A 115,343-nucleotide genomic window follows, 5' to 3' on the forward strand; every position below is an offset into this window, starting at 1 on the left:
CTGGCAAATATTCTGGATGCTTCTCGTTCAGCAATTGTACCATCAATTTAGATACGGAATGATTCATATTAAATCCTTCAAATGACTTCTGTTCTACCAAATACTTGAACAATGGATGAGCATTTTGATCACGCACATCTACTTTTTGGAACATTGGGAACGATACACCATAATTCAACATACAAAATGCTTCTACTTTATCATTACCATCAGGCTCTTGATCTGCAAATTGGTTGCAAGGAAAGCCTAAAATCACTAAACCTTTTTCTTTATAACGATCATACAACTTTTGTAAATCTTCGTATTGGAATGTAAAACCACATTGACTTGCTGTATTTACGACTAAGATAACTTGATCTTTATATTCTTCTAATGATACTTCTTTACCATTCATAGCTCTTGCAGAAAATTGATAAACACTCATGTTGGCTCTCCCTTTGTGTTGGACACGTGTAATAAGTCTCACTACTATATAATTATAACCAATATTTTGTCGAATAAACACACATTCATTAAAATTTAAAAATATTTTTAGTTCTTTAAGACTATACAGTAAAAAAGACCAGCCACATGATGATCATGGCTGGTCTTTTATCAGTATTTAATTGGCTTATGCCTCGTGTTCTTCATCCATAAATGGCTTATTAACATAATAGTACATCGTCGACATAAAGATCGCTCCGCCGATCAAATTCCCGAGTGTTACCGGAATAAGATTATGAATAACCCCTGCAAAATTAATAGTAGATGGATGATCCACTACCAGAGCAATCGCAAATGTACACATATTCGCGATACTGTGCTCATATCCCGAAATAAAGAAACAAAATACGAATAACATCATAGCAAATAATTTGGCGCCATCGCCTTTCAAGCCCATCGGAATAAAGAAAGCCAGACAGACAAGCCAGTTACACAAAATAGCGCGGAAAAACAATTGCATCGTAGGCGCTTCCATTTTGTGCTGAACGACATTTAACAGAAACGCATTGACCGAATGATCTGCATATAATCCTGTTAAAAAAATCAGCAACGCAAATGCACATGCCCCGAGTATATTCCCAAAATAACTTGTGATCCACATCCTGATCACATCTAACCACTTCAGCTTACGCCGTATCGCCGCGTAGGAGTAATAGAAGGTATCTCCTGTAAATAAGTCTCCACCGCCATAAGAGATCAATATGATCGCCGCTCCGAACGTTAACGCAGCCATCGGGTACGCCATAGGAGATTCAACTGCATAAAAGAAGTTTCCTGTTTTGAATGCAACAATAACGCCAAATCCGATAAACATACTGGCAAGCATCGAACGCGATAAATAACGAAGCTTGCTTTGTTTGTAGATCCGATTTTTTTCAAGTGCTAACTTTTCGACCTGTCGTAGTGATTGTACTTCCATAATTCACCGTCCTCGTTATTAGAATTTGTTCGATGTGCTGTTGATCATAGACATTATAATCTTCTTTACACCATTGTTCTGATGTTGAATAGGTCTTTTTGCTACAAGACGTCCCCTTTTGCGATGTGTTTTTAGTTATAGACAATCTGACCGTTACTGTATCACAGGTTAATTATTTGGAAAAGAGGTTATAATGTATATCATAGATTTATATGTAAATTTATACTGTGTATAAAGATTTATACTAGAATAGTACTAGAAAAAATAGTAAATATACGGCTATAGGAAATTAAGTAGGACATAGTTCCTATTTATCGACAAATTGTGACTAAAGTAGTATTTGCTATAACATTTGAAAATAATTCTACCGAAATGATAGTATAGACATTAACAGACACACATTGGACACATCATTTTTCAGTAAACAATGACCTTTAACCTAATTCAAAGGTCTTGATCATATATATATTTTTTCCCTTATGTATCAACACTTTATTGGACTGTCGTTATAGTTCGTTCATAAATTTGTCAAAATTTAATCCGAATTTAAGGTAATTAATGTGAAAAAGTGTTAATGTAAATTTACAATTAATAATAAGAGGTGACCGAAAATGACAAACACAAGTAAAGTACAACAACTTCGTGATATGCTTCCAAAAGACCAACAATCTATCACTCGGTATGTAGAGCACGCATTAGAATCTATTGATGAATTGGTTGAAAAACACCGCCAATATACAGCTTCTCTAGCAATCTACGGTGACAAAATCAACGGTAACGAAGAACGCGTATATCGTGATACAATCGCTGAGATCAAAGCACAATTGGTAGAAACATTGGAAAGAACAGTAGAAGACTTCACACACAAAGGCGACAAACACTGGCAGAACAATTACAAAGACGGTATTGTATAAGATACAGCTTTTACAATAACTTTATCATTATTTTTCTATACAAAAAGAACCGCAGCCCGGATCGCTGCGGTTCTTTTTGTTGTGTTCAGTTATCCAAAGTGATCAATAATACGGTGCCATCATCAGATATACGATAACACCTGTAGAACTTACATATAACCAGATTGGCATTGTCCAACGTACAATTTTTTTGTGTTTTGCAATCTGCATCGTCCATCCCCATACCAGAGCAAACAAAGCAAGCGGTACAATAATCGCAGCTAAGAAACTATGTGTAATCAGGATAAAGAAATAGATAGGACGCACAATACCTACGCCACCAAATTTAGCGGTTTCTGGTGATAGATAATGAAACGTTAGATAAGTGACTAGAAATAACAATGTCGATGAAAAAGCCGCTAAAATAAAGCCGCGATGGACTTTAATATTTTTTCTCAAAATCGCTATTAAAGCTGCTACTAGAAAAATAAAGGTAAAGCTGTTAAAGATCGCATTCATTCGTGGCAATAACGTAATATCAAAATCGACTGTACCTTTGTAACCTATTGCTGGTGAGAAAAATAACAACAAAATAATAACGTTAGCAATAACGGATACAGTAATAATAATTCCGGCAAAGTTTTTATTCGTTTTTGGTGTTGCCATATTAGGCTGTGTATTTTTATCCATGCAGACGCTCCCCATCTTTCAAGTTCATACTCTCATTATAGTTTTATATTGGAGTTGAGGGTAAGCCCTTTGGTGACAACAGTTTGAACATTTTGAGGTTGTTTGGATTTTATACGTCTTTACGCCAGATATCGTGATAATCTTTATTGCGTTTGAATAATGCTAATGCATACGAACAAGCAGGTACAACCGTTTTACCTTGTTTACGAGCAATATCTACCGCTCTTTTCACCAGATCTTGTCCTACTTTTTGCCCACGTAATTCTTCAGACACAAAGGTATGGTCGATACTTATCGATTGCTCATCATAATCACTAAATCCTATTTCAGCTTTCGTTTCACCATCTATTTGCAATGCTAACCCTTGTTCTGTCTCGATTACTTTTTCCATTCGTATAATCTCCTTTTTTGCATGAACCTGCAAATATATTTTAAATGAATACTTCTTATAGTTTTATCCCCTTTATTCCTGATCCAGAAACAAGTCTGCTATCAACGCCATAATGTGGAAATATGAAGAAAATGTATTAAAAATATTTATTTTTTTTAATTTTTGGTACAAAAGTTTTAATTTCCTATTAAGAATTATCATATAGTGTCGAAATATATATCATGTTTACATTATGCATTTGGGAGGTTTGGGTATGCAGTGGTTTCGGAATTTGAGGACGGCAACAAAAATTATCTCTGCTTTTTTAATTATTACCTTAATCTTTGTTAGTTTCGGATTATACAGTTTGCAAAATTTAAAAGATCTGAACAACAAAGCTAAGAATATGTATAGCCATAATCTCGTAGCAGTAAAAGATTTATCGCAAATCGAAGTCTATTATCAGCGATTGCGTGTAGCTGTGCGGGATGTGAGTACAGCACAGACATCCGAGAAAAAATTAGCCTTACTGACCAAAATGAAAGATTTCCAGACGAATATGGAAAGTTTGGCTCAAACATATGGCAATTCAATCACTACTGAAAAAGAAAAAGCGAATCTGGATAAATTTAATCAAACATACAAAGATTACTTAGTCTTATACGAAGAAGCTACACGATTAGCACAGGCTAATAATCTAACTGTTTTTAACAACTACAAAGACAACACACTAAAACCTGTAGGCGATCAGGTGGCTGATGCCATCGCCGTAATGATCGATAACAATTCGAATCTTGCTCAACAAGCCAGTCAAGAGATTGAAGACAGCTATGTTGCTTGTGTCAAAATCACTATTATTTCTCTGATTCTGGTTACGTTATTTAGTATTTTGCTAGGTTCTATAATCTCGCGCAGTATCTCTTCTCCACTACGTAAGCTTACTGATTTAATCTCCAAGTATGCTAAAGGCGATCTTAGTGAAAGTTTGGAAAATAAAAATAAAGATGAAGTTGGACAGTTATCTACATCGGTTCACACGATGGCTACCAATCTACGCCAATTGATCGAACGGATTACTTTATCTTCAGAAAATGTAGCGGCTTCTTCACAAGAAATATCAGCAAGTACAGAGCAGATTGCGAACACTAGCAATACGCAAGCTGAATCTGCTTCAATGATTACCGAATTGTTCAAAGAGCTCTCTGCGGCTATTGATTCTGTCGCTGTAAGTGCAAGCGGTGCGGCTGAACTATCTAACCTTACAGTAGATATGGCTGAACAAGGCAAACAAATTGTTAGCGAGTCCAAAGTGTCGATGAATGAAGTCAGTAATTCTATGAATAAATTAGAAGATGATTCTCAGCGTATCGGTGAAATCATTAGTGTTATCGACGATATTGCGAATCAGACGAATCTACTTGCACTAAATGCCGCTATTGAAGCTGCTCGTGCAGGTGATCAAGGGAAAGGATTCGCTGTTGTTGCAGACGAAGTGCGTAAATTAGCTGAACGTAGTATCGATGCTACCAAGCAAATTGCCACGATTATCAAAGTGATGCAAAAAAATACGCAGTCCAGTGTCAAAGCAGTGACTCACAGTGTAACTCAATCTGCTCATACTGAAGAAGCATTCCAAAAAATTGTGAATGTAGTAAATGACTCTGCTATTAAAGTCAATGAAATTGCAGCGGCTTGCGAAGAAGAAGCTGCTCAAGCTAATGAAGTTATGTTTGCTGTAGAATCGATTGCCGCAGCCAGTCAGGAATCTGCTGCCGCTTCTGAAGAAACAGCCGCTACTTCTCACTCGTTAGCCCAATTAGCCGAAGAGCTTAATACCGCTGCTTCTGTGTTCAAAGTATAATCAATCATTAATATCCGCAATACTATACAAAAGCCAGTCATTTTCAAGTCTGAATACATATCAGATACGAAGACAACTGGCTTTTGTTGTTGTTTTTTATGATAATTATCCTTCTTGCCCACCTTGAAATAATGTCTCATCTTGCGGAAGTTGCTCTTTCTTTTGATTCTCAGCAGCCAATACCTCGGTAGCATCATCTTGAGGACGATAACCAATCTCTTCTGCTAAATAATCAATATTATAATAATTATCTGTATTCGCTGATGTACCGTACAGATTCATATATTTGCGCTCTGCTGGTGCTTCTATACAACATTTCACCAACTGAAGTAGATCACGTTCAGAGATCCAGATATGGGTAGCACGTTCTGAATGAGGTCGATCATCACCAGGAAAATTCCCGATACGAATATTGAAAGAAGAAAGATGATTTTGATCGCTATACAAACGCCCTAACAATTCAATATAACATTTACTCAACCCATAAATACTGTCAGGGCGATACGGATCATTTACATCTATCGTTTCTCCTACTTGATAGAAGCCTGTAGAATGATTCGAACTTGCGAAAATAATCCGTTTAACGCCATTTTGTTTGGCGGCTTCAAACAAATGATAAGCACCGGTTACATTGACAGGTAAAGCTACGCCCAAAAAGTCATCTTCATCTTTTTGCCAGGCTATATGCAATATCGTATCGATTCCTACCGTTTTTTGTTTAATTTGCTCTGCATCAGTAATATCTAATGGTTGTATCCCTTGTGCTGTATCGCCTTCAATATCTGTTGCCAGTACATCATATTCTTGTTGTAACCCTTGATAAAGACTCTTCCCAATCACACCACTTGCGCCTGTTATTAATAGTTTGCGCTTCATGTGACTCCTCCTTTATTCGGATTGCTGAATATATTTAGCATATTGTTGTAATGCACGATCAATATCAGGAAAGCGTAATGGTTTACTAATAAAGTCTTGCATACCTGCGTCCAAACACATTTGACGATCTTCCATTCGTGCAAAAGCAGTCACCGCAATAATCACTGGTTGCTCTTGTTCGGTTAGACGCTCCCGGATATTACGTGTAGCTTCAATACCATCCATCTCAGGCATTTGTATATCCATAAATATAATATCGTAAGGATGAGCGATAGCCGCCGATAATGCTTCACGTCCATTATTCGCTACATCTGCTTGATAACCTATCTTTTTCAAAATCTCTACCATTAATTTCTGATTAACCGGATGATCTTCCGCCAGTAGAATCCGTAAAGGGCCATACTTAAATTCAGGCATCATATAACGGTTCTGTTGTTCACTATTTGTCCCTATAGCTTCAATAGCCTTCGGTTCTTCAAATGGTTTGAAAGGAACTACAAAACGGAATGTTGCTCCTTGCCCTTCTTCGCTATCCACATCGATCGAACCACCCATCAGCTCGATCAGCTTTTTACAAATAGCTAGACCTAGACCTGTTCCTCCATACTTACGGTTGATGGCAGGATGAAGCTGAGAAAACGATTGGAACAGTTTATCCTGTTTGTCTGAAGATATACCAATTCCGGTATCTTTGATCTCAAACTCCAAAATACATTCTCCTGTCGAGCGCATATCTAATAGCGAAATCGACAATCGTACACTTCCTTGATCGGTAAATTTAATCGCATTACTAACCAAGTTAACCAACACTTGCCGCAAGCGAGACGCATCGCCGACGACTGAAGCAGGTACGCGGTTATCGACATGATAAGTTAACTGAATATCTTTTTCAGCAGCGCGAGAAGTGAATAGATCCAGTACACTATCGACTAACATCACTAGATCAATCGGTTCATGATCCAGCACCATTTTACCGGCTTCTATTTTACTGAAATCTAAAATTTCATTCAGAATATGCAGTAACGCATCACTGCTGTCTTTAATAATTTCGGTATAGCTCAATTGTTCTTCGTCCAGTGGTGTATCTGCTAATAATCCTGTCATGCCGATAATCCCATTCATCGGTGTCCGAATCTCATGACTCATAATAGCCAAAAATTCAGACTTCGCACGATCAGCACGTTCTGCTAATTCTTTGGCACGAATAATCTGTTTTTCATTCGTAATATCATTAAATACAATAACAGCACCTTTGCGCTTACCTCGATCCCAGATCGGTGTAATACGGTACGATACGAGAAAGCTAGAACCATCTTTACGCCAGAAAATCGCTTCCTGTTCTTCATGAAAACAACCTTCTAATAGAGCAACATAGATCGGATTTTCTTTCGCTACATACGGCCCTCCATCTGGATGAGCTAGCTGGAACATATCCAGCAGATGTTTACCAATCAACTCACGTGCATGGAAGCCTAACATCCGCGTTGCCGCCGGATTAATAAAGGTAGCAACGCCTTCATTGTCCAGACCGAAAATACCTTCAGAGACTGAATTCAGAATCAGTGTATACTCATTGCTTAATTTCTCGATCTGTTCAATATACCTTCTCATTTCAGTAATATCTGTCGCTATACCGTAGACACCTACAATTTGCTTATCTACCACAATCGGCACATTCACCAGACTGATAGCGCGCCGATCTCCATTTTTCAAAATAATCTGAGATTCGTACGTCTGCGGTTTCCCTTTTAAAGCCAGTTCAAAATGTTCCGCTGTATCATAAATATTTTCAGGAGCGACCAGCGGTTCAAAAGGCATACCGATCAGTTCGGCTTCTGTACGTTCTAGTAATTTTTCCATATTAGAATTAACAGTGGTATAACGTCCATTTACATCAAATGAAAATACGCCTGCTGGATTATATTCAAATAACGATTTGTATCGCTGTTCGCTTTCTTCGATTAACAAAGCCGCTTGTCTGCGCTCATTAATATCACGCGCGATCGACACCATCTCTTGAATATTGCCATGTTCATCGTATACATACCGACCGGACAACTCCATCCATACGTAGCTACCTGATTTGTGGCGCTGACGATACGTAATCGGTTGAGGCTGTTCTCCTTGCAGATTCAAGGTCATATACTGTTTGATATCACTTACATCATCAGGATGAATATACTCTATCGCTGGTGTTCCTTCTAACTCATCCGGCTGATAACCCAGAATAGAATAACAAGCTGGTGAACAATACAGATAAGTAGTATCTTCTACAGAATTACGTGATATAAAATCTAGCGATTGCTCTGAGATCAAGCGATAATTACGTTCACTATCTTTGAGACGTTCTTCCATACGTGTGCGCTCTGTAATATCCTGAGTCATCCCAATAATATGAATCGGTTGACCTCGATCATCAAGTGCTGCACTCCAGTGAGACTGCAAATATTTCATCGTACCATCGACTAAAATAATCCGGTAAATATGTTCGCCGCCTTCACCAGTAAGCATCGTGTAACGAATCGCTTTACGGAAATCCGGCAGATCTTCAGGATGGATCATTTTCAAAATATCTTCGCTATAAGGCTCTTCCGCTCTAAATGCATATCCAAACAAACGTCTTGTTTCTTCTGCAAAACTAAAGGAGCCATTCGAAATATCCCAGTCCCATGCTCCAATATGCGCGATGCGCTGAGCTTCAACCAGTCGATCTTCATTCTTTTTGCGTTCATTCACATCACGTCCAACACCTAGAACTTTCTCGATCTCTCCTTGATCATTGCGTACCACTTGAAATAAAATCTCGAACCACAAATAATGACCTTTTTTATGTTTGAGACGACGGGTCATCGTACCCCATTCTAGATACGTATTCCCACTATTTTTCATTTGTAATGCATCATCAGGATGATAATATTGCATTCGATCTTGCCCGATCATTTCTTCAGGATGATAGCCTAGCACAGCATAAAATGAATCTGACACATAGCGCAATATCCCATCCGGCGTACTATATGAAATCAAATCGCGCGCATTCTCGGTAATTAAAGTATATAAATCTTCATTCTCCGCAATAATCATTTCATGTTCTTTTTGCGAAGTAATATCCTGAAATTGAGCAATATAATATAAAGGTTGATGCTGCATATCATAAATAATCGAAATATCGATAGAAGTCCAGATTAAATGACCTTTTTTGTGCAAATACCGATGTTCTGTATGATATTGTTCGGATTGGTTTTCTCTCATTTGTGCATATATACTTTGATATCCGATTTGGAATTGATCTTCCAAACAAGTAATATTCTCTTCTCGCATCCGGCACATTTCTTCTTCAGAGTAACCAAGCATTTTACAAAAAGCAGGGTTCACCTGTAACCAAGCTCCATCTTTAGGTGAAATAACAGCAATCCCAAAAGGAGACATACGATATATATGTTCATAAATCAATTGATTTTGTTCTGAATGGTTAATCACTGTATTCCCCTCCATGTTGCCGTACGCACTTTCGCAATTGAGACTCGGAAAGCTTTCATATGTATAAACTACCCTTTAATGCGTTTAACGAATAGTCGTTGACTATCTTTATTATGTATAATTTTTCACTTATTCCGATTCAAGATCACGCTTATGATATAAAAAAAGAGATATCTTGTATAAGCAACAAGATATCTCTTTACTATTAAGCAGGTTGTACTACTTCTTCACCATTCAAAATCAGACGATAATGAATATCTGCACTTAGTGAATCAGAGACAGCACAATACTTTTCTTTGCCCATTTGAATCGCTTTCCACACACGATAATCTGGAATATCTCCATCTACTTTGAAAATAAGATCGATCGCAGTAAATCCTTTAGGCATAGCTTCTTTGCGCGTACCTTCCGTTTCGATCTCAATTTTATTAATATTATGCAAAAACGCATCTAAAATCATTGTAATATCAATACCAATACATCCTGCTAGACCCGCAAGCAATAATTCCATCGGTGTTGCACCTTTCCCATCGCCACCATACGCGGCTGTAGCATCCATACCGATTGGATAACCGGAAGGCCCTACTGCTTCAAATGCTCTTTTACCATTCCATACTGTAGTTACGTTCATGATCTCTACCTGCTTTCGTTCATTTATTTGAAATTAATAATCCATCACTTTACTAAGAAAACGTTGCGCTCTTTCCGTTACAGGTCGTTCAAAAAAAGATTCAGGATCAGACTGCTCGATAATGCGTCCCTCATCCATAAAAATCACTTTATTCGCTACCTGACGGGCAAATTTCATCTCATGGGTAACGACAATCATCGTCATGCCTTCTTGTGCTAAAGATTTCATAACATCCAACACTTCTCCTACCAATTCTGGATCAAGTGCCGATGTTGGTTCATCGAATAAAATAATGTCTGGCTCCATTGCTAATGCACGAGCGATACCAACACGTTGTTGTTGTCCTCCTGACAACCGAGAAGGATATTGATCTTTCTTTTCCAATAAGCCTACTCGATCCAATACCCGTTCGCCGACATGCCGAGCATGAGTCGCTTCTAGCTTTTTGACCATTCGGAGAGATTCGGTTACATTTCCGAGTGCTGTTTTGTGAGGATACAAATTAAATTGTTGAAATACCATACCTGTTTGTCTACGAATTTGGAGCATTTTGTGCTGACGTTCTTTCAGCTTCATCGTGCTAGTTACTTGAATACTATTTACTTCTATCGAACCTGCGCTTAAATCTTCTAATCCGTTTAGACAGCGCAGTAATGTACTTTTTCCTGAGCCGCTGGGGCCTAGCAGTACAACAATTTCGCCTGCTTGCACATCCAGATCTATCTCATGTAATACTTGATGTGTACCAAATGTTTTGGACAATCCACGAGTTTGGATCATAATACTTCCCTCACATTCGTTTTAGTATGCTTTAGCCAATCGTCGTTCAATACGTTCCAAAATCGTTGAGAATATTGTACTCATAATCCAGTACATGATCGCAATTCCAATATAAAAAGGCATATATACATAATATTGAGCAATCAACAAATCAGCAGATCGTAATAGATCGGTGACCGTAATAACCGATACCAATGACGTTTCTTTAAGCATACCGATAAATGTATTTCCCATCGGTGGAATCGCTGTACGTGCCGCTTGTGGTAAAATAATACGCCACATCGTCTGTGCTGATGTCATCCCTGTTGCATAAGCCGCTTCGGTCTGCCCTTTTGGAATCGAAAGAATCGCTCCGCGAAAAGTCTCTGATAAATACGCACCAATATTGATACTCAAAGCAATACAAGCGGCAGGAATCGCATCCAGTGTAATTCCATAATCAGTCAGCCCGTAATACACGATCACTAGCTGTACAAGCACTGGCGTCCCCCGAATAATAGATACATAGAACCGGGCAATCCAGCGAATCGGACGGTTGCCTTGCATACGCGCAATCGCTACGATCACCCCGATAATCAATCCGAAAAACATGGATATGATCGTAATCAACAATGTATAACCTGCACCTTTTAAAAGAAAAGGGAGGTTATCCCATACTAATTGCATATCTATAGTCTCCTCTCTTGATCATGGTAAAACAGAAGACTGCGCACCGTAGTGAACGCAGTCCTGATCAAGCTTTGATAATTGTTATTATTCAGCAGCAGGCTTTTCACCGAACCATTTTACAAAAATAGTCTCGTACGTACCGTCTGCTTTCATATCTGTTAACGCTTTGTTCAGTGCTTTTAAAAGGTCAGGATTATCTTTACGAATCGCAATACCAGCTTGGTCGGACTTGATTGCATCACCGACAGCTTTGATTTTGAATCCATTTTCTTCAACGATAGGTTTGAGAGCATAAATATTGTTGATCGTGGCATCAATACGACCTACATTCAAATCTTGTAGAGAAGTAATTACATCGTTATACGTTTTGATATTAAAGTTACCGACTTGTGGCAATACTTCTGTACGTAGGTAGGTCTCATCATTTGTTCCCAGACCTACACCGATATTTTTATCTTTAAAATCAGCTAGCTTTGTAATATCTGTATTGTTAGCATTCACTATAATTTTGACCTGATTGGTAATATACGGATCAGAGAAATCCAATTGTTGTTTACGTTCGTCTGTAATTGTGACCTGACTGATAATCGCATCGAACTTGCCTGCTTGTAGACTTGGAATCAATCCTGAAAAAGCTTGTGTTGTAAATTCAGCTTTGACACCTAGACGCTTGGCTACTTCTTTGGCGATATCTGCATCGAATCCGTCTACTTCTTTATTTGCATTCAAAAAATTATAAGGTGCATATGTGCCCATTAATCCGACTTTCAGTACACCAGCAGATTTGATCGCTTCCAGTGTATTACCTGAAGTAGCGGTAGCTGTAGTCTCTGCACTGGTATTGCTCGCTGGATCAGTAGCTGTAGAACGTGGAGCAGCATTACCGCAAGCACTCAATACCACTACCACCATAAGTAACATTGCCAAAACGATCGGTGTAGACGTACGACGTAATGATTTCATTATTGCATTCTCCTTTAATCGGTTCTGCCCAGCAGACCATAAAATTCAAAACGTGCTGTTTCTTTTGCCAATTGTTCAGCGGTATGATTCACCAGCCCTGAAGAAGATGCACTTGTACCTGAACTGAACAACCAGCGTACAATTACCCCTTCGATCAGACTCATTAGAAAAGCTGCCCGTACAGATGCTTCCGTATGTACAGGTAACATTTCTAACTCTATTGCCCGCTGAATATTTTGCACAAATCCTTGCTCCATCTGTGAACGGGTAAGCATAATCTGTTCCCGTACTGCTTCGCTAAATCCTGTGCCATCAAGCAACATGCGCATCAAATGAGTGTGTTGCTCGGCAAATTGAAATAATCGATATAACAACTTCTCCGAAGCTTGTACCATATCATCATCAGTACCTGAATGGGTACGGTAACCTACACCAATCACTTCCAGTAACTGCTGTCTACCTTGCTCTATAATTTGAAGTGCTATACTTTCTTTGCTTTTGAAATACCAGTAAAACGTTCCTTGCGCTACCCCTGCTTCTGCAACAATATCAGACACTTTAGTTGCATGATAACCAGCATCAACAAATTGCTTGAGGGCAATCTGCATTAACTTTTCACGCTTCTCTATCGCATCCTGTTCACGAGAACTTAACGTTGTATGATCGATACGATCAACCCCTTGATTGACTCGTCAGTCGGTTTATTTTTAAATCCTATCTGATAACTTGGTATTTGTCAATAAAAAAACGCCCACCTCGTATAAAGCATACGTTGTAGACGTTTGATCTGTCTTTTTATGATCTAATCTATTAATAGTTATTGTTCGTTGTGTTGGATGAATTACCATTTTTCTTATCACGCATCGACGTTGCTACACGACGAACTTGAGAAATCACTTTATCACGTGCACTTTTGTTACGCATAAGGTACGCTGCACCCATTCCAATAGCACTCCATAACGCTTTTCTTCCAGTCATTTTCATTTCCTCCTTCATCCTATTCAATATATACGTTCATTTCATTTGATTCCTGTGTGTATTGCTTATCTACAACTTACCCGATCTTTAATGAAGTAAACATAATGTTAAATATATATGAAAGCAAATCGTTATTTCTCAAAAAGTACCTGCTCCTCCGCCGCCACCTGAAGAATGATTAGAAGAAGAATCGGAATGGTTTTGATCTGAATCGTTACGATAATTAGGAGTATAGATTGTTGAAGAATCCGATGGAGAATATGTGGATCGCTTCATCGTCTGATACGTGTATTGAATGGTATAAGTATTTATTTCTGCCCAAGACAATAATGGAACAGTCTGACTCATATGTTGATAACTAGTGAGCTGAGGATGTGTAGCTAAAAAAGATGTACCCTCTTTCAAAATAATACTGTATTGGAGTAATAGATCTAACTGTTCTGGATTATTCTCATGTGTATAACCACCTGTACGTAATTGCTCGCGAAATGACTTAATTCCATAACGGTAAGGCAATCCTTGAGCTGTCCATACTTTATTAGGTAATACATAACGTCCTATTAATAATAAAATACTACAACATAGTAATAGATTGTATACCTCGGATATAGTCACACCAAGTGTCAGTATCAATACATATACGATCATATATAACGTAAATACGAATTTGGAACGATAATATACGATCGTAATTCCTGTCATGATGATTAGACTAGTTAATCCTATAGTAGTTGTGAACGACGGCAAAATATCTATCACGTATAAATAAGCCAGCATCCCTGCATGTAGTAGCGTTAGCATAATACATATAGGAGACAACAGCATAGGCGCATGATAGTAGCTATTCCAATCTAGCCGTTTTTTGACTTGTTTGCTCCATTTTCGATAATGTTTATAAAATTTTTTATATTGAACACGATAATATTCCATCCGCTCTGGATCATGCTTTTCTTGCGAAGTCGGTCCTGCTACAGTATCTAATGTAAAACTGCGTTGAGAGTCAGTGAAAAGCCATTCTAACAAATAACGTTCATCTTTTTGCAGAGGGATAGAAATCACATCTTTAATTGAGAAGCGTAATGTATAATCCGGTGCTGTACTATCATGAAGATAATTAAGTCGAATCGGAACAGTCTCTATAGTAATCACATTCCGACGATACAAAGAGAATAACGAAGCTATAATATCTTCAGGTATAATCTGACCTGGATGCCACAAATAAGCTAATAATAAAGGATCTGTATGTTCTAACTCTCCGACAGCGAAACGAGCATTTTTAGCACGACGATGATGATAGATTCGCCAGATTAACCCACCGATAATAAGAAGAATGAACCCAATCATAACAAGATTTAAAATGGATCGTAACTGTTCTAAGTTTGCAGTTCTTGATGCATATTTTATAGCCAATGTGTCTTCTTCACTAATTAGTGAATCTTTGGCTAAAATCGGTTGTGCCTGCATATTAGACATCATTTGCGCTGGAAATAATATACGTATTTCTGATAATCGATGTGCAGGGAGTTCTTTATTTTCATAATAAACTGTTCGATTTTGATCAAAGAAAAGCGTTCCACCATATTTGTCTTTGAGATAAGCATGTATATCTTGTATAGAGCCTTTTTGCGGTAATGTAATACTAATTTGGACATTGTGAAGTGTGCTACTATTCTGTTGATCAAAAAAAGACCAGTAAAGATCACTAATATCTGTATATTTATGTACAACCTGTTGAATTTCATAATGATAATAAAAAGATTGAGTCTCATGTACAGAAGACTTGAAAATTTGGTAGGTATCTAGCTTACTGTTACTATACTGCTGAACCGGTAACAACTCTAAACGTTCAGGATGTTCAATAATAGACTGTATACTGTCTCCTTTAGGAATAGCATAGGCTTGAAAATTAGAAATACCCCTATGACCTTGTTGACCTATAGAACGAGTAGTTCCATGAACAGCATCTAAAAAGGTATACGTATAAAACTCGTGCACATCCAAGTTCCCATTCGGTAAAACAAAAGCTCGAACATTTACATCATCGATTCGGTACGAATTTTCTTCATCGCTCGCTTGGTGATTACATCCTGCAATCACCATAACTAGTATGATTAATAGTAGTCGTAGCACTGCTTTTTTGTACATATATTCACTTCCTGCATCTGATTAGTATATATTGATTATACCAGACGCGCGCCCAATTGATTAGATATACCTCGCACCGCTTCCCCCATAACACGATTATGATTCCAGATAAAAAGAGGACGCAACAACGGTTCCCAGCGCTGCATCCATGGTTTGTTGGTGTGTACTTGCCAATCGTAATCCAAGCGAGTATACGCTCCACTTTCTTGCAATCGGAATATCCCTTGACCGCTAAGATCACCATAAGCTTCCAGACAAATCAGCGTCTGTTCTTGCTTTTCAGTAACTACAAAATCAAGAGAAATCGTATACCAGAGCTTGGTTCTCATATTCATTCTATATTTATCGCCAATTCCATTTTTACTGGCACCTTCTTGCAACCGTTGAAATGACACACCTTGCCAGCAATGCAATTTTTCAAAATCTTTAATCAAATCCCATACTTCATGCGTGCTTGCTTCCAGTAACCAGCTTTCGGTGAACTCATATTTCCCCATAATGATGCCCCCTGTGTAAAAATTGTTGCCTGATCATCAGCGATGTATTAACGATATATTTTGGTAATATGAGAAGCTTCAGATACGCGGGCTTGCAAATGTCGACCTACTCCTGCTACCCCTTCATCCATCACTTTATTATGACTCCATACATAGACAGGGCGCATAACTGGATTGCTCATTCGCAACATAGAGTGATCTAGACGGACTTCCCAGACACAACGAATCAGTGTCGCCTGTGCATCATCTAATTCTTCTAAAAAACAAGTTCCTTCCCCAGCTAGCGGGCCTTCTACCATTAATTTAAACTGATTGGGTTTGCTTTTATCAGCTACTTTTAGCAGAATTTTGAGTTTGAATAACATTTTGGTGCGAAATGTACACTCGTACTCATCGCCAACTCCATTCGTATCCCCAGTTTGCTTTACTTTCGAAAAGCTTACCCCTTGCCAGAAATCGATATCTTCAAAATGATCCACAAGTTCCCACAATTGCTCTCTTGGCGTCTCCATCTTCCAGCTACTGGTGAACCGATAGTGGTACATATCAAATAATATCCAACGATACCTTGTGATCTGGAGCAGGAAACGCTTGATCCAATTGAGCGATTTCTGCTTCACTTAATACCAGTTCTGCAGCTTGAGCGTTACTTTCTACATGACTACGGCTGGATGCTTTGGGAATCGCCAGTACATTGCCATCACGAATACACCATGCCAGCAACACTTGGAAAGGATGCACGCCATGTTGCTCGGCAATCTGTTGTACGGTCGCATCTGTAGTGAGTTCGCTTCGTAACGATCCTGCTTGTGCTAGTGGAGAGTACGCCATAATCGGCATCCCTTGTTCTTTTTGCCACGGTAACAAATCCACTTCTATACCGCGTGATCCCAGATGATACAATACTTGATTGGTTGCACAATGTTCGCTATTAGGTAATTTCATCATTTCTTGCATATCTTTTGTGTCCAAATTCGATACACCCCAGCGACGAATCTTACCTTCTTGCACCAGTTTTTCCATCCCTTTAATCGTTTCTTCCAAAGGAATACGTCCGCGCCAATGAAGTAAATACAAGTCTAACACGTCGGTTCCCAATCGATTCAGACTATTTTCACAGCTACGGATCAAGGAATCTCCACCTGCATTATGAGGATAGACTTTGGAGACCAGAAACACTTGATCTCTCATCCCTTGAATCGCTTCACCTACAAGCAATTCTGAACGTCCTTCTCCATACATTTCTGCGGTATCGATCACCGTCATGCCTAATTCTACTCCATATTTCAACGCATCGATCTCCTCTTGTCTACGAGAAGAATCGTCGCCCATATTCCATGTTCCTTGTCCAATTGCAGGTAAAACTGTTCCGTCTTTGAGTGTAATGTGGCGTTTAGTAGTCATCTGTCATCCTCCTTAGCAGTCTGTTAATGCTTTAATGTAGTATTAACCGTTATTGAACCATTAAGAACAATTCATACTTATCACATGACTTAGCACATAGACTGAACAGAATAACGATATGTATGCTATCTCTCCAAAAACGTATACAACCTCGGCAAAGATAGAACCTAAAAAAAACACCTTATTATCTCGAAAGATAACAAAGTGTTTTTTGAGTTAAAAGCTTGAGTTGCTTTTGGATTATGCTGTATATCAATAGATCTATAGGTGAATCAAACTTTTTTCTCACCATCATACGTACCGATGATACCGTACAATTCAGGACGACGATCACGGAAAATGCCCCATTCTAGACGTTGCGTTTCCAATTGATCCAGATCAAATTCAGTGACTAATACCCCTTCACTGTTCCGATCAGCTTCTTGAATTTTGTTACCTTGAGCGCCTGCAATAAATGAAGAACCATAGAAGTTGATCGAAGAATCTTCGTCTTCTTCTTTGCCAATTCGGTTTGAAGCGATCACAGGAATCAAGTTTGCGCCTGCATGACCGAGCATACATGCTTGCCAGTGATCTTTGGAATCGATCGATGTATCTTGTGGCTCAGAACCGATAGCTGTCGGGTAAAATAACAATTCTGCACCCATCAGTGCCATACAGCGTGCCGCTTCAGGGTACCATTGGTCCCAGCAGATTCCGACGCCGATTTTGGCATATTTGGTATCCCATACTTTGAACCCTGTATCTCCTGGATTAAAGTAAAATTTCTCTTCATACCCCGGGCCGTCTGGTATATGACTTTTGCGGTATTTACCAAGAATCTCACCGTCTGCATCGATCACAGCAAGTGAATTATAACGCGCATAATTTTTCTTTTCATAAAAGCTGATTGGCAACACCACATCTAATTCTTTCGCCACTAGACGGAAATGATTGATCGCTTTGTTTTGCTCCAATTCAGTTGCATATTGATAATATTCTGCTTTTTCTTTCTGACAGAAATATGGAGTCTCGAATAATTCTTGTAGTAAAATAATTTGCGCTCCTTGCGCCGCCGCTTCACGAACCAATTTGTCTGCTTTGCGGATGTTGTCGTCGATATCCCACGTACAGCTCATTTGAGTAGCCGCTACTTTTACATTTCTCATGATGTTGTTATCATCCTTTCTATAGTAAGGTCATGTAGGTCTATATTAAGCTTGAGCAGGAATTTGTTGGGTTGTGCAGTGGACGTTACCACCTTCGCGAATCACAGCCATACCATTGATGGCACGAATTTTACGATCAGGGAAAGTGTCTTGCAATACATTCATCGCATGTTGATCCGCTTCTTCTGCTGTACCGCCGAATACCGGTAAAATAATACCACCATTGACGAAGTAGAAATTCAAATAGCTCAGTGTCAAACGTTGCTCACCATGCATCACCATAGGCGGTTGCTGAATCTCGATAATTTCTAATTTGCGTCCTTTGGCATCGACAGCATCGTTTAAGATACGTAGGTTTTCTTGCGTGATCTCATAATTATCATCGGCAGGATCATGACACACTTGAATAATCACTTTACCAGGAGCTGCAAAACAAGCGACATTATCAACATGCCCATCTGTTTCATCGCCAGCAAGACCACGATTGAGCCAGATAATTTGTTCTACATTAGTAAAATCTTTGACATGCTGTTCAATCTCTGCGCGAGTGAGATCAGGGTTACGGTTCGTATTAAGCAGACATTCTTCAGTTGTCAGCATAGTGCCTTCACCATCTACATGAATCGAACCGCCTTCAAGTACAAGTGGTGCATCGAATTGACGAATATTCAAGTGTTTGAGAATCGCTGGAGCTACTGCATCATCCAGATCCCACGGCTCGTATTTACCACCCCAAGCATTGAAGTGCCAGTTGATTCCTGCACGTTCACCTTTGTCATTAACAACGATCGTCGGGCCATTGTCACGTAACCAAGCATCATTATGTGCAAGTGGCAAAAAGTCTACCGCTTGACCGACAAAACGTTTGCTTACATTGTCTACATCATCTGGATTCACAACCAGTGTAACTGGCTCAAATTCAGCAATCGCACTCACTAATTCTTCATATCCATCACATACAGTAGCATAATCATCAGGATAGACCATCGAATCCATAATCGGCCAAGATAATAATGTACGTTCATGTTGTTCCCATTCCGCAGGCATCTTATATTGCAAATCTATTGGTTTCATTATATTTATTCACCTTGTCCATTCATAAGTATTAGGATGATTTCACAACCTATATCATACAATACTCCTTCTATTGTACCAAGTGATTTCAGTAAATTTTATGTAAACTGACAACAATTTTCGATATAGAGCAACAAATCAAAAAAAAGAGCAATGATCTACAAGCTATCATCACTCTTTTTAACACATGATTTGAATACATTAGAGCATATTGGAGATCAACCTTTATTCGCACCGCCAAAGCTAAATCCTTGCGACATATAACGCTGTCCGATAATATATAGTGCCACTGCTGGAATCGTATAAATAATTGAAAACGAAGCAAGTGTACCGTATTGCACCAGACCATTTTGCCCAAAATATTGATAAATCGTTACTGCGGCAGGTAATTTATCCGGACTTTGTAACAAAATAAATGGTACCAAAAAGTTACCCCAACTGCCTGCAAAAGCAAAGATGCCTACAGTAAAAATACCCGGTAACATTAACGGTACAATAACCAATCGCAATGTCGTCCAGATCGAAGCACCATCTACCCATGCCGCTTCTTCCAGTTCAAGCGGAACCGAATCCATAAAGTTCTTCATCATCCAGATCGAATAAGGAAGTGCCGATGCGGTCAAAAACAGTACGGTAAAAAAGAGCGAATCCTGCATACGGAAATAGATAAAAAATTGGTAAACAGGCACCATAACGGCTGTAATTGGCAAGCCTGTAGCAAATAAAATGATATACATAAAGGAACGTTTATACTTGAGTTGATAGCGAGACAATGGATAAGAAGCAAGCCCTGCTACGACTACTACAAGCAGTGCCTGACCGACAGCCAATATCAATCCATTCCCAAACGATTTCTGGTTATCGGTATTGGTAACAGTAGAGACGTAATTATCCAGTGTAAATGCACTTGGAAGCTTGAGAGCTAGTGTCGCATTTTGATCGAGTGATGCAAATAACAACCATAATAAAGGTAATAAAAATAACATACCGATTAGAGAGAGAATAATATAAGGCAACGTACGTGCAACGACAAAGCGATTCATCCGACGCCGTTTACCGAGATTTAGACTGCTCATGGTCTCTCCTCCTTTATAACTTCACTTTCAACATGCGCATATACAACAGACTGGCGACAATACCGATCACTAACAACATTAGTGAGATCGCTGTACCATAACCTAATTGATAATTTACAAAAGCTTGATGATACATATAGATAGGCAATGTCTCGGTCGCCATCCCAGGTCCACCACCCGTTAACGCATAGATTAATGTAAATGAACCAAGCGTCTGCAATGTCACCAATACCATATTCGTAGTGACTGAGCCCATAATCATCGGTAACGTAATTCGAATCATCCGTTGCCATGCTGAAGCACCATCAATCATCGCTGATTCTTCAACTTCTTTTGGTACATCTCCTAATGCCGCTTGAAATACCATCATCGAAAAGGCTGTACCATGCCAGATATTAGCGATAATGACAGACACCATCGGAAAAGTATACAACCAGGCTATCGGCTTCATGCCAAGCGATTCAATAACAGTATTGACGGTTCCTGTATCGTTTAAAAAGGCAAACCATACAAACGCACATACCACTTCTGGAGCTACCCAACCTGCAATCACGATCGAGCCAATGACACTGCGGAACCATTGTTTGCGACCGTTCATCATTACAGCGATAATAAAGCCCATCACTTGTTGCCCGATCACTGCTGAAAAGATCAAGAAAATTAATGTATTCCATACGGACGTACGAAAGTTAGCATCCTGAAACATGTATTTAAAGTTCTCAAACCCGATAAATTCTGTTTTGGCTGCTGTTGCACCAGTAAGTGCCATATTGGTAAAAGCAAAATAAAATGTCAAAATCGTTGGAACAAAAAAGAACAGTAACAATAGCAACCAGCTAGGGGATAAAAATAAAGCTGCGCGCCATTGCTCACCACTTCTATGGCGTTTGGGTTTGGACACACGCGGATGTGACACTTCCATCTGGAACCCTCCTTTACCGGACAATCCTGACGAGCAGATAAGGCTGATCGACGCTAGATCCCGCCTCTACTCAACCTTATCTGCCAATCATAGATTGAACGATGCTCTTCCTTTACTTGGTCTCTGTTTTATCTGCACCCACACTACGCTGTACACTTTGCGCATATTGGGTCATTGCGTCTTGAGGGCTCGCCCCTTTAGTCACTACTTTTTCAACCATTTCTTGAATAGCCGTAGAGACAACAGGATAATCGGCTGTACTTGGACGAACATGAGTGTAAGTGATAAAATCAGCCGCTTTGGCATACAATGTACCCGGTTGTTCGCTATATTCTTTGTCTTTGGCTACGTCAAGACGAGGTGTTAATGCCCCATCTAACATCGCAAATTCTTTATTGTGTTTTTCATTGACAGCCAGTTGAATAAATTCCCAACCTAATTCTTTTTCTACAGACTTAGCACCTACAGCAAGTGTCCAGCCACCAGACATAGAAGTGAATCCAGGTGCTTGTCCATTTTCTGTTGGCATTTTGACAAAATCATAGACTTCTAACGCTTCTGGCCATGGTTTGCTACCTGAAGATGCCCATGTCCCTGTCAACCAGTTACCATTAAGTGCAATCGCTACTTTTTGATTGGGCATCAAGTCTGTTTCTAACACTTGACCTGCTTGTGCAGTCAGCACTTGAGATAATGGTGGCCCGAAGCCATTAGAATAAATATTGTTGATAAAGTTAAGCGAGCTCAAGATTCCCGGACTTTGTGTAATCCATTTGCCATTTTCATATAGCGGATTTTCTGTGCCGTATAATAACATTTCAAACGTCTGCATCGTCGTCGCTTCTTGACCTGCTTTACCGGAGTTCATCCAGAATGGAATAATATCTGGTAATTTCTCATGAATCGTCTGGGAAGCGGTTAAAATATCCTGCCAGTTTTTAGGTTGCCATGGAACCGGTAAGCCTGCTTTTTTAAATAGTTCTTTGTTGTAATACAATCCACGTACATCTGTAGAGAAAGGGATGCCATACGTTTTGTCATCTTTTCCTTTTGCCGCGGCTTTGATAGCTTCGTTAAAATTACTCCAATCTGACCAGCTATCTACTTTAAGCGGTTCCAAATAACCTGCTTCACTATCTGCATTGATCATAAAAGAATCTTCAGCCAGTACTTCAGGAGCTGTACTTGGATCAGACATCAATAATGGAATTTTGGTCGCATATTGTGCTCCTTGAATCGGTTGTAGTTCAACAGTGACACCTGGATGCGCTTTCTCAAATTCTGTTTTGACACTGGTTAACCATTTTCCCCAGTTATCTGTTTCATTCCATTTTCCATAAGCCACTTTGACGATTTTGTTAGAAGAGTCTCCACCAGACGCACTCGTTCCTGCGCTGTTATTCGAACATGCTGCTGTTAATACAGTCAAACTAACCAATAACCCTGCTATCCATTTACGTTTGCCTTTTGCCATCGTTATCGCTCCCTTATCGTTAATTCTGGGTACAACATCATGTGACATCTAAGGTGTTATTTACTCGGTATGACGTAATAGTTATTACTGCATAAGCTTATGACGATTGAATTTTACCGCTGGGAACTGTATAACCGCAGTATGTCAAAATCAGTTCACTGAATAACGAATTAGCCCATGAAAACCATTCACGTGTATATTCTTCCGGTCGATCCATATGAAAGCCTTCATGAAGAAAATCAGTATCTGCATCGGTATTTTCCAAAGTGTGTAACAAAGATAGAATTTCTGATTGATGTTGGGATGTCAAAGCTTGCATAGCTAACGAAATATGCCATATATATTGAGGAGGAGTGTGAGGACTACCAATCCCTTGAGCTGCTGTACCGCTATAATAATAAGGATTGTGATGACTGAGTATAAACTTTCTAGTGTTTTGATACAATGGATCATCAAGTGTGCAATAACCTAGATAAGGAAGCGAAAGTAGACTGGGTACGTTAGCATCATCCATCAGATTGTAATTGCCTAATCCATCGGTCTCATAAGCATATATCCGTCCAAATTCAGGATGATCTACAATACCATATTCCTCAATACCTGCTTGAATTTGTGCTTTTAATAGAGAAGCTTGAGAGATCCATTCGTTATCTTGATACACTTCGCTTGCGATCTGCTCCATATAACCTAATACCACTACAGCAAACATATTCGAAGGAATCAAATATCCGTACTCACAAGCATCATCACTCGGTCGAAATCCTGACCATGTCATCCCTGTAAAGCCAACCGGAGTTCCTTTGCCTTCATAAGGGAGCGTATCGGATACCGGACAATCGGTTCGTTCAAACGTATACGGTGAATGTTCATTATGCTTCTGCTCAGTACGCCATAATGTCATAATAATATGACAGGCTTTGCGGAAATGTTCATCCAAATGATCCGTTCTTCCTGTAGTCCGCCATAAGAGATAAGCTAACTGAATCGGATAACATAGCGAATCGATCTCATATTTGCGTTCCCAGATCCATTTACTCATATCTGTCTTATCGTCTTGATGTCCATTGCCATTCTCTGCTTCATTAAAAGCATTCGCGTAAGGATCGAGCTGAATATAATGTACTTGTCGTCTGACTACATTGGCTACTAGATCACTTAACTCTCCATCTTCATTAGCAAGGATAAGATAAGGTCTAACTTGCGCGGCTGAATCCCGTAACCACATTGCAGGAATATCTCCAGTGATCACAAATACGGTTCCATCTTCTAAAGGCTTAAGCGTAGTCGTTAGTGTATTACTGATACAGTTATTGAACATACGTGCGAGCTTGGGACGTTCTGTAAGATGAGCTTGTACATCTGCTATCAATTGTTGAACAGAGAATGGTAACACACCATTTCCGATATCATTCATTGCAATCCCCCTCTTATTAAGCGCTTACATTTATAGCTATATAATAAATCACACCTTATTAACATGTCAATACATTATATTATGTTATTAAAGAAAAATATTAAGTATACCCAATGTATATCTATGCAAAAAAGATGTATCTTCTTAATAAGCAAGATACATCTTTGGATAAGATTACTTATGAATGAACAGACGCTTCTGCAACAGAATGTCCATGAATCAAGTTCGCTTGTAACGAAATTTTGCTAGGCAATGATGCACCTTCGATCAGCGCAAGTACATTTTCTATCGCTAATCTGCCTAATGATTGTTGATCTTGTTGCATATGTGTAAATGGATATAATGCTGCACTTGCCTGCGGACTATCAAAACAAATAATCGAAATGTCCTGCGGGATATGCAGTCCCATATGTTCGATCGCTTCTTTGGCGAATAATGCTAGTTCATACTGCATCGCAAATAATGCTGTGATCTGCGGATGTGCTTCGATCATCTGCTGGATCATATCTACATTATGTTGAACAAGCACTTGCTCATCTTCTTCTTGGTTACTATTCCAGTACATATCGGTTAACCACGACGAGCGATCCAGTACCACGCCACGTTCCGCATGAGCTTGTACGAATCCTTCGATTCGTTCTTCAATCGCTACATTATCGGTTACTTTGGACGTTAATAACGCGATATGACGATGTCCTTGATCCAACAAGTAATGTGTACCCAGGCTTGCTGCGGCTACATTATCCGTGCTAATCGACGTCGAATCAATCCCTTTGACATAGCGATCGACCAGTACATGTGGAAAGCGATCTATTACCAATTTTAAGATCTCCGAATTAAATATTTGCCCGCGTGTCGGATAAATAATCAATCCATCAACTCCATAATCTCTCAACATTCGTATCGCATTTTCTTCGATATCGGTCTGTGAAAAAGAAAGCCGTAACATCAAATACACACCCATTTTTTGCGCAGTTCTTTCCATTTCGACCAGCATTTCTTTACCATAACTATCGCTAAAATCTTCCATAATGAGCCCAAGTACAATCTGATTACGATCGGTACGTGGTCTGCTTGGAGCATCATATTTGTCTCCATCTTCTGTTTCTATCACTTCGAGTTGATCCCCATTATAGATAACAAAAGAACCTCTACCGGGTTGCCGTACAATATATCCATCTTGCACTAACATATCTAACGCTTTCTTCGAAGTAATACGGCTTACTTCGAATTGTTCCATCAATTCTTTCTCCGATGGAATCTTATCCCCTATTGTATATTCGCCTGAATGAAAACGATTACGTAACGTTAAATACATTTGCTCGTATCTCGGTTTAAGCGATATTGAACTATCTGCCATACAATCACCTTCAATTTAGATTTACTATTATCATTTAGTATACTATGTTATATCATTTATGCAAAGAGGTATACACCAAATATTTGGATTATAGTTATCATTTTCTATTATTTATGTAAATGACTGTTATATTCAGTTAATCTCAAATGATATCAAATTAAAAAAAGCATCAGTCTATCTGTGGATCACAATCATCCATCAGTAAACTAATGCTTTTTAATATTGTTGATAAACTCTTCATCCGAATTAACGCTTTTTGTTGGGTCTACTATAGCTCGTATTATCCAACACCGGCAATTCTTTTTGAGCGCGGGTCATGGGCGACTTGCATTGTGAACAAACCGGTACATCTGCAAGTGCAAAGTTATCTCGCATCCATCCTTTGCAATCTGGATTTGTACATTCCCATATATCAGTCATTGCCATTGGAATCTCTTGCGATGGATTTTTCCGTGAATAGTACATGTGTAGTCCCCTCCCAGTAGTAATATCTATTTGTTTCTTGCACAAGTTACAAATATTTGAATAAAAAAACACCCTTAACTAACGTTAAGGGCGTCTTATAAACTGAATTACAGTTTTACAACGTTCTCAGCTTGTGGACCACGGTTTCCTTCAACAACGTTGAATTCTACGCGTTGACCTTCGTCCAAAGTTTTGAAACCGTCGCCAGTGATAGCAGAAAAGTGAACGAATACGTCGCTTCCGCCTTCAACTTCGATAAAACCAAATCCTTTTTCTGCGTTAAACCATTTTACTGTACCTGTTTGCATTGTAGTACCTCCAAAGAAATTAAATTTACATGACCTTCTTTATTCAGAAGATTAACATCCGATAAAATAGAATAATCACATATTGTACAAGGCTCTTCGCCTTCTAACATAACAACCCTCTACAATATGTGAGTACCAGTCACGTTTTCGTTACTCTTATTATAACCGATTACACGAATAAATACAATGTCTTTATCAGGTAATTTTTGTAATTTCGCTAAACCGCATCTTTCATCTTAGGTGGTGACATTTTTCGTCAGCAATCGCTAAGGTCATAAGGCTCACTTTATACTTATACCAGAGCATACAGAACTGAATCGCTTTCAAACAATAAATGTAAGCGTATACTTTATTAGTTAATTACCGTTTAATCGATATCGTATGCTGTATAAAAAGTACTCACATGAACAGGTTGGTGATCAACTACTTTGACTCCTAATCCATGTTCTGTATCCCATGTACAGTGAAAATTAAGATAGTACGTCGCTTCCGCTGAAGTTTCTTTGATCAGAAATCCTTGTAACGTTATATACGCTTTTAATTGCTCCGGTTGTGTAATATACGGAATTGATTGATCTCGTTCTTGAATCGTAGCAGGATCTTGCGGATCAATTTGCCATGCTTGACGATAACGCTCTTCAATCTTTTGATAATGTTCAAAAACGATCTGTAGCACATGCTGCTGAATATATTCGCTATGCTCGATATAATGCTCCCAGATCTGTTGTTGTTCTATAGAAGGAGCCGTCAGATGTTCAATCTCTTCTTCATTGTCAATCGCCTGAATAAATTCTACTTGCATCACAACCTGTTGCCCCATCAGTTGAAATGTATAGTCTCCTTCAAATGTTACTTCTTCAGTCACATCATAAGCATCATCTTCTAATGTTAATTGTGTGTACCAGCTTGGATCGATCATCGTATTCTACCTCCTGCTATACGTATATTTTTTGTTTTGGTAAAGCTTGTCTTTTCTTATGATCCTATAATGATTTATACTTGTCTTTACATGAATGTGTAAGAGTACGCATTTTAAATCTTGAGGCTGTATGGTGATGTTATGAATAAGCAGTCCAAATGGATACATCAATTTTTCAGAGTATACTGGATTGTCATTAGTGTCCACTTTTTTGCTCAGTGGGGTTCTTTTGTATTTTTGGATTATGACGATAGTGCTTCTCATTTCTATATTTATATTCTAATTCTACCTACTCTTTGGATGAGCATCGTTACTTTGATCACAAAATGGATGTATGTCCGTTGGAATCATTTATCTTTTTACGTGTTATTTAGTGCAAGTACACTGATCACATGGACGATTATTTATCTAAATTATGATATTCGTATTATTACCGCACTATGTTTGTTGCCGATTCTTTCAGCTGTCGTATTTTTCAAACGTCGTTTATTATGGCTTCCTTCAGTCTTACAACTTATCGCATTTACTTCATTGTATCTGACAGATTCACACTTCCGCAATTATCTATCTTCCTTTGATGTGATTGCCGTGATTGCTTTTATTATTGTAAGTACCTGTATTGCTCATATTATCGTTGCTTGCGGTATAGAAATTTTAACCGATTTACAGGTGACGATGTTAGCGAAGCAAGATCTGATTGTCAAAAATGCTATCATGAGTAAACTGTCCAAAACAGATGGTCTGACGAATCTATATAATCAAATTTCTTTTCATGATTATTATGATACTGCTTTTGATTATGCTAGTAAGGGTGCTGAGCTTCATCTGGCTTTATTGGATATTGATGATTTCAAAGCTATTAATGATACGTATGGTCATCAAGCAGGAGATACTATTCTTGGGAAAGTGTCTCAAGTGATTCAACAACATATGTCTTCTAGCGATATTGCTGCCCGTTATGGTGGGGAAGAGTTCGCGTTGCTTTTATTTGATCAGACATTTGAAGAAGCTTATGCTCTGGTAGAAAGTATACGTAATGGCGTTGCTGAATTACAACATCCTGAAATGAATGGCAAGTCTGTTACAGTCAGTATCGGTCTGCAAAGCTATGGCTCTGAACAGACCAAAGAGCAGTTATTTGAACAGGTCGATCATTATCTTTATCAAGCCAAACGCACAGGTAAAAACAAAACAGTGACTGCTTGTAATGTAGGATAATTCTATTACGATAACGTATAGTACAATAACAAAAACTCCAATCCTATACATATTAAGGATTGGAGTTTTGCTTATATCGTATTTAGAATCCTGTTACAGGATGCGGAATATATGGCTCTTCTAGACGCTTGATTTCATTTTCAGTTAGAACAAGATCTACAGCCGCAACTGCATCTTGCAAATGATGTAGCTTGGTTGCTCCTACGATTGGTGCTGTGACCGGTTCTTTTTGCAATACCCATGCCAGTGCAACTTGTGCGCGTGGAATATTACGCTCAGAGGCAATCTCTGCTACCCGTTCTACCACTTTACGATCTGCTTCAGCGCTAGCTGCATATAGACTTTGACCAAAGCTATCACTTTCAGAACGTGACGTTTCTTCTTCCCAGTCACGAGTTAATCGACCGCGTGCTAATGGGCTCCATGGAATCACGCCAATCCCTTCTTCTTTACAAAGAGGAAGCATCTCACGTTCTTCTTCCCGATAAAGTAAATTAACATAGTTCTGCATAGATACAAAGCGTGTCCATCCATTTTGCTTACTGATATCTAAAGCTTTCATAAATTGCCAAGATGCCATCGAAGAAGCACCGATATATCTAGCTTTACCTGCTTTCACTACATCATGAAGAGCTTCTAATGTTTCTTCTATCGGTGTATGCGGGTCCCAGCGATGAATCTGGTATAAATCTACATAATCAGTTCCTAGACGCTGTAGGCTATGATCGATCTCTGCCATAATCGCTTTGCGTGAAAGCCCACCACCATTTGCACCTTGATGCATTTTGCCATGTACTTTGGTAGCGATAACGATCTCATCACGATTCGCATACTCTTTGAGCGCTTTTCCTACAATCTCTTCACTGGTTCCATCTGAATAGACATTCGCTGTATCAAAAAAGTTAATACCTGCTTCCAAAGCTTGCTTGATAAAAGGACGACTGCTCTGCTCATCTAATGTCCATGGATGTGCTCCACGATCAGGTATTCCATAACTCATACATCCCAAACAAATTCGCGATACATCGAGACCGGTACGACCTAATTTTACATATTGCATTAATGTCCCTCTTTTCCGCCCGGAGGCAAGTAGATATGATTCATAAAAAAATCAATACTTCCTTCCTTATCATAACCAAAAATAGACATAATGAGTCAATAATCTAAATGTTCTTGCCCGAATCACCAGTACATATGGAGCAATCAAAAAGCAAGCTCTACCGTTAAAGACCGATAAGAGCTTGCTTGAGAAAAGAACTTATAGATAACGCTTAGCATTACTGAGCGATGATTTGAGCTTCTCTCGAAGCTACAGAGAGAGCATTAACAGTCGCTACACGTCCATCAGCAATAGATAATACAAATGCTTTATAAGCAACGCCTGAGCGGATAGCAGCGCCATTAATATCAACATCTGCTGTTGTAAATGTCCACTCGCTATATACGCCTTTGGTGACTGTCTCATAATTGCGTTCACTCACACGATTCGCATCTGCCAATGAGAAATTGCTTGAGCTTGCAGACGGTACCAGCATCACAGCATAGCTTGCAATACCTGTTTCACCGGATGGTTTGGAGAAAGTTACTTTGATTCCACCATTGGTTTCCGTCGCATTCAGGTTAGTAACCGGCGCTACCGTTGGTGTCTTGATCGTAAAGTCATTTGATGCTCCAGATAATGTATTTACCGAGCGAACCGAACCATCGGCTACACTTAATACATACACACGATAAGCTACATCTTTGACAATCGCATTACCGTTATAATCTTTGGTGCTCGTTGTTAAAGCTTGCGTTACTTTGGTTGCTGTTTTGGCAATGCGTGTATAATTTGCACCAGCTACATTATTTGCTGTATTGACATTAAATGAACCTGCTTGATCGGCACGTACCACATAGACACGATATTCAGAAATACCGGTATCGTTAGCCGGTACAAAACTAAACGTAATATCCGATGCTGTACTTGTTGAATTGCTATTCGTTGTTGCTACGGTATTAACAGCTGATGTCGCACCATTCGCAGCTAATGTAATAACAGAGGAAGCGCCTGATAATGAATTGTTGCCCGAAGCATTTCCTGTACCTGTCGTTAAAACAAATACTTGATAATTAGTACCATTTTTGATCAGATCACCATTTACATCTTTGGAACCTGCACTGAACGTTACCATACGATTGGAACCATTTTTGCTAATTTGTAAATAGTTCGAACTGGATACACTGTTAGCTGTAGAAAGATTGAACTTGCTCGCATTGATTGATTTGACAACCATAACACGATAGTTATTTACTAATCCTTCATCACTTGCTTTGTTAAATGTCACTTGGAGATCGCGTCCATCGCCGTAGTCGCTAATATCACTAACAGCTATTCCACTCACATTTCCTGTCGATTGCGTACCTGTCTGAAGTGTAAGTGTAGAAGAAGCAGAAGATAAGCTATTCGCATACGAACCTGAACCAAGCGCCATCACATAGATACGATAAGGCACATCATTGGCAATCGCTTCTCCGCCACTGTCTTTAAGTGATGTCGATAGCGTAACTGTGCGATCGCTACCTGTTTTGGATACATCGATATAACGGCTTGATGCTAATCCGTTAGCTGTTGCAATATCAAAGTCACCTGATGCTTTGCTACGCACTACGAATACACGATATCCGCTAATTTTGGATTCTTCAGAAGACTTGGTAAACGTCACTTGAATATCCCGTCCATCTGCGTAGTTACTCACATCTTCTACTTTAGTGATCGAAGGAGCTTCAACCGTACGTCCTAATGTTAATGAATTAGAACCAGCAGATATACCAATATTGTCGCCACTGCTTGTGATTGACACTACAAATACCGTATATGCTGTTCCTGTTGTAATCAATTCACCCGATGTATCACGCGTGGTATTCGTTAAGCGTGTTGTTGGATTGGAACCTGTTTTGTTAATCGTTGTATAGTTAGAATTGCTAACTTTTGCTGCTTCTGTTGAACTAAAGCTACCTGCACTTGTCGTTTTTACAACGAACACACGGTAATTGCTTAATTTACTTTCATCGCTTGCTTTGGTAAATGTCACTGAGAAATCTCGTCCATCGCCATTGTCGGAGACATCACTTGCTTTGACGTCGGTTGCTATAGCAGAAGCTGTAGCGACTACACCTAGAGACACAATCGGTGAACTTACGGATAAAGCATTGTTATATCCAGTCGCCCCTACTGCCAGTACATAGACACGGTAATTTACATTTTTCTGAATTAATTGTCCGTCTGTATCACGAGCTTGAGGCATTAATGTGATTGTATAATTGCTACTGCCTTGCGGAATAGCTGTATAATTCGCTGCCGGTACATTTTGTGCGGTATTGATATTAAATGTATTACTATTGGCTTTGACTACTAGAATACGGTACTGACTGATTCCTTTTGTGCTTGCAGAAGCTGGAAAGCTTATTTCTAGATCATTACCATTTCCTTGTTGCCCGACTACTTTGGTATTCACATAAGGTACCGGTGAGATCGAAGTCGATGGAGTCGTTGGTGTGGTAGGCGTTGTTGGTTTGGAGCTAGTGGTTGTAATGCTAACTGTCTTGGTCGATGAGTTCCAACCTACTTTTTCACCTAAAGCTTCGCTGACAAAGCGTAAAGGGACAACTGTTCTTCCTTTAATCGACTTTGCAGGTACGTCTAATACAACAGATTTGCCATTGATTGTTGCTGTTCTAGAACCAAGTGGTAACACAATCGTTGTACCATCTTTGGTAGCTGTTACTGTTTTGGTGCTTTGTTTCCAGAGTACTTTTGCGTCTAGCGCTTCAAAAACACCTCTTAATGGAACCATCGTACGGTTAGCTGACATTACAGGTGCCTGGTCTGTTGTTAGCTGAACTCCATCGATCGTAATTTTAATTGGTGTTGCTGCGCTGACGGATGGTGTATGTAGACCTCCGCTTACCGTCAATGCTGTTACTAATACTGCTGAACAAATCTTCTTTTTCATTTGTATTCATCCTCGTTCCCCCGAAATAGTGCCAAACGCTATCTGCCAAGCTTGTCCTTTATTCCCTGTCTATTAGACGAACACCATAGCTGAAAAGTTTCCATACTTGTTTATTTATTTGGAATCTTTTGCTGATGATCTATTGATTCTCAGGCGCCCATCTATCGACTATATGTAAGTTAACATCGTTACCTCAAAGTAACAACCAAAGATTCGTCATAAATTAGCAACAGTTTTTTAATGATTGCTTCAGTAACTGTGATTATTTACAAGTTGGATACAATTGGTATTTAAGTTAGATACATTTGATGTGTAATATAAAAAGCAAGACAACAACACACCAGAGGAGATGTACAATAATGAATATTCACAAATGGATCGCAACTTCGGTTATCGCAGGTGTACTTCTGACAGGCGCAACTACCACGCACGCTGCTACAACTCATTCAGATAACGTTGAAGCCAAAACAACTACTGCTAGCTCTACGACGACTAACAAGCAATATCCTGTAACTAATGTGGATTACTCTACCGCTCAATTGAAAAAAATCACTCAAGCTTTTGCCGGTTTTGATGGATTTGAGACTCCTTATGTACCTACTCGTATGATCAAAGGCGATGCTTTCCGAAAAGTCAGTGGTGTGGGTGATGGAGTAACTTTTTTGTTTAAATATATGACTGTTTCGGTATCCCCACGTGATTATTCTTATGATTACAAAGGTACTACAGTAATTCTTCCTAATTCTAATCAAGTCAAAGCCAAATGGTACAAACCGGATAAAGTAGATATGTTAACATTCAAACTAGATGATCGTTATGTAACTATTTCTTCACCTTATCATTTACTGGGTAAAGCGAAGCTAGAACAGGTTGCTGTAGATGTTGCTAAATATGTTCCTGTATCTGTTCCTAAGTAATAATAGGTAGTGTCATACGATAGAAATGACAATTCAGAGATATATGTAGGATGATGAGATGCGAAGTACGCTTATAACTTGAGAAACAACACAAAAACACGTATACAAAATGGGAGTATTTTGGATAGACTCCGCATGTATACGTGTTTTTGTATTTTATTTCACGATCAGGACAGGACATTTGACACCGCGGGCTACTTTGTGGCTGACGCTCCCGAGTACCATTTCTTTCAAAGAGCCCAGCCCTCTACTTCCCATTACGACTAGATCGAAAGAATGATCGTTAGCGTGCCTGATTAGGCTTTGTCCGGGTTCTCCATGTAATATTTTTATCGCATATGCGGCTTGTTGCTGTTGCAGAAGTTCTTCGATTGGAAATAATTTTTGTCGTCTGGATAGTTCTAATTCATCAATATCTCCATAGCGCAGTACTTCATCACGACTTTTGCCGAAATCCGCTACAAATACCACTTCAATCTCACCTGACTGTTGTAATGATACCAACTTGATCGCTTCTGTTGTTGCTCGTAATGAGTGTTCGGAGCCATCTACCGCCAACAATATTTTTGGATACATAAGCAACCTTCCCTTCTATATAAGAGATGTTATCTTGTGATCTATTTGCTGTGAGGAATATTCTTTTTACGCTTACTTTTGGATTGATGTTCTAAATTCATATCCAAAATATCTCCGGTCAGCCCTTTACGTTTGAGCCACCAGTACGTTAAGCCAGTAAGTCCGAAGATCAAAATCAATGAAGCTAAATAACCCCATTTCCATTCTAATTCCGGCATATTTTTAAAGTTCATTCCCCAGATCGCACCTAATGCGGTCATCGGTGTTAGTAATACCGTAAAGACTGTTAATGTTTTCATAATATTATTAGAACGGTAATTTGCTACGTTATCATCGATTTTGAGTAATGTATCTATTTCATGTTCATAGGCTGTTTGAAGCATTTGAATACGGGACAATCTTACTTTTAACGTATGGAATGTCTGTGCGTCTTTGACCAGATCAGGGAATACTTCTTCGATTGCAAAACGGATTTCTTTCAGCGCTACTGTCTGCACGTTCCAGCGTGTCATCTGATTACGCAAATCTACAATTTCCCGCAATAATTTCCCGCCATTATTTTCTTTCATTTTAAATTCAATCTCTTTCAATTGCATCTCAATCTCATCCATTCGCCCGAAAAATGCACGAATAATCGCATTCACGACAAACATAAATCCATCGACTGGATAATCACAGCCCAAAATATATTGATCCCACTCTTCATTACTCATATCATGTAACAACCATGTATTATCGCCGATAGTGATCATTCGATTCGCATCAATATAGTAATGCAATATATTGATATCTTCCCAGTGATCTGGATTCATATTAATCGCCAATGTTCCACTAATATAATTTTGGTCTTTTTCTTTATAATAAATAGAAGCTATTCGATTGTGCGTACACATCAGGCTTTCCTGCGCCCATTTCTGCAAATGTTCATCAAAATCTGGATGCTCCATAAGACGCTTCACATCTTTCATTCGATACCATGTCCATTCACTCTGTGCAGATTGTATGACTTCTACCTTATTCATAACTATTAGCCTCTCCTTACTCTTACTTCTTTACATTATTATATTACCCGACTTCAATAGTTCATGAATTACAATTTTTTTGAATATTTATAGATAAACATGTGTAAACGTATCGTTGAACATTATAGAATTGATACGCTATCTGACACAATAGTATGCTATAACTAGAAGGAACGTACTTATTGTTAAGGAGGATATATTTATTTATGAGAAGTACCTACATAACCCGTTTTTTGATTTTATTTACCTGTGTATTGTTATTTGGTACAAGTACATCCAGCATCACTCAAGCGGCTACTACTACAGCCAAAACGTTTCGTTTTAATCTGTATTTGGAACCGGTTACTCTTGATCCTGCATTGTCCAGCGATAGCACAACCAGTACGATTGTGGAAGCTATTTTTGAAGGGCTTGTACGTACCCAATCGAATGGAGCGATAGAACCAGGGGTTGCGGAATCGTGGACCATTTCACCGGATGGTAAAACATACACATTTACATTACGTGCCAATGCTCGCTGGAGTAACGGTGAGCCACTTGTTGCTTCTGAATTTGTCGACGCATGGCAACGAGTACTGTCACCCGCAACCCGTTCTCCATTAGCTTCTATGTTATTTCCGATTGCTCATGCTCAAGACTATTATAAAGGTACACTTACCGATGCTAGCCAATTAGGATTTCAAGCGTTAGACGATCATACGTTGCAAATCGTTCTGCAACAACCGTTGCCTTACTTTCTCGAAACATTATCGTCTCCTGCCTTTTTCCCTGTACATGCTACAAGTATGACAGCCTCTACTCATTGGGGAAGCCAAGCATCACCTATTGTAAGTAACGGCCCTTTTGTCGTTAACAATTGGACCAAAGGACGCTCCATCACATTAGCTCGTAATCCTCAATATGCTCAAGCGGAAAAAGTTCATTTTGATCAAGTATTTATCCGTTTTATCAATGATCCTGATAAAGAAAATAATATGTACCGATCAGGAGCCATTGATTGGTCAGGCATCACAGAAAGCAATATTCCAACCTATAAAATGACTAACACCATGAGAAAAGAAACGGTTTATCCAAACACAGCATCGCTCTACTATTATACTTTTAATGTGAATAAAAAGCCGTTTAACAATATCAATATCCGTAAAGCGTTTGCGATGTCGATCAAACGGTCTTCGTTAATCAGTCCCAAATCTGCTTATGGATTTGTACCACCTGTAATCAAAGGAGCTACTTCTACATTTCGTAAAGAATATCCAGTAACGAACTTTGAGACTAGCGCTAAAATTGCCCGTCAATTATTGAAAAAAGGAATGAAAGAAGAACATATTACTTCTCTGCCATCGATCACGTTAATTACTAATGGTGAAGGCAATCAATATGTCGCTAATCAGATTACAGATATGTGGAAAAGAAATCTGGGTGTAACGATCAAAGTAAAAGTTGAAAATTTCTATACATTATTACAAGATAAGCAAAAGAAAAACTATCAGATTGCACGCAGTGGATGGTCAGCCGATTATAACGATCCTGCTGCATTTCTAGAATTATTCACTTCCTGGAACAATGAAAATACATCAGGTTGGAAAAATGCTACCTATGACGCTCATATTACAAAAGCATACAGCTTAACTGATGCCAAAGCTCGTATGAAAGAATATCGTGCCGCTGAAAAAATGCTTACCGATCAGATGGTTGCTATCCCTCTTTATTATTTTAATACGTATTTTCTGCAAAAGTCGAATGTACATGATGTATATGTAGATTACTCCGGTGCTATTCACTTTGTGTACGGATATAAAAAGTAATGTCTTATTCAAAAAGCACAACTGCCATATGTAGCGCAGTTGTGCTTTTTGATCTATAACTATCAACCTTTCGGCTCAAAAGTAGACTGTTCACTTGTAGCTCGCCATGCAGCAGCGATCAATTTCACCGAATGTTCATCAGGTGTATGGTATTGTTCTTCCTCTATATTATCTTCCCACTCCACCATTCGTCCTGTATCTCGAAAATCCAAATCTAACTGTATTTCTTCAGGAGTTAATCTACCTTCTTCCCAGAGAGGATCTTCTTTTGTACTTATGTATGCGTATGCACGAATTAAATGCCCATTGATTGCTTTGGCCCATGCGTAATAATGAACGGTCTGGTAATGAGCAAAATAATGAACTTCTCCAAATCTACTACTTAATAATTTTAATAGTTGTTCCAATTGTTGCGACCCCTGATAATCTTCAGGAGAAGGCAGATCATAACTGCTTACCAGTATCCATTCTTCGACTGTCGTAAACACCCATTTTTCACTGACAGATTGCCGAGATGGAGCAAAGCGATCCATCTGTGCTAGAATACGGTCGATTTCCACTTGAACCGCGATCGAATCGTTACTTTTCACACGTAACCATGTGGCTTTATGATAAAAGTCGATCCCTTCCTGTTGCTTGGCTTCTTTGACAAAAAAGGTAGCAGGTGGCGGTGTATCCAATCCGATAATCACTTTTACCGGTGTATTCAATCGCTTGCTCTTCATACGCTGAACGAACCAGTAGCCTAGATAAACTATTCCTGTCACTAGCAATGCAATCCACATGTATGTATCTCCATTTCCAGTCAATATACACTATCTATTATATCTATTTTGTTTATCAGCGATCACTTTTCTTTACTTTTGCTTTTCTGCTACTATGTTTTACAGTAGAACTTATTCATGGTGTGCTTTGGATAGTGTAAAGGAGAGAGCGATTTTGCGAATAGCCGAAGATTATGTACAGCTCAGATTCGCTTTTCAACAGTATACAGATCAACAATCTTTTCATATTACGATGGATCAATTAGCACAAGCTTTATTTTGCACACCTCGTAATGCCAAATTAATTATTACCAAAATGGAACAAGCGTGTTGGATCGAATTTCGCTCGGGTCGAGGTCGTGGAAATACGTCTGAGCTAACTTTTTTGCATCCGGTGACGACTGCATTATTAGATGAAGCTAAAGAGCGAGTTCTTCAAGGAGATGTGCAAAGTGCTTTTGCTTGGCTTCAAGCCCATGAGACACTCGCTATTGTACGCCCGTTATTTCTAGAATGGCTTATGACTTACTTCGGATATAGTACCCAACAGGTTGGACAAGATCGGGTGATCGAGACATTGCGGTTGCCGATTTATCGACCGATTGTATCGCTAGAGCCAGCTAACGCTCTGTATGCTTTCGATACGCATCTAGTGCATCAAATCTATAGCCGATTAGTGCAATACAATCACTTGCAACAGACATTTACCAAAGACATCGCTCATCACTGGGAAGTTAACGAAGATGCTACCTGTTGGACATTTTATCTTCATAAAGGAATGACTTTTCACCATGGACAAGAGTTAACTGCACAAGATGTATATGCTAGCCTTACCCGATTACAAGATCCATCTGTTGTTCATCACTGGTTGGTTCAAGATATCGACTATATTCAAGTGATACATCCTTATCAAATACAGATAATACTACGCCGACCGAATACACTTTTTCTTTTCTATCTTAGTCATAGTGCTGCTTCGATCTCTCCTGCATCCGAGCTTTCAACCCATCCACAACATGCACTGCCGATCGGTTCAGGGCCTTATCAGGTAGTATCTCATCATACTGGAAAATGTACGCTGACATTATTTCCATCTTATTTTGGATATAGAGGTCATATTGATCAGATCGAGATTATTATTGTACCTGAGAACGAAGCAGAAGCTTGCTTTGGGACTAGCCCTGGTGTATTGACTGTAGTGACAGGAGAATTTCCTATTCCTGCCGATCTGGAAATGCCTTTAACACAAACAGTTACAGGGGTATCGACACTAACCTTTAATCTGCGAAAAGATACTATTTTGCAAGATCCCCGATTCCGTAAAGTGTTAGTACAGGGTATCGACCGTCTACGAATGGTACGCGAACTAGGATCAACATATCTGTGCCCTGCATCTGGATTACATATTCAAGCAGAATCGTTAGCAGAGCAAGCACCATATCATATCATGACAGAAGATACAGTAGCGCAGTTACAACAAACTTCGTATGCTGGAGAAGCACTGCATTTGTATACGTTTGCCCGTCATGCTACAGATGCGTACTGGCTTCAACAACAATATCAGACATTCGGGATCGTTATACAGGTGCATATTGTAACATGGGCGGAGACGATGCAACCGGACACGATGGAACAAGCAGATCTTATATTATTCGAAGCAATGGTTAGCGACAATCCAATTGGACTACTAGAACATGTCCAATCAGATCGCAACTTTATCAGACATTCCCTTCCTGCCCGGACGGTCGATCAATTAGATCAACTCACTCAACATATGCTTGCTTCTTCTGCACAGGAAGCTATTATGCAATGGTCTGTTGCTGTTAATCAGTTACTACAGGAATCCTGTACCAGTGCATTTCTAGTGGTACGCACAGCCAGTACAATCTATCATCCATCATTGCGCGGAGTACACGTAAATCCTAAAGGATGGGTAGACTTTGCTACGCTGTGGTTTCAAGACACCTGATCGTCTAAAAAACAGAAAACCGATTCGATACGAAAAGTAGAAATATTTCGCTTCCACTTTACTATTTTTACAATAAAGGTGAGACGATACAATAAAACCTATAGTATTACTGACTTATATATGGAGGTGCTCCCTTGCTACAGACAGTTGTTATCGAACAAGTACAACATATCGAACCGTATCTGGATGAAATGTCGGATATGCTGGTACAGATTGTAGATGCAGGCGCATCTATCGGTTTTCTTCCCCCTATGGATCACGCAGAAGCTAAGGCTTACTGGGGACAGGTGCTACAACCAGGAACATTATTGTATGTTGCCAAAATCAACAATGTTATTGCCGGTACGATTCAATTACATCTATGTACCAAGCCCAATGGAGATCACCGGGCTGAAGTAGCCAAGCTTATGGTACACCTGAACTACCGCCGTCATGGTATTGCTCGCCAACTGATGGAACATATCGAACACAAAGCAACAGAAGAAAACCGTATTCTCCTTGTACTGGATACCCGAGATGGAGATCCTTCCAATCTTCTTTATCAGTCACTAGGCTATATCCAAGCCGGACAAATTCCAAACTACGCCAAGTCTGGTAATGGTGGATTAGATGCTACCAATTTGTATTATAAGCACCTGGTGTAAAGTAAAAGCAAAAAGAGATAGGTTCATATAAATGAATCTATCTCTTTTTTGTTTTTTTAAATTATAATGTGAAACAAATATTTTAGGAAAACTGCTATCTTTTCTCCCAGATTAATGCTCATGAATCAACTTCTACTGTATTTTTATGTCAACATTTCGCTATTATTTTATTGTAAACGCTTACAAAAATATCTAAAATAAACTTGAAGTCTCACTTCTTTTGCTATCGAGGCTATCTTAGAATGACCGAAGGAGGTTTTTATTATTTTACAAATCTCTTGGCAATTCTCACGCAAAACCGTTATGTTGTGGCTGAGTCTGGCACTGGTTATCAGTGGAATCGGTATTGGCGGAACGTCTACTCAGGCTGCAAGTGCTACGATTACCAATGGTGGCAACTGGACAGACACCGCAGGGAACCCGATTCAAGCGAACAGTGGTAATATTCTCAAAGTCGGTTCTACATATTACTGGTACGGTGAACATGCAACCAATGGTACTTTTGATAAAGTAAATGTATATACCTCTACCGATCTCAAAAATTGGAAGTTTGGTAATAGTATCCTCACCAAAAATTCCGCAACCGAACTCAATACTAGCAAAATTGAACGCCCCAAAGTCATCTACAACGCAACAACCAAAAAGTATATCCTATGGGCACACTATGAAAATGGTAGTGATTACTCACTAGCTCGTGTAGCTGTCGCCACTAGCGATACACCGGATGGCAATTTTACGTATAAAGGAAGCTTTCGTCCACTTGATTATGAATCCCGTGATATGACGGTATTTGTAGATACAGATAACAAAGCTTATCTAATTACAGCATCCCGTCAAAATAACGGTGGCGCCAACAACTCGATGGCCATCTTCCGCCTGACTGATGATTATACAGGAGTGGCTTCTTTTGTAGGCTGGGTGTTCGAAGGTGCTTACCGGGAAGCGCCTGCGGTTGTGAAAAAAGGAAGCAAATATTATCTATTTACTTCTCAGGCTTCGGGCTGGTATCCGAATCAAGGCAGTTATGCAACGTCTTCTTCGATAACAGGAACATGGTCGGCGCTGTCTCCTTTTGGCGATCCTTCTGCGTATGCCACACAGATTCATTCGATTGCAACGATTACAGGTAGCGCAGGTACGAGCTATATTTATATGGGCGACCGTTGGAACCCACTAAACTTAAGTGACCATAAGTTTATCTGGTTGCCTTTGACATTAAATGATAGCAACAGTACAGCGACACTCAACTGGTATAGTAGTTGGAATATGGATGCCGCTACAGGTACAGTGACTTTGCCTGCTCTGACAAATCATGCTCTAGGCAAGCCTGCTACAGCGATCTCAACCGCTTCTTCTTCTGCAACTACCAATGCCAATGATGGTAATGCTCAGACGTCTTGGGCAGCATCTTCGGCCACATGGCCTGCTTGGTGGCAAGTCGATCTAGGGTCTGCCAAAAAGATCAGCGAAGTCGATATCTCCTGGTTTATGTACAAAGGTTCTGAAGCTTATTACAAATACAAAATAGAGTACAGTACCGATGGTGTAAATTACACTACGATTGACCGCACCACTAATACAACCTATGGATTTACAACAGATGCGGTCTCATTCACCGCTCGTTATGTACGAATTAATATGGTCAATGCTGTACTCCATAACAATCCAAATAATTGGTATACGCCTACTTTACATGAAGTACGCTTGATGGGTAATTAGCAATAATAGATGTATAACAAAGAACCTCTTTTACGCCAATCGTGCGAAGAGAGGTTCTTTGTTATACATGGAATAAATCATAATTTTGAAACTAGTGTACCTACTTCTTTTTCTGCATCTTGTTGAATATGTTCTGCGATCCATTGATTAAGACTTTTTCCAGCTTTGTGTGCAGCAATCGTAACCAGTTGATGGTTTTCTGGTGAGATACGGAGTGTTAACTGACCTGAGTATGGTTTACTCGGTTCTTCTCCTCTTTCCTTACAAAATTCTAAATAATCATCTACTGATTCTTGAAAAGCCATTCGAAGCTCTTCTACAGAGGTTGCTTGAAAAGTAATGACATCTTTGATATTCATTACTTCGCCATGTAAAATCTCAGCTTCACTATCATAGTGTGCAACGCCTACATACCCTTTATATTTCATCATGATTATCTACACCTGCCTCTATTAAAAATTTGCGCATGGATTTCACTGCACCTTTATCTGTTTCTTTTTTAGGATGTGGACGATGAAAAACAGCTCTAACTCCATTCAAATAAAAACGAACACGTGAACCATTACCTTCTGTAATTTCGGCACCGCAAGCTTTTAACAATGATTCAATATCTGCCCATTCAATATTAGAACGAAGAGGATCCTCAAAAATATTTGTCAGTGTATTGCGTTGTTTATTGTTCATATAATGATACCATCTTTTGATACCATTATAATCAAACTAATTTTAGTTTTCTAGTAATCTATAGTTATTAGTGATTATTTCTTTTAGACCGCCTGCGATTGTTGTCATGTTTGAAAGGGTAATACTCAGTAAGTAACTGCCTATGTTACAACAGAACAGGAGACCGACAAATGAAGACGATTATGAAGCCAGAATTCTGGAAAGAAAGTGTTGTTTACGAAATTTATCCTCGTAGCTTTATGGATAGCAATAATGATGGAATTGGCGATATTCCCGGAATTCGGTCGAAGCTGGATTACTTACAACAACTTGGAGTAGATATATTATGGCTCACTCCTGTTTATGTTTCTCCTAATGCTGATTATGGATACGATATTCAAGAACACCGAGAGATACAGCCGGAATACGGCACGATGGACGATTGGAAAGTATTACTGCAAGAGGTACACGATCGTGGTATGAAGTTAATTATGGATCTGGTTGTCAATCATACTTCAGATCAACATCCATGGTTTCAAGAAGCTCTTTCTTCCAAAGATAACCCTTATCGCGATTACTACATTTGGCGTACTCCCAAAGAAGATGGGTCTGAACCGAATAACTGGCTTTCTTATGTCGGCGATTCGATGTGGAAATTAGACGAAAACTCCAATGAATATTATTTACATTCGTATAGTGAAAAACAACCTGATCTGAACTGGGAAAATCCTAAAGTACGTCAAGAAATGCAAGACATGATGCGCTTTTGGCTGGACTTGGGGATCGATGGTTACCGGATTGATGCTGTAAATATGATCTCCAAACATACAAGCTTTCCAGACGCCCCACCATCTAACAAATTACAAGGAAATGCCGAAGAATTTTATAAAAATGGACCACGTATACATGAGTACTTGCATGAATTATATACTGAAGTCTTTTCGAATTATAAAATGTTTACCGCAGGCGAAGCTTCTAGCGTATCGATCGAAGACGTCAAATTATATACCAACCCTGAACGTGAAGAAATGAATATGGTATTAATGATCGAAGCGTCCAAAGTCTGTGATGCAGATGAGGATATGTGGCAAAGCAAAGAATGGTCACTGCATGATCTCAAAGAAATTATCGCCAAATGGGAAGAAGATATTTACGGACAAGGTTGGATGGGAATCTATCTCAGTAACCATGATCATCCTCGCTTAGTCTCTTATCTAGGGCATGAAGGAGAATACCGCGCAGATTCTGCCAAAATGCTAGCGATGTTCTTGCTCACTTTACGTGGGACACCTTATATTTATCAAGGTGATGAGATCGGTATGACCAATGCCGAACATATGAAAACGATCGAAGATGTGAAAGAACAACAAGCTCAAGGATATTACAAACAAATGGTAGACGATAAAGGCGAAGATCCTGAAGTTATTATGGAGCGTATTCGTACCAAAGCTCGGGATAATGCACGTACCCCGATGCAATGGGACGATAGTGAACATGCTGGCTTCTCGACTGCTGAACCGTGGATACCTGCTCATTCGAACAAAAGTGAAATCAATGTTGCTCAGCAACTTGAAGATCCAGACTCGGTCTTTCATTTTTACCGTCAATTGATTGACATCCGTAAACAAAGTTCTGCATTAATCTATGGTAAATACGCTTGTGAACTTTCAGATGATCCGTATATTTTCGCATATACTCGTGAGTGGAACGATGAGCACTGGTTGATTATTCTTAACTTCTCCAAATCATCGACAGAGCTTCAACTACCCGATCAACTGGTAGAACGTATTGAGCAATCCGAACTGATCATCGCTACACATGGAGAACATTCTGAAGAAGTCGCACAGCTACTAAAATCTGCGCAAAAAGCAACACTACATCCTTATGAATCATTAGCTTTCCGCGGTCTGTCGATTTTAGATCAATAAAATTGGGGATCAGTTAAAAAAATAATCAAGAAAAAAGGTATCTTCTACTGTATACAACAGCGAAGATACCTTTTTTGGGGTATAGATCAAATCAATTGAATCAGTGATAATACAATACCGACTAAGAAACCACAGACAGCACCATTGACACGAATCCATTGTAAATCTTGTCCTACTTTTTCTTCTAACATATAGACAAGTGCTGCATCGTCCATTCGGTCTAAGTTTTCTTTGACCAAAATTCCGATACGATAATGGTTTTTCTCTACTGTACGAATAATGCCTTGTAGCAAACGATCTTCCCATACAGCAACTTTTTGCGGGTCTTTGCCAAGATCGCGAATAATCGAACGATAGATCGCAAATACATGACGACCACCGCCATCTCGTTCTTGCTCTAACATAGATACTAATAGACGACGCAATTCTTCCAGACGCTCGATCATAAATGTATTTGCAAATTCGCCCTGTATTAGCTCTGCTGTCCAGTCTTTGATCTTCATCCAGTTATCTTCTTCATCAACAACCTGGAACATCTGGATACGTAGTTCACGGATAATTGCTTCGCGGTATTCGCTATCTTTTTCCTGCAATTTACCTACACCGGAAATAATCATATTTTGCAAAATACTACCCAGACTTTCTTCATTCATCATGCCTGCAAAAGCTTGAAAAGCAAATCCTTTTAGTCCGCCCATATTCACATTTGCTAATTGTTCATGAGCAATTTTACCCATCGTATCACGGCTTTGTGGACGGGCTGCCCATGTTCTTACTTCTTTTAAAATATGGTCTAATGCTTTCTCATCATAACGCTCGTTAAGCGCATTCGTTAACACCGTTGTCGCAGCCGATTGCAAATCTGCTTTTTGCGTATAATTTGCTAATCCTTTACCGATAAAAGCAGCAACCGGTTCAAGAGGCAACCGTTCGATCGGTGGAATCATCATATTTAATAACTCACGCCGTATTTTCTTTTTGCCCAATTGACGGGTCAACATAGAAAGTGCAAACGGAAAAATACGGAATTGACGCAATTTATTTTCGATACTTTCTTTGTTTAACAGTTCATTCTCCATCGCCGAGATCAGAGAACGGATAATCTTATCCCGATTACGAGTTAAAAGTGATGTATGCGGAATCGGAATACCGAGTGGATGACGAAATAGAGCAGTCACCGCAAACCAGTCTGCGATCCCTCCGACAAGACCGGCTTCAAAACCGCCTTGAATAATTAACAATAGCGTTGTTTTTGGAAAAAACAGAGTGGCTATAAATCCAAGCGCCATAATCGCTAAAGATCCACCCGCCAAATATTTTGATTTCATAACTTTCCTCCTCTTGATGGTGACAGCGCATGAATCTGCCGGGATTTCCATTCCATAGTATAGCATATGAGCAGATACTATATTAAATTATCAGGCAGATTAATGCATAGATGGCATAGCTACTTTATCAATAGAGAACATGGAGAAAGTTAGAAAAGGCTTATCAATATTCTAATAATTACACAAATCAAAAATCGCACTCTTCTACTTGTAGAAGAAAATGCGACTTTTGATCACTTTTAATTACGATCCATTAATACGTTGATTCTTTGGGTACAAATAATAAAGCAAGTACATACACCAGTAAACTAGCACCACTCGTGGCGAACACACTAATCACAAATAGAATCCGTAACAGACTTGCATCGATATTCCAACTTTCTGACATTCCACCGATTAAACCACTAACATATTTATCACGATTCGAACGATACAATTTTCTCATCATTGATCTCCTCTTTCTTATTCTCTTTCTTATATCATAGAAAATAAGCGTCCTCTTTCCAACCGCCTAAGGACGGTTTTGTGATTTGGACTTTAGTCGGGGATCATACTAGTCAGATTGCAATTAGGATACTGTCTGCAAACATGTTAAATTATAATTATCCTTTTAGATACAAGAATTCAGCAAATATCAGACACATATTTCGTTTAATATGAAAGGTGGATCACGATGTATATTTATATTAGCTCGCACCAATTTGAAGAACATTTTCCTGAAGCGGCTGAATTGCCACAGACGATTACGTTGCAACATGAAGATGAGACTCGGTATGTATTAGAGATCGATGAACCATTGGATTTTAACACTGAAAATGCATCACGATATGAGGTGCTGGATCATAGTGGGGATATTGGCGGTAGTTATGCTGTACTGAACAATATTCCAGTAACCGCAGATGGTCGATCTGCATTTGAAGAGCGCTTTAGCAATCGCGCGCGTAAAGTGGAAGACGAACCTGGCTTTGTCGGGATTCGAGTGATGCGTCCGCTTGATGATGATACGTATGTCATTATGACGCTCTGGGCATCGGAAGAGCATTTCAAAGCATGGCAAGAATCTCAAGCCTACAGCCATGCTCATCGTAAACGGGATACGTCTGAAGGCATTACTGCACAGCAACCTTCTATTTTCCCTCGCCCTTCATTTGTTAAAAATTATGCAGTCGTTGTCTAATACATTCTGCAAAAAAAGAACCTCTCCATTTGTATTAGGAGAGGTTCTTTTTGGATAATTATATTTCTTTCGTGCTAACCAATTGATACGTTTTGAGCTCATTGTCGATTAATTTCAGCGTATATACCGAGTTGAACGACTTCTTCTGTGTTGTACCATCTTTAGCTATAATATTGTATGTTTCTGTAGTGTGTACAGTATACGTATTATCTGTATTGGCTTTGAATGATTGGACAGTTGAACTGACCAATTCTTCGGTGATTCCTTTACTTTGAAGATGATCGATATAACTGGATGATTCTTTGTACACAGGGCCGTCTGCATCCAATAATGAAGAAACCATACTAAAATCGCCTGCATTGATCGCATCTACCGAAGTGCTTAGATAGTCGGTCATAAAATCATGAATTGATGTATCTGTTACTTCTGCACTTTCTAATGATGCTTTATCTGTGGATGCTGTACTTGTAGAAGCTGTATTGGCAGATACTTGATCTGTAGAGTCTATTTCTGCTGATGTAGTCGTTGCACTACTTGCTTTTTCAATCGTATTTTTAGCATTTATTGCATTGCTCCAACTTGTAGATGCAGAATCGATCCACCATTGTTTTTGATTCGGCTGTTGGGTAATCTGGTAAGTCCAACTTACATTTTTATCATTAGACGTGCCATCTTCATTTTTGGCTGTATATACCTGTGTAGCTGTGATTTCAATCGATTCTTTGTTGATTTGAATAGAATCGAGATCGATTACTACTTTTTGCAATGTATATTTCGGTTGCGTAAAGTAACTATTCATTTCCCATGTAGCACGATTGTAATAATCTGAATTGGGATTAACACCTTTGACTGCTTTGGCGTTGCTTGTATTGATCGCTTCTGCCAGGCTAGTCGAAGCATTATAGATAAGATCCAGTGACTTGTCGGCGATCGGCTTTTGCAAAATCGTATTCAAATCATAACGATCTTGTTCACCCGATTGAAGTGTGGTCTCTCCCGTAATCTCTGATCCTTGTGCTTGCGTAGTGACTACAAATTTGGATTGCGCGGGTACAGGTAAAATATCTAGATAATCTCCAGGTGTACCTGTAATCGGTTTATCATTTAATGTGATGGTCGATTCTACCGGTGGAAGCTGAACTTCCAATGAAGCAAGCTGGGTATAATCCAGGATCGCTTTATTATTTTCAGTCGTATTAAAAGCTTCTACTGTATCAGTAACAGGCGCTTCAGCGAACTCTCCACGAATTACGCCTTTGTACGTATATACAGAAGGCCACAAGTCCTGAATACGATTGTCTTGCGCCGCTACATTACCAATCGTCATTGAGGTAGTTAGACTTTCATTGAGATAAGGTAAAGACGCTTCAATCTGTACGGGCTCTATATGTGCTGTCCATTTGGTTCCACGCCATGATTCTACAGGTACAAGTGTCAACCACTGACCTCCGCCTAGACTTTCCCGAATCTGTTTTTTCACTGCATCTGCTAGCGAAGCATTTTCTTTCTGAATATATTCTGCACGATCTAATGCTTGGGCAATACCATTGTTATATGCTTTTTTAGCATCATCGGTTTGGAGCGTTTCAGCAAATAAAGATATTTTGTCTGACTGGTGTAACGGTGAATCTTTATCATCTAAATAACTGGCTAACGTATTGGCATCTCCGGCTTGAACAGCTTCTTTCATTTGCTGAGCAAGTTCTTCCGCAGATGAAGGACCATAAGTAGCACGCAACACTAGAAAAGCAATCAGCAACAACACAATGACTCCGGCTCCAACACCGCCCCATAATTTGGTTCGACGCGATAATTGAATCGGTTGACGTGCTGGCTTGGCAACTACAGGTACATGTTCTGTTGCTCTAATTTCATTTGCAGATGCTTCTGGTTGTAATCGATGTCCACATTCTTTGCAAAATACCCAATCTGGTTGTGTCTTTGTTCCACAATTTCCACAATACATAACAGGTAATATCCTTTCTTGGATCACTATTCATTAAGTTAGCGTAGCTCTATATGATTTTAAAATAAATTACGGCTAATCCGTTGTGCTTCTTCTACTAATTCACTACCAAAGGAATTAAAGACAACAAGAATAGCACACACTTGAATCAATACAGTAAGTCCAATAAATAAAGCTAGACGATCACGCTGGATACGGAACATTTCGATACCTGCAACCAATGTTAAAACCAATGCAGCTAGCGAAGTAGTAAATAATAGTACAAATGACAATTTGATAGATATAAACATCATAAGAGCTGCTACGATAAATCCAATACCTGAAATAAGTTGTAATCCGCCTAGCTGTACCATGCTATCTTTCCAATGTAATTTATGTAATCCCATTTTGTTGCCTAATAAAAATGTTATACCTACCAGTACGATTAACGAGATTAGACCTAGCAATAACATATGATTTACGATAGGCAAATATTCACTAGCTTCGTGATATGATTCTTTGTCATCACTTATCAAACTTCCAAATCCTAAAATCATTAGCTTGATCAATTGATGCTTAAATGACCATGCCCACAAAACAAAACCTAACAATGATACAACCAATCCTAAAACTCCGTACAATAGATCGCTTTCTGCTCTTAGTTGCAAAGCAGACATCGGATTTTTGAGTAAATTCAAAATCTTATGCTTGTCTACATGTGCTAGATGATCTCTTGCTGATGTTAATATCGGTGATGGTGTAGACGTTGGTGAAGCAGCATTTACTATCGGTTGTTCTGTAGAAACACAAGTATGTATTTCATTGGGTTGAAGCTGTGTACCGCATTTTGTGCAAAAAGACATTGTTATTCCCCCCTAAGAATAGTTAAAATGAACTAGGTAATATTATCTATTTTTAAATTCGTTGTCTATATTACCATGTATAATGAAGAGTTACCAACTATTTTTACAATTGGTAGAAAAAGAGATTTGAAATAATTACTCTCATCTTTTTTTCAAAATCAATGTCATATAATGAATATTTCCCTCATCTAACAACGTAGAATACAGTAGATTAAATGGGATAATCTTGTTAAAATGGCATTATTGATGGAGAGGTACGACTATTTTGATAGTAAAGGAGTGATAGAAATGGGATTAAGTTATAACAATTGGCAACGTAAAAGTCAGTTAGATACGCGTGAACTCATGTTGCTTGAATCTGAAGTTAGAGCCTATGGTAAAGATATGACAGTAGCTTATGTTCTATGGTTCTTCTTAGGCATATTTGGAGCACACCGCTTTTATATGGGCAAAACGGGTTCTGCTATTGCACAATTGATTTTGACGCTGACGTTTTTCGGCTCATTTATAACCGCTATATGGTGGTTTGTAGATGCTTTTCTTTTGCATACGATGGTAAAAGAGCGTAACGATTATGTTGAAAGTAGTATTATCGACCAAATTTTAATTCAAAAACCGATCTCACCGCCGAATTATTCTAATTATTAATAGCGTACTCGCAGATAGATCGTTCATACTTAGCTTCATATGTAATGCAAAAAAGATGCCTTAACCAAACGGCATCTTTTTTTCGTGGAATGATGTATCATTGCAATTCATTCTGCTACACTAACAGTATCTTTGGACAAGAAAGGAGAACAATCATGTATCTACTATCTATCATCTTTGTTGTATTAGTTGCAGTTGAACATCTTTATATTATGGTGATGGAAATGTTTCTTTGGACAAAGCCGCGCACACTAAAAACGTTCAATCTTACGCCTGAATTTGCCGAATCTTCCAAATCACTTGCTGCCAATCAAGGGCTATATAATGGCTTTCTTGCCGCAGGATTAATCTGGGGATTGGTTCATCCGACAGCTATTTTTGGCTATCAGATTCAATTATTCTTTATTATCTGTGTACTGATCGCTGCTCTATACGGCGGTGCTACAGCCAGTCGCCGAATCTGGTTGATGCAAGGTGCTCCTGCTCTGCTCGCATTGCTTTTTTTACTGCTTCGGTAAGTGCTGGAATGATGAGCCTAAGATCAAGCTTGCAAGGCATCGGATGAATGCAATTGACTGTAAAATAAGTCGCTATAAAATCCGCCGGTGTCTAGCAATTGATCGTGAGAACCTTTTTCCAAAATCTGACCATCTCGCAATACTAGAATCTGATCGGCTGCTCGAATCGTATTCAATCGATGCGCAATCACAAAGCTTGTTCTGCCTTCCATTAAGCGCTGTAGCCCTTCTTGAATTTTGATCTCGGTGACCGTATCAATACTGCTGGTCGCTTCATCCAATACCAGAATCGAAGGATCTGCTAACAACGCACGTGCGATATTGATGAGTTGTCGTTGACCTTGACTGATTCCACCACCATCTCGATTGAGACGATGATTATATCCTTCAGGCAATCGTTCGATAAACGAATGTGCATTAGCTAAGATTGCGGCATCTTGCACTTCTTTATCTGTCGCATCCAGTCGACCATAGCGGATATTATCCATCACTGTACCTTCAAATAAAAATGAATCTTGCAATACAAATGCTGTATGTGACCGCAAACTTTCTCGCTTAATACTTTGGATATCCCGTCCATCAATCGTAATCTTGCCTTGATCGGCATCATAAAAGCGAGAAATCAATTGAATTAATGTCGTTTTGCCTGCTCCGGTAGGTCCTACAAGAGCTATCATTTCACCCGGTTGTGCTGTAAATGAAATATGCTGTAATGTATCGCCACCCTCACTGGTATCATAAGCAAACGATACATCATCAAAAACGACAGCACCTTCGATATGATCTACCTGAACAGCTTGTTGTTCATCTTCTGCTTCTACCGATTCATCCAAAATTTCAAATACACGCTCTGCTCCGGCTATCGCAGACAGCAATGTATTCCACTGATTGGCAAGATCATTTAACGGGCGGGTAAATTGACGTGCATACTCGACGAAAATAACGATCACACCTACTGTAATCATGCCTTTGATCGCCAATATACCCCCTACTCCTGCAATCAGACCAAAGCTCAAATTATTCAATCCATTCATAAGCTTAGGAATAAACCCGGAGATCGTCTGCGCCCAAAATCCAGATAAACGGATGCGATCATTACGCTCTCCAAATTCGCCGATCACTCGTTGTTCTTGAGCAAACGCTTTGATAATTTTTTCACCAGACAACGTCTCTTCGATATATCCGTTTAGATCACCCAAATTTTTCTGACGTTCACGATATAAGGGTCCTGTACGCCTTGTAATCCAGCGCATGCCGAACGCCATTAATGGCACAACGAGAAACGTAATCAGTGTTAACAGTGGACTTAACCACAACATCACAACCAATGTACCGATCAACGTCAATACACTAGAAAAAATTTGAATGGCCGAACTATTAAGTGTAGAACTGACATTTTCGATATCATTGGTCACCCGACTCATCAATTCCCCTTGCTGTCTTTTGCCGAAAAAAGGAATAGGCAATTGGTGCAAATGGGAAAATAAATCGACTCGCATCCGGTAGACTGTTTCTTGCGCAATCTCAATCATCCATATATTTTGCAGCCATGATGTAACCGAGTTGAGAATATATACGACAGCTAAGCCAACAAGGAACCAGACCCACATCTGCCCTGCATCCCTAGCAAGAAAATCATCTATCGCTATCCCGATCAGATAAGGGCCGAGCAACGTGAGCGCTGACGTGAGTAACACCATAAAGAGTACTAGCATTAACTTCAGTTTGCGTTCAGCAAGGTAGTACCAGATTCTTCCTAGCGTCCCTTTCCAGTCTTTTGCACGACGCTTTTTACCAGCTACAGGTTCGACTTTTGTCGATTTGTTTGCTACTGCTTCCGTCATGACAGCAGGTTTGGGATAACGTAAAGGATCAGTTAGTGCTTTCCACATGCTCTCGTTCCTCCTTTCCAAATTGGGATGCATAAATCTGTTGATATAGCTCGGAGGTCTCTAACAAATGATCGTGATCGCCCTGTGCAATCAACTTGCCATCACTTAATAACAGCACTTGATCTGCTCGAATCGTTGAACTGATCTTTTGTGTAATCAATAATGTCGTACATGATAACTCACGTAGAGCATCAAGCAATAACGATTCTGTGCGTACATCCAATGCACTGGTGCTATCATCTAACAGTAAAATCGATGGACGACGTACCAATGCTCTTGCGATAGAGATCCGTTGCTTCTGTCCACCTGACAAATTGACTCCCCGCTGACCAAGCAATGTATCATATCCATGTGGCAACTTGATAATAGTGTCATGAATCTGTGCAATACGAGCCGCTTCTTGAATCTCTTCAAGTGTGGCATACTCATAACCCCATGATATATTTTCACGAATACTGCCGGTAAATAACACAATTTCTTGAGGTACATACCCAATCAATCCACGCAATTGATTATCATCTAACTCTTGAATACGTCTACCTAATACATCAATTTCTCCATGATCACTATCGTATAATCGCAAAATCAGTTGAACGAGCGACGACTTACCTGAACCAGTAGAACCCATAATCGCTGTAGTTACACCAGCACGAGCTATAAAATCAATATTTTGGAGCACTTCTGCTTCTGTACCAGGATAATGAAAACTCACCTGACGGAAAGCTACACCAATATTAGAAGGAACAGACTTTTGTAATGCGCTTACAGATGAAGCAGAACCTGCAACGTATTGATCTTGATTGCCTTGTGGACGTTCATCTTCAACGGTAAACATCACTTCTTGAATCCGTTCTGCTGATGCTTTGGCACGAGAGAAAGAAGCTACAATCATTGAAAATGCAGATAAAGCACCCATCGTACGCATCGCATAGTTGATAATCGCTACCACTTCACCGACCGAAGCTTGACCCACGATAATATCCAAATGCCCGTACCAGAGAACTGCAATAATACTGGCATTGGTAATCAATAAAATAAAAGGCATCGTTGTTTCCGTTAAACGTAATGCCGACACGGTGCCTTTCATCAAATTGTTACTGCGCTCTTCAAACCGCTGACGTTCATGGTTTTTGCGAACAAATACTCGAATCAAGCGCATACCTGTAAGATTCTCTTGCATCACACTGTTAACGGTATCCAGACGACGCTGTACTTGTTGGAACAATCCTGATGCCCTGCGCATAATCACAATAACAAAAAATAAAAGAATCGGAATTCCCACCACTAATAACAATCCTAATTTCACATTAACAAGCAAAGCCATTACACTGCTACCGACAACCAACAACGGCATTCGTAGCATAAATCGCAATCCCATAAACACCATATCTTGCAACTGGGTAATATCATTGGTCAAACGCGTGATCAAAGAGGAAGAAGAAAAGCGATTAAATAACGCATACGAGAACGATTGTACTTTGTTATAGACCGCTTCCCGTAGATCATAACCTAATCCTTGACTGGCATGAGCGGCATAAAATGACCCAAATATACCTGCAAAAAAAGCAATAATTGTACCTCCTGTAAGAATACCGCCCCACAACAATACTGTCGAAATATCTTTTTGCGTTACACCATCATCAATAATTTTGGAGATCAAAAAAGGCTGTAACAATTCAAGCGCCAATTCGACTAACATCATACCCAGCGCCAAAAATGCTGCAACCCGATATTTTTTCAAAAACGAAAAAAGTACTGTCATATGTAGTCCCCTTTGTGATTGACTTCATGATGTAAACCGATGCTGTTCTAAGAAAGGATCGTTGGAGTAACACTTCTCTTCATATATACCCCTTTTTTGTAGACTGACTTGATCGTAAAATGTTTATTTAATTTTTTGTTGGTACGATAGATCAAAGAATTGACTTCGTCGATCCCTACCAAATCGGCATTTTCACTATACCGCTCTGACCATACTTCTTCGATAATCTGCTCACGTGTAACAAAATGATCCAGACATCCGTACAATAACCGGAATAACTGGTATTCTTTTTTCGATAATGTAATACTTTCTCCGTCTACTTCAATTCGCTGGAAAAAATCATGTAGTTGAATACGATGATCGATCAGGTCGCTAAGTACATATTCGCGCGTTTCTTCTAATTGATTGCCTTGTTCTATTTGTAAACCTACCAAACCGTTCACTAACGTTAATTGATCTTGCGCAGACATTGCGTAGCGCTGATACGGAACCAAGCGTTGCCCGTTCAATTCTGTTCCATTTTTACTACCCAAATCTTCGATATATAGCTGGTCTCCTACAAGATGAATTGTGCAGTGTTGCTTGGACACCAATTGATTATAAATAGGTAGATCAATCTGCCCTGTTCCTACATGTCTACCGATCTGAATACTTTGCCCTCTTTGGATATAGACAAATGAACCATCGCCTTCTTGACCGGCAGTATTGATTACAATTTTGATAACGTCCGGCATTAGATCTCTCTCCTTCTATACGTAAACAATGATAATTTCATCAGATTTGTTCTATTGTTTGCTAACGTACATCCTTTTATAGTGTAAACAAGCGCTAGTTATCGCCTTATCTTATTATACTAAAGTGATTTCAACAAATCCTACCGATAATCAGATTTATTCTGATTGATATGGACTAAAGTGAGGTTTTTCGATTGAAAACGAAACATATTATTATTTATGGTCTGCTTTCGTTTCTTATTGCTAGTGGGCTTGGTCTGTATGTATATATGCAAAGTCGCTTTCAGGAACAGCCGGACACTACAGTACAGAAGTATATTAACACATTGCAAACCAAAAATTATGACGAAATGTACAACTTAATGACACCAGAATCGCTTCAACAATCCGGTATGACCAAAGAACAATTTGTGCAGAAATATCAAGCGATCTTTGACGGGATGAATGTTTCTTCGATCGAAGTGAATGCCGGATTACCTGCCCCTGTAGCAGATAACAAACAGCAATACACACTGAATTATTCAGCTCAAATGAATACCTTTCTTGGTAATATCGATAAAAAATATCAGATGAAGCTTGTACAGCAAGATAGCGATCATGGCAAAACATGGCGTATTGAGTGGCAACCTGCACTGATTTTACCTGAAATGACGCAAGGCGATAAAGTAAAAGTACAGATTCTACATCCAGAGCGCGGAGAAATAGTCGACAAAGACGGATATCCTTTAGCAACCAAAGGCACGATCTATGAATGGGGAATCGTACCCGGCAAATTAGGTGCTGATGATGCTTCCAAAGCAGCTTCTCTGACAGCAATCAGTGAGTATTACAATGTGCCTGAAGAACAGATTCAAAAAGCACTCAAGCAGTCATGGGTCAAAGACGATTATTTTGTTCCAATTGCTACAACTACTGATCCGACCATCCCGACCGAACTGAACGGTGTCTCAATGCAGACCAAAGAAGTTCGTAATTATCCTCTAGGTACAGCAGCAGCTCATCTTATCGGTTATGTGCGTCAAGCGACAGCAGAAGATTTGGAAAAAGATACCGAAGGATATTACAGTGCTCAAGATTGGATTGGTAAAGCAGGGCTTGAACAGTCGATGGAAAAGCAATTGCGGGGAACTAAAGGTGGACGTATCGAAATAGTTGATAAAACAGGAAAAAGTAAATCCATTATTGCTGAACATAAAGCGGTCGATGGTGAAAAGATCACGTTAACGATCAGCTCATCGGTACAACGTGAACTGTATACTACTATGTCCGGTAATCAAGATGCAGGTTCGGCGGTAATGATGAATCCGACCAATGGCAAATTGCTCGCTCTGGTAAGCACTCCTGCTTATGATCCGAACAAAATGGTGACCGGATTATCGCAAGCAGAATGGGATGCTTATTCCAACGATCCTAATCTTCCCTTTACGAATCGATTTACTAATCGGTATGCTCCTGGCTCTGTATTCAAAGCGATTACAGCTGCCGCAGGCTTAACTGAAAAAGTAACGACACCGGACAAAGTCCATACGATTCAAGGTCTACAATGGCGTAAAGATAACAGTTGGGGCGGATATTATGTAGCTCGTGTCAAAGATGTGCTTCATGTGAATATGAATGATGCTTTGATATATTCAGATAATATTTACTTTGCTCAAGAAGCTCTTGAAATGGGTAAAGCCAAATTTATCGAAGGTATTCAGAAGTTTGGCTTTGGAAGTAATTTTGGATTAGATGCTCTTTATCTCAAGCCCAGTCAGTATGCGAATAAAGATCATAGCACATTAGATTCAGAAGTGCTTCTAGCAGATACTGCTTATGGACAAGGGGAAATGTTGATGTCACCGATTCATTTGGCAGCTTCTTTTACTCCTTTTATTACAGAAGGCAAATTGATCAGCCCTATTTTATTTGAAGATCAAGCACAGAATAAAAAAACACCTGCTAACACAAATATCATTACAGCAGATGTCGCTAATACTGTTAAAAGTGCATTATTACAAGTCGTTGAAAATTCAGGTGGTACTGCACATGCGCTTGCTGATCTTCCTTATCAGGTAGCAGCCAAAACAGGTACCGCAGAATTGAAGTTAGCCAAAGGCGAAAGTGGCCAGGAGAATGGATTCGTGATCACTTTTGATCCTAATGCTTCCTTTGTACTTGCTGCGGTTGTCGAAAAAGTAAACGGTCGTGGTGGCAGTCACTATGTCGTTAACAAGCTTCATCCTTTTTTACAACAATATAAATAAGGATCAATTTCCTAAGTGTTACATGCATTTTCTCTGTCTGGAGTTCTCTTCTTCAGGCAGATTTTTTGTATAGACTTTTCTTCGTTCTGGTATAAAGAAACATATCTTCCAATTATATTGTAACTGCTTGAGCGATATAGTATAGTCAAGGGGCAAGATACTACAATTCGAGGAGATGAGCAAATGGATAAAATGTGTATGCAAATGATGATGGGTATGTCGATGGAAGATATGATGAGCAAAATGACTAACATGAACATGATGATGACACAATGTAAAAACATGGACATGAACATGAAAGATATGGGCATGGATATGGATATGATGATGAGTAAATTGCAAGAGTGCGACGAAATGATGACTTCTATGATGACAATGATGCGCGACATGAAACAAGCTAGCATGTAATTCACAGAATTCATGTGAAAAACAGCTAGCTTGTTGTGTTTGATCAGATAGGTTACATCTTATTACTTATTTCATCTATTATTACTTGTGTCAGATCATGTGCGAAATGATCTGGCACTTTTTTTGTATTTATTTCGATCAATAATTAACACTCTATATTAGAAGTTTCGGATTTAATTTGACGAGATACATCAATGCGTTGCATTTTAAGTTCCCACATTTGTTCCAAAAGGCGCTGCTTATCTGCATCGTCTTTACTGGCACGAATCGAATAATAGATTTCGGTAAGTCTGGAATTGATCCTATCAAATTGTCTCCACAGGTCTTCGGTTGTAGCCCATTCCTGCTTCGTTTCTTCTGAAGCGTTCAACTTACGCATCGATTCCAAAATCTCCTCTTGCCACTGTACATCATCCAATTGGATCGCGTAATTCAATAGATCCAAATAATCATCATTGCGTTCGGATATCATTGCTTGAATACGATTCACAGTTACCATCACCTTCATTCTTTTTATATACCAAGTATTATACTCGGAATATACGGGTTTGCAATAGTGAAAATGATTTTTTTTAATTTTTCTATATTTTATAGATAGTGGAGCGCAATTATTTCAAATGATGCAAAAAAAGCATCTACCCGAGGCAGACACTTCTTATAGATACTCTATGCTATTGTTGTAACGTGACTACTCACGCTTATGATTGATCTCATGTTGATTTTGATGCCATTCTTTAACCATCGTATGATAAAAACTGCTTTCTTGACGGCTTAGTCCATCTTTGTTGTTTTTCATCGTCATCGTTTCAATATTGCGTCGTAAAATTTCATTTTGGCGTTCTAACACTGCTGTTGAATTCAATGTATTTCCCTCCAATGGATAGTGATGGTCTATATGCCATCTGTTATCTAATGATAATCTCAATCAAACTAGAGTAAAGTATATCGAATATCTGTACAGAAGCAAAATTGCCTTAGCACGCCACAACAGGTCTGATCCTCGCTCAGCTGGAATGAACTCTTACTCATCTCACCTGTCCATACAATTACGGCACTATCCTGCTTTTAAGAGCTAGATACGTGTTTGCGGATTATTACGTCCATGCCCAGAAAAAACCATCTCGATCCCATGCGACTCGGCCTGCATGGTGTTTGCGGAACGCTTTTTTGATCTCTTTGGATAACGAGACATTTCCACTTTCACTTGTAAATATATACTCTTCTCCATACTCTGCACGTACATAAGTAATCGCATCTTCTTGTTTGAGTGTACCTTGATTTTTGATCTGCTCTACCATCCATTCAGCGATACGTTGCTCGGTCGTTATTGAATCTGTCATTGGTTTTATCCCCTTTATATGGTTGAACTCATTATAACTTTGATATTTATGAAACCATTGTGTTCCTCTCAGAGTAGTATACGTTAATAACGATACTTTGCAAAAAGATTTTGATATCTGTCAAAGGAGTGACCTATGATGAAAAAAGGATTATTATTGCTTATTTTAAGTATAAGTCTGTTGTCTGGCTGTTCTGCACTGGATCAAGTAAATCAATCAGTAAATTATGTGAGTGAAGCTACTTCGTATATTGATCAAGCTTCTCAATTTTCCAGTCAATTGCCTGAGTTAACGCAACAAGCGGTTGTCGATAAAGAAGCACGCACCCAACTTGTACAAGAACTACAACAAATGCAGACGCAAATCAATCAATTTAGCAATGTAGAAGCACCCGGGTTTGCCCAAGATTTGCATCAAAAGTTGATCGGTTATAACGAAACATTAGGAACAGAGATTAATGGGCTGATCGACCAGGCTCAAGCCGGACAGATTACACTGGAAAAAGTAAATAATTCGCAAATTTTTCAGACGATCGATCAGATCAATGGACTGATGAATCAGTTCCAACAGTTAGGACAATAATCTAAATATCATTTCTGTTTATCTATTTACAAATACGATGTACATCTGTCTATATTGAACATTCATTAAGATGTAAAATACTTTGCTATCGCAAACATCACTTTTCTATCCAACTACAAGAAGCCACGCCTATACTACTCAGCGCTATTTTACGCAAAAAAACCTTCACTGCATACTAGAGCAGTAAAGGTTTTTTGTGATTTAACTGTACCTTATCAGGCTGGATAGCTATCTCTTATTTAATCAATTGAATATTGCCCATCAATGGTAAAGGTTTGCGTTCGCCTTTGGAAGCATTGATAATACCGATGATCATAAATGCGAAAATAGCTAGACTCACTAATGGAAGTAACAATCCCAAAAATGGAATAATCGAGAATACTAGATTTGCCGCAACAGCTACTAAAAATAGCGTCAATCCTTGATTCGCATGATACATCGCAAATGGTGAATTACGAGCAGCAAGCAAAGGAATAAAGAAAATGATATACGCAAGAATAGCCATCACTTTGTTGTCTTGTACGTCTTTAGAATCGTTTGGCGGATACGGCGGTTGGAAGTCAGACATTGGTTAACCCCTTTTCTTATCATGTAAGTGACAATTCTCGATTAGCGGCAGTCTGGAAGTTTAATAGTGCATATTGTATGTAATCTTTGCCTCATTTGAAAATCATCCAAATTATAACATTACTGTGTTCACTTGAGTAGGTAAAAAATGACTTATCTTTTCTTTTTATTTTGATTATCTTATTATAACTATCAAAAACAACTTTGGATAATCTCAATGACTTCTTCTAGAATAGAAGATGGTAGTACATCTACTTTGTAAGGAGAACGTGCTTTATAATCTAATGACTTCATTTGTTCACACATAATCTTGCCTTTAATTTTATTATCTTCATTTAAATGAATATGCAGAGGATGTCTTTGAATAGTGTTAGTTACAGGTACAACCATCATCATACCTGTACGATGAAATTCATTATTACTTACCACTACTGCTGGTCGATGACCTGCTTGTTCATAACCTTTGGTAGGATTAAAGTCTAAATAAATAATATCACCTTGTGAAGGTATATAGCTCATGATTATGCTCGCTTCCTATATATTATTTCGATTTCAATAAACCAATCTTTTTAAAATGAGCTACCACACTTCTTTGCCTTGAGGACTTCCTGTATCCCATTCACTACTTTTTAATTCTTCTGTAGTATATGAAGCAAATCGTTCTTTTAAGGTGATCGGTTGTTTTACAGCTTTGATCTGAATAATACCATCAACAACATAGAACTCGACTTCATCATTTTCTTTGATATGTGCTTCCTCTAAAATAGACTTAGGCAATCGTACACCTTGACTGTTTCCCCACTTTTTGACTGTACCCCTCATTATTATTTCATCTCCTTTCACAAAGATTATATTCCTGCTTTAAGTATATCCTTTGTGTATACATCTTTTTATCTTTTTGCAAATAATGATACACAAAAAGACGCTCCTCAGAGCGCCTGATGATCTAATCTATGCTATTTTTACACTTTAGTTTCTTTTGCTAACTTGCGTTGCTTTCTTTTCTCTTGTGAGCGCACAAGTACCATATAGAGCGAAGGTACGACTAACAGAGTTAATACAGTCGAGAATAACAGTCCGAAAATAATCGCGATCGCAAGCGGTCGGAACAATAACTCACCGACAGTCGCCATCGGGATCAAAGCTACAATCGCTGCCAGAGATGTTAACAAAATCGGGCGGAATCTTGCCGAAGCAGCTAAAATAATGGCTTCTTTCAATTCTTTGCCTTCTTTACGCGCATCTTCGATAAATTCGATAAGCACAATCCCGTTCCGTACGACAATCCCTGCTAATGAAATTACACCCATCATCGACATAAATCCGATCGGTGTTCGAGTAATAAATAACCCTAGTACTCCACCTGCCGCAGCTAGATACACAGTCGTCATAATGATTACCGGAATCCAAAGCGAATAAAATTGCATCGTAATTAGAATAATAATCAACATGATAACGACGATAAATAATTTACCGAGATCGACGAAAATATCACTTTGTTTGGATGTTTCTCCACCTGTTTCCCATTTGTATCCATCCGGGAACGATACACTTGCCATTTTAGTTTGCACATCGCCCATCACTTCTGTAGCGGTACGACCGGATACATCCGCTTCAATCGTATTCACTCGTTCCAGATTATAATGATTGATTTGCTTGATCGAGAAGGATGGCTTCATCTCTCCGATCTGTGAAAGGGGAACCTGTACACCGGCTTCATTAGTTACATTGGCTTGCCGGAATAATGTCTCTGCATTGAGTTGGTTGGAATCTTTCATATAGATTTTCATATCTATTAATTCTTTACCTGTATCAAAGTCGCCTATTTTGACTCCTGTACCCATCATCAACAATGTTTGAGTAAGGTTTTTGTACGTGACTTGATATTGATCCATCGCCGCTTGATTAACTACAAAATCGAGCGAATAACTTTCGATTCCCATCGTATCGGTGACATTGGTAGCTCCATTGGTAGACGCGACTACACTTTTCACCTGATCGGTAAGTTTGCGAATTTCAGCCAAGTCATTACCTGATATACGAATAGAGACGGGCTTACCTACTGGAATCCCAAGCTCTGTCATACTCACTGAAGTCGTCACCGCAGGGAAATCTTTTTTCAATTCTGCTGCCCATTGGGTAGAAGCGGTAGCGACATCTAACTTGTCTTTGTCTCCAGTTAACACAACAGCCCCTTGATTCGTTCCATAACTATCTACACTTGTAATATTTGAAAATAAAGGCGCTGCGGTTCCGCCAGCAGAAGAAGATACTTTGGTAACACCTGGTTGTTTTTTCACCCATGCTGCCATTTGCTCTATAGTATCGTTCGTCTCTTCGATCGATGTTCCTGAAGGCATCTTCACACTGATCGTAAGCTCTGCATTATCTGATTTGGGGAACAATTCGACAGGAGTAAATAAGATTAGAACATATGCTAATGTGCTAAATAACAGCCCTAAGATAGCGACAAATACAGGACGTTTTAAAATGCCCGGCATCACACGATGCGCATAGACATTGGTTGCTCCTTGAATCTGTTTGCCCAGTAATCCCGAAGGCTTATCACTACGTGTTGCTTTGCCTTTTTTCAATTGACGGGTCTCATACCATTCACGAAAAATAGGAATAATCGTTAACGACATGACCATGGATGCTAACATCGCTAAAGAAATAATAACAGGAATAGGACGGATAAATTCTCCTATATCGCCTGTTAACAATAGCAATGGTGCAAATGCTGCAATTGTTGCTAACGTAGCTGTCAGGATCGAGATAGCGACTTCTTTGGTTCCTTTGATTGCGGCTTCACTTGGACTTTCTCCATGACTTAATCGCCGTTCAATATTATCATTGACGACTACCGCATCATCCACCAGTATACCGAGTACAATAATCAATCCGACAACCGTCATCTGATTGAGCGTAATCCCCATCGAAGGCAATAGAATCATAGCGATTGCTATCGAGACTGGAATCGCCAGTGCGACAAATAATGAAGTCAGCATATTTAAGCCCAGCATACAGATCACGACAACTACAGCAATCGCGATCAAAGTCTCTTCGGTTAATGCATGGAAAATGCGATCTGTTTCATCTTTTTGTGCAAATAACGAAGTGATTTTGACATTAGCAGGTAATGTTTTTTGCAGTTCAGTCATTTTGGCATTTACACGTTCATACATCGTAGGTACGTCGGAACCGACTTCACTACTAATTTTAATCGCTATCGAAGGCACGCCATTATAATAAGAAAGATATTCAGCTTTGGCATGACTCATTTGTACATTCGCTACATCTTCTAGATATACAGGAACTTTGGTATCTGAACGATACACTACGATTTTTTTGAGTTTATTCACATCATAACTAAGCGGTACATTCAATTCATAACTTCGTTTGCCATTATCAATCGTTCCTGTAGGCACTCGATCATTAGACGATTGGATCGCTTGTAAAATACTTTCCCAGGCAATGCCATACTGTTGTAATTTATTCATATCGGCATCGATTCGTACTTGTTGCTCAGGAATGCCATCAATCACTACATCGGTAACGCCTTCTACCGAACGCAATTGATCTTCCCATGTATGCATTAAGTCATTCAATGCCCAGATATCTTGCGTAGATTTGCCATATAGAGCAAACGATTGAACAAACGATTTGGTTAAATTGTCGTTGACGATTGGCTTATCTGCATCGTCAGGTAGATCAGCTTCTACATCTTGAATTTTTTTGCGCAAATCATTCCAGACTGTCTGAGCATCAGCATCCGGTTGCGTCTCAATAATAATCGAAGAGATCCCTGCACTTGATGTAGACGTAACGGTTTTGAGATTAGGTACTTCTTTGATTTTTTGTTCTAAGACTTTGGTAACTGTCTGCTCCACCAGATCAGGATTAGCCCCTGCATAGACTGTTGTCACCATCGCTTGCTTGACCACCACATCAGGCATTAACTGCTTTGGTAATTGAAGTCCACTGGCTACCCCTACAATAATGAGTACAATAAAGAACAACAACGTAATTTTGCGCTTTTTGACGATATAATTAATCATGTTATTGCCCCTTCTGTACTTGCAACGCATCGCCATCCATCAGACGATCTGCACCACTACTGACAATCTGATCGCCTACTTGTAGACCAGACTTGATCTCATACTGATTATTGTATAATTCACCGATCTGAACAGTCTTTTTGACTGCTTTTCCTTTTTGATTTACAAAGACATAAGGTTTATTCGATGTGCTCACTACAGCAGAAGCAGGTACAGCGATGCCGGTTCGTCCTGTAGCTTGCTCTGAAGCTTTGACCACTTGACCGGGTTTCCAATCTTGTTGCGGATTATTGATTACCACTTCTGCATTGATAGATCCTGTATTTTTATTGGTTGCTGGATATAATTTTTTGACAATACCGCTACGTACTTGATCATATAGATTAATACTGACTTTTTGACCCACTTTCCAGTTTTTCAATTCTTGATCTGCAATCGGTAGTAACACTTTAAGCTGGTTCACTTTGCCGATCGTAAATACAGAAGTACCTGCGGAGATCGTCTGTCCACTTGAAATCTCTTTTTCCAAAATCACACCACTAACCGATGATCTCAGTGTGGTTCGGGATAGATTAAGAGAAGCTTCTTTTTGCGCTACGATCGCTTGTTGATAGCTCGCTTGGGCTTGTTCTACTCCAGCTTGGGCTTGTGCAATACCTGCTTGTGCTTGCTCTACTTCTGCATTTGCTTGCTCTATACCTGTTTGAGCAGACTGTACACCCGCTTGCGCTTCTTTCACTGCTGAGGCTGCACTTGCACGATCAGACTGACTTGCTCCTTCGACCAATAATGATAATTGTTGCTTTGCATCATTTAGACTTTCTTGAGCTACTTGCATTGCTGTCTGTGCTTGCTCATATTCTTGCTTGGTTAATAGTCCATTTTGATATAAAGTAGACGCTCGATCTGCTTCCGCTTTATTTTGATAATATGTTGTCTGTGCCTTGTTAACCGCATTAATTGCTTGATTCTTCTGTTGAGAACGCGCTCCATCTGTTACGCCACGCTCTGCTGCGCGAGCACTGTCGACTTTGGCATTTGCCGCTGCTACACTGGCCGCTGCTGATTGCTTGGAAGCTTGCGCTTTGCTAAGTCCACCTTGAGCACTTTTTAGTTGTGCTTGTGCACTGGATACACTTGCTTGTGCTTGATCGACTGCTTGCTGAGCATTGCTTACTTTTAACTGAAGATCAGCAGGATCGAGAGTAGCCAGTACATCTCCTTGCTTCACAGCATCACCTACACTGCCATTAACTGCTTCTACTGTACCAGCAATTTTGAAAGAAACCGGATATTCATCAGATGCCGCTAATGTTCCAGATAGATCATACGTTGTATCTAAAGGTACTTTTTTAACAGTTGTTAATTCAACGGTTGCTTGCGCTTCACTTTGCGCTTGGCTATCTACTGTAGAACAAGCGCTCAAAATAGTCATCATTAAGACTATGCACAAAGCAGATAAACTGCGTATCTTCATTCTCATCTGCTCCTTATCATCTCAAAATCATTATAAAATAAATCGCTTAATCTGTTCCAAAATCTCTTCTGCTGATAAAGGGTCTCCAAATTTCTCCCACTCAAATACAAGTGCTTCATACATACGGCATAGTAAGAATGCTGTTAATAATTTGTCGGGTACTTTGATCAAATTCGCTTGTTCTGCTTTTTCCAAACGGCTGGCTATAATATGAATCGTTTCACAATTGATTTCTTCCAGCGCATTTTTGGAAGCTTCTGTCGCGTATTCAATCGCTTCTTGTTCTAACTTACCTAACAACTCATGATCTTTGCGGAACTGCATACACCCCTGTATTGTATGATGAAGCTTTTCATGAATCGTTCCTTCGATCGCCATGTTGTCGTCTATCGTCTGAGCCAGATCATCATTCACATTTTGAATAATCGCTTTTAAAATATCTTCTTTGGTCTCAAAAAAGAGATAGATAGCGCCTTTGCTAATACCTGCTGTTTTGGCAATATGCTCTACTGTTGTTCCTTTATATCCAAACAAAGAAAAAACCTGTTTGGCTGCTTTTAAAATTTTTAAACGTCTCTCATCTACATATATTTCTTCCATCATGATATCCTCCAGTGATCCAAAAATGAATAGCGGCACCATTTGTTGCAAACAAGAATCTTCCTCCAAATGGTGGTTCTGGTTTAGTATATCATTCATTGGCTTTACCTCCATGACCAAAAAACCAATTTAGTTTTCTGGTCAAATCATATTATGAATTGATAGCAATGTCAAATAGAAAGATCTGTTTTTTCGACAATTTTTGTTGTTCGAGATTCTTTTTTCGTATATGATATGGAAAACTTTATTATATAATTATTGTATTTCCTAAATTTGAAAATACTAAGGGATGTTGCAGATGAATCATAACCTTCTGGTCTGGAGTACACCTGATCTATGGAATCCGATATGGATCGTTATTGGGATAGGTATTGTTTTTGCGGTGATCACTCTTGTGATCTATGCTATGCGAGGGATACGGAAGCTTGTTCGTTTTGTACGAATACAATTGCAAGCGGTTCACAATCTTCATCTGTATCAGGATGTCGGGCAACAGTTAGATCGTATTCGTAAATTAGAGCATAGCGATGATAAGCTAGCACGTCTAAATACACTTATTGCTCAGACGACTGATCGTCATCTGCTGGCAAGAATACATATTGTACGTGCAGAAGTATATGAACAGATCCACCAGCCTGCAATGGCGATCAAAGATTATCAACAAGCGATTCGGAATCATCCTGAAAATGATATTGCTTATTTCGCACGTGCTTTACTGTATGAAAAAGATCAAAAATGGGATTTAGCTTTGCGTAGTTACCATCAGGCGATTGATCGTTATCCTGCACATATTGATGCGTATTACCATTGTTGTCAGATTTATTTTGTACAGAAAGATATCTATCGTTCACTGGAATATGCTAATACGATAGTGGAACTTCAGCCTGATGCACATGCTTATTACAATCGTGGTGTCGCTTATGCAAGAGTTGATGACTATACTCAAGCCGTTGCTGATTACGAGAAAACGATTGAACTGGATGCTAATTATGCTAATGCTTATGTGAATCTAGGCATTTATTATGGAAAAATAGACAATAAAGATCTAGCACTACAGTATTATCAATTAGCAGTGGAATGTGGCGATTATAATATTGATATGCATTACAACCGGGCACTCTTATATATCGATCTACAAGAATATGCGTTAGCGCTTGAAGATTTGAATATCTATATCGCTTTGGAGCAACATTATGGTGATGCGTATTATAATCGGGGTTGGATTTACAATGAAGTGTATGAACGTTCTGATCTAGCATTGGAAGATTATACACGCTCGATCGAATTACAACCGAACCAAGCACGAGCTTATAACAATAGAGGATTGATTTATCTGGGCCGACAACAATATGATCTGGCGATTCAAGATTACAATATAGCGATTTCGTTCTATCCTGATACATCCAAATACTATGTCAGTCGTGGATGGGCTTATCAATGCCAGCAAGAAGATGAACTTGCGCTACATGACTATGCCAGAGCATTAGAACTGGATGAACGCAATTCGCAAGCCTATATTAATCGGATTGCGCTGTACAAAGCCAAAGGGTATCGTTCATGGGTGATTCACGATTATCATCGCTTAATGGAAATAGAACCGGAAGCCGTCTGGATTTATTTTGACTGTAGTTGGTATTGCCTAGAAAACAATGATTATGAATTAACTATCCAGTATCTCGATCAAGCTGTTGCTATTGATCCTAACCATGCTTTATCGTACAACAATCGTGGGTATGCTTATCAACGGCTCAAAGATTATGATGCAGCTCTAGCTGATTACAGTAAAGCTATAGAATGTGATCCCGACACAAACGCATTATACTATCGCAATCGTAGTTATATTTACGATTTTCAAGGAGAAACAGACAAAGCCAAACAAGATTGGCATAAAGCTGATCAGATTGAACAACATCTACATCTTGTCTAATCATGTCATGGTTATACTCGATGATATTATTTTGTTATAGCATGTACTCAAATAAACAGCGCCGAGCCTACAAAGCACTCGACGCTGTTTATTGTGGAATAAAGATTGTATATCGATTTGACTTACAGCTGATTGTACTATGTCTCTTTGTATCCTTAGATGTTGCAAGAACAGTTGTACTTTTTATTTGGCTAATACTTGAATTTCTGCTTCGCTTAATGCTTTATTATAAACTCGCACTTCATCCATCATCCCTTTAAAGTACGCATCTGCTGCAAATCGGCTTTTGCCTAAATAAGCTTCGCGTGTCATCAAATCACTTGGATTAAATGTCATTTTGTCATTGGTCGCAGATAACTTTCCATTTACATATAACTTTCCTGTATTTCCTTCAATCGTAACAGCTACATGCACCCATTGATTGAGCCGAAGCGGTGTTGAAGTGATTAGATTCTGGTCGGTATTTTGCTGATGAATAGTGAACTGCATGCCTGTGCCTTGAGAAGGTGTCAAAAACATAAAGCTATTCATGCCATTACCAAAATCCAAAATACGTTGCCATGCAGCTCCACCTTGCCAGTTCACCCAACCTGCAAACGTAAAGTCTTGTCCATCCGTCACTGTACCCGGCAATTGTACATATCCGTCCGCTCCATTCAGTGCTACGGCTCCACCTTGTACACCTGCGGTGCTCCAACTGGCTCCATGATGAAGTGTTCCGTCATAATGATTATAAGTGTTGTCTTGTACAGTTGTACCTGATGTCTGGTTAAAATCATACTGACCTAACAAAGACCCACGCCCTTGTTCTAGCACAGTCACTTTAAAATTTTTGTTCTTTTTCGCATCGCCTTTGGTGATTGTTGCAATCATCGTCACTTTGGCATTGCCTTTGCTTGCTTCAGGACGTGTCACGACTCCTTTGTCTGAAATGATATCTGGCTTGGACGATTTCCATGTGATCTGCGTGTTATGCGTACCTTTATCAGGTAGATCAAGATTATAGAACACAGCGCTAATATCCCCGAGATCCAGATCTTTGTCCACAGCGGATACGAATTGCTTGTCTTTTCTGGGTGCCATCTGGCTACCCCACACACCTATACCACTTTCCGATAATGCTGTGAGTGTCAGCGTTGTATCACCTGATTGCGGGTTTGTCTCGTGGAGGAAGACACCATTATATTCCACACCATCTATATTGATTTGTACGTTATGATCATCTTGTAATGTCCATGTACCTTGTACTGCCCCTGTAATCTTACCGTTATCTTGTAACTCAACAGATACCGATGAATGTACATTGGCGCTGATTTCTTTATCCTGTGTAATCCATTGATATTCACCTGTAATATCGCTAGCTTTGACTGGTGAAGCAACATTTTGTTCGCCTGCATAACGGTAAGGAGCGACAACAGGCCACCCTTTATCATTCATAAACATCTCGTGCACACGCACTTCATGCTCTTCCCCACGATCTACAAATCGAGAATGGAAAATAAGAAAATACTTGCCTGTTTGCTCATCATAATAAGCGGAGTTATGCCCTGGAGAGACTGCATTAGCTCCAACACCTTGACCTGGATCACCAATTTCACGTTCAAACTGATAATTCCCCATAATCTTCACACCATAACGTGCTATCGAAGCATCGTCAAATACTGGCTTGGAAGGATCAGCTTGTACATTGGTCATATCATTCCCTTGCGCATCGTAAAAAGGGCCATCTGGATTGTGAGAACGAGCAATCCGCACATTGTAGCCCCCGAATGAATCCAGTCCGCCGAAAGATAAAAATAAATAGTAATAATCTGTCTCAGGGCTATACAGCATATACGGCCCTTCGATACGACTGTGATTGCCACCGATTAACTTTTTACCATATCCTTGATCTGGAAGTGGCTTACCGCTTACCGGATCTAATTGCAGAATAAAGATACCACCAGAGTATGAACCATAGACCATCCATAACTTGCCTTCTTTATCGAAAAAAGTATCGGGATCGACAGCATTCGGATCTTTAGTTGCATCATAGATCGTGCCGCCTGCTCCCGCTTCGCCCCACATCCCTGATTTGAGGAAAATACCTTGATCTTTGTAAGGGCCTTCGATATTATCCGAGACTGCTACACCGAGTGCAGAACGAGGAGAATCGCCTTTGCATGCGTTGTAATACATATAGAATTTACCGTCTGCTAACTGGATCACATCCGCAGCCCATAGCGTATCTGACTGCGCCCAATCAAACGTTTCTTTTAGTTCTTCTTTTACATTAGGAATCAACGGATTGCCGTTGGCTACACCGGAAGAAATCATTTGCCAGTTCATAAGATCACTAGACTTGGCAGATGCTAAATGGGAACCAAAAATATAAAATTCATCGCCCACACGAATCACAGACGGATCATGCACAGAAGCTTCCTGATACGTAGGCGCTGTTTGTTTATTTGCGCTGTCACTTGTTGTACGTACCGACTCAGATGCTGATAGATGACTACCATTATCACTTGCCCATGTCGGCCCTACAGGTAAAAGCAGTGCAGCAGTTAATGCCAGTAGACTTGTTTTGGTCCACATATTTTTTGTCATTACTTGATCTCCTTTGTATAAAAAGATGTTTGATAGTTAATATATTTGTTATCATTTCTGATGTGATCTACAATCATTTTTTGTATCTTTCCAATAATTAAAACGCTTACAAAGATAATATATAGTTTATTTTTGATTGTTTCAAGCTAAATATTTATTTATATGTAATTAATTAATATTTATATGAATTATATCATTTTATATTTTTATACTGATTGAAAACAAAAAAAACTCTATACCTCATACAAGGCATAGAGTTCTAACTAATCTTTTATTTGAAGCAATATGTTAATCAAGATATCTACGAGCACCTGCAAATTCTTTAGCATATGCACTGGTATGGATAGAAATGATTTCTACTGTTTTCCCTGCTTTGGGTGAGTGCATCATTTGTCCATTGCCGATATACATAGAGACATGATGAACACTGCCTTTACCATTATTTGTAGCGAAAAACATAAGGTCACCTGGTTGTAACTGGTTCCAGCTTACTGCTGTACCTTCTTTGATCTGTGCAGATGCATCACGCGGTAAAGCAATACCATAATAACCATATACTGTTGATGTAAATCCAGAGCAATCGAATCCATACGCAGATATGCCTGCCCACAGATAAGGCAATCCTAGAAATTGTTTGCCTGTCGCTACCAGATCAGCACCGGTAGGCTTCGGTATATCCTGTAATGAATCGTATACTACTACATCTGATTTTTTCATCCATGCTTTATTCTCATTAGGTGTCCAGACTTGAATCCAATTGCCAGCTTGCGCAATCACTGGAAAACGTGTGTTAAAGCTAACTTCTACACTTTTGGTAGTTTGATCTGCTTTGTAGACATAAGCTGTTTTTGCACTCACAATCGCTATCGGACATTTGCTGTAATCCATAGTACTTAATGTACTTACCTGTGCTTTAGGCAACCAGCCGGGATAGCCGTATTTGCTTTTCGGTGTAGATTGTCCGACTACAGCAACTTGCGCCCATTCGCCTTTCACTTGCAACATACGTACTTCTTGACCATATAAAGCTTGAGTTTCTGTTTTGCCTGTTAACCATCTGCGCTGCGTGACAGAAGACATTGCGGATGTCCACTTTTTCATATCGACCGGATTGGATAATGAAGGTGCGTCTATCGCACGCTCCAGACCTGGTTGTTTCCACAGCGTAGCTACAGAGACGTTAATATAATGTTTGCGGACTTTGGTAGTAGCCGAGCATAGGTCTGTAGATGATGTAGATGTTGCACTGGCTCCGTACACTGTCGGAATCAGACCTATATATAGTAGTAACACGCTGAGCAACGACAACGACCAAGATTTTTTACTCATCATTTGTAATATCTCCTGTGTTCTTAAAAGTGATGTTAGCATCCATCATACCATGCCTGTTCACACTAGGAGTACCACTTTACCTATATTTCTGTTTACCTTTTTTTAGCTATACTGAGGTAACCAATCTCCATGCGCTTCAATCAATTCATCACACAGCGCTACAATATCGTCTATCGACAACTCGGCAGATGTATGGGGATCAAGCATAGCTGCATGATAAATATGTTCCCTTTTGCCTGTAATCGCTGCTTCAATTGTCAACAACTGCGTGTTAATACTTGTACGATTCAGTGCAGCTAATTGTGGTGGAAGATGACCTGCGTACGTAGGCGTAACTCCTGAAGCATCCACCAGGCAAGGCACTTCAACACATGCTTCAGTCGGCAAATTCGGAATCAGACCGGTATTCATTACATTGGCTCCAATTTTATAAGGTGTATTGGTCTCGATCGCTTCTAAAATATAAGAAGCATATTCCAGACTACGTGTATGCTGAATATGTTCACTCGCAAATAGTTGTTCTTTCATATCATTCCACCCTTTGATCTGCTCTACACAACGGCGTGGATATTCATCTAAGGGAATATTGAACTTTTCGATCAGTTCAGGATATTGACGTTTGATAAAATACGGATGATATTCAGCATTGTGTTCAGAAGACTCGGTCACATAATACCCAAATCTCAACATCAACTCAAAACGCACCATATCATCATGTTTGGTTTTTTGCTTTTCAGCGGCAAGTCGTTTGATCTCAGGATACAGGTCTACTCCATCTCGCGTGACTTCTAACAGCCATGCCATATGATTAATACCTGCAATTTTCGCTTGAATACCTGTTTTATCTATACCCAGCGCATCAAATAAGTTCGGAATACATTGCTGTACACTATGGCATAATCCCACAGTCTGAATGCCCCCGTAAGTGTTCATCACATTTGTTAATACCGCCATTGGATTCGTATAATTCAAAAATAGAGCATCCGGACAAACTTCACGCATATCTTGTGCAAATTCAAGCATCACCGGAATGGTACGCAGATTACGGAAAATCCCTCCAATACCTAATGTATCTGCTATCGTTTGGCGCAAACCGTACTTTGTAGGGATGTCAAAATCCGTTATTGTACATGGATCGTATCCACCCACTTGAATCGCATTAATCACATATTTTGCTCCACGTAATGCTTCTTTGCGATCGGTATACGTTACTATATTACATGTACTTCCTACTGTGTTTTTGATACTGGTTAATAGATTTTCGGACTCTTGTAGTCGGTTCACATCAATATCGTATAAAGCCAGTTCGAATCCTTGTAGTGCAGGTGTAAGCATTACATCACCTAATACGTTTTTGACAAATACTGTACTTCCTGCACCGATAAACGTAATTTTAGACATCGTTATAACTCCTCCATAGGTATCCCTTATTAGACTGCTTTGATACAGTTAACTATAGAGGTAAGCGCTTTATAAAAACATAGAGTAAACGATCATAAACATGGCATAATCCCATTTTATATTTGTATCTCTAAAAGATGTATGTACGATATACTAATGATATATAGATAGAGATTGTGTTGTGGAAAGGAATCGATATTATGTTGCTTCACCATTTACCGTATACGCATTACACGCATTCCGTATCTTATCCGCCGATGGATTTGAATTTATTATTTTTCGGAACAGAACAATGTACAGCAAGCCATGCGTGGGGGCCAGGAGTTAGAGATTCATATATTCTTCATTATATTCATAGCGGATCAGGTATTTTGCGTATTCAGGACAAAGAATATTCTCTTACAGCAGGACAGGGATTTTTGATTTTTCCCGATACTATTATGAATTATGAAGCCGATGCTGATGATCCGTGGGTCTATACGTGGATAGGATTCAAAGGAATCAACGCCAAATCATTAATGCAGCGTGCACATCTTACACTCGATCATCCTGTATATGATAGTCAGGGTAGAGCATGGTTCCAGCATTTCTATGATCAACTGTTAGCGGCTTACAATGAACCAGGCGAAGATGTCTATGCGCAAGGTATGTTGTATCAGTTAATCTATGAATTGATCGCTTGTGCTCCAGTATCGACTACCCCTATACGGGTCACGCCTTCGAGAGAACGTTATCTGCAACAAGCGATCGAATATATCGAAAACAGTTATAGTCAAAAGATCAGTGTACTGGATATCGCTGCGGCTGTCGGTCTTGATCGTACGTATTTATCAGGGCTGTTCAAAGCAGAACTTGGCGTATCTCTGCAACAATTCATGATCGAATATCGTATGAAACGAGCGTTAGAATTACTTCATCATAGTCAGTTATCGATCAGCGATATTTCTCGTTCGGTCGGGTATACCGATCCTTTTCTTTTTTCTAAAATGTTCAAAAAAGTGATCGGTCAATCGCCCAAGCAGACTCGTGAACGATTGTAGTTGATCGTATTTGATTTACAAGATCGGTGGGCGATCATGCATCAATTCAGAAGGAACAGTACCCATCATCCGCTTGAATACACGATAAAAGTACGACAGATCACGATAACCCAAAAATTCTGCAATTTCAGCAATCGTTAATTGAGATTCGGTTAGCATATATACAGCACGCTTCATCCGCTGATGATGTACATAGTCACTGATCGTCTGGTTGGTGACACTTTTGAACAGATTAGCGGCATAATTCGGCGTTCGCTCAATCACTTCGCCTAATTGTTCTTTGGTAATCCGGTGGTTATAATTACGTTGAATATAATGCTTCATCATATCGACCAATTGATGCTTATCGCCACTGATTAGCTTTTGATCATATTCCCGGCTAATCTCAATTAACAACTGCATTAACAACGTTTCAGTCATCAACTCATAATATGGAGTATGTTCTGTCCATTGCGAAATAATCATTTTCAACTTCTCATGAATGAGATCATAACAGCCCAGTTTGAGCCTTAATGGCTCGGGCTGACGCAAAATCGATAAATCCAGATCCGGTTGCTCTACTCGAAAATAAATCACTAATTTGGTATGCATCATCGTTGGAATACTTTTGCCATAATAAGCAAGATGAGCTGGAATCAGTAGCATTTCGCCTTTTTCCATAATCTGCTTCTGCTCATTCACCCAATATACACATTTGCCATAAGTCACCAGACTGAGACAATAGATCTGTCCGGCTAAATGATCTTTTTCGTACCAATTCACTGTGTGATGCTCCTGTACATCAACAATCTTTAACATTTCTGACTTTCCTCCTTTGTTGCACGTCTGCTCCGCTCATATGACTATTTCCGACATCCTTTTTTATACTTTTAGTGTACTATAGTCTAATCATTGTACTATAGTTCATAGAATACTGTGTGTATTACAGTTACAATAATTTATGAAAAGTGTTTTTTCGCATATAGAAATACGCCAATATGCATTATGATTTTCGTACAGTTAAGTATATTAATCGCAATCGTTAATCTATTTTATTGTGCGAAAATCATTCCAATGTAAACTAAATAAAATCGCTTCTAGGAGGATAACCAATGCTTAGAACTAAAATTATCTGTACGATGGGACCTGCTTGTGATTCTGTAGAAATGTTAAAAGAAATGATCAAAGCGGGCATGACAGTAGCTCGTCTAAATATGGCTCATGGTGAGTTAGAAGATCATGTGATGCGTATCCAGAATGTACGTCAAGCTGCGGCTGAATTAAATACATTTGTACCGATTATGATGGATATCAAAGGACCTGAAGTCCGTATTGGTAAATTAAGAGAAGCTTCCTGTGAATTACGTGCAGGCGGACAATTAATTTTAACCACAGAAGAAATTCTAGGCGATGCTGAACGTATCGGCGTAAACTATGCTGAATTAAATGAAGTCGTTAAAGCAGGCGACCGCATTCTGATCGACGATGGTCTGGTAGACCTGAATGTACGTGAAATCAGAGGCAACGATATCTTCTGCGATATTATTAGCGGTGGTACACTCAAACCTCGTAAAGGTGTAAACTTACCAGGGATTCACACGACTTTGCCAGGAGTAACAGAACGCGATGTTATGCATATCCATTTCGGATTAGAACAAAAAATCGAAATGATCGCTGCTTCTTTCGTTCGTAAAGGCGACGATATTCGCGAAATTCGTGGCATTCTAGCTGAAAACAATGCAGAACATGTACAAATCTATTCTAAAATCGAAAACCAAGAAGGTATGACTAACTTGAACGATATTATCGTCGCTTCTGACGGTATTATGGTTGCTCGTGGCGATCTTGGGGTAGAAGTTCCGATTCAAGACGTACCGATGATGCAAAAAGAAATGATCGATAAATGTAACCTTGCAGGTAAACCTGTTATCGTTGCTACACATATGCTTGAATCCATGCAAGTGAATCCTCGTCCAACTCGTTCAGAAGTAAGTGACGTAGCGAATGCGGTATTGCAAGGCGCAGACGTAGTGATGTTGTCTGGTGAATCCGCAGCAGGTAAATATCCTGTACAATCCGTTCAAACGATGGCGGCTGTTGCACAACGTGCTGAGACGATGATCGATTACTACGAGCAATTTTCTAAAAAAAGAGCAGAACACTCTACCAATATTACAGAAGTAATCAGCCAAAGTGCTGTAAGTGCTTCGCTTGAACTAGCGGCTAAAGCGATCATTATCTCGACCGAGAGTGGATTTACCGCTCGTATGATCTCCAAATACCGCCCACAAGCGCCGATCTTTGCAGTCACTCAACATGAATCAGTGATGGCGAAAGTATGTCTATTGTCCGGTGTTATCCCGGTTAAAGGCGATGCAGTAAGCACAACTGATGAAATGTTCGAATCGGCTACACGTAATGCCATCAACACAGGCTATATCAATAAAGGCGATGTTATCGTATTGTCTGCTGGCGTACCAATTGGACAATCGGGTAATACGAACTTGCTGAAAGTTCAACAAGTGTAATTTAATCGTTAACATGATTTGAATGAATAGCAAAAAGACCTGTATCCCGATACTTTATGAAAAGTGGGCGGTGTACAGGTCTTTTTTTGTTTGAGCATCTATAAGTTTGAGTCATAATATAAATAATTAGATGAAGTGTGTACTTTTTCAGATGAAATTCGTCTATATCTATTAGAAAGGATGTGTTGATTATACATAAAATGAAATGTATGCTCGCTATGTTAACTTTTACTGTTAGTTTGCTATCTGCTTGTGGAAACGAAACATTCGTATCACAACCGTCTTCAATGCCAAAAGCGACCAGTGAAACTGCACCAGCTACTTCTGATAATAGTCATGAGGCAACAAAGCAGTCAAAAGCATCAAGTAGCGATGAAATTAATTGGGATAAAGTGAACGATCCACTAATAGATGATCCAATGAGCAACAAGCTAAAAAAAGCAATTGATGCCATTGTATCTAAAGATATAGAACAATTTCATCAATCTATAGATACAGGTATGGGTACCGCTCATGACTATCTGCTCGACAATACAATGACATTCACACATATTGATACGGCATTGAAAGAAGGAAAACGTGTCCTTGTCGCTGTACACGGTCAACTAACCGTTGCAGGAGATACAGCAGAAAAAGAAGCAGTATATACATTTTATTTTGAAAAAGATCCACAAGATCAATGGAAGATTGTTATGATCGACTAATATAAGCATATATAGAAATAAAAAAAGAGCACTCTTATTGAGGCTCTTTTTCGTAGTTCATTTTATATATAGACTGTATTCCAAAACTTTGAGTCTACTATTAAATTTGTTTCGCAAAATCAACAAGCGACTCTGCCATATGATTAATCTCGTCCATCGAAGCATTCACCTGTTGTGTTAATGCTGCTTGGGTCTGGGTCATCGTTGTCATATTGCCGATATGCTCTAGAATCTGTTCGATTAGCTCTTTCATATCGCTTAGACTGGTTTCGATATTCTCCGTTGCAGAAGCACTGTTTACAGCTAACTTACGGACTTCATCGGCAACTACTGCAAATCCCATACCCAATTCGCCTGCGCGTGCGGCTTCGATTGCTGCATTCAATCCTAGTAGATTCGTTTGGTTAGCAATTTCACGAATAAAGGTAGAAATGTTTTTGGTTTCATCTGCACTGTTTTTCGCTTCATTCGCCGCTTCTGTTGATTTCTCTTGAGCCGAAGCGACTTCTTGTGCTTGTTCAGATACCGATGCCATAGCGGTTGTCATTTCACTGATCGACTGAGACAATTGTTGCATACGGCTATTCATGCCTTCTACAACAACATCTTTATTTTTCTCAAATGTAATATCACGAATCGTTCCAGCTACACGTACCGGTAATCCTTTGCTATCTCGAACTGTAGCTCCACCTGCATGATACCAGCGGTATTCTCCATTTTTCAATTGTAGACGGTAATCGATAGCGAACGGAGTCTGTCCGGTATGATCGTTCAAGTGAGCAGCAAAAGCATTCAACGAATATTCTTTATCTTCTGGATGTAGACGATCGCTCCAACTGCTTAATACGTTAGGGAAGTCTTTCTCATCTTGGAAGCCCAGTGTTGAACGAAATTGTGGTGACCACCAGAACTCATTATTAGGGTTAACCGGATCGCCTGCAATGACTTCCATATCCCATGGTGCTTCGATCAATGCTTTGTTGATCAGATCATAACGCGTAACAAGTGCTTGCAACTCTTGCTCTTTTAACTTTTTGTCATGAATATCAAATAGTGCTCCGGCTACACGTAAAGGCACACCTTGACGATCACGAATCGTTGTACCTGTAGCTTTGAACCAACGATATTGTCCATTTTTTAATTTGAGGCGATATTCGATATCATAAGGAGTACGACCGGAGTGATCTAGTAAATGCGTGGCAAAAGCATCTAATACAAATTCTTGCTCATCGGGATGAAGTAGAGAAGCCCAGCTATCTAACACATTCGGAAAATCACTTTCGTCACGATAACCGATCATATGACGGAACTCATCAGTCCATGTAAATTTATTATTCGGATTCACCGGATCACCAGCAACTACATTCATATCCCATAATCCAACTTGAATCGCTTCAGTGACTAGATCCAAACGTAGTGAAATATCTTGCTTTTGATCGTACAATAATGCAAAAGCATTATTCATATGTTTAACTAATTCTTGTACTTCTGGGGAAGCATCTTTAACATTTAATTGAGGTAACTCTTTTTGTTGTTGAATTTGGGTGATAACGTTTTGACTGGCTTCAATAACTGATTGTAACGAAAGACTTGCTTTTCTAGGGGAAAATATAGACATTTTGTTGTCTCCTTCAATAATGCAAATTGTGTATTCAAAAATAACGTCCGTGATAAACGATGTTCTCTCATATGCTGTTACCTTTATTTCGTACATTTGACCTTCTTTTTGTATAAGACTTTATACCCAATATATCTTAAAATCAATCTTTTTATTATAAAAAAAGCTTATTTATTACATTTTTCGACATTAAATTAATAAAAGATCGACTTTTTATACTATGTAGTCCTATAAAACTGATTTTTGCTTTTTATGTCTATGATGCTAATAGAAAAAGATAGGAGAGGCATAATGCAACCATTTACTAAACATGTCATTCGAATTATTCAAGCTATTCCGTACGGAAAAGTAATGACTTATGGACAGATCGCCGCAGAAGCAGGAAGTCCGCGTGCTGCGAGACAGGTTGTGCGTGTGTTACATTCGATGAGTAAGAAGTATGATCTTCCGTGGCATAGAGTGGTGAATAGTAAAGGAGAGATCGCTATAGCAGACGATGAATCGCGTTTTCTTCAACAAATGCTTCTTGAAGAAGAAGGTGTAGAATTCGGTATCCAGGCTATTGTCGATCTCTCTATCTATCGGTATGAATACGTGGAATCTGAACATGTGTATGAAATGTAATCTTATAATGCCCGGATCGTTCCTCCATCGACGATCAGAGACTGTCCGGTTACATACGTATTGGCAAACGAACCGTAAAATACAACCATACGTGCAAATTCTTCCGGCGTTCCCATCCGTCCAAGTGGAATCTGTGCAGTAGCTTGTGCTTGCAATTCTTCTATAGATATCTCTTGATCTGCTGCACGCTTACTGTCTAATTCTAAGATTCGATCAGTCGCAATCCGTCCAGGTGCTACGGTATTGATCAATATTCCTTTGTGTCCGTATTCTGAAGATAATGTCTTGGTTAGTGCCTGAATACCCGCACGAAAAACATTGGATAAAATCAATCCATCGATAGGCTGTTTGACAGAAGAGGAAGCAATATTGACTATCCGTCCACCTCCATCGGCTTGTAGAGCTGGTAAAGCCGCACGAATCAGACGAATCGTACTGAGTAGATTTTGTTCAAATGCTTGTTGCCAGTGCTCGTCTGCCATATCTGCAAATGTTCCTCCTGGAGGCCCGCCAGCGTTGGTGACCAATACGTCTAACCGACTTGTGCGTTCGATTACTTGTGCTATAGCCGATTGAATCTGGGTAGCATCATTCACATCCATTTGTACAATGTCTACTGTTACTCCGGTTGCCGAAGCAATCTCTTGTTGAGCTTCTTGAAGCTGTTCGATATTCCGACTAGCAATCGTTACGCGGGCACCTTCTCTTGCAAATTCAAGCGCACTCGCTCTTCCTAATCCTTTACTAGCAGCAGCTACAAATACAGATTTATCCTGCAATCCTAATTCCATATCAAACCCTCCTAAAATTGTGTTATTGATTTCCATAATCTCTCTGGTTCATTTTGAAAAATCCCTATATAATTCATCTAGCTTAGTGAAAGGTCTTTATTTCAAATATAAGATATTTTTTTTAAGATTTCTCACAAATTTGCTCTCAGAATTTATTAAATAAGTATGAAGTGTCGATATAATGAATATACCCATTTTGCACGGAATCCGATGTGATTTTCTTTTACCAGTAATTGAAGATTACGTATCGCTTATTGAAATCTTACCTATACAATATAGACACGAACCGAAATAACAGAAGCGAACTTTATCTATCCGGCTGGTTCGAAGGTTTTTGACCATGTTTATAATGATTGTCGAACTCTTCAATAAGGTGTTCTTATACGCCAATACTTAACAGTCTAAGTGGAATTGTTACCTTAAACTATAATAGATGGAAGTGACTACTATTGAGGTTGATACCTGTTACCTCCCTACAGCCGGGAATGCGATTAGCCAAAAAAATACACAATGATGAAGGAGTTGTACTCCTCGCTATAGACTCCGAATTAACAAGCGGTATTATTCGTAAATTACATAATCATGGTCTCGATTATGTGTACATTCAAGATGCAGATACTGAAGATATCGTAGTCAAAGATATTATTACTTCTGAGACTCGTCACAAAGCGTTACAAGAAATAAAGACCGGGTTCCGCAGTCTGATCGATCCTCAAGCCCAAAAGAAGAATTACCCTTTAATTGGACGTTCCTTCTCAGGAGTAGTTGATTCGATTCTAAATGATATCAGCTCAGACCCTGAAGTAATGATTATGTTATTGAATATCAATGCCAAAGATCAATATCTATACCATCATTCTTTAAATGTATGCATTTATACCCTTTTACTTGGCAAAGTACATGGATATTCTACAGAAGAACTGCATGTGCTTGGGATTGGTTCTTTGTTACACGATATTGGCAAAATCAAAATCCCTAACTCAATATTGTCCAAGCCAGAGCGATTAACTGATATGGAATACGAAGAAATTAAGCTACACACCGAATACGGGTACAAAATGTTAAAAGACGAGCCAGGCATTCCGCTACTCGCTGCCCACTGCGCTTATCAGCATCATGAACGATTGAACGGAAGTGGCTACCCGCGTGGTATTACCGAACCGGATATCCATGAATATGCGAAATGGATCGCGATTGCTGATTCATACGATGCATTGACCACAAGTCGTGTGTACCGCTCTGCCCTTTTGCCTCATCAAGCACTCGAAGTCTTATATGCAGGATATGGCACGATGTATGATAAATATATGATGGAAGTTTTCAAAAGTCGGGTCGCTATTTATCCGATCGGTCTAACTGTCATTTTGAGCAATGGTCTCAAAGGTGTTGTGGTGCATATTCACAAATCGATTACTCAACGTCCTATTATTCGGATTCTATATAATGAAGCTGGTGAACGATTAGATTCACCTTATGATCTAGATCTACTTGCTCACCATTCTATCGTTATTGCAGGTGTAGAAGGTCTAAACACACATATGCACACGTAATCTACGCTTATAACTAAAGTTATACAGGCTTAACTATACAAAGAGATTCGTCAGATCATTAAGATCTGGCGAATCTCTTCTTCGGTTAACGCTGTTAACGCAGGTTGTTCGGTGCCTGCTTGAATCACTTCGTCGATCAAATGCTTTTTGGTCTGTTGCAATTCAAACATTTTATCTTCTACAGTACCTTGCGCAATCAAGCGAATCACTTGCACCGTATTTTGCTGTCCGATGCGGTGAGCACGATCAGCCGCTTGTTCTTCTACCGCTGGATTCCACCATAGATCATATAATATTACCGTATCCGCTCCGGTCAGATTAAGCCCTGTTCCGCCTGCTTTGAGCGAAATTAAAAAGATATCACGCTCTCCTTGATTGTATCGATTACATAACTCTACCCGTTCCGCTACAGGCGTACTTCCATCTAGATTAAAGTAAGGAACTTGCGCTTGTTGAAGCTCCTGCCCGATAATCCCTAACATCTCGGTAAATTGAGAAAAGATCAACAATCGCTTGCCTGCATCCAGACTTTCTTCCACAATTTCTAACAGCTGTTCTAGCTTGGCTGATCCACCTTCATACTGCTCTACAAATAAAGCAGGATGACAGCACAACTGGCGTAAACGGGTAAGTCCTGCTAGAATTTTGATTTTATTTTGCGGTACAGCCTTGTCATTCAAATGCTTCAAAGCATCTTGTTGTAGTCTGGCTAGATAAGCAGCATACAGTTTTTTCTGCTCTGGCAATAATTCAGAGATCAGGATATGTTCTTGTTTGTCAGGCAATTCTTTGAGTACATCTTTTTTCAATCGTCTCAGTACAAATGGACGAATCCGCTTAGCAACCGTTTCGTTAGACAGATCAGCAAATGACTTTTTATCGCCTAATAGTTGCGGAAATACCACATGCATAATTGCCCATAATTCATAGATCGAATTTTCTATCGGTGTACCTGTTAATGCAAAACGATACTGCGCTTTGATCTGTTTGACCGCTTTTGCAACTTGAGTAAGATCATTTTTGAATGTCTGTGCTTCATCTAAGATCAACGTGTGAAAAGAAGATCGATACACTTGCTCTAGATCGCGACGCAATAATGGATAGGAAGTGATAATGACATCCACCGCAGGTCGATCACTCCCCTCGGGTTCTGACGACTGCTGTGGCAACGATTGATACCAGCGCCGATTACGCTCCGTTTTGCTTCCATCAATCAGACAAATATGAATCTCAGGAGCAAAGCGCCGAATCTCATGTTGCCAGTTATACATCAGTGAAGCTGGCGTTACGATCAATGCAGGCTGACCACTACGCCGGATATCAGACAACATAGAAGCTAGAAAAGTAATACTTTGTAGCGTTTTGCCAAGCCCCATATCGTCCGCCAGAATACCACCGAAACCATAATGAGCCAGTGTTCTCATCCACTGATAACCATACTGCTGATAATCCCGTAAAATAGGAACTAAATGGGTAGGTACAGGCTCTTCGCGCAGATCAGGGTTACGCATATTGTCTAACAACAAACGCAGCGACTTGCCGAACTGGATACTTTCGTTCGTTGACTCTTGATCTAGCCCTGCGAGTCCTTGAATGAGCGGCATCCGCATCACCAACTGTCCGGTCTGCTCTTCATTGGTTGTATGATCCAGCAGATCATGATCCAATGGCATAAATTTCGCCATACCCGTTTGCTGAATAAAAGCGATAATTTTGCGGAATTCTTGTTGTTCTAAAGGTAATAACGCTCCATTAGGTAAACGATGGTAACGCCGTTGTTCACGTAGCGAATTGAGCACTTCTATAATCTGAGACTCTGCTATACCATCCAACTCCAAAGTCAATTCCAACCAATCATGGCGCGGGTCTGTATTCACTTTTAATTTGGGTGCAGATAAAGGATTATATACTCTGGCCTTAACTGCTGAAGTCGCATACACTTCGACCCATTGTTCCAGACGAGGCAAAATATGATACAAAAATTCATATTCAGCATCTTCATCTGTCAAAAAATAACCGCCTTCGGTCTGTACAAAAGAACCTTCGTCCAACAACATCATAATCTCTTCTTCTTGCTTACCATCTCTTAATAAAATCTGCCCTTCTGGTAATGAAGGCACTTGTAGATCTAACGGATTGATAGTGACCTGCCCGTATTGAAATTCTAATCCTGCTAATAGCCGATCTCGCACACGATCCAGATACAATCGTGCTTGAAGCGGAGTACGTACAATATATTCAGAAACAGCGCGAGTCATATGAACCTGACCTAATGTCATCAACCCTGGAATCACTTGCTCGATAAAAGGCTCTAATTGCTCTTCCGGAATAGTCATCGTCTGATGAGTGCGATATTGCTCTGACGCTTGCAACATCGATTGAAGCTCACTCAGACGCTGACACTCGTTCTCAGGTACATGAATCAATTGACCATAAGAAATAACCGTTTCATACCATTCCAGTATAATAAGGTGCTCTAGCCCTTCTACATGCAATTCATATCGGGGTGGGGCGCTAAGAGATGTTGTATCTCTGCTACCCTTATTGAATTCTGGTTCATAACGATCCAGTTGAAATTGAATCGGCAACGATTCCTGACTTGGCATCACTGTACCCCATTGCTGACCGTTATATTCCAAAGCAGTGGATGATGCATGAGACAATTGCTCAAGCATTTCTTTCCAGTGTGAAGCTGGAATTAATACTAACCGCTGATGCTGTTGATGGTATCCAGCAATCGCACCTTGCGCTTCCCAGCTTCCGTATTGTTGTTCTTCTTGAATAATATCGAGCATATGCTGAATAAGACGATCATCTGTACGAGCAAAGCTATGTAGTTCAGGATCATATGTGAACGATTTGGAAAAATAATAACTTTCTCGCCGCTTCACATGCTCTAGAAATTCGATCAACTGCTGTACAATATAGACACGCTTGGGTCCAACTTTCATTTCGATGCCTATTCGGTATTGCCGATTACCGTAAGCAATAGGCTTGCAGATCCATTCTACTTGAAGAGTTGTTCGAGTCTCGAAATACGTTCGACTACCACTAGGACGTTGCTTTTTATCGGCAAATAAAGAAAGCATATGCCGGGTTAATTGTAGTGCATCGTTGTGCTGTTGTTGTATCTGATGATTATCTTCTTGCGAAGTATCTACCTCTTGCTCTTCTTCAGCCAAAGACCGCTCAGGCTTCGCAGAGGACTCTACCAGAATAGGTACAATCCCTTGCTGTTGTGCATAATAGATATGAATTAACACCGCCGCAATATGCTGACAATAATGATCATAAGAGGACAGTGAAGGGCAACTACACTGAGCATACACTTCCCCTTCTTCATCCACATTTATCGAAACCTGTTCGGTCAGCTTAGCTCTAATATTCACAATTGCTTGATACATTGAAGATTGCTGATCATATTGAATGAAGGATACTTTACCATTACGGTAATACGATTTCCCTTTCGCAAAAGCAGTCTTTCCACACCATAATTCGATCGTTGGCAAATGAAGTTCGGTACTCACGTTAGAATCCTCCTTTTTTGAAATGATTATAGATAGATCGTTTGGATGTCTATAGAATCCTATTTTACAAATGAGCCGTTATAATCTGTACAGTGTCGCCTTGATAAATTGTACCTTCCCGTTCTACGGAACAAACGATACCTCTTGATTTGCGGGCAGCCGGTACAAATTTGGAACGTAATTTGGGAATATCATATACTTCTTCAATCACTTTCCCTGGAAAGATACAAGGCAGATTCTCTCCTTCACAGATTAGGCCGGTTCCATCGGGGAAAATTAATCTCGCTCCTGCTGGCAAATGTGTAAGTTGATCGAATCCACGTATCATAAGATTAGCCCCTAGCCATTCAGGTCTTACTTCAGGCAATTTCATACGTAATGCAATCTGCTCACAATCTTCATAAGACACAATACTGATCTGTCTGCGATTAGCAATCATAGTTCCTTTTTTATATATTTTCTGTCTGGAATCAGCAGGGCGTAACAATCCATAATGACGATCTCCAGAAATACCTGCTAGCTCTACCGCAATCGAAGGTAATTCTCGAGTAATAAAGCTTTTGGGTGTATCTGCTATTAATACTTGTTGTACGGTGATGATCTGATCGGTCATTGAATTTCTCCTTTAGTATAGATACTTTAACGTTATTCTTGTTGTATATACAATGTGAATATCATAGAGGAAATACACATAAAAAAGAAGCCCTATCTTACAGGCTTCTATCCAGGAATGATCTAGGAAATAGATTGTTGCTGCTTTATAGTGACTGCTGCTCTACGGCGATAAAGGATAGTCGCACCAATAGCTGCACCGATAAAGCTATAAGATACGATACTCGATAATGCAAGCACCTGAATAACACTAAGTTCGTAGACCATCACTATTTTAGTACCAGCTTCTAAAACAAGTAGCACGCCCCAGATCAGTGTCATATTGCGCATGACTTTGCGGAAATAAGCATATTGCCATTTTTGCTCAAAATCTGAAATGGTACTAAAGCGACTAGCTATATGATAAATAAGTGGCTTGCCCACCCATAATGAACCCAAAAATAAGATACCAACTACACCTGTAATCATTGATTCTCGCAAAAGAAGTAGCTTTTCACTACCTCCTAGCAATACCATCACCAATGAGAGCACAAAAGTTAGTAACATCAAACCGCTAAATACATCAATCTTCCGATGTCTGGCAAAATGAAATACATTATCAACCAAAGGAATTAACGTCGCAATCGATAATGCAGTTAGTCCTCCTACATACGGTGACAGCCATACATAGACTCCCCATGGAATAAGACCGTTAATAACCAGTGTAAATATGATATAACTACGCGTTGACATATTAAGCATGATGAACACTCCTTTGATTATATAATGTTGAAATAGGCTACTACCCTCGTTCGTTCTCTGTTTCATCTTGTAATTAAATCTTAACAGGATGACTAACAAATAAAATCTACCGCAAGGTTAGTGTTGAAGTATATCTCTAGATAGACAAAGGAGTCAGAAGCTGATTAAGAAGACATCGTTTTTCTTATCGCCATGATATGAATTGTACCTTTGTTGCTCAAATTATTTTCTCAAAATATATTGAGTGAATAATTCGTAAATGATAATGCTCTTTATCGTTAATTTTCATAAAAAAAGACTTCCCTGATCCAGAACATAATTGTTCGGAAAGGAAAGTCTTTGGGTTGTATCTAATTTAGACTAGCGGGTGAATCGTAAATTCGAACGCTAACGGTTGATCCGCAGGAATCTGATACTCATCTAATACAGGAGCACCCCAGCTATCATCCCCACCTACACCCATTTGCTTGCCAGCTACAGTAACTACCGTATAGTACACATTTGGCAATTCATATTGATGATAAGCACTTTCTAATTCAAAAGCAGTATACGGCGAAATATTACATTCTACCGGTGCTGTCGACGGTGCTGTAATCCGAATCCCTTGTTTACGTTGATCGGTAATATCCACACGACGTACACCTGTGCGGTTACCGGATTCTTGCGGTACAACATAACCGGATACATTATCAGATGCTTGATTCTGGAAATGTGTTAAACGAGCGCCAAATGCGCGGTCGCTATAGTTCTCATCAGGTCCCATCGCATACCAGTCCAATTGATCATAATCTGCCGGTACTTTGAACGATAAAGCGAAGATCGGTAGATTCGCAAGTCCTGTCGCACCGTTGTAAGTAGACTGTACTTTTACACTTCCGTCTCCATACACAGTATAGGTTGTTGTTACTTTCAGATCAGCATGAATACTGAATCCATAATGGAATGTAACCGTTACATGGTCTGCTTGCTCATTCACATCAATACCTACACATTGACGAGCAAGACTAGCTGCAAACCAGTTGCCTGCATGGAATCCTCTAGCTGTTCCTTTATCATTATCTGTTGTTGCACGCCAGAACAATGGTGCGGGTGGCGTAGAGATCATTTCACGTTGTCCATAACGTAGAGAAGTTAAGCTACCTGCTCCTTTAGAGAACATCACGCTAAATCCTGTACCATGTACACCGATATTCACATCACCATGCGCTACACGTAATGTACCTATAGGAAGTGCAAATTCTTCTTTTTGTTCCACGTGGAAAATATGTTGTCCAAATGCGACTTCATAACCAGCTTCTGCCCATAGTTCTGCTTCTTTCAGTACAAGCGACGCATGAATTACATACTCACCTGCTTGAGTATGCATATCTGGCAATACCCATTCAATACGTGCTTGTGATTGTGCATTGACTTGAACAGGCATCGTATTCGTATATACTTCTACACCTTCATGGTGAAGGCTATAGACGAGATTGTACGCATCAGTGCCGACAAATACATTTTCATTTACAATCGTAATCGCACTTACATCAGGAAGAAGTTTGATATTTTGGTATAAGAATTTCACTTCTTGCATTTTAGGAGAAACTTTACGATCGGCATATACGATACCATCTGTACAGAAATTATAATCGGTAGCACGATCATCATAATCGCCACCAAATGCTAAATATTCTTTACCATAACGATCTTCTTTCATGACTGCTTGATCGATATAATCCCAGATGAATCCACCTTGATACATCTCATACTTCTGTTCCAAATCCGTATATTTAGACATACCTCCAACCGAGTTACCCATTGCATGCATGTATTCACAACTGATATATGGTTTTTGCGGATCATTATTCAGATACTCTTCCACATCAGCTACTTTGGCGTACATTCGGCTTTCCATATCACTTGTTGCATCATAATCACGATTATGGAAGACACCTTCATAATGAACTAAGCGTGTAGGATCAGTCGTACGGAAATAGTTGGATACATTCAGAATTACTTCACCTGCATATGCTTCATTACCACAAGACCAGATCAGAATCGATGGATGGTTTTTGTCACGTTCTACCATAGAGATCGCACGATCCATAACGATATCTTGCCATTCTGGCAAATTACCTGGAACGTTCCAAGATGGCTCAACAGCGCCCATCTTCTGCCATGAACCATGACTTTCTAAGTTCATCTCATCAATGACATACAGACCATACTCATCACATAGCTCATACCAGAGCGTCTGGTTCGGATAATGCGATGTCCGTACAGCATTCATATTATTTTGCTTAATTGTGCGAACATCCCATAACATATCTTCTGCTGTAATCGCGCGTCCTGTACGAGCATTGAATTCATGACGGTTGACACCTTTGAACACAATTCGTTTGCCATTTAAGCACATCACTTTGTTGATCATTTCAAAACGGCGGAATCCTGATTTCTGTGGAATCACTTCTACCAAACGACCTGCTTCGTCATAAATAGAAATCAACAACGTATACAGATACGGATGCTCTGCGCTCCATGTATGTACATGATCAATAGTCGTAGTAAGCTCTGCTTTTCCATCGACAAATGTAGCTTCAAGCGAACTTACATTAGCCCCTGTCGCATCTTGTACTTCGATCATTGCTTTTGCCGAGATCGCTTGCTCTAATGTTAATTGTACCGACAACTGACCTTGCGTATAAGCATCATCCAATCCAGCATTTACATGAAGATCGCGAACATGCACAGACGGTACAGTATACAAATACACATCACGGAAAATACCGGAGAAGCGCCAGAAATCTTGATCTTCTAACCATGAACCTGTACTGCGTTGGTACACTTCAACTGCTAATTTATTTTCGCCTGCTTGAAGATAAGGTGTCAGATCAAAATCAGCCGGTGTGAAGCTATCTTCGCTATATCCGACAAATTGTCCATTAAGCCAAACGTAAAAAGCAGACTCTACCCCTTGAAACGAAATATAAATAGGCGATCGATCTCCAGATGGACGCTCTAGTAAATGTTGAGGCACTGTAAAGTACTTCACATAACTGCCGACCGGATTCGATTGAGTAGACAGACTGTTTTCTACTGTAGCTGTCTCTGATGTGAACAATGGACGCAAATCTTCATGTCCATCCCACGGGTACATTGTATTCACGTATTGCATTTGTCCATAACCTTGTAACTGAATATGACCCGGAACAGTAATATCTCCCCAACCGTCGCAAGCAAAGTCTGTTTCTTGAAATCCTTGCGGACGCGTGCTTGGATTGGTAGCATAGTTGAATTTCCAATTACCATTAAGTGAAGAACGAAGCTTCATATCGCCACGTGTCTGTGCTTCTTCTAACGTTTCATAATATTTATGATCTGAGTACGCTTTCAAGCGATTCACAGCAAATACACTGACATCGGTTAACCAGTCCAAACTAGGCTTTTGTTGATTCATGTCCATACCCCCGACTTTTCTTTGTTTTAGAGTGACTAGCGCTCCGGGGAATCGTTATTCTTGCCGTCGCTGGTAAAACTCGGATATCTTGATTAGACCACCAAGTGGTCGATATCCGAATTTTAAAGGCTCCTTTCAGAATAACAATTCCCCTCCGCTAGATGTAACTGCTACTCCATTTGAATGCGTCTCCATAGTAGAACCAAAACCTCAACCTTAGATCCTTACTTTGGAGTACATGATCATTTTGGAGTTTTTAGCTCATATGCGCTTTGGCTATATGGTTTTTTCATTGCATAAAATAATGATGTTAGTCTCGCTCTAGCATTGCTATTCGCTTTAGCATCGATATAATGATGGCTCTGATCTTAAACTAATTCATTTCACGTTACTCTCAAAATCAAATAAGCTTAAAACATCAAACAAGTCAAAACCATAAAATCTTTTTAACCCTTACATCCTTAAATCTTTTACTATTTTATTCTTTTATTCTTTTATTCTTTTAATCCTAAATCCTAAATTCCAATTTAAAATTCCCCAATCCTTAATCCCTATATCCCTAACTCTCTAAATCTCCCCTGCTACCTACTCGAAGTAAAATGAAATCTCTTTCTTGTGGACGTGGCAAAGTGGCTGTGATGCGGCGGAGCGGAGTCTAAGGAAATTGTCCTGAACGTCGCCTTTAAAGATAAATGCGACTGCTTGGCAGTCATTCAAAGCATTTATCTTTACCAGCGGCGGCAAGGACAATTCCTTAGACGAAGCGGTCCCCATCAACAGCCACAGTCCATCTCCACAATTTGGAGATTTATTTTACCGATCCAACCATTCCTGCTACGAAGTGTTTTTGCATTACGAAGAAGACAATTGCAGTAGGTAATGTAGAGAATACGATAGCGATCATGATCACACCATAATCCGGTGCATAACTTGATCCCAAGTTAGAAATTAACAACGGAATCGTTTGATTTTCTGGCGATTGTAAAACAACCAAAGGCCATAGGTAGTTATTCCAGCTCGACATAAACGTAATAATCGCCGCAGCAGCATAACTCGTTTTCATCGTTGGCATGTACACACGGAAGAATAATCCCAACTCGGTAAGACCATCCATACGACCTGCTTCAAGCAAGTCTTTCGGGAACATTTTGGTACTTTGACGGAAAAAGAAGATCAAAAACGCTGTTGTTACGGTCGGAATAACTACTGATGCTAATGTGTCGATACCGATCGTTGGTACAACATTACTGATTTTACCGAACATCCGATATAACGGAACCATCATCGCTGCAAAAGGAATCATCATCGACAATAGTAAAATGTTAAATACGATATCTTTCGCTTTACTGCGGTATACTTCAAATCCATATCCAGCAAGAGAAGCGATTAACAATGCTAGAATCGTAGTACTGATCGAGATTTTAGCAGAGTTTCCGAGAGCACCCATAATATCTACAGAACTCGTTAATTTTTGGAAGTTTTCGATTAAATGTGACCCCGGTAACAATTTACCTTTGGTGACGTCTACCGAAAGGTTCGTTGAGCTGACGATCATCCAGAAAAATGGAAAAATAGAGATGAATGCGGCGATACTCAAGAAAATATAAGTGAAAAACGTTTTCGATTTATTCATTGCGATCACCTGCCACTCTGAATTGAATAAATGCTAAGATGATGATCATAATTACGATAGAATACGATACAGTTGCTGCATAACCAAAGTCTGCTGAATATTTGAACGACAGATTGTAGATATACTGCGAAATCGATGTAGTCGCATTACCTGGTCCACCTTTGGTAATATTGACGACTTCATCAAATAATTGCAGCGTACCAATTGTCGATGTGATCGATGTGAACAAAATAATAGGTTTTAGCATAGGAATCGTAATGCTGAAAAATTGACGAATTGCGGAAGCACCATCAATACGTGCTGCTTCATAAATAGAGTTGTCGATATTTTGTAATCCAGATAGATAGAAAATCATGTTATACCCTGTCCAGCGCCATGTGATCGCGATAATAATTGTTACTTTTGCCCAGAACGGATCAGCAATCCATTCAATCGGAGCACCAATCAAATGCAATTTCAGTAACAACGCATTGACCAAGCCATCGGAAGAAAATAGATATTTAAATACAACGGAATAAGCAACAAGCGATGTAATACAAGGTAAGAAAATAGCTGTACGGAAAAATCCTTTAAATCTTAAACGAGGGTTGTTCAGTAATACAGAGATAAACAAAGCAAGCACAACCATTAAAGGCACTTGGAAAATCAAATAAATAAAGGTATTTTTTACTGCAGTCAAGAACATATCATCTGTAAATAAACGAGCATAGTTATCAATACCGTTAAATTTCAGATTAGAGCCTGTTCCCGTTTGGAACGAAAGAATAAGTGCTTGAATCATTGGATAAAAGTAAAACGCACATATCATTAGAACCGCGATTGCAATAAATAACCATCCGGTTAAGCCAGCTTTGAAACGAGGGCCGAACTTGGATTGAGGTTGAGCTGCTTTCATTTCTTTCATCTCCTTTATATCGCTTGTGGGTTATTTTTTTTATTTATAGCTTAGATACGGCAATAAAACCTTGAACGGCGAAGCCCAAGGTTTCATTGCTGTGTCTATCGCCTTACGCCCAGCAAGCTTTCTCTATCCACTGCCTGAGCAGATCGGGTACAGTATGCTATTTTATTTCAATTGAGCTTCTGCTTGAGCTTGAACATCGTTCAATACCGAGTCGATGTCTTTACCAGCAAGGTAATTTTGTACTTCTACTGTCATGATATCTTCGATAGCATACGTGTGTAGACCGTAGTTTACGTTAGGAACTTCTGTTGTCCATTTTGCAAAGTCAGCATAGATTTTTTGTCCGCCAAAGAATTCATCTGCTTTGTCATAAGCTGAACCTGAAGAAGCAGATTTCAACGTACCGATAATACCAATTTTGTTTAACATATCTTGATACAATTCTTTATCAGAACCGAATGTTTCTTTCATAAAGTCTGCTGCTGTATCTTGACCATCAACGTTCATCACATACCATGAGCTACCACCGATGTTAGATGCGTGAACAGAGTTTGGTGTATTTTTCAATTTAGGGAATGGAACAACAGCCCATTTACCAGATTGTGAAGCTTCTGCTTTGATAGAAGGTGTAATCCAGTTACCTGTAGGAACAGATGCTACAGCACCACTGTTGAATGCAGCCAAGAATTGACTCCAGTCAGAGTTTGTTTTTACGATATTTGCATCAAACATTGCTTTGTAGTTTTCCATCGCTTCTTTCAAAGCTGCGTTTCCTGCAATGTTAGGAGTTTTACCGTCTTCTTTCAGATACCAAGAACCAGCAGATTGGATCATTGCACGAATCAATCCCAAATCATTCGGATCTTGAGTTAACATATCTTTACCAGTTTTAGCTTTAACTGCTTTACCGATTTCGATAAATTTATCCCAATCGATATCTTGCATATCTTCAGGTGTGTAACCTGCTTCTTTAAGGTAATCTGTTCTTACGTACATACCTGTTACACCGGAATCAAATGGAACTCCATATTGTTTACCGTTGTAGCTTGTAGGGCCTGCTTTGTAGTCTGCGAAGTCTGCACCTTTGATGGAATCAGACATATCGCGGAAAGCATCTGGATACGCTTGCAAGAAGTTTTGTGAACGATAATCTTCGATCAACACAATGTTTGGAAGACCTTTTGTTGTACCGGAGTTCAAACCTGTGTTTAACTTTTGTACGATATCCGCTTGAGCGTTTTCAACAATGTTGATTTTTACGTCAGGGTGTTTCGCCATATATCTTTCTTTAGCTAAATTCAATGCTGCGATATTAAAGTTAGGGTCCCATGCCCATACTGTAATTTCTTTTTTAGCTGGATCAGAACTTGCACCGCTACCCGAATTACTGGAACATGCAGATAACATGAAAACGGTTGCTAGTAAAAGAAACATCATTTTTTTCATTTTGTGTTCAACCCCTGTTCTTTTTTTGAAAGCGTTTACCATTTGGTATATTTATCTTAACACCTCTTAATTTGAATACGGTATGACTATCTTTGTAAGGATTTGTGATTTTGTTATATTTTAAATTTTTGGTAGCGTTATCATTAGTAATATATTTGGATAATGGTAGAAATTAAACATTGGATTTGTTGGGGTTGGAAGTGGAACTGGACATAGGTAGACCGCTTTGGGGATCTATTCTTTCTTGGCGTCGCTGGTAAAACTCGGATATCTTGAATTGACCGCAGGCGGTCGATATCCGAGTCTTAAAGGCGACTTTCAGAAAGAATAGATTCCCCTTCGCTCTGTGCTAGGAGGATTTTGGGTGGGCACTTAACTATGGGAGTGCACAAATCTGGTGTTTGGGTGGGGTGGGCAGGAAAGATGAGAGTAGGAGTTAGGTGGGTGCGTCATTATGTGTTGTACTATAAAGTTCAATTTGTTCGGGTTTGTTTAGATTTGAATGTGATAGATGAAATTAGGCGCTTGAATAGGAATATTTTTGGATAGAAAGATTATGGGGTGGTTTCAATCACAAAAAAAGATAGGCACTTGATTAGAAGTGTCTACCTTTTTCGTGTGGGATTATTTTGGGTTGGTATTTTCTATTGTTATTTAGTAAGGGATATGAATAAGAATAGACTAGCAAACAAAATGGTAAGAGATTGCCCATAGATCTTTAAGCAGATACGATGTTGTGAGTATTTTCGGCTCTTTTACTTTTTACTGCTGTTCCAGAATTAAAGGCATGGTAATTTTCACTTTTGTACCTTCGCCTTTGGTACTGGAGATCGTGACTCCGTATTCTTCGCCATACAGTAGTGTGATGCGGTTGTGGACGTTTTGGATGCCGATGCCTGTAAATAGTTGGCGTTTGCTTTTCGGATTCGGGAGCGGGTTGTGTTCGCTCTCTGCGGAAAGACCTTCCATACCGTCTCCATTGTCGACCACTTCACAGGTAAGTACGCCGTCTGATTGAGAGACCATAATATAGATGATTCCGTTTTGTTTCTCATTAAACGCATGGAAAAACGCATTTTCGATAAACGGTTGAATAATCAATTTGGGCACATGGTATTCGAGACAATCGGGCGATACGAAATAATTTACCTGTACACGTTGCCCGTACCGCACATGGTTGATAAATACATAATTTTTCATATTGCCGAGTTCTTGCTCGATAGTAATCGTTTCACTCACATTGCTGATCGTATTTTGCAATAACGAGATCAAAGCATTAATGGTCTCAGCGGCTGTTTCTTTGTTGCCTTTTTGCACCAGAATTTTGATCGAAGCCAGCGTATTGTATAGAAAATGTGGATTGATTTGTCGCTGTAGTGCAGCCAATTCGGCGTTCCGCTGATCTTTCTGTGTCTGAAGTAAACGTTCGATATAATCGTTCAGCTCATCGAGCATATAGTTATACGCACGACCCAGTTCCTGAACTTCATAGCTTCCACTCACTTGAATATAATTGTCAAAATTCTTTTCAGTAATCGTAGACATCTGCTTCACCAGACGAGTTAACGATTGCGTCAATCGGCGCGAGATTAAAAATACGATCAATAGTGCCCCACTGACAATCGCAATACAGATCAGCGCCACAGAGCGCACATTAATGATCTGTCCAACTGCAAATTCACGATCAACCAGATTTACCAGATAAAAATCATATTCAGGTACATAATTCGATAAAATAATATGATCTTTGCCCATCACATCTGCATCCATATAATCCAGATGTTTTTTGTTAATTTGAGTCGCATAATTAAGCAATTCCGGTGCAAATGTACCGATCAAATCATCCCGATTACTTGATACGATCCGACCGCTTGCATTGACAATAAGCACGTCATTACCTGTACTGGTAAAATTACTATAAAACCGCTTGAACTCTCGCTCTTGAATCGCTATATAAATCGTTCCGTACAAAAAATTACTGGTGCGCTCCATCAATGCTTTGGACGCAATAATATAATGTTCTGGAGGTTGATGGATATCTGTCGATTCTTCATCATATTGATACATCAATCGTTTGGGTTCAGCAATCGTATTTTTGGTAATCGGGCTTTTGGTTAATGCATTCATCGGAATCGGCCAGTATCCATAATCAGAAGAATAGCCTCTTCCATTCACTCCGATAACGGTTACCCCTACTTCATAAGCATCTACATTCGATTTTATCTGCTTCATCTGTTGACCCATACTGAAATACGAGCTGGCTGTGGCGACTGAATCCCCTTCCCCACTGGTGAGAAAGCTTTTGACTGTCGCTGTCTGAGACGCATGGCTGACTGCATTCACAATCGAATCGTTAAACGACTCAAAGCTTGTTTTGATCTGGTTCAATACTTTGGAATTGGTAATACTGAACGTCTCGGCAAATAACCGCTCTGACATTCGAATCGTTACCAGTGAAGTCAACAAACAAACAGCAATAATACTCACGACCATCACGATAAATAATTTAAAAAACAGACCTTGCTGTTTGAAATTGTCGATACTTTTTTTCATACTCATTCCCTTTTCTGTAACCCATTCATACATATAAAATAGTAAGATATTTTGCTTCGCAAAAATCATTCTCTCATTGGACTGGGTCGCGCTTATAATGCCAAGCGCTTGATGTAAGATATTTTGCTTCGCAAAAATCATTTTCTTATTGAACTTGGTCGCGCTTATGGTGCCAAGCGCTTAACGCAAGTGTTTACGGCGGTATTGGCTTGGGGATAGTCCGGTTAGTTTTTTGAATACTTTGGTAAAATAACTAGGATCGGAGTAGCCTACTTTACTGCTGATATCGGCAATCGTGAACTCGTCTTCTTTTAACATCGCAGCTGCTTTTTCAACACGAATTTTGTTCAGATATTCGCTAAATCCTTCTTTATTATGGGTAGTGAAATAGCTAGACAGATACGACGGGTTAAAATGAAAATATTGCCCTAAGCCTGTCAGACTAAGCGATTCTGCAAAATGATCATCAATATACTCCAATAATTTTTTCATATTAGAGTTACTATTTGGCTGTGTACGTGCAGCAATCTGCTCATCCACCACCAGCAAAAAGCGATTTAGCAAATCAATTGCTTCATTAATGTGTACCGCTTCATTGATCTGTTTGAAATAATTATATTTCTCAGCATCCAGTTGTTCGATATCGTAATCCAGATTGCCGAGCAATGTAATAATATTGAATACGACATTACCTAGAAAAGACTTCAACTCAAATGGAGTCGAGACATAATTACCGGACATCGCTGTCACATACTGACGCAACTCTTGAAAAGCAAATTCAAAATGCTCTCGTTTCATTTCTTCGGCAAACTGCTTTAGATTAAATGCCCCTTGTACTGCAACCGGTGGCGGAAGTTCCGACTCTAACATCAGTCTGCGATCCGGGAAATAAAAGCGGTAATCTAACAATTTCAAAATCTGTTGATGATACACTGGATCAATCTGTTCAAATACAGCAAACGGATCACTCATCACCCAGCCGATTTGCGGAGATTGGGTATAGATATCATCTGCTAATTTTTGAATAACAGTTACTAATCTAGCATATTGCGATGCTTCCAGGTTAACTAGAAACACAATTAGACCGGAATCACTAACCGGTGCAGGTCGAAATACAATCGATGTCCCTAACGATTCAAGCACTTCTGCCAGTCGCATCCCTAAAGTAGATAAGTGACTTTGTACCGCAGCAGATGTGTGATTGTTGGCGATATAACCGGAAGGCTGAACCCCGATCAGACAATAATGATCATACGGAAAAGCTTGCTTGATCAGTTCTTGTCCATAATTCACTTCATAGCCAGAGATCACTTTTTCAATAATATGGTCAATCGATAATAACTCTTGATCATTGTGTTCATTATATTGAAGAGATGGAATACGACGTGCAGTCTTTTGTAATACCTGCAACAATTCTTGCGTTTCCAACTTCGGTTTTAAAATATAATCAGCGACCCCACTTTGAAAAGTAGATCGTACATAGCTAAATTCTCCATAACTGCTCAGTACGATCACTTCGATATGAGGGTACCGTTGCTTCACAATTCGTGTAAATTCTTCCCCATCCATAATAGGCATCACAATATCTGTTATCACAATATGAGGTTGCAATTGATCCACCAATTCAAGCGCTTCTTTTCCATTAGAAGCTTCCCCTACGATCTGAAATCCGTGTTGTTCCCAGACCATATAGTGTTTAATGCCTTGTCTTACCAGAATTTCATCATCTACGATCAAAATTCTACATAGTTCTTTCATTATGACACTCCCTATATAACTCTACTGAAGACTACAAGAATCTTACAGAATACCATTTATGGTAGCGTTTACAAACGTATAGTTTATTATTTATCTATTTAGTATTTTTATGCTAACACAGAATAGAGAATCGTGGGACAAAATATTTGAATATTCATAGATGCCGCAATGAAGAGCTGTACTATAAATCAATAAAAAGTATTTCTATACCAAGATCACTTATATCATACACACCATATAAAAAATGGCATTAGATCGCTGATATTACTTGCGATCTAATGCCATTCTTGCTGCTAGAGCTGTCAGTACACTTGCCATTACCCAGCGCTGAACTCTTAGCCAGATTGGACGTTTCCCAAACCACGATACTACCTGACTTGCGACCAGTACGATCAATAGATTGATAATAAAGCTAATACTGATCTGAATCAGACCAAGAGTTGCACTTTGCATCAATACTGATCCACGCGCAGGATCGATAAATTGTGGTAATAAGGAGACGTATAATACGGCTGCTTTGGGATTAAGTAAATTGGTCATAAAACCCATCATAAATAGCTTTTTAGGAGACTCAATCGTTAACGCTTGAGGTTCTAATATATTGCGATCACTTCCTGGGCGAATCGCTTTCCATGCTAACCAGAGCAAATATACAGCCCCTGCCCATTTAATCATCGTATATAGCATAGGAACCGTTAGAAATAGCGCAGATAATCCCATCATAGTAGCTACAATGTAGACCACAAAAGCGAGCACTACACCGAATAGCGAAATCACTCCTGCTACTCTTCCTTGTGTTACCGAACGTGAGATAAGATAGATCATATTAGGACCTGGTGCACAGACCATCCCCAAAGCTACCGCCGCAAAAGCAATCATCGTTCCAAAGCTTATCATATCCATTTCTCCTTTACCGTTTAATCAGTTGATCTCAAATAATGATAATAAACATAGAACGACTACTACTTATAAATACATATGTAAGATTGCTATAAAGTATACGCTTTTGCTACCCATCTGTTAACCTTTATGTTAGTTATTTGACAATAATTGATTATTCCTTCACAATAAATATAATGATCGTTCTATATAAGGAGGGGTATAAGTGAGCAAAAAAAAAGAAACATTATTAACGGTAGCGGAAAAGCTTTTTTATGAACATGGATTTCATGCGATTGGTCTGAAGCAGATTATTACAGAAGCAGATATTGCGATCATGACGTTATACAATCATTTCGCTTCCAAAGATGAATTGATTGTAGAAGTGTTAAAGCGACGTGAACAACAATATATGGAGTACCTGCACCGCTTTCTCACCGATGATCGTGAAGCGATTTTGCTGAATCTAGCTAAAGGACATGCGCAACGGTTGATGGATATTCAATCTCGTGGTTGTATGTTTTTACGAGCTAAAGAAGAATTTGCAGGTGATCCGGCTCATCCGGTCGTGCAGACTGTTAACCGTCACAAAGAAAATGTGATGAACTTTATCAAGCAACTGGATTCTTCTTTAACACATCAACAGATTCTGCAATTTTCTCTGTTATTAGAAGGTTCTACTGCACTTGCTGAGACGGAAGATACAGCAACTGTCTGTGCTCAATTTATTGATATGACTGAAAAGCTATTTGTACGTGTAGCTTAAATAATACCTATACATGATGATCAACAGACACTACCTCATCGTATGCTGTCTATTTCACTACTTATTTGATCATAAACGCGAGTCATAAAAACCAGTGAGTATAAAGATACTCACTTTTTATTTCGCTATAAGTATAATGATCGTTCTATATATTTTATATACATAAAGGAGTGTTACGTGATGAATGCTAATAAGATCATTTTGCCGGGTATAGCGATGATTGCGGTTTGTTACACATTAGGTCGATATAGTTTTGGATTGTTTTTACCTGAAATTTCGCACTCTCTTTCTTTATCTGCAACCGATGCAGGCTCAATCAGTTCAGTAATGTATATTGCTTATTGTCTAGCGCTGTTGACTGCTCCGTGGTCGATTCAGCAATGGGGACATTATCAAATTATTCGCTTGAGTGGTCTAAGTGTAGCGGTCGGTATAGCTGGCGTAGCATTAGCCCCCAATGTATGGATATTAACAATAAGTCTATTTCTTGCTGGATGGAGTACAGGCTGGATCTCTCCTGCTCTAGGTCATGCGGCTTCTACTGAATTACCGGTGGCAGATCGGGATCGTGGCAATGTATGGATCAATAGTGGAACAAGCTTTGGGATGGTGTTATCCGGTCCTATTGCGTTGTTATTTACCGAGTATTGGCGTTTGAGTTATGGATTATTTGCTGTTATTGCTATCTTGACTCTTTGGTGGAATAGTAAAAATATACCGAACCGCAGACTGACTGACTCTACATCATACCCTATGCAAAAAATACAAATATTTCAGCCGCATAGTCTAGCATTATTTGTAGGTTCTTTATTCATTGGAAGTAGTTCTGCTATGTATTGGACTTTTGCACGTAGCTTTTTGACTGTAGAGCAAGGAGTATCTTACACAACAGCGATCTGGTTTTGGATTGTAATGGGGGCATCCGGTATGATCGCCGGTAGTTCTGGATCATGGATTAATCGCTTAGGGCTAGCAAAGTCTTATCGGTTAGGTATGCTCATGATGGCATTAGGAACCGCAGTGCTTATCGTACCCTCGATCGGATATAATTTTGCATCCGCTATTTTATTTGGCAGTTCATTTATCTTTTTGAGCTGTATCTGTATGGTATGGGCAACACGAATTTATCCTGAGCAACCTTCGATGGGCATCAGTCTTTCTTTTTTACTGCTTGGAGCCGGTCAATTTATAGGTTCTTTACTCGCTGGTAGCGTGATTGATCTATTTTCGTATCCGATCGGATTTGCTCTATTTGCAGGAATAGGACTGGTTGGTCTTACAATTAAAATCCGCACAAATACAAGCTATTAATTTACAACAATCAGTGCTAGGTAAGATTGCTTTTGATCTCTCTTCCAATCATCTTAAAGCTCACCAACAACAGATGATCCAATAGCAAAAAGAACATTTACATCCTTCGCCGGAAAACCTGTTGATCGACGACCTTTTAGAAAAGCTAAATCATCCTTAATACACATCATGAACAATATCTGTAGATATATAATCGACTGTATCAAAGACATCGTAGGATGTCTTTTTTTGTTATGTAAATCATGCTTATTCCTGTCTAGCATTCGATAGGTCATGATATAATGAGAACATATGTTTATACTGGTAAACTCTTATATGTTAAAAAGCTGATACTACTATAGTATGCTTTGCAAAAATCACTTTGGATTGCACTAGAAGAAGTCGAATCGATTTTGAACAAGTGCTTAGGAGAATAAAGGATATGACGTTGATATTAAATATAAAAAAAGATATCGATGATGCAGTGCAACAATGGCATCAGCAGTTCGCTCAAGATATCGCGCCACTCGGGCAAGGGATTCGTAATGTACAGTATACAACAGAAGCGTTGACGCTTATTTTCCAAAAAGAATTACCCTCTGATCCTGTAGAACAAGCATTATTCAAGCTAAATGCTTATTTATATATGCTACAAATCGTCGTTCAACCTGTGCAAAATCATCTGAGTCGCACTATGGCATCGCTCGGTTATCATACTCATTTGGCTGTAGCTGAATTACAGAAATCGTTACAGCATCTTTTTGCAGAATCGCTACACCTGACCGATTCTCTAACTGTAGAACAAAGTAAACTTTTAAGTGGAACCTTGTCTTATATTCGCTTAGAAATGCTGAGTGAATCACGAGATTCGTTTATTTTTTTAGATAGCTATATACGACTCTGGATGAACTGGATGATATCTATATTGGCTGATTCCACTTCGGAAGATAAAGAGCAACTACTACAAGCAGAAGTCGAGCTGTTAGAACAACTAGAACCGCGATCCGGTCATTCCGCACTCAAGCAAGCATGGTGGTTAGCACAAAGTTATATTCATTTTGAACGTGGCGCCGAGCATGATGAAGTTGCACTTGCTCTAATCCATACCGCAGCTACCAAACAAGATTTTTATCCTGATCGGTTACCGGATTATCTGGAACGTTTGACTCAGCAAGCACAGTGGCAACGGTTAGCCCACTGGCTGACTGAACTTGCGGATGTATTGCGTCAACAACAGTCCAATTTACAACATTATGCTTCTTACTGGGAGCAAGTGATTGCAGAACTTCCAGCAGAAGAACCCCAGATGTGGATTGCACTGGAAAAGTTATTGCCTGTCGGCGGACGCATTTACGAAGAAAAATTATTAGCTTATGGCAAATGGCAATTATGGATGGATTATCAGTTAGCGGCTGGAAATGATCCTGCTAATTACAAAGTGACCGAACTGCAACCCTTAGAAAATAACGCCCCAGAGATGTTGTTGCCTTTTTACCATCAAGCGGTAGAGCGTCATATGGCACACAAAAATAGACAAGGCTACAAAGCGGCAGTCAAATTACTCAAACGTCTAGCCAAATTGTATAAAAAAATAAAGCAAGAACCGCGCTGGACTGCTTTTATCGAGCAATTTGCTCAGCGTCATAGTCGCTTGCGTGCACTTCAAGAAGAATTGCGGAAAGGAAAGCTGATACCATGAGTCATTATATTCAACACATCACTGTCCAGATGGGACTCAGCGAGTATGGCGATGCTCTAATCTACGGTTCCAAAGAAGCTTATGGATTTTTACCTGCTACTTATCTCAAGCATCTGCTATTTGCATGGCATGAAGATTCTTTTTACGGGACAGAACTTGAAGTAGAAGAAACACCGGAAGTAGAACTGATTGTATTGCCTGCTGAACAGGTTATTCCTTATTTTGCATCTGCTCCTTTACTTCATCATGTGCAGTGGAATTGGGAAGGTGAAACTGCTCAGATTCGCAAGCTAGCTCCTTATCTGGAGCGCTGTCTGGATGAACGTAAATATCTACCGAGTCTTGCCTCGTATCGCAAAGGCAAATTGCAGTGGAGCTGGGATCAAGATGTACTGTTAGAATGGGCGCAGGAAGACGGAGTTGAACGTGATATTCGGGCTTTGCTCAAAAATTCGTCTCAACTCCAATTCGTACAGGGACTACAAGCGGCATTCTCCGCTACTGTATTCCGCCAATATTACAACAGTGAAGCAGAAGCCGCTGATCTACGGCGGGAATATCCTCAGTTATTTGATCGTAACCAGAGTACAGCCGGACTAGACGAAGAAACATGGTTAGTCTCCATCGGTTGGAAAAGCGACACGGCTCCTTTTCGCCCGGCACTTCAATTGCTGGAACCGGAAGACGCTAATAGTGGCTGGCGATTACAGTTTGTACTGCAAGACAAAGCCGATGAAACGGTGCTTGTGCCTGTACAATTGGGAATTGACGGACATGTTAATGGAAAATGGCCTGAACAATGGAATATTCATGTGCAAGATCGGGCTTCTGGCTGGCTAGAACATCTAAGAGCTACTTTACCAAGAGCACAATTCGCCGAAACGTCGGATATTTTACAGCGTCCGATGAACAATGAAACAGCATGGCGCTTTCTGACGACAGAAAGTAATCGATTGCTTCAAGCTGGCTGGTTAGTGCTACTGCCTGCATGGTGGGAAGCGGCACGACGTAAAAAGCCTAAATTACGTGCTAAAGTCAGCGAAGAGAAAGAAAAACGAGATGGCAAATCGTTTTTTGGCTTAGATGCACTGATCGATTTCGATTGGCGGGTCTCAATTGGAGATACCGATCTTTCAGAAGAAGAGTTCCTCGAACTTGCCGCTCGTAATGAACGATTGGTACTTTTCCGCGGACAATGGATTGCACTTGATCCTGAATTGTTAGAACAGATTCGGCGGGCGATGAACGGGATTGATAAGCGTCGTGGACTTTCTTTTCAAGATGTATTACAACTTCATCTGATGCGTCAACATCGAATAGCTCAAGCAGCGGAAGAAGAAGCTATTGAGGAAGAAAGTACGCGTGTAGAATTGGAAGTGGAACTTAATGAACATCTCACTTCGTTAATCGAAAAGATTAATCAGCAAGTAGATCTTCCACTCACTCCGATTCCAGCAGGATTACAGGCGCAATTGCGTCCTTATCAGCATGAAGGATATTCATGGTTATCTTTTTTAAGAAAATTCGGCTTAGGTGCTTGTCTGGCAGATGATATGGGACTCGGTAAAACGGTGCAATTAATCACGTATTTACTGCATATCAAAGAACATGCTGAGATTGCTATTCATCAATTAGCCGAGCAATTTCACCAAACCGAAGAAATGCAAAATATGCATCAGGAGACGATTTTCAGCCCGACCTCTCTTGTCATCTGCCCTACTTCTGTACTTGGTAACTGGCAAAAAGAAATCAGTCGCTTTGCGCCTTCCCTTACTGTGGCGCTTCATTATGGAAGTAAACGTCGTTCGGGAGCGGAGTTTCAGCAACTGATCGATCATGCCGATGTGATTCTGACTTCATACGCAACAGCTTCACTGGATCAAGAACTGCTCCAAAGTTATACATGGGCAACTATCTGTCTGGATGAAGCGCAAAATATTAAAAATGCGCAGACCAGACAATCGCAAACGGTTCGTAGTCTATCCGCTATGCACAGGGTAGCATTAACCGGTACACCGATTGAAAACAGATTGGCTGAGTTATGGTCGATATATGACTTTATTACGCCAGGGTATCTAGGAACAGCCAAAGGGTTTCAAGAACGGTTTAGCAATGCGATCGAAAAAGATCATGATGAAGAACGAACTTTACATTTGCAACGACTGGTCAAGCCATTTATGTTGCGACGTACCAAAAAAGATCCTAATATTCAATTGAATTTGCCTGAAAAAAATGAAATGAAAACTTATATTCATCTGACTGCTGAACAAGGGGTATTGTACGATCAAGCGGTTAACAGCTTAATGCAACAGATGAACAATCTGGATGGTATCAAGCGCAAAGGCGCGATTCTGTCTGCGCTCACCCAGCTCAAGCAATTATGCGATCATCCGATCCTTGTGACCAAAGAAGCGCCTCCTGAACCGGAAAAAGGTAAACGATTCAATACCGAAGCCTGGATTAGTCGCTCTGCCAAATTGGAACGCTTGCTAGCAATGGTCAAAGAATTACGTGAAGAAGGCGAACAGTGTTTGATTTTCACCCAGTATATCGGGATGGGTCAGTTGATGCAGAAAATTTTGGAAGAAGAATTGCAAGAAAATGTATTGTATTTGAACGGAAGCACCTCCAAAACAGCACGCGATCGCATGATCGAGCAATTCCAAGCGCCTGCCGTCGAAGGAGATTCCACTAAGCCATCTGTCTTTATTTTATCACTCAAAGCTGGTGGGGTCGGTCTGAACTTAACGGCTGCTAACCATGTATTCCACGTGGATCGCTGGTGGAATCCTGCGGTCGAAAATCAAGCCACTGACCGAGCGTATCGGATGGGTCAGACTCGTGATGTGCAAGTACACAAATTCATATCCCTCGGCACACTGGAAGAACGAATCGATGAGATGTTGGAGAGCAAGCAACAGTTAAGTGATAATGTTATTTCCAATTCAGAAGGCTGGATCACTGAATTGTCTAATGATGCATTGAAAGACTTATTTGCGTTACGTCGTGAATGGGCGGAATAAATAAAGCAATAAAATAGATACAGCAAAAAGAGACCTGTTAGTTAAGGTCTCTTTTCTTAGTGTCTTAATGAACTATAATTTTTGAAATTTTCTATCGTGTTAATAGAATTACTCCAAGTCTAACTCTACAGCTACTCCCAAATGATCCGATACGATAGCTCCATTCACACCATTCAACGCCACAGCTGAAGAACGAACAGATAACGGACGATTGGTTAAAATATAATCGATGCGCAGACTTGTTGCATTGTTTTCCCAACCTGCGATAGCTTTGACGACGGTATGTCCATCGTCTTTTACTTTGGCTAGTGTATAAGTGTCGAACCAGCCTTTGCTCATCACATAGTCATAACCTTCTTCTCGAATCTCTGCCACATTGTTCAGATCGCCTAACATGAGGATCAATTGATCTTGGTATGGTGCTAATAACTGCTCTGTACGATCCCATTGTCCACGGAAATGTTCTTCGTCATGCCACCATCCATAATGTCCATCTGCTATCCATACAGGCTGTCCGCTGATCTCGGTCTGCACCATCAACAGACGACGTGTCCGATAATTGTTATAGTCTTGCAGTTGAGAAACAAAGTCGTAGCTTGCTTGAACGATCGGCGTACGAGTCAGTATCGCTAATCCTTCATCATAGGTCTGTCTGGTCTGGTGAGTCGGAACCCATGTCCAATAATAATCAGAAGATAATTGCTGTAACAAGACATAAGCAAAGTTATTTTGCCGAATATTCACATTTTGATCAGTAGCGTAATAACGTGATCCCTCTAATATCGATACCTCTACATGCGGCTCGCTCATCGATTGATTCACTTCTTGCAGAGCAATCACATCAAATTGTTGTTGATTGATAAAATGAGCCAATTGACTGATTTTTTCTAACTGGTTCGTTTCGTGCCATGAATGCGTATTTAAAGTTAAACATTTCAACAGTGGTCACCTGCTCCATCTATTTTCATTATTTTTGTCTGAGTGATACTTTATCTCACTATACCACAATCCAAAAATAGACATCTAAAGTAAGCAAGTGACACTATAGGTTAGCGAGAAAAAAAAGACAAACCTCCACTCATTGCAGACAGCAACGATTAGAGGTTTGGTGAACATATCTACATTTGAAAAGCATATTATCTGATCTCTGTTGTTATAACACTATATGCAAATCATCTATGCATGTACTGCCTATCATCAAGAGGTAGCAGGCTTCCACCAGTTACCGGAGATAAATAACATACTGAGCAGATTATAAGAGTCGCTAAAATAGCTTTCTTTGCTATTTTTCATCCAATCCCAACCTGTATTGACCCATGTCTGATGGGCATGATCTGTGACACCTGCGGCGACAAATGGAGCAACAAATACAGCAGTTGCATAAGTACCACGCGCAGTCCCGTTTAACTGATATCCATCTTTGATACTGGCAGGTTTGCCACTGGTTTTGCCTTTGATCCAGACTGCTATTTTGTTAGCTATATTCTTGCCACGGGTATCTCCATACATTGCATAATCCATCACGATTCGAAGCGGTACACGAGAAGCATTGTAATTGTATTCATTTGTTTCTTTAAATTCATCCAAAAACCACTCTGGTGCAGGCTTCGCCGGATTCCCCACTACAAAGTCTGAAATTAAGCCCGTATTAGGTGAATAGCTACTACTAAATTGCGCATATTTGCTATACAGATTGTTGATCACATTCAGCCATGTCTGATCTCCAGTCACATCGTAAAAAGCATGAAAATGACTGAGCATCCAATCCGATGGACGGGTATCATAGCTGTTTTTGGCATCCCAATCTCCCAGATTAATACCATTATTAGACGTTACATAGCTAGATTTGATGGCACTGATCATTTTTTTAGCTTCTGACAAATAATTTACCGTTCCATCAGAACCCCACTGCGTATGTGCCAAAAGTAAAGAGTAGGCAATATCCAGATCACCATCGGTTGCTGATCCAAAATGACCTTGTGCAGCAGTATCATCAGCGACGACCCAACCCATCAGAGCAGGATTGCCTGAACTTTTGTACGCTCTGGCTGTTTTGAACAATCCATTATAGATCGTCTGTGCTTGTGTATCTTGTCCTGCCATCAGAGCGGTAATCACCATGCCATACCCCTGACCTTCGGATGTTCCTAGCGGGTCAAATCCTTCTGCATCACCGGTAATATCACCACGCACATAATAACCACCTGGCAAAGAAGACAAGTCATTTTTGAGATACGTTGATTTCCAGTAACTATAATAAGAAGCTACGGTTTGATTCATCGCCGCCTGAGTCACATGATTAGGCTTGATGATCCCTGCATAATTCACCTGTTGTGGAAAAGGTTTCTTTTCATTAGCCGCATAGACAGATGTCGATAATCCTAACATTCCTGATAACGAAATACTAAATAGTACGATTACAAGAGAGAAGCTAAGCCAACGTGCCTGTGTCGATGAAGTACGCATACTGGTTATTCCTCCTTAGCATAATGTAATAGGTCATATTTTGAATCTAGTAGGATCGAATCATCTTTTTCTGCTCCAAAACGTTTATCTACTTTCGGCTACTGCTAGATGTTCTTGCGGGAAAAATAAAGGCAAATAATCACGATTTGCTTCTAACATTTCGTCTAGCATGTCTTTGGCAATCGCTATCGAAGGCACTAATGGATGATGAACCATCGCTTGCAAAGCCAGTTGACGATCTCCGGTTATTGCCGCCTGAATCGTTAGTTGTTCATAGGTTTTTACCGCATGCATAAGTCCTTTAATATGATCTGGTACAGTAGATAATTGAATCGGTAACGGGCCTTGTTGAGTCACTACACAATTGACCTCAATACAAGCATCGTCAGGTAGGAAATCAATAATGCCACGATTTGGAACATTAAGTGTCTGTATATCTCCTGTGCCATTATGAAGTGAACGCATCAAGTTCACTGCGGCTTCCGAGTAATACGCACCCCCGCGTTGTTCCAGTTGCTTGGGCTTTTCTTGTAGCTCAGGATCACGATATAACTCAAACAGTTCTTGTTCTACTCGCTGTACCACCTGAGCACGCGTTCCTTCATTTTCAAAAGCTAACAATTGATCTTGGAGCATCTGAGGAGTCATATAGAAATACTTGAGGTAATAGGAAGGTAATGCTTGTAGCGATAGTAGAAATTCGGCATCCCAACCCTGCTGAGGAACATTGGCGGCTGAATATTCTTCACGCTGTGCTAGCAGTTCTGTTAATTTGGATTTTCCATCAATATCGATTCGAGTAACCCAGTGTAGATGATTAAGCCCTACAAATTCTGCATAGACTTGATGAGGTTCTACTTGATAATGAGCAGTTAACCATTTGATCAGACCAATAGGAGCATTGCATAAGCCGATACTGCGTACTTTACTATGCTTATGAATCGCTTCTGTAACCATACCTGCCGGATTCGTAAAATTCAGCAACCATGCATTCGGCGCTAACTCTTCAATATCCCTGCAAATATCTAATAATACAGGAATAGTACGTAGTGCCTTCATCATTCCACCGGGGCCGGTCGTCTCCTGTCCGATCACTCCATATTGCAAAGGAATACGTTCATCCACACTTCTTGCTTCTAACATACCTACTCGCATTTGCGTGCTCACATAATCAGCATCTTTGATTGCTTCTCTTCTATTCGTTGTTAAATGTATCTTGATCGGCAATCCTGAAGCAGCGACCATACGCTTAGCCAATTCACCTACAATAGTAAGCTTGTGTAATCCTTGCTCAATATCGACCAGCCACAATTCACGAATCGGCAGATCCTGATAATAGCGGATAAATCCTTCTACTAACTCTGGTGTATACGAAGAACCTCCACCGATCACAGCTACCTTTAACCCTTGAGTCCTATTCATATATGATCACATCCTGTATTTATAAAATAATAGACGTATACTGTACATTTGATCTACGTAGTGGTGATTGCGATTAGATAGATTGCTCTTTTACTTGCGCTGTAGTGAGGCTTCCTATATTGTATAACTGCTTATATACTTGGGGTGTAATATGACGTCCTGCCTGTTCCATTGCTCGTAATATCGCTCCGATCACAGGTTCGACTTTTAATTTGACCAGTGAGGCATGCGGTGCTGATTGTTGTAAGGCTTGCTCAATCTGTGGACGAATCCAATCACGATCTCCCCGTGTCAACAGACTTCCAGCCATCACCACATCAAATGATAACGTGTGCATTTGCAATCGATTAACGATCGCTGTAATCGATTTTCCTATTTCCTGACCTTGTTTTGCTAAAATATCTAATGCTACTCCATCTCCCCATGCGGCAGCTGTAAATAGCAATTCAGCCACTTGTACAGGTACTTGATAATGATGATCTAGATAGTCGTGAAATAATGTATGCACATCTGAATAATGCAACATATCCAGTAAAAGCTCTGTGAGTACAGTAGAATGACCTCTTCCATCCCATGCTCGAATCACCGATCGAAACACTTCGATACATAATGATCCGCCCCCACCAAAATCTCCATACATATAATCAAATCCACCACACTGATAACTTTCACCTGCTGGATTCATCCCGGCACTGTTCGTTCCTGTTCCACAAATCACCGCTATCCCGTAAGCATTCGTAGTTCCAGCACGAAGCCCAATCATGGTATCTCCAACCAGATCATAATGATGAAATCCAAGACTCTGAATCATAGGATGCAAAATAGCATAATCGGCGGGTCGATCTGCTCCTGCTAATCCAAAACAACTGGATGTTAATTGGTCACGCTGAATACTGGCTTGCTGTAATGCTTGCTCGATAGCAAGTCCAATCTGTTCTCCTGCAAGTAATCCTGTCGTCTGATGATTACCTGCACCCGCACGTCCTTGCCCTATTAACTGCCCTTGTTCATTGGTAATGTAAGCAATTGTTTTGCTACCACCTGCATCAATGCCCAGGTAATATTCCAATATGAGTCACCTCTAATCGTTGCTAACTTGCGCTGTCGATTGCCTGATAATCAATTCTGATTTTAATTTGAGTCCTGTAGTGCGCTTACTCTGATTACTGATTTTGCGCAAAATCATATCTGCCGCCGCTAGTCCAATCTGATCTGCCGGTTGTTTCATCGTAGTCAAAAATGGACGCAACTGTGAAGCGATATCCTGATCATCATAGCCGATAACAGAGACTTGTTCCGGTACACGTATACCTGCTTCTGTCAGCGCATTAATTAGACCGATAGCGATATAATCATCCCCTGCAAAAACAGCGGTCGGTAATTGGTGATCAGCCAACCACTTTTTCCCTGTCTGATACCCAAAATCCATACTGTAATCACCTTGTATAATAGCAAATGGCTCCAGTTCTGCTTCTTGCAAAGCATCGATAAATCCTTGTCTACGATCTCTTGTACTCGTAAATACATCTAATCCACACAAATGAGCGATCTTAGTGTGTCCCAATTCCAATAGATGACGAGTCGCTTCATAACCACCATTGTAATTATCAATCGTGATCGCAGACGCATTGTTTTCAGACAATTGGTTATCGATCAGCACATAAGGAATATTACGCTTTTTCAATTCCGATACAAAACGTTCTTCTTCTACAGGAGATAACAAAATCAATCCATCGACCCGATCTTCTTGAATCAAATAATGACTTTCCTGATTACCAAAGCTACGAGATACCGATACCGCTAAAAAATAACCTTGAAGCGCTAATGTATCATTGATTTCTTTAGCGACAGCATCAAAAAATGAATCATGTAGTGTTGTTACAATCAATCCAATAATTCCGGTACGACCACGAGCAAGAGAACGAGCAGCAGCGCTTGGACGATAATCTAATTCTTTGATCGCATCCATCACTTTTTGGCGATTTTTTTCACGCACTGTTCCTGCACCATTAAGCACACGTGAAACGGTTACAACAGATAATCCTGATCTTTTAGCAACATCAAATATACTGGCTTTCATCTTATATTCTCCTAATTGATGCTATTTTTTGAAAGTATGCTATAGATACGCTACCTCACAAAAAACGAACATCCTGTTTTTGCTCATTATACAGGATGATATAGGATAGGGACTACACTGTAATGCGCTAAATTGTTATTTATTTAGTTTACTAAAGACAGATAATTTCTTTGGGTGACATTATAGATAAGATATTCTGTTGTAAAATAGTGATATATCATCGTGATTAGACTACTATTCATACGAAATATATTCTTCCTAAATCATAAGTTACAGCGCTTTAACTTTCGAAATAAAAAATAATCGAACATTTACTTGCAACTAGAACTGATAGAATCATTTCACCTCCTACGCATAATATTACTCTGTAATAGCTTTTTATTCTTAGATATTACGAATTCATATTTATGCATATTTTGTGATAACTTATTGTAAAGATACGCTCTACTTTTAAAATTTTCTACCAATACCACTTATGATCATTTCATAAAGTTATAGCGCTTTAACTTTTTATATTGGTACTATCATAGATGATCTTATAGTCAATTACAAGCTTATTTTAGGTCTATTCTGATTTTTTAACACCTTTATTTTCCATTTTATGATACGATTATTGACTATTTTAAGTAATTTTTGATATATATGAGCTATAATCTCTGTTATAACGTGGTTTTTAGGCTCAATTAGTCATTTGTAGAGCTTTGCTGTATCCATTCCAATATATTATTCCGTTGTCTTTTGGCAACACTTTGTAATTCTTTGTTTTCCCACTCCTTTATTATATCTGCCCAAGTCATATGTCCTTTGGAAAGTGCATTTAATCGTGTACCTATTGTAGAGTGAAAAAGATTTTCATAATTGCCTAAATGGTCTACCCATGACTTGAACAGTTCTGGTTCTCGTTGCAGATAATACTTCTGGTGACGCTCTTCTGCTTCTGTAAAATCGGTATAAGGAACAATTTCTGTACTGAGCGACTCTGGTGCATACTGCTGTTGAACACGTAACATCACTTCATATTGTTGTTGATTACGATAAAAAAGAATCGACATATACTGTCTACCTTTATATCCATTGATCGCATTAGGACGATGATTTTCCCAAAAGCAACAAAGCAATTGTTCTAACGATATCGCTTGCGGATAAAATGTCATCTCTATACTTTCCGAATGGTCTCCTAGGTCGCGGTATGTGGGATGACTTGTAGTTCCTCCTGCATATCCAGTTGCAGTCTGGATCACACCTGTGAATTGTCCGAACAATGCTTCAGGGCTCCAAAAGCATCCCATCGCTAACGTCAATTGCTCATCAGATTGTGATCTATATTCTGTGTGTTGTGTACTCATCATCTGCTACTCCTTTACAATATAGATAGACATTTAAATTTTGTAACCCTGCTCACTCTATTTTACAGTACACTAGAAAGGATACGGCATATTTTCAAGCCGTACCATGAAACTTATACATAAGGTGGTTATATCAACAGTGAACAGACAGAAATCTTTACTTTTGTGGAGTCTTTTACTTGTCGTCATTATTATTGCTCTTATTCCTGTAGGCATGAAAATGTTCTCCGCATCCAATAATGCTCAACAAGCGCCTACATCCAGCCAGACGACAACAGATTCTACATACGACCCAACAGCTACTCCAGCGCCTGTCGCACCTACCATTTCCAAAACGTACGACCTTGTCGTGATCGGTAGTGAAGTCGAAGGGATTCTTATGGCCAAAGCCGCACACGATCAAGGGCAAAGTGTTCTGATTATCGATCCACGTGAAAAGCCAGGTGGACAATTGATTCAAGGACAGATGCTTGTACTGGATGAACCGAATACCAACAAAAAGAAAAGTCTGGTTC

Annotated in this window: 97 protein-coding genes (2 of these 97 cut by a window edge); 26 read left to right on the forward strand and 71 right to left on the reverse strand. The window is 39.6% G+C overall.

The window, feature by feature from the left end:
• Positions 1–424, reverse strand: partial view of a glutathione peroxidase gene (locus PQ460_RS22080; protein WP_273614559.1) — the 5' portion only. It extends 122 nt beyond the left edge of the window; the window shows 424 of its 546 coding nt (coding positions 1–424); it begins with the start codon at positions 422–424; the stop codon falls past the left edge of the window.
• A 186-nt stretch (positions 425–610) separates the two neighbouring features.
• The gene (locus tag PQ460_RS22085) at positions 611–1,402 is read right to left on the reverse strand and encodes a formate/nitrite transporter family protein (protein ID WP_273614558.1); all 792 of its coding nucleotides are present in this window, start codon (positions 1,400–1,402) and stop codon (positions 611–613) included.
• A 611-nt stretch (positions 1,403–2,013) separates the two neighbouring features.
• Between PQ460_RS22085 and PQ460_RS22090 the strand changes: the two genes are divergently transcribed.
• A complete protein-coding gene (locus PQ460_RS22090; protein WP_273614557.1) occupies positions 2,014–2,316 on the forward strand; it encodes a hypothetical protein in 303 nt (100 codons plus the stop codon).
• A gap of 102 nt (positions 2,317–2,418) precedes the next feature.
• Here PQ460_RS22090 and PQ460_RS22095 read toward each other — a convergent pair whose 3' ends face one another.
• Together PQ460_RS22095 and PQ460_RS22100 are read right to left on the reverse strand one after the other, a co-directional pair.
• On the reverse strand, positions 2,419–2,985 hold the full coding sequence (locus tag PQ460_RS22095) for a DUF420 domain-containing protein (RefSeq protein WP_274171192.1): 567 nt from the start codon (positions 2,983–2,985) through the stop codon (positions 2,419–2,421).
• Positions 2,986–3,094: 109 nt separating this feature from the next.
• Positions 3,095–3,376 carry a GNAT family N-acetyltransferase gene (locus PQ460_RS22100; protein ID WP_273614555.1) on the reverse strand — a complete coding sequence of 94 codons (282 nt, stop codon included), beginning with the start codon at positions 3,374–3,376 and terminating at the stop codon, positions 3,095–3,097.
• A 253-nt stretch (positions 3,377–3,629) separates the two neighbouring features.
• On the opposite strand from PQ460_RS22100, the gene PQ460_RS22105 reads away from it, so the two are divergent.
• Positions 3,630–5,216, forward strand: a complete 1,587-nt coding sequence (locus tag PQ460_RS22105) for a methyl-accepting chemotaxis protein (protein ID WP_274171193.1) — start codon at positions 3,630–3,632, stop codon at positions 5,214–5,216.
• Between the two features lie 105 nt (positions 5,217–5,321).
• On the opposite strand, the gene PQ460_RS22110 is transcribed toward PQ460_RS22105, so the two are convergent.
• The 22 genes from PQ460_RS22110 to PQ460_RS22215 form a co-directional block, all read right to left on the reverse strand.
• Complete coding sequence (locus tag PQ460_RS22110; RefSeq protein WP_273614553.1) at positions 5,322–6,092, reverse strand: NAD-dependent epimerase/dehydratase family protein; 771 nt, start codon at positions 6,090–6,092, stop codon at positions 5,322–5,324.
• 12 nt (positions 6,093–6,104) lie between these two features.
• Positions 6,105–9,569: a PAS domain S-box protein gene (locus PQ460_RS22115; protein WP_274171194.1), complete on the reverse strand. Its 3,465-nt coding sequence runs from the start codon at positions 9,567–9,569 to the stop codon at positions 6,105–6,107.
• A gap of 205 nt (positions 9,570–9,774) precedes the next feature.
• Positions 9,775–10,200: an OsmC family protein gene (locus PQ460_RS22120; protein WP_274171195.1), complete on the reverse strand. Its 426-nt coding sequence runs from the start codon at positions 10,198–10,200 to the stop codon at positions 9,775–9,777.
• Between the two features lie 33 nt (positions 10,201–10,233).
• Positions 10,234–10,980 carry an amino acid ABC transporter ATP-binding protein gene (locus PQ460_RS22125; protein ID WP_273614551.1) on the reverse strand — a complete coding sequence of 249 codons (747 nt, stop codon included), beginning with the start codon at positions 10,978–10,980 and terminating at the stop codon, positions 10,234–10,236.
• A gap of 21 nt (positions 10,981–11,001) precedes the next feature.
• The gene (locus PQ460_RS22130) at positions 11,002–11,646 is read right to left on the reverse strand and encodes an amino acid ABC transporter permease (protein WP_273614550.1); all 645 of its coding nucleotides are present in this window, start codon (positions 11,644–11,646) and stop codon (positions 11,002–11,004) included.
• Between the two features lie 87 nt (positions 11,647–11,733).
• The gene (locus PQ460_RS22135; protein WP_274171196.1) at positions 11,734–12,612 is read right to left on the reverse strand and encodes a substrate-binding periplasmic protein; all 879 of its coding nucleotides are present in this window, start codon (positions 12,610–12,612) and stop codon (positions 11,734–11,736) included.
• Between the two features lie 14 nt (positions 12,613–12,626).
• Positions 12,627–13,220, reverse strand: a complete 594-nt coding sequence (locus PQ460_RS22140) for a TetR/AcrR family transcriptional regulator (RefSeq protein WP_274171197.1) — start codon at positions 13,218–13,220, stop codon at positions 12,627–12,629.
• A 202-nt stretch (positions 13,221–13,422) separates the two neighbouring features.
• The gene (locus PQ460_RS22145) at positions 13,423–13,590 is read right to left on the reverse strand and encodes a hypothetical protein (protein ID WP_273614547.1); all 168 of its coding nucleotides are present in this window, start codon (positions 13,588–13,590) and stop codon (positions 13,423–13,425) included.
• Positions 13,591–13,728: 138 nt separating this feature from the next.
• Positions 13,729–15,735 (reverse strand): DUF2207 domain-containing protein, encoded by a 2,007-nt coding sequence (locus tag PQ460_RS22150; protein ID WP_274171198.1) that lies wholly within the window; start codon positions 15,733–15,735, stop codon positions 13,729–13,731.
• Between the two features lie 35 nt (positions 15,736–15,770).
• On the reverse strand, positions 15,771–16,232 hold the full coding sequence (locus PQ460_RS22155) for an SRPBCC family protein (protein WP_273614545.1): 462 nt from the start codon (positions 16,230–16,232) through the stop codon (positions 15,771–15,773).
• Positions 16,233–16,279: 47 nt separating this feature from the next.
• Positions 16,280–16,744: an SRPBCC family protein gene (locus PQ460_RS22160; RefSeq protein ID WP_274171199.1), complete on the reverse strand. Its 465-nt coding sequence runs from the start codon at positions 16,742–16,744 to the stop codon at positions 16,280–16,282.
• Between the two features lie 34 nt (positions 16,745–16,778).
• Positions 16,779–17,636 carry an aldo/keto reductase gene (locus PQ460_RS22165; protein ID WP_274171200.1) on the reverse strand — a complete coding sequence of 286 codons (858 nt, stop codon included), beginning with the start codon at positions 17,634–17,636 and terminating at the stop codon, positions 16,779–16,781.
• 272 nt (positions 17,637–17,908) lie between these two features.
• Complete coding sequence (gene aguB / locus PQ460_RS22170; RefSeq protein WP_274171201.1) at positions 17,909–18,784, reverse strand: N-carbamoylputrescine amidase; 876 nt, start codon at positions 18,782–18,784, stop codon at positions 17,909–17,911.
• A gap of 45 nt (positions 18,785–18,829) precedes the next feature.
• Positions 18,830–19,858, reverse strand: a complete 1,029-nt coding sequence (locus PQ460_RS22175; RefSeq protein ID WP_274171202.1) for an agmatine deiminase family protein — start codon at positions 19,856–19,858, stop codon at positions 18,830–18,832.
• Positions 19,859–20,076: 218 nt separating this feature from the next.
• Entirely contained in the window at positions 20,077–20,934 is an 858-nt protein-coding gene (locus PQ460_RS22180; protein WP_373462021.1) for a carbohydrate ABC transporter permease, read from the reverse strand.
• Between the two features lie 13 nt (positions 20,935–20,947).
• Entirely contained in the window at positions 20,948–21,856 is a 909-nt protein-coding gene (locus PQ460_RS22185) for a carbohydrate ABC transporter permease (protein ID WP_274171203.1), read from the reverse strand.
• A 112-nt stretch (positions 21,857–21,968) separates the two neighbouring features.
• Complete coding sequence (locus tag PQ460_RS22190; protein ID WP_274171204.1) at positions 21,969–23,330, reverse strand: extracellular solute-binding protein; 1,362 nt, start codon at positions 23,328–23,330, stop codon at positions 21,969–21,971.
• A gap of 97 nt (positions 23,331–23,427) precedes the next feature.
• Entirely contained in the window at positions 23,428–24,744 is a 1,317-nt protein-coding gene (locus PQ460_RS22195; protein WP_274171205.1) for a glycoside hydrolase family 125 protein, read from the reverse strand.
• A gap of 178 nt (positions 24,745–24,922) precedes the next feature.
• Positions 24,923–26,104 carry a GntR family transcriptional regulator gene (locus PQ460_RS22200; protein WP_274171206.1) on the reverse strand — a complete coding sequence of 394 codons (1,182 nt, stop codon included), beginning with the start codon at positions 26,102–26,104 and terminating at the stop codon, positions 24,923–24,925.
• 246 nt (positions 26,105–26,350) lie between these two features.
• Positions 26,351–26,569: a cold-shock protein gene (locus PQ460_RS22205; protein ID WP_204826365.1), complete on the reverse strand. Its 219-nt coding sequence runs from the start codon at positions 26,567–26,569 to the stop codon at positions 26,351–26,353.
• 107 nt (positions 26,570–26,676) lie between these two features.
• Positions 26,677–26,877: a cold-shock protein gene (locus PQ460_RS22210; RefSeq protein WP_069329657.1), complete on the reverse strand. Its 201-nt coding sequence runs from the start codon at positions 26,875–26,877 to the stop codon at positions 26,677–26,679.
• Positions 26,878–27,244: 367 nt separating this feature from the next.
• A complete protein-coding gene (locus PQ460_RS22215) occupies positions 27,245–27,796 on the reverse strand; it encodes a DUF6985 domain-containing protein (RefSeq protein ID WP_274171207.1) in 552 nt (183 codons plus the stop codon).
• 141 nt (positions 27,797–27,937) lie between these two features.
• Between PQ460_RS22215 and PQ460_RS22220 the strand changes: the two genes are divergently transcribed.
• A complete protein-coding gene (locus PQ460_RS22220) occupies positions 27,938–29,014 on the forward strand; it encodes a GGDEF domain-containing protein (protein WP_273614536.1) in 1,077 nt (358 codons plus the stop codon).
• A gap of 82 nt (positions 29,015–29,096) precedes the next feature.
• On the opposite strand, the gene PQ460_RS22225 is transcribed toward PQ460_RS22220, so the two are convergent.
• Both PQ460_RS22225 and PQ460_RS22230 read right to left on the reverse strand, forming a co-directional pair.
• The gene (locus tag PQ460_RS22225; protein ID WP_273614535.1) at positions 29,097–30,074 is read right to left on the reverse strand and encodes an aldo/keto reductase; all 978 of its coding nucleotides are present in this window, start codon (positions 30,072–30,074) and stop codon (positions 29,097–29,099) included.
• A 217-nt stretch (positions 30,075–30,291) separates the two neighbouring features.
• Positions 30,292–33,009 carry a copper amine oxidase N-terminal domain-containing protein gene (locus PQ460_RS22230; protein ID WP_274171208.1) on the reverse strand — a complete coding sequence of 906 codons (2,718 nt, stop codon included), beginning with the start codon at positions 33,007–33,009 and terminating at the stop codon, positions 30,292–30,294.
• A gap of 359 nt (positions 33,010–33,368) precedes the next feature.
• Here PQ460_RS22230 and PQ460_RS22235 point away from each other — a divergent pair, with 359 nt between their 5' ends.
• Entirely contained in the window at positions 33,369–33,926 is a 558-nt protein-coding gene (locus tag PQ460_RS22235; protein ID WP_274171209.1) for a hypothetical protein, read from the forward strand.
• Positions 33,927–34,082: 156 nt separating this feature from the next.
• On the opposite strand, the gene PQ460_RS22240 is transcribed toward PQ460_RS22235, so the two are convergent.
• Positions 34,083–34,502 carry a universal stress protein gene (locus PQ460_RS22240; RefSeq protein WP_273614532.1) on the reverse strand — a complete coding sequence of 140 codons (420 nt, stop codon included), beginning with the start codon at positions 34,500–34,502 and terminating at the stop codon, positions 34,083–34,085.
• A 41-nt stretch (positions 34,503–34,543) separates the two neighbouring features.
• Positions 34,544–35,524 (reverse strand): magnesium transporter CorA family protein, encoded by a 981-nt coding sequence (locus PQ460_RS22245; RefSeq protein ID WP_274171210.1) that lies wholly within the window; start codon positions 35,522–35,524, stop codon positions 34,544–34,546.
• Between the two features lie 206 nt (positions 35,525–35,730).
• Here PQ460_RS22245 and PQ460_RS22250 point away from each other — a divergent pair, with 206 nt between their 5' ends.
• Positions 35,731–37,329 (forward strand): peptide ABC transporter substrate-binding protein, encoded by a 1,599-nt coding sequence (locus tag PQ460_RS22250; RefSeq protein ID WP_274171211.1) that lies wholly within the window; start codon positions 35,731–35,733, stop codon positions 37,327–37,329.
• A gap of 62 nt (positions 37,330–37,391) precedes the next feature.
• Here the strand turns inward: PQ460_RS22250 and PQ460_RS22255 are convergent, their stop codons facing one another.
• The gene (locus tag PQ460_RS22255) at positions 37,392–38,114 is read right to left on the reverse strand and encodes a hypothetical protein (protein ID WP_274171212.1); all 723 of its coding nucleotides are present in this window, start codon (positions 38,112–38,114) and stop codon (positions 37,392–37,394) included.
• Between the two features lie 154 nt (positions 38,115–38,268).
• Between PQ460_RS22255 and PQ460_RS22260 the strand changes: the two genes are divergently transcribed.
• The 3 genes from PQ460_RS22260 (at position 38,269) to PQ460_RS22270 (ending at position 42,425) form a co-directional block, all read left to right on the forward strand.
• Positions 38,269–40,062: an ABC transporter substrate-binding protein gene (locus tag PQ460_RS22260; protein WP_274171213.1), complete on the forward strand. Its 1,794-nt coding sequence runs from the start codon at positions 38,269–38,271 to the stop codon at positions 40,060–40,062.
• A gap of 191 nt (positions 40,063–40,253) precedes the next feature.
• Positions 40,254–40,706 (forward strand): GNAT family N-acetyltransferase, encoded by a 453-nt coding sequence (locus PQ460_RS22265; RefSeq protein WP_274172996.1) that lies wholly within the window; start codon positions 40,254–40,256, stop codon positions 40,704–40,706.
• Positions 40,707–41,009: 303 nt separating this feature from the next.
• A complete protein-coding gene (locus tag PQ460_RS22270; RefSeq protein WP_274171214.1) occupies positions 41,010–42,425 on the forward strand; it encodes a family 43 glycosylhydrolase in 1,416 nt (471 codons plus the stop codon).
• 77 nt (positions 42,426–42,502) lie between these two features.
• Here PQ460_RS22270 and PQ460_RS22275 read toward each other — a convergent pair whose 3' ends face one another.
• Together PQ460_RS22275 and PQ460_RS22280 are read right to left on the reverse strand one after the other, a co-directional pair.
• On the reverse strand, positions 42,503–42,856 hold the full coding sequence (locus PQ460_RS22275; protein WP_274171215.1) for a type II toxin-antitoxin system HicB family antitoxin: 354 nt from the start codon (positions 42,854–42,856) through the stop codon (positions 42,503–42,505).
• Positions 42,843–43,109, reverse strand: coding sequence for a type II toxin-antitoxin system HicA family toxin (locus tag PQ460_RS22280; RefSeq protein ID WP_274171216.1), 267 nt, complete (start codon positions 43,107–43,109; stop codon positions 42,843–42,845). Before PQ460_RS22280 ends, PQ460_RS22275 begins: the two co-directional genes overlap by 14 nt.
• Before the next feature lie 170 nt (positions 43,110–43,279).
• Between PQ460_RS22280 and PQ460_RS22285 the strand changes: the two genes are divergently transcribed.
• Positions 43,280–45,016 (forward strand): glycoside hydrolase family 13 protein, encoded by a 1,737-nt coding sequence (locus PQ460_RS22285; protein WP_274171217.1) that lies wholly within the window; start codon positions 43,280–43,282, stop codon positions 45,014–45,016.
• Between the two features lie 86 nt (positions 45,017–45,102).
• Here PQ460_RS22285 and PQ460_RS22290 read toward each other — a convergent pair whose 3' ends face one another.
• Positions 45,103–46,344: a DUF445 domain-containing protein gene (locus PQ460_RS22290; protein ID WP_274171218.1), complete on the reverse strand. Its 1,242-nt coding sequence runs from the start codon at positions 46,342–46,344 to the stop codon at positions 45,103–45,105.
• A 253-nt stretch (positions 46,345–46,597) separates the two neighbouring features.
• Positions 46,598–46,789: a PspC domain-containing protein gene (locus PQ460_RS22295; RefSeq protein WP_273614491.1), complete on the reverse strand. Its 192-nt coding sequence runs from the start codon at positions 46,787–46,789 to the stop codon at positions 46,598–46,600.
• Between the two features lie 228 nt (positions 46,790–47,017).
• Here PQ460_RS22295 and PQ460_RS22300 point away from each other — a divergent pair, with 228 nt between their 5' ends.
• Complete coding sequence (locus PQ460_RS22300) at positions 47,018–47,521, forward strand: antibiotic biosynthesis monooxygenase family protein (RefSeq protein ID WP_274171219.1); 504 nt, start codon at positions 47,018–47,020, stop codon at positions 47,519–47,521.
• A 58-nt stretch (positions 47,522–47,579) separates the two neighbouring features.
• Here the strand turns inward: PQ460_RS22300 and PQ460_RS22305 are convergent, their stop codons facing one another.
• Both PQ460_RS22305 and PQ460_RS22310 read right to left on the reverse strand, forming a co-directional pair.
• Positions 47,580–49,487 carry a TcaA NTF2-like domain-containing protein gene (locus PQ460_RS22305; RefSeq protein ID WP_274171220.1) on the reverse strand — a complete coding sequence of 636 codons (1,908 nt, stop codon included), beginning with the start codon at positions 49,485–49,487 and terminating at the stop codon, positions 47,580–47,582.
• Between the two features lie 59 nt (positions 49,488–49,546).
• Positions 49,547–50,329 (reverse strand): hypothetical protein, encoded by a 783-nt coding sequence (locus PQ460_RS22310; protein ID WP_274171221.1) that lies wholly within the window; start codon positions 50,327–50,329, stop codon positions 49,547–49,549.
• 288 nt (positions 50,330–50,617) lie between these two features.
• Here PQ460_RS22310 and PQ460_RS22315 point away from each other — a divergent pair, with 288 nt between their 5' ends.
• Positions 50,618–50,977 (forward strand): TM2 domain-containing protein, encoded by a 360-nt coding sequence (locus PQ460_RS22315; protein ID WP_274171222.1) that lies wholly within the window; start codon positions 50,618–50,620, stop codon positions 50,975–50,977.
• Positions 50,978–51,132: 155 nt separating this feature from the next.
• A complete protein-coding gene (locus PQ460_RS22320) occupies positions 51,133–51,495 on the forward strand; it encodes a DUF1304 domain-containing protein (RefSeq protein WP_274171223.1) in 363 nt (120 codons plus the stop codon).
• A 23-nt stretch (positions 51,496–51,518) separates the two neighbouring features.
• On the opposite strand, the gene PQ460_RS22325 is transcribed toward PQ460_RS22320, so the two are convergent.
• From PQ460_RS22325 to PQ460_RS22335, 3 genes are read right to left on the reverse strand one after another with little or no spacing between them, the layout of a single operon-like run.
• On the reverse strand, positions 51,519–53,339 hold the full coding sequence (locus tag PQ460_RS22325) for an ABC transporter ATP-binding protein (protein WP_443147224.1): 1,821 nt from the start codon (positions 53,337–53,339) through the stop codon (positions 51,519–51,521).
• Positions 53,340–53,367: 28 nt separating this feature from the next.
• A complete protein-coding gene (locus tag PQ460_RS22330) occupies positions 53,368–55,149 on the reverse strand; it encodes an ABC transporter ATP-binding protein (RefSeq protein WP_274171225.1) in 1,782 nt (593 codons plus the stop codon).
• Between the two features lie 47 nt (positions 55,150–55,196).
• Positions 55,197–55,883 (reverse strand): FHA domain-containing protein, encoded by a 687-nt coding sequence (locus PQ460_RS22335; RefSeq protein ID WP_273614473.1) that lies wholly within the window; start codon positions 55,881–55,883, stop codon positions 55,197–55,199.
• A gap of 194 nt (positions 55,884–56,077) precedes the next feature.
• Between PQ460_RS22335 and pbp4 the strand changes: the two genes are divergently transcribed.
• Entirely contained in the window at positions 56,078–58,129 is a 2,052-nt protein-coding gene (pbp4, locus tag PQ460_RS22340; RefSeq protein WP_274171226.1) for a penicillin-binding protein PBP4(5), read from the forward strand.
• A 183-nt stretch (positions 58,130–58,312) separates the two neighbouring features.
• A complete protein-coding gene (locus PQ460_RS22345) occupies positions 58,313–58,537 on the forward strand; it encodes a hypothetical protein (protein WP_069329692.1) in 225 nt (74 codons plus the stop codon).
• Positions 58,538–58,682: 145 nt separating this feature from the next.
• Here the strand turns inward: PQ460_RS22345 and PQ460_RS22350 are convergent, their stop codons facing one another.
• The 3 genes from PQ460_RS22350 to PQ460_RS22360 all read right to left on the reverse strand — a co-directional run bounded on the left by PQ460_RS22350 (position 58,683) and on the right by PQ460_RS22360 (position 59,877).
• Positions 58,683–59,027 (reverse strand): hypothetical protein, encoded by a 345-nt coding sequence (locus PQ460_RS22350; RefSeq protein WP_274171227.1) that lies wholly within the window; start codon positions 59,025–59,027, stop codon positions 58,683–58,685.
• Between the two features lie 198 nt (positions 59,028–59,225).
• Complete coding sequence (locus PQ460_RS22355) at positions 59,226–59,399, reverse strand: hypothetical protein (RefSeq protein WP_273614470.1); 174 nt, start codon at positions 59,397–59,399, stop codon at positions 59,226–59,228.
• 232 nt (positions 59,400–59,631) lie between these two features.
• Positions 59,632–59,877: a DUF6953 family protein gene (locus PQ460_RS22360; RefSeq protein ID WP_274171228.1), complete on the reverse strand. Its 246-nt coding sequence runs from the start codon at positions 59,875–59,877 to the stop codon at positions 59,632–59,634.
• Positions 59,878–60,015: 138 nt separating this feature from the next.
• On the opposite strand from PQ460_RS22360, the gene PQ460_RS22365 reads away from it, so the two are divergent.
• Positions 60,016–60,459 carry a DUF6376 family protein gene (locus tag PQ460_RS22365; RefSeq protein WP_273614469.1) on the forward strand — a complete coding sequence of 148 codons (444 nt, stop codon included), beginning with the start codon at positions 60,016–60,018 and terminating at the stop codon, positions 60,457–60,459.
• A 235-nt stretch (positions 60,460–60,694) separates the two neighbouring features.
• Here the strand turns inward: PQ460_RS22365 and PQ460_RS22370 are convergent, their stop codons facing one another.
• From PQ460_RS22370 to PQ460_RS22395, 6 genes are all read right to left on the reverse strand, one after another.
• A complete protein-coding gene (locus PQ460_RS22370) occupies positions 60,695–61,027 on the reverse strand; it encodes a magnetosome magnetite crystal formation protein family (protein ID WP_273614468.1) in 333 nt (110 codons plus the stop codon).
• Positions 61,028–61,218: 191 nt separating this feature from the next.
• Positions 61,219–61,545 carry a type II toxin-antitoxin system PemK/MazF family toxin gene (locus tag PQ460_RS22375; RefSeq protein ID WP_274171229.1) on the reverse strand — a complete coding sequence of 109 codons (327 nt, stop codon included), beginning with the start codon at positions 61,543–61,545 and terminating at the stop codon, positions 61,219–61,221.
• Between the two features lie 60 nt (positions 61,546–61,605).
• On the reverse strand, positions 61,606–61,848 hold the full coding sequence (locus tag PQ460_RS22380) for an AbrB/MazE/SpoVT family DNA-binding domain-containing protein (protein ID WP_274171230.1): 243 nt from the start codon (positions 61,846–61,848) through the stop codon (positions 61,606–61,608).
• Between the two features lie 140 nt (positions 61,849–61,988).
• Entirely contained in the window at positions 61,989–65,084 is a 3,096-nt protein-coding gene (locus PQ460_RS22385; protein WP_274171231.1) for an efflux RND transporter permease subunit, read from the reverse strand.
• 1 nt (position 65,085) lies between these two features.
• The gene (locus PQ460_RS22390; RefSeq protein WP_274171232.1) at positions 65,086–66,561 is read right to left on the reverse strand and encodes an efflux RND transporter periplasmic adaptor subunit; all 1,476 of its coding nucleotides are present in this window, start codon (positions 66,559–66,561) and stop codon (positions 65,086–65,088) included.
• A gap of 30 nt (positions 66,562–66,591) precedes the next feature.
• Positions 66,592–67,260: a TetR/AcrR family transcriptional regulator gene (locus PQ460_RS22395; RefSeq protein WP_273614464.1), complete on the reverse strand. Its 669-nt coding sequence runs from the start codon at positions 67,258–67,260 to the stop codon at positions 66,592–66,594.
• A 199-nt stretch (positions 67,261–67,459) separates the two neighbouring features.
• On the opposite strand from PQ460_RS22395, the gene PQ460_RS22400 reads away from it, so the two are divergent.
• Positions 67,460–69,088 carry a tetratricopeptide repeat protein gene (locus PQ460_RS22400; protein WP_274171233.1) on the forward strand — a complete coding sequence of 543 codons (1,629 nt, stop codon included), beginning with the start codon at positions 67,460–67,462 and terminating at the stop codon, positions 69,086–69,088.
• A 183-nt stretch (positions 69,089–69,271) separates the two neighbouring features.
• Here the strand turns inward: PQ460_RS22400 and PQ460_RS22405 are convergent, their stop codons facing one another.
• From PQ460_RS22405 to PQ460_RS22415, 3 genes are all read right to left on the reverse strand, one after another.
• Positions 69,272–71,677, reverse strand: a complete 2,406-nt coding sequence (locus PQ460_RS22405; protein ID WP_274171234.1) for an arabinan endo-1,5-alpha-L-arabinosidase AbnB — start codon at positions 71,675–71,677, stop codon at positions 69,272–69,274.
• A 288-nt stretch (positions 71,678–71,965) separates the two neighbouring features.
• Positions 71,966–73,006 carry a C40 family peptidase gene (locus PQ460_RS22410; RefSeq protein ID WP_274171235.1) on the reverse strand — a complete coding sequence of 347 codons (1,041 nt, stop codon included), beginning with the start codon at positions 73,004–73,006 and terminating at the stop codon, positions 71,966–71,968.
• A gap of 105 nt (positions 73,007–73,111) precedes the next feature.
• Positions 73,112–74,410, reverse strand: coding sequence for an alpha-glucosidase/alpha-galactosidase (locus tag PQ460_RS22415; protein WP_274171236.1), 1,299 nt, complete (start codon positions 74,408–74,410; stop codon positions 73,112–73,114).
• A 176-nt stretch (positions 74,411–74,586) separates the two neighbouring features.
• Between PQ460_RS22415 and PQ460_RS22420 the strand changes: the two genes are divergently transcribed.
• On the forward strand, positions 74,587–75,450 hold the full coding sequence (locus tag PQ460_RS22420; RefSeq protein WP_274171237.1) for an AraC family transcriptional regulator: 864 nt from the start codon (positions 74,587–74,589) through the stop codon (positions 75,448–75,450).
• 15 nt (positions 75,451–75,465) lie between these two features.
• Here PQ460_RS22420 and PQ460_RS22425 read toward each other — a convergent pair whose 3' ends face one another.
• Positions 75,466–76,248, reverse strand: coding sequence for an AraC family transcriptional regulator (locus tag PQ460_RS22425; protein ID WP_274171238.1), 783 nt, complete (start codon positions 76,246–76,248; stop codon positions 75,466–75,468).
• A gap of 293 nt (positions 76,249–76,541) precedes the next feature.
• Here PQ460_RS22425 and pyk point away from each other — a divergent pair, with 293 nt between their 5' ends.
• Positions 76,542–77,957, forward strand: a complete 1,416-nt coding sequence (gene pyk, locus PQ460_RS22430) for a pyruvate kinase (protein WP_273614457.1) — start codon at positions 76,542–76,544, stop codon at positions 77,955–77,957.
• A 218-nt stretch (positions 77,958–78,175) separates the two neighbouring features.
• Entirely contained in the window at positions 78,176–78,661 is a 486-nt protein-coding gene (locus tag PQ460_RS22435) for a hypothetical protein (RefSeq protein WP_274171239.1), read from the forward strand.
• Positions 78,662–78,761: 100 nt separating this feature from the next.
• On the opposite strand, the gene PQ460_RS22440 is transcribed toward PQ460_RS22435, so the two are convergent.
• Positions 78,762–80,273 carry a methyl-accepting chemotaxis protein gene (locus tag PQ460_RS22440; RefSeq protein ID WP_443147225.1) on the reverse strand — a complete coding sequence of 504 codons (1,512 nt, stop codon included), beginning with the start codon at positions 80,271–80,273 and terminating at the stop codon, positions 78,762–78,764.
• A gap of 297 nt (positions 80,274–80,570) precedes the next feature.
• Here PQ460_RS22440 and PQ460_RS22445 point away from each other — a divergent pair, with 297 nt between their 5' ends.
• A complete protein-coding gene (locus PQ460_RS22445; protein WP_274171241.1) occupies positions 80,571–80,903 on the forward strand; it encodes an MGMT family protein in 333 nt (110 codons plus the stop codon).
• A gap of 2 nt (positions 80,904–80,905) precedes the next feature.
• Here the strand turns inward: PQ460_RS22445 and PQ460_RS22450 are convergent, their stop codons facing one another.
• Entirely contained in the window at positions 80,906–81,694 is a 789-nt protein-coding gene (locus tag PQ460_RS22450) for an SDR family oxidoreductase (RefSeq protein ID WP_274171242.1), read from the reverse strand.
• Positions 81,695–82,179: 485 nt separating this feature from the next.
• On the opposite strand from PQ460_RS22450, the gene PQ460_RS22455 reads away from it, so the two are divergent.
• Positions 82,180–83,244, forward strand: coding sequence for an HD-GYP domain-containing protein (locus PQ460_RS22455; protein ID WP_274171243.1), 1,065 nt, complete (start codon positions 82,180–82,182; stop codon positions 83,242–83,244).
• A gap of 50 nt (positions 83,245–83,294) precedes the next feature.
• On the opposite strand, the gene PQ460_RS22460 is transcribed toward PQ460_RS22455, so the two are convergent.
• The 10 genes from PQ460_RS22460 to PQ460_RS22505 form a co-directional block, all read right to left on the reverse strand.
• Positions 83,295–86,771 (reverse strand): DEAD/DEAH box helicase, encoded by a 3,477-nt coding sequence (locus PQ460_RS22460; protein ID WP_274171244.1) that lies wholly within the window; start codon positions 86,769–86,771, stop codon positions 83,295–83,297.
• 64 nt (positions 86,772–86,835) lie between these two features.
• Positions 86,836–87,384 (reverse strand): MOSC domain-containing protein, encoded by a 549-nt coding sequence (locus PQ460_RS22465; RefSeq protein WP_274171245.1) that lies wholly within the window; start codon positions 87,382–87,384, stop codon positions 86,836–86,838.
• Between the two features lie 122 nt (positions 87,385–87,506).
• Positions 87,507–88,124 (reverse strand): VC0807 family protein, encoded by a 618-nt coding sequence (locus tag PQ460_RS22470; RefSeq protein WP_274171246.1) that lies wholly within the window; start codon positions 88,122–88,124, stop codon positions 87,507–87,509.
• Between the two features lie 355 nt (positions 88,125–88,479).
• Positions 88,480–91,563 carry a beta-galactosidase, LacZ type gene (locus tag PQ460_RS22475; protein WP_274171247.1) on the reverse strand — a complete coding sequence of 1,028 codons (3,084 nt, stop codon included), beginning with the start codon at positions 91,561–91,563 and terminating at the stop codon, positions 88,480–88,482.
• An 808-nt stretch (positions 91,564–92,371) separates the two neighbouring features.
• Positions 92,372–93,196 carry a carbohydrate ABC transporter permease gene (locus PQ460_RS22480; RefSeq protein WP_273614447.1) on the reverse strand — a complete coding sequence of 275 codons (825 nt, stop codon included), beginning with the start codon at positions 93,194–93,196 and terminating at the stop codon, positions 92,372–92,374.
• Entirely contained in the window at positions 93,189–94,091 is a 903-nt protein-coding gene (locus PQ460_RS22485) for a carbohydrate ABC transporter permease (protein WP_273614446.1), read from the reverse strand. Before PQ460_RS22485 ends, PQ460_RS22480 begins: the two co-directional genes overlap by 8 nt.
• Positions 94,092–94,262: 171 nt before the next feature.
• Positions 94,263–95,546, reverse strand: coding sequence for an ABC transporter substrate-binding protein (locus PQ460_RS22490; RefSeq protein WP_274171248.1), 1,284 nt, complete (start codon positions 95,544–95,546; stop codon positions 94,263–94,265).
• 762 nt (positions 95,547–96,308) lie between these two features.
• Positions 96,309–98,099 (reverse strand): cache domain-containing sensor histidine kinase, encoded by a 1,791-nt coding sequence (locus tag PQ460_RS22495; protein ID WP_273614444.1) that lies wholly within the window; start codon positions 98,097–98,099, stop codon positions 96,309–96,311.
• Positions 98,100–98,279: 180 nt separating this feature from the next.
• A complete protein-coding gene (locus PQ460_RS22500) occupies positions 98,280–99,857 on the reverse strand; it encodes a response regulator transcription factor (protein WP_274171249.1) in 1,578 nt (525 codons plus the stop codon).
• Between the two features lie 264 nt (positions 99,858–100,121).
• Positions 100,122–100,754, reverse strand: coding sequence for a LysE family translocator (locus PQ460_RS22505; RefSeq protein ID WP_274171250.1), 633 nt, complete (start codon positions 100,752–100,754; stop codon positions 100,122–100,124).
• 208 nt (positions 100,755–100,962) lie between these two features.
• Between PQ460_RS22505 and PQ460_RS22510 the strand changes: the two genes are divergently transcribed.
• The 4 genes from PQ460_RS22510 to PQ460_RS22525 all read left to right on the forward strand — a co-directional run bounded on the left by PQ460_RS22510 (position 100,963) and on the right by PQ460_RS22525 (position 107,514).
• Positions 100,963–101,502: a TetR/AcrR family transcriptional regulator gene (locus tag PQ460_RS22510; RefSeq protein WP_274171251.1), complete on the forward strand. Its 540-nt coding sequence runs from the start codon at positions 100,963–100,965 to the stop codon at positions 101,500–101,502.
• A 180-nt stretch (positions 101,503–101,682) separates the two neighbouring features.
• Positions 101,683–102,813 carry an MFS transporter gene (locus PQ460_RS22515; RefSeq protein ID WP_274171252.1) on the forward strand — a complete coding sequence of 377 codons (1,131 nt, stop codon included), beginning with the start codon at positions 101,683–101,685 and terminating at the stop codon, positions 102,811–102,813.
• A 421-nt stretch (positions 102,814–103,234) separates the two neighbouring features.
• A complete protein-coding gene (locus PQ460_RS22520; protein WP_274171253.1) occupies positions 103,235–104,491 on the forward strand; it encodes a hypothetical protein in 1,257 nt (418 codons plus the stop codon).
• Positions 104,488–107,514, forward strand: coding sequence for a DEAD/DEAH box helicase (locus tag PQ460_RS22525; protein ID WP_274171254.1), 3,027 nt, complete (start codon positions 104,488–104,490; stop codon positions 107,512–107,514). Before PQ460_RS22520 ends, PQ460_RS22525 begins: the two co-directional genes overlap by 4 nt.
• A 108-nt stretch (positions 107,515–107,622) precedes the next feature.
• On the opposite strand, the gene PQ460_RS22530 is transcribed toward PQ460_RS22525, so the two are convergent.
• The 6 genes from PQ460_RS22530 to PQ460_RS22555 all read right to left on the reverse strand — a co-directional run bounded on the left by PQ460_RS22530 (position 107,623) and on the right by PQ460_RS22555 (position 114,828).
• Positions 107,623–108,453: an endonuclease/exonuclease/phosphatase family protein gene (locus tag PQ460_RS22530; protein ID WP_274171255.1), complete on the reverse strand. Its 831-nt coding sequence runs from the start codon at positions 108,451–108,453 to the stop codon at positions 107,623–107,625.
• A gap of 258 nt (positions 108,454–108,711) precedes the next feature.
• Complete coding sequence (locus PQ460_RS22535; RefSeq protein ID WP_274171256.1) at positions 108,712–109,980, reverse strand: family 8 glycosyl hydrolase; 1,269 nt, start codon at positions 109,978–109,980, stop codon at positions 108,712–108,714.
• An 84-nt stretch (positions 109,981–110,064) separates the two neighbouring features.
• Positions 110,065–111,402 (reverse strand): 6-phospho-beta-glucosidase, encoded by a 1,338-nt coding sequence (locus tag PQ460_RS22540; RefSeq protein ID WP_274171257.1) that lies wholly within the window; start codon positions 111,400–111,402, stop codon positions 110,065–110,067.
• Positions 111,403–111,475: 73 nt separating this feature from the next.
• Complete coding sequence (locus tag PQ460_RS22545; protein WP_274171258.1) at positions 111,476–112,471, reverse strand: N-acetylglucosamine kinase; 996 nt, start codon at positions 112,469–112,471, stop codon at positions 111,476–111,478.
• A gap of 12 nt (positions 112,472–112,483) precedes the next feature.
• Positions 112,484–113,482, reverse strand: a complete 999-nt coding sequence (locus tag PQ460_RS22550; protein WP_274171259.1) for a LacI family DNA-binding transcriptional regulator — start codon at positions 113,480–113,482, stop codon at positions 112,484–112,486.
• Positions 113,483–114,165: 683 nt separating this feature from the next.
• Complete coding sequence (locus tag PQ460_RS22555; RefSeq protein WP_274171260.1) at positions 114,166–114,828, reverse strand: peptide-methionine (S)-S-oxide reductase MsrA; 663 nt, start codon at positions 114,826–114,828, stop codon at positions 114,166–114,168.
• Between the two features lie 139 nt (positions 114,829–114,967).
• Here PQ460_RS22555 and PQ460_RS22560 point away from each other — a divergent pair, with 139 nt between their 5' ends.
• Positions 114,968–115,343, forward strand: partial view of an FAD-dependent oxidoreductase gene (locus PQ460_RS22560; protein WP_274171261.1) — the 5' end (the start) only. 1,127 nt of this gene lie beyond the right edge of the window; only the first 376 of its 1,503 coding nucleotides appear in the window; the start codon lies at positions 114,968–114,970; the stop codon falls past the right edge of the window.

Origin of the sequence: Paenibacillus sp. KACC 21273 (genome assembly GCF_028736095.1) — a bacterium.
GTDB lineage: Bacteria > Bacillota > Bacilli > Paenibacillales > Paenibacillaceae > Saccharibacillus > Saccharibacillus kyungheensis.

Excerpts from the sequence above, each read along its gene's own strand:
- PQ460_RS22105 (WP_274171193.1), top strand. The coding sequence starts at position 3,630 with ATGCAGTGGTTTCGGAATTTGAGGACGGCAACAAAAATTATCTCTGCT.
- PQ460_RS22190 (WP_274171204.1), bottom strand. The coding sequence starts at position 23,330 with ATGGCAAAAGGCAAACGTAAATGGATAGCAGGGTTATTGGTTAGTTTG.
- PQ460_RS22280 (WP_274171216.1), bottom strand. The coding sequence starts at position 43,109 with ATGAACAATAAACAACGCAATACACTGACAAATATTTTTGAGGATCCT.
- PQ460_RS22215 (WP_274171207.1), bottom strand. The coding sequence starts at position 27,796 with ATGATCGATCCAAGCTGGTACACACAATTAACATTAGAAGATGATGCT.
- PQ460_RS22410 (WP_274171235.1), bottom strand. The coding sequence starts at position 73,006 with ATGAGTAAAAAATCTTGGTCGTTGTCGTTGCTCAGCGTGTTACTACTA.
- PQ460_RS22100 (WP_273614555.1), bottom strand. The coding sequence starts at position 3,376 with ATGGAAAAAGTAATCGAGACAGAACAAGGGTTAGCATTGCAAATAGAT.
- aguB (WP_274171201.1), bottom strand. The coding sequence starts at position 18,784 with ATGAGAAATGTAAAAGTAGCGGCTACTCAAATGAGCTGTACGTGGGAT.
- PQ460_RS22375 (WP_274171229.1), bottom strand. The coding sequence starts at position 61,545 with ATGAGCTATATACCTTCACAAGGTGATATTATTTATTTAGACTTTAAT.
- PQ460_RS22535 (WP_274171256.1), bottom strand. The coding sequence starts at position 109,980 with ATGCGTACTTCATCGACACAGGCACGTTGGCTTAGCTTCTCTCTTGTA.
- PQ460_RS22475 (WP_274171247.1), bottom strand. The coding sequence starts at position 91,563 with ATGAATCAACAAAAGCCTAGTTTGGACTGGTTAACCGATGTCAGTGTA.
- PQ460_RS22435 (WP_274171239.1), top strand. The coding sequence starts at position 78,176 with ATGTTAACTTTTACTGTTAGTTTGCTATCTGCTTGTGGAAACGAAACA.
- PQ460_RS22200 (WP_274171206.1), bottom strand. The coding sequence starts at position 26,104 with ATGGCAGATAGTTCAATATCGCTTAAACCGAGATACGAGCAAATGTAT.
- PQ460_RS22225 (WP_273614535.1), bottom strand. The coding sequence starts at position 30,074 with ATGCAATATGTAAAATTAGGTCGTACCGGTCTCGATGTATCGCGAATT.
- PQ460_RS22155 (WP_273614545.1), bottom strand. The coding sequence starts at position 16,232 with ATGGGGAAATATGAGTTCACCGAAAGCTGGTTACTGGAAGCAAGCACG.
- PQ460_RS22425 (WP_274171238.1), bottom strand. The coding sequence starts at position 76,248 with ATGTTAAAGATTGTTGATGTACAGGAGCATCACACAGTGAATTGGTAC.
- PQ460_RS22405 (WP_274171234.1), bottom strand. The coding sequence starts at position 71,677 with ATGACAAAAAATATGTGGACCAAAACAAGTCTACTGGCATTAACTGCT.
- PQ460_RS22470 (WP_274171246.1), bottom strand. The coding sequence starts at position 88,124 with ATGCTTAATATGTCAACGCGTAGTTATATCATATTTACACTGGTTATT.
- PQ460_RS22445 (WP_274171241.1), top strand. The coding sequence starts at position 80,571 with ATGCAACCATTTACTAAACATGTCATTCGAATTATTCAAGCTATTCCG.
- PQ460_RS22325 (WP_443147224.1), bottom strand. The coding sequence starts at position 53,339 with ATGACGGAAGCAGTAGCAAACAAATCGACAAAAGTCGAACCTGTAGCT.
- PQ460_RS22145 (WP_273614547.1), bottom strand. The coding sequence starts at position 13,590 with ATGACTGGAAGAAAAGCGTTATGGAGTGCTATTGGAATGGGTGCAGCG.
- PQ460_RS22085 (WP_273614558.1), bottom strand. The coding sequence starts at position 1,402 with ATGGAAGTACAATCACTACGACAGGTCGAAAAGTTAGCACTTGAAAAA.
- PQ460_RS22380 (WP_274171230.1), bottom strand. The coding sequence starts at position 61,848 with ATGAGGGGTACAGTCAAAAAGTGGGGAAACAGTCAAGGTGTACGATTG.
- PQ460_RS22120 (WP_274171195.1), bottom strand. The coding sequence starts at position 10,200 with ATGAACGTAACTACAGTATGGAATGGTAAAAGAGCATTTGAAGCAGTA.
- PQ460_RS22110 (WP_273614553.1), bottom strand. The coding sequence starts at position 6,092 with ATGAAGCGCAAACTATTAATAACAGGCGCAAGTGGTGTGATTGGGAAG.
- PQ460_RS22150 (WP_274171198.1), bottom strand. The coding sequence starts at position 15,735 with ATGTACAAAAAAGCAGTGCTACGACTACTATTAATCATACTAGTTATG.
- PQ460_RS22455 (WP_274171243.1), top strand. The coding sequence starts at position 82,180 with ATGCGATTAGCCAAAAAAATACACAATGATGAAGGAGTTGTACTCCTC.
- PQ460_RS22185 (WP_274171203.1), bottom strand. The coding sequence starts at position 21,856 with ATGGAAGTGTCACATCCGCGTGTGTCCAAACCCAAACGCCATAGAAGT.
- PQ460_RS22205 (WP_204826365.1), bottom strand. The coding sequence starts at position 26,569 with ATGTACTATTCACGGAAAAATCCATCGCAAGAGATTCCAATGGCAATG.
- PQ460_RS22520 (WP_274171253.1), top strand. The coding sequence starts at position 103,235 with ATGACGTTGATATTAAATATAAAAAAAGATATCGATGATGCAGTGCAA.
- PQ460_RS22345 (WP_069329692.1), top strand. The coding sequence starts at position 58,313 with ATGGATAAAATGTGTATGCAAATGATGATGGGTATGTCGATGGAAGAT.
- PQ460_RS22295 (WP_273614491.1), bottom strand. The coding sequence starts at position 46,789 with ATGAGAAAATTGTATCGTTCGAATCGTGATAAATATGTTAGTGGTTTA.
- PQ460_RS22490 (WP_274171248.1), bottom strand. The coding sequence starts at position 95,546 with ATGAAAAAAATGATGTTTCTTTTACTAGCAACCGTTTTCATGTTATCT.
- PQ460_RS22300 (WP_274171219.1), top strand. The coding sequence starts at position 47,018 with ATGTATATTTATATTAGCTCGCACCAATTTGAAGAACATTTTCCTGAA.
- PQ460_RS22485 (WP_273614446.1), bottom strand. The coding sequence starts at position 94,091 with ATGAAAGCAGCTCAACCTCAATCCAAGTTCGGCCCTCGTTTCAAAGCT.
- PQ460_RS22495 (WP_273614444.1), bottom strand. The coding sequence starts at position 98,099 with ATGAAAAAAAGTATCGACAATTTCAAACAGCAAGGTCTGTTTTTTAAA.
- PQ460_RS22360 (WP_274171228.1), bottom strand. The coding sequence starts at position 59,877 with ATGACAGATTCAATAACGACCGAGCAACGTATCGCTGAATGGATGGTA.
- PQ460_RS22180 (WP_373462021.1), bottom strand. The coding sequence starts at position 20,934 with ATGAGCAGTCTAAATCTCGGTAAACGGCGTCGGATGAATCGCTTTGTC.
- PQ460_RS22505 (WP_274171250.1), bottom strand. The coding sequence starts at position 100,754 with ATGATAAGCTTTGGAACGATGATTGCTTTTGCGGCGGTAGCTTTGGGG.
- PQ460_RS22415 (WP_274171236.1), bottom strand. The coding sequence starts at position 74,410 with ATGTCTAAAATTACGTTTATCGGTGCAGGAAGTACAGTATTTGTCAAA.
- PQ460_RS22235 (WP_274171209.1), top strand. The coding sequence starts at position 33,369 with ATGAATATTCACAAATGGATCGCAACTTCGGTTATCGCAGGTGTACTT.
- PQ460_RS22515 (WP_274171252.1), top strand. The coding sequence starts at position 101,683 with ATGAATGCTAATAAGATCATTTTGCCGGGTATAGCGATGATTGCGGTT.
- PQ460_RS22290 (WP_274171218.1), bottom strand. The coding sequence starts at position 46,344 with ATGAAATCAAAATATTTGGCGGGTGGATCTTTAGCGATTATGGCGCTT.
- PQ460_RS22240 (WP_273614532.1), bottom strand. The coding sequence starts at position 34,502 with ATGTATCCAAAAATATTGTTGGCGGTAGATGGCTCCGAACACTCATTA.
- PQ460_RS22130 (WP_273614550.1), bottom strand. The coding sequence starts at position 11,646 with ATGCAATTAGTATGGGATAACCTCCCTTTTCTTTTAAAAGGTGCAGGT.
- PQ460_RS22550 (WP_274171259.1), bottom strand. The coding sequence starts at position 113,482 with ATGAAAGCCAGTATATTTGATGTTGCTAAAAGATCAGGATTATCTGTT.
- PQ460_RS22195 (WP_274171205.1), bottom strand. The coding sequence starts at position 24,744 with ATGAATGATATCGGAAATGGTGTGTTACCATTCTCTGTTCAACAATTG.
- PQ460_RS22135 (WP_274171196.1), bottom strand. The coding sequence starts at position 12,612 with ATGAAATCATTACGTCGTACGTCTACACCGATCGTTTTGGCAATGTTA.
- PQ460_RS22310 (WP_274171221.1), bottom strand. The coding sequence starts at position 50,329 with ATGTCTTTTTGCACAAAATGCGGTACACAGCTTCAACCCAATGAAATA.
- PQ460_RS22175 (WP_274171202.1), bottom strand. The coding sequence starts at position 19,858 with ATGAAACCAATAGATTTGCAATATAAGATGCCTGCGGAATGGGAACAA.
- PQ460_RS22525 (WP_274171254.1), top strand. The coding sequence starts at position 104,488 with ATGAGTCATTATATTCAACACATCACTGTCCAGATGGGACTCAGCGAG.
- PQ460_RS22385 (WP_274171231.1), bottom strand. The coding sequence starts at position 65,084 with ATGATTAATTATATCGTCAAAAAGCGCAAAATTACGTTGTTGTTCTTT.
- PQ460_RS22275 (WP_274171215.1), bottom strand. The coding sequence starts at position 42,856 with ATGATGAAATATAAAGGGTATGTAGGCGTTGCACACTATGATAGTGAA.
- PQ460_RS22165 (WP_274171200.1), bottom strand. The coding sequence starts at position 17,636 with ATGACTACTAAACGCCACATTACACTCAAAGACGGAACAGTTTTACCT.
- PQ460_RS22370 (WP_273614468.1), bottom strand. The coding sequence starts at position 61,027 with ATGTCTGACTTCCAACCGCCGTATCCGCCAAACGATTCTAAAGACGTA.
- PQ460_RS22335 (WP_273614473.1), bottom strand. The coding sequence starts at position 55,883 with ATGCCGGACGTTATCAAAATTGTAATCAATACTGCCGGTCAAGAAGGC.
- PQ460_RS22480 (WP_273614447.1), bottom strand. The coding sequence starts at position 93,196 with ATGAATAAATCGAAAACGTTTTTCACTTATATTTTCTTGAGTATCGCC.
- PQ460_RS22140 (WP_274171197.1), bottom strand. The coding sequence starts at position 13,220 with ATGCAGATTGCCCTCAAGCAATTTGTTGATGCTGGTTATCATGCAACT.
- PQ460_RS22390 (WP_274171232.1), bottom strand. The coding sequence starts at position 66,561 with ATGAAGATACGCAGTTTATCTGCTTTGTGCATAGTCTTAATGATGACT.
- PQ460_RS22160 (WP_274171199.1), bottom strand. The coding sequence starts at position 16,744 with ATGGAGACGCCAAGAGAGCAATTGTGGGAACTTGTGGATCATTTTGAA.
- PQ460_RS22270 (WP_274171214.1), top strand. The coding sequence starts at position 41,010 with ATGTTGTGGCTGAGTCTGGCACTGGTTATCAGTGGAATCGGTATTGGC.
- PQ460_RS22220 (WP_273614536.1), top strand. The coding sequence starts at position 27,938 with ATGAATAAGCAGTCCAAATGGATACATCAATTTTTCAGAGTATACTGG.
- PQ460_RS22395 (WP_273614464.1), bottom strand. The coding sequence starts at position 67,260 with ATGAATGATATACTAAACCAGAACCACCATTTGGAGGAAGATTCTTGT.
- PQ460_RS22450 (WP_274171242.1), bottom strand. The coding sequence starts at position 81,694 with ATGGAATTAGGATTGCAGGATAAATCTGTATTTGTAGCTGCTGCTAGT.
- PQ460_RS22540 (WP_274171257.1), bottom strand. The coding sequence starts at position 111,402 with ATGAATAGGACTCAAGGGTTAAAGGTAGCTGTGATCGGTGGAGGTTCT.
- PQ460_RS22230 (WP_274171208.1), bottom strand. The coding sequence starts at position 33,009 with ATGAAAAAGAAGATTTGTTCAGCAGTATTAGTAACAGCATTGACGGTA.
- PQ460_RS22315 (WP_274171222.1), top strand. The coding sequence starts at position 50,618 with ATGGGATTAAGTTATAACAATTGGCAACGTAAAAGTCAGTTAGATACG.
- PQ460_RS22320 (WP_274171223.1), top strand. The coding sequence starts at position 51,133 with ATGTATCTACTATCTATCATCTTTGTTGTATTAGTTGCAGTTGAACAT.
- PQ460_RS22265 (WP_274172996.1), top strand. The coding sequence starts at position 40,254 with ATGTCGGATATGCTGGTACAGATTGTAGATGCAGGCGCATCTATCGGT.
- pyk (WP_273614457.1), top strand. The coding sequence starts at position 76,542 with ATGCTTAGAACTAAAATTATCTGTACGATGGGACCTGCTTGTGATTCT.
- PQ460_RS22210 (WP_069329657.1), bottom strand. The coding sequence starts at position 26,877 with ATGCAAACAGGTACAGTAAAATGGTTTAACGCAGAAAAAGGATTTGGT.
- PQ460_RS22400 (WP_274171233.1), top strand. The coding sequence starts at position 67,460 with ATGAATCATAACCTTCTGGTCTGGAGTACACCTGATCTATGGAATCCG.
- PQ460_RS22500 (WP_274171249.1), bottom strand. The coding sequence starts at position 99,857 with ATGAAAGAACTATGTAGAATTTTGATCGTAGATGATGAAATTCTGGTA.
- PQ460_RS22305 (WP_274171220.1), bottom strand. The coding sequence starts at position 49,487 with ATGTATTGTGGAAATTGTGGAACAAAGACACAACCAGATTGGGTATTT.
- PQ460_RS22555 (WP_274171260.1), bottom strand. The coding sequence starts at position 114,828 with ATGAGTACACAACACACAGAATATAGATCACAATCTGATGAGCAATTG.
- PQ460_RS22465 (WP_274171245.1), bottom strand. The coding sequence starts at position 87,384 with ATGACCGATCAGATCATCACCGTACAACAAGTATTAATAGCAGATACA.
- PQ460_RS22125 (WP_273614551.1), bottom strand. The coding sequence starts at position 10,980 with ATGATCCAAACTCGTGGATTGTCCAAAACATTTGGTACACATCAAGTA.
- PQ460_RS22255 (WP_274171212.1), bottom strand. The coding sequence starts at position 38,114 with ATGTGGATTGCATTGCTAGTGACAGGAATAGTTTATCTAGGCTACTGG.
- PQ460_RS22250 (WP_274171211.1), top strand. The coding sequence starts at position 35,731 with ATGAGAAGTACCTACATAACCCGTTTTTTGATTTTATTTACCTGTGTA.
- PQ460_RS22330 (WP_274171225.1), bottom strand. The coding sequence starts at position 55,149 with ATGACAGTACTTTTTTCGTTTTTGAAAAAATATCGGGTTGCAGCATTT.
- PQ460_RS22090 (WP_273614557.1), top strand. The coding sequence starts at position 2,014 with ATGACAAACACAAGTAAAGTACAACAACTTCGTGATATGCTTCCAAAA.
- PQ460_RS22245 (WP_274171210.1), bottom strand. The coding sequence starts at position 35,524 with ATGAATAAGGTAGAAGTCATACAATCTGCACAGAGTGAATGGACATGG.
- PQ460_RS22095 (WP_274171192.1), bottom strand. The coding sequence starts at position 2,985 with ATGGATAAAAATACACAGCCTAATATGGCAACACCAAAAACGAATAAA.
- PQ460_RS22285 (WP_274171217.1), top strand. The coding sequence starts at position 43,280 with ATGAAGACGATTATGAAGCCAGAATTCTGGAAAGAAAGTGTTGTTTAC.
- PQ460_RS22365 (WP_273614469.1), top strand. The coding sequence starts at position 60,016 with ATGAAAAAAGGATTATTATTGCTTATTTTAAGTATAAGTCTGTTGTCT.